Raw genomic sequence first — 115,343 nt, forward strand, 5'->3', positions numbered from 1 at the left:
AATCCTCAGATGAATAATCCACAAATGAACCCACAAATGGGACCAAGACCTGGTTTCAACCCACAAATGGGTAATCCACAAATGAACCCACAAATGGGTCCACGCCCAGGGTTTAATCCTCAAATGGGTAATCCACAAATGAACCCACAAATGGGACCAAGACCTGGTTTTAATCCCCAAATGGGTAATCCACAAATGAATCCCCAAATGGGTCCACGCCCAGGGTTCAATCCCCAACAACAGGTTCCTCGCAAAGTTTAAAGCGTTATTATAAATTCACTCTATAATAAGGCTTTAAACTAGGCACAACCAAAAAAGAGATTCTTAATAATAATTTTTTTTATTAAAATATTATATGAATCTATAAAATTAAACTTAACTAGAATTTAAGACAGAGATCCAAATCGTGAAAAAACGCATTTTAAAATTATCAGCAGCAATTATGCCGCTGTCATTAGTTAGTTTAGGATTCTTAGGTTTATCAAACAATTCAGCAAAACCTAATGATACCAAACTTATTAATCATGATGGTGAACAAACTACTCCATCTCAATCAACAGTTTTAGACACTGCTAGAAGATGAAAAAACTCTAACTTTACATCTTCTCCAGTTGAACAAATTAACCCTGGTTCTTTAGTATTAACTGGCAAAAAAGCTTTAACACGTATCGATTTATACGGTAACGTTGTTTGAACTTTTGATCCTGATAATGCTGAACAATTAAAACAAGGTGAATACGATATTAATGGTAAGGCTGACTTTAGTAAGAACGTTAGTTATGATGATCTTAGTAGCAAGACTGTTGTAGAGGCTGTTCAAGATCAAAGTAACCCTAATACTTTCTACTTACTATTAATTCCAGATGCAGCAATTCAACAACAGCAAAAAGCTAAAGATCAAACTTTAGAGAACTTCCGTAAACCAGTAGAAACTAACGGTGCTGAAGGTGCTGCTGCCGCTGCTGCATCTTCTTCAACAACTACATTCTCATCTGCTAGATTATTAGATGATAGTGAAGAAGAAACAAAAGAACCATCTGAATCTAAAATTCCTAAGGAATTAGAATTAGCTAGTAACGACGAACAATCAGATAGTATTAATTCTGGAAAAAGCTATAGCCAAATTAAGAGTCAAAAAAACTTACAAGGTGCTATCGTTAAAATCACAGAAAACCTTTCTGATGTAGACTCAGACCACCCTTTTGTAATTGATAACGTTGCTTACATTAGTCCAGAAGCGATGGTTAAAAACTATCCAACTACTTGAACACAATCTAAAAATAAAGGAACTAATGTAACTAAGTATTACGATAAGAATGGTTCAAATGATTTAGGTGTTAACGGAAAAGATAACGATATTTTCTGACCAGAATACTTCCCTAAACGTATTGAAACTCAAACAACTACTAATTTGGCTGATTCATCATTCACTGAATATGAACATCCAGAATGATATGATAGTGGTCAATTTGTAATGCCATGAATGCAATATATCACTAACTTAGGTGGTTTATATGCTAAAAACGGAACTGCTTACTTATTTGGTGGTAATGGAACATGAGTAAATAACCAAACTGCATTAAGTATGGGTGTCTTCAGAGTTAATTTCGGATCTCAAACTGAAGAACCAAAAGTAGTTGGTTATCCTTATGCTATCTTACTTTCAGGGATTGCATTAGAATTCTCTCCAAAAGGTAATGGTGGAATTAACATTGGTCAAGATGTAGGTTATCACTTTGTGCCAAGATTAGCTGTTGGTGGTGTAAGCTCTCCAAGAGTTGCTAACGGAAATATCTTCTTAGGTTCTGCTATTACTTGAGGAACTAATGGTGGTAACATTTTAGATAGTAAATACCACTCTCCAAAAGTTCTAGTTGATGAAGGTAGTGGACAAGAAAATAGTGGATACCCTAAAGCTTGAACAAACAAATATCTTGCTAACGGAGTTGTAACAGCTCCTTTACAAACTCACCCAGCTGGTGGTAACACAAAAGAAGTAGAATCATTATTCACTACTGCTTTCAAATTAGATGCGTTAAACACTTTACCTGATGATTTCAACAAAACATCAAACAAAGGGTTATTCAACTATGTAATGTTGGATGGTAAACAATGACACTTAGGAACAAGAAAAGACTCTTCTTGACTATACACTGATGTTATTGATAAAGCACCAGCAAGCACTCAACAACAATTATTAGGTAGTTCAAAAGACGGTGATGAAATTGCTGGAGCTAGAAACCTATTAAATGCTTTAACAACTGCTAGAGGATTTGACCGTAGAAATATTGGTAATGTTGTTTATACTTATGACAACAGAACAAATACTGAAAGCGTTCAAGATACTAACCTAACTTACTACTACCAAGTTGGTGGAGCTATCATGTCTTGACCAGAATTAAGAAATGGTTACAGATCAACAGCTCAAATTAATATTTACAACTTAACAGCTAGTGATTTTGGTAAAACAACTAACACACCTACTCAAACTAGACAATCTAAATTAAATGGTTCTTTTGTTTCATCTGACGGTTCAGATATTTACAACGGAAGCATCTATGTTAAGAGTGATAAATTTACTGCTAGTTCAAAAGGTTACACTTGAGATAGTTTCTTAGGTTTATCTACAACTTCAACTGGATCAGTTATTTCTAACTGAACTAAATCTGGTTACAGAATTAGAATTTCTGAAGGTTACAGTGTTAACAAAATGGACTTTGCTTCTGATATTCAAGCAGTTGTAAACATGCAATCACTTGACCAATACTATGTTCAATTACAAGGTAAAGGTTCTTTAAACGCTGTTGAAAAAGAAGGTTTAAACTCATCTAACTACAAACTAGATTCAGAAACAATCACTAACCCATTAGAAGCTAGAAACAACCAAATTGGTAACGGTCGCTTCTTAGCTGCTAATGAATTACCTTCATCATTCTTACAAAACAAAATCTCTGATATTATCCAAACAGATACTGACGGAAGCTTAATTCTAAGACCTGACTTCAAATCATTAATTTACGCTTACAAAGCACCAGCTGATAATCCAAACATTGAATGAAGATTATTAGTAACTGACTATTCAAAAGATACAAACGACTTCATCAAGTTATTACCACAAGTTAAATTAAGTAATAACTATGTTCCAATTCCTCAAGGTGACTCAGTGTTCGTTGCTCAAAGAACTTACGAAGGATTTGACGCATTAGCTTCATGAGTAATTCCAGTAGCAATTGCTATTCCATTAGTAATCGTTGCATTAGCATTAGCATTAGGTCTAGGTATTGGTATTCCAATGGCTCAAAACCGTAAAGCTATGAAACAAGGGTTCGCAATGTCTAACAAGAAAGTTGACATCTTGACAACTGCTGTTGGTAGTGTGTTCAAACAAATTATTAACAGAACTTCAGTTAGCAACATTAAGAAATCACCACAAATGCTTCAATCTGGTAAGAAGGACGCTGCTAAACCAGCTGCTGCTAAACCTGCTGCTCCTGGTGCAAAACCAACTGCTGCAAAACCTGCTGCTCCTGGTGCTAAACCAGCTGCTCCAAAACCTGCTGGCGCAAAACCTGCAGCACCAAAACCAGGTGCACCTAAACCAGCTGCTCCTGCTAAATAAACTATGAAGATTTCAAGAAAAATAAAGAGTTTTAGTTTAATTAGTAGCTTAGTTGGATTTGGAATCGTTAGTTCTACTAGTTTTGCTGTTGATCAACATAAAGTTGATGCAAATGCTAAATTAGTAAATGATAAACTGAGCCAACAAGCACAAGAAATTAAAGGTGATGCAATCCAATTAAAAGATATCGGTTCATCTAAATCTTTATTTAATTCTGTTATTCGGGACAAGAACAATAACTTTATTACTAACGACAAAACTAGCATCATTAAACTTGATAGTTTTGGTAACCCATTATATGGTTTGAAACTAGACGATCAAGAATTTGCTGGTTATGAAGTTAGACAAATTGTTGAAGATTACAGAACTTCAGATTCTGTTGATGCAAGAGCATACTATGTGCTTTTAGTAAATGAAAATGTAAACATTCATGTCAAGAGAATTGGCAATGATGCAGAAAACAGAAACACTAAAAGAAGAGGTTCTAAAAACGACAATACTAAATTCGCTATTGGTAATGTTGACAACCCAGCTCACGTAATTAGAGTGGTTGATAATAATGAAAAGTTTGTTTTTAATAAAACAGACTCTTCTGGTGAAGTTAATGACTTCATCTTAGACGCTCCAATTTTACCTAAGAATTTAAACTCACTTTGATACAACTTATACTTACAAAGAGAGATTAGCAACGACGATTTTAGTCGTGCATTATACCCATCACCAATTGGTCGTGTTGATACAAATGAATTCGACTTTGGTAAAGGTGCAACCACTTCTAAATCTGGAAATGGTAGTAAAGATGATGGTGATACTAATGTTCCAAAGCTAATTAAAACAGCGTTCCAGATGGATGAAAATGTTTCTGTTCCGCTTTATGATAATTCAGAAGAAGAAAATAAAGAAAACAAGAGCATTCAATTCACTGGTAGTAGTTCAACACAATTTAATTACGAAGTTAAGTTTGACGGTCAATTTAAAAAAGATACTGCTAATTTAATTTCTCGTTTATATCTAAACTCAGTAAACTCATTAACATTTATTGGTAATAGTATTTATATTTTTGGATCTAACCAATATCCTTCACTTTGATACTATGCCTTCCCTGTTAAACGTTCAGCACTAGAAGAATTAAACAAAGTTAAAGCAGAAGATCTAGAAGCATCAACTACTGATGCTGGAACTACTAAAGGAAATGGCGAATTAACTTCTTACAGAAGCTTTAGTATTGAACAAGAAAGCGCTGCATCAAACAAAGTTGATGCTAACAACTGAGCTAACTCAGAAGTAGTTGAAGCTAGAATTTATGCAGACTACAAGTTGGGTATTAATGGTGAATATCAAACTGCTAATGCTTTCATTAATGGAACAATTGGTGGTGTATCGTTCAACTCAACTGGTTCTAGAACAATTTTAAGAAAAGTTTATCAAAACGGAAACTTCACAGGTCAAAGAGAAGCTTACTTATACACATTTGGTTATCAAACTTGACAAAAAACTAGATGAACAACTTCTGGATTTAATTTAGATGGTGAATATAAAGTAATTTATACAACCCCTTATGAACCAGTAGAAGCTTCTTGAAGTGTTGATCCTAAAAACTCTAAACCTAATAACAATCTAGGTTTTCACTTCTTAGGTGGTTATTTAAATGAAACATTAGCTCAAGAAAGAGCGCAAATGCCTTATATCAAAGATGGTTCAACAAACAATGATGATAGAAAAATCTTTGAAACAGCATATGATGATCAAACATTTACGTTTGATCAAACAATGCTAGGTAAAGATGGCATTAGAAATAATTTAGATGTTGGGTTTAAAGCAACTAGCTTTGTAAACCTAAACAGCCCAGCAACTAATAGTAATCTAGAATCAATCGCTGCAATGATCTACTTCCGTGGACAAATTGCAATTATCCAACTAAAAGATAAAGATACATTCTACAACGCTCACTCAATCATTACAACTTCACCTGTTGATAGTGCTGCAACGATCAAGAACATTACCAACATTTCACCTGGTGATAATATCTGATACTTCTTATATAAGAATGATCAAAACAAAACAAGTTTATACACACTAACTTTACCTAAGGGTGGAACAACGTTCTCAAACAGATTTGATAAAACTAATGAATTATCTGGTTCATCATTATCAGGATCGTTTGGTCCAACTAACTTAACTGATGTTGATAATGTTACAGCAATTCTACCTTTATTAAGTAGTGCATTCTACTCAGTAGATTCAAAAGGTGCTGTTCAGTTATGATCTAACAGTGAGAAAAACCCAAACCAATTCGTGCCAAACCAAGCATTTAATAAGGACTTGAATCAGTTATCATTCCAACAAGATGCTAACGAACCAACAACTTATAAATCTGACTTCTGAGGCACAATTGAATTTAAGGGAATTGATTATCTACAAAACAATGGTTATTTCCAAAAAACTGCTAAAGAATATGAGAATAACCAAAACTTCTTAGATAACTTAATTAAATTCACTCCTGCTTATACAGGACAAAAATACCGTGTGTTACCTGTTAGTGATGAAGTAACCAATTCATTATTAAGAGTTAAGGTGCAAATCCAATACTTAGATGGTAAGTATTATGATGCGATTGATGCTAAATCAAACCGTGCTGATAAAACCTTAGTTCATGGATGAGATGGTTTTGCTTCATTACCAAACTGAGTAATTCCAGCTGTGATTGGTGGGATCTTAGGATTGGTTGCCATCTTAATCATTCTAGGGTTATCAATCGGTATTCCGATGCGAGCTCAAAGAAAACTGCAAGACAAAGGGTTCAAAACAACATTCAAAAAAGTTGATACCTTGACATCTGCTGTGGGATCTGTTTATAAGAAGATTATTACTCAAACAGCTAATGTTAAGAAAAAACCTGCTGCGTTAGGTGCATCTAAATCACCAGCTGCTAAACCAGCTAGTCCATCAGCTAAACCAGCTGCTCCTGGATCTAAACCAGCAGCCCCTAAACCAAGCGCGCCAAAACCAAGTGCTCCTGGATCTAAACCTGGACCTAAACCTGCTACTTCTAAACCGACTGCTTAAACTAAATAATATTTATTTAGTTCAAAATTAAACAAATATAGTTGAAATTTAAAGAAAATATTAAAATCTATTTAATTAAAAAAAGAGAATTGAATATGAAGATTTCGAAAAAATTAAAAAGTTATAGCTTACTAAGCACACTGTTGGGCTTTGGGATTGTGAGTTCAACAAGCTTTGCTATTCAAAATACCAACGACAATAATACAGCCAAATTAGTTACTAAAGCAAATGAATTAACTGCGGATAAAATAAATTTAAAAGATGTAGGAACATCGAAATCTTTATTCAACTCAATTATCCGTGATGCTAATAACAACTTTATTACTAATAATAAAACTAGCATCATTAAACTTGATGGCTTTGGTAAACCAATGTATGCCTTAGACTTTGATCAAGAGTTTTCTGGCTATGAAATTAGACAAATCGTTGAAGACTACATTTCATCATCTTCTAATAAGCGTTCATACTACATCTTATTAGTTAATGAAAATGTTAATATCCACGTTAAAAGAGTGGGTAAAGATGCTGAAAAAAGAATGGAAAACCGTAAAGGTGCTTGAAATGATAATACCAAGCTAGCCATCGGTAAAGTCGACAATCCCGCTCACGTAATTAAAGTTGAAGATGATTTAACTAAATTTACTTTCAACAAGAACGGAACAGCTGATGAAATTACTGACTTCGTTTTAGATGCTCCAATCTTACCAAAAGACTTAAACAACCTTTGATACAATGCTTACTATCAAAGAGATTTAACTGATCAAGATGTAACTAGAGCTGCTGAACCATTCCCGTTCGGTCGTATTGGTGGAAATAACACTGAAGAAGCAGTTTATGACTTTGGTAACGGTAACCCTTCTACAAGTATTGACAACTCTAAGTTAAATACTTTCCAAAAAAATAAAGATGATAACACCAATGATGATGATGATGGGGTTAAAGGTGTTATTAAATCAGCATTCCAATTAGATGAGAAAATTTCTTATCCTCAATTTGATGATACTGATCAAAATGAAGATATTAGTGTAACTTTAGGTGGCAATAATAATCAAATTAATACTTGAAATGCAAGTTTAAATACTCAAAAACCATTAACTACTAATACACTAAAAGTAATTGACCGTTTATACTTAAACTCAGTTAACTCACTATCATTCATTGGTAACAGTATTTACATCTTTGGTTCAAATGAATTACCTTCACTTTGATACTACGCTTTCCCAACTAAACGTTCTGATTTAGTTGAATTAAGTCAAGTTAAAGCTGAAGATAACGATGCTGCTACTACTGATACTGGTGAATTTACTGGCGAAAATACACTAAAAACTTACAGAAGTTTTGGGATGGAAGATCAAAATGATAGCAATATCAATGTAAGTAACTCAATTGATGCTAGCAACTGAGCTAATCCAGAAGTTATTGAAGGTCGTGCTTATTTCGATTACAAATTAGGTATTGATAACGAACAACAAAACAAAACTTTTGGTGGAAGTGATGGTGATATTGCTTTCAACTCAACTGGTTCAAAAACTGTTTTAAGAAGCCGTTATGAAAACGGGGTTAAAACTAATAGCAAAGAAGCATACTTATATGTATTCGGTTATCAGTTATGACAATTCCACAAGGCAAGAAGAAATAAAGTCTTTGAAGGTGATTATTCAATTGTTTACAACACACCTTACTCACTTCTTGAAGCTAGAAGATTAGAAGAAATACAAAAGAAATCTAATGACTTCAAACCTGCTACATTACCATTAAGAATGTTAGGTGGTTACTTAACAGCTTCTGAAGCTTCTGAAAGATCTAAGATTCCTTATATCAAACAAGGAAGTGGAGAAAGAAAAATCTTTGAATCTGCTTACTCAGACAACACCTTCTCATTAGACCGTTCATTATTAGGTTTTGATGGTATTAGAAATACATTAAACATTGGATTTAAAGCTACAAGTATTGTTAACTTAAACAGTCCAGTAAGTGGAAGTGGTTTAGAATCAGTTGCTGCTATGGTTTATTACCGTGGTCAAATCGCAATTATTCAATTAAAAGACGAAAAGACTTTCTACAACGCTCACTCAATCATTACTACATCACCAATTGATACAGCTGCAACTGTAAGTAACATCAAAAATATTTACCCAGGTGATGGAATTTGATACTTCTTGTTCAAAAACAAAGAAAACAAAACAAGCTTATACACTCTAAGCTTAACTAATGGTGGAGTTTCATTCTCAGACCGTTATGACCGTGGTGGAAATAGTATTGATGGTTCTTCAATCAACGCTGCATTCACTCCAACTAACTTAGCTGATGTTGATAACGTAAACGCAATCTTACCTTTATTAAGTAATGCGTTCTACTCAATTGATAATTCAGGAAGCGTTGCATTATACTCAAACACTGAAGGTAACCCAAATGAATTTGCTAAGAACGATTCATTTGACGCAAGCACATCTAAGATTGTATTTACTCAAGAAGATAAATCTAAACCTGTATATAGTTCTAAATTCTGAGGAACAATCGAATTCAAAGGAAGAGACTTCTTACAAACTAACGGATACTTCCAAAAAACTGCTAAAGAATACGAAAACAACCAAAACTTCTTAGATAACTTAATTAAATTCACACCTGCTTACTCTGGTCAAAAATACCGTGTTGTTGCTGTAACTGATGAAGTAACTAACTCACTATTAAAAGTTAAAGTTCAAATCCAATACTTAGATGGTAAGTATTATGATGCAACAGATTCATCATTAGCTAACCAAGATCAACAAGCATTAGTTTATGGTTGAGATGGATTTGCTTCATTACCAAGCTGAGTAATTCCTGCTGTAATCGGTGGTATTTTAGGATTAGTTGCAATCTTAATTATTCTAGGTCTATCAATCGGTATTCCGATGAGAGCTAATAGAAAATTACAAGACAAAGGGTTCAAAACAACATTCAAAAAAGTTGATACCTTGACTTCAGCTGTGGGATCTGTTTATAAGAAAATTATTAGTCAAACAGCTAACGTTAAGAAAAAACCTGCTGCCTTAGGTGCTGCTAAGACTCCAGCTGCTAAACCAGGTGCACCAAAACCTGCTGCTGCAGGAGCTAAACCAACAGCTGCTAAACCAGCTGGTGCAAAACCAACTGCTCCTGGTGCTAAACCTGGTGCTCCAACTTCAAAACCAGGTGCTCCTAGTGTAGGTGCTGCTGCTCCTAAACCAACTGCTCCTAAGAAATAATTAAATTTAGAGCTTAAAAAATAAAATCAAAAACAAACCCCTAAACATTTGGCGAATAGCTATTAGTTAGGGGTGTGTTTTTTAATAAAAACAAACGACTGGTTTGTATTGAAAAACTAATAATAAGTTTTATAATTATTTATATTGCTTATTTGATAAATAATGACTAATTTATCAATCAAGTTGAATGATAGACTATTAGTTTAGAAAATAAAACTAAAACAATGAGTAAACCTAAGATCAAAAAATACTTCGTTTTTTTTATCATCTTGCTAATTAGTGCTATTAGTTTAGTATTTTTAGGGCTACACTTAAACTTTAAAAAACCTAATAATACTGACTTATCAACTAAACTTAAGAATCAATCTGTAAGTTTAGTTGAAGATAATAATGATTCAGAATTAGTAAGAAGAATTAAACAACACAGTGCTAGTCATCTACGCTGGAATGCTAATGCTAACTTTAGTTCATACCCAACCAAAGATGGTGGGTCATTAGTATTAACTAGTGATGGTGGAATTGATCGACTAGATAGTTTTGGTTATAAGAAATGATCTTATTTACCAAACAGTAATAACAAACTTGCTAGAACTGATGAAAATCAGAATTTAATTTATAACAAAAACAATAATCTAGAAACACTAACGACCACAACTGAGTTCTTACAAAGCGTTGATACCAAGATTGTTTCAGAAGCAATCCAATCTAATGAGGATGAATCGATCTTTTATCTTTTATTAGTGCCAGCACAATTAATTGATAATGAAGTTAATGATCAATTTTACAGTTTACAACAACTAAGCACGGACTTTGGGATCCAAGGAACAATCTTAAAGATCAAAGAAGATCTAAATCACGTTAGAGAATCTTATGGGATTGTTGATTATGCTAACATTTCACCAAAAGCATTAATTGATAATTATCCAGCCACATGAACTAAGAACACGCCAAGTATTTATGGAGTTAATGGTTCGTTTAAAAAAACCGAACACCCAACCTGGTTTAGTGAAGGTAATGGTGATAATTTTATCTCATTACCTTGATTACAATACATTACTAATTTAGCTAACCTTTATGAATATCAAGGTAATGTTTTCTTATTTGGTGGTAATGGTAATTGGATCAAACAAGATGATAAGGATCGCAAGCTAGCTTCGTCTTATTTATCAATGGGTGTTTTTAGGGTTAGGTTTCATGATGATAAAAACATCAGACCTAATGTTAGTGGTTATCCTTATGCTTATTTATTAAGTTCATTAACATCATCACACCAAGATACTCAAAGAGTATTATTAGGTCAAAATAAGAACTATACCTTAGTGCCAAGAATTGCTGTCGCGGGGGTTAAACCTGCTTTAAATTATTCGAATGATTATTTATTCTTATTTGGTAGTGTAACAACAGGTCTAGATGCTGATGATAATGCTAATAGTGTGGTTTTAAATAAGGATAATTATAGTGATGCTAAATTAAAACAACTAAATACACTAAGCTCAACACCACTAGTAGCAAACGATGCTAAGAAAAACTCAGTTGGTCCTAGGGTATTAGCTGGATTTTTCTTCAATCTATCTGATTTAGCCAAACTTGATGATAAGATTGATGAATCTAATGTTGATAAAACCTATTATCTTAACCAGAACTCATACGGGTTTAGAATCATTGCTCCATGAACAACAAAATCTGCTCAAACTCAAAATGATGCTTTAACAACCATTGGATCAAATAACCAAGGTGTTGAAGGAACATTATTTAATTTAACTGTGCGTCATGGTTTTAATGAAAATGATGTTGGTAATCTAATTATCTTAGATGATAGTAGTTATGCTGTTCAGGTTGGTCCTTATATTTTAACGATTGATGGTCCTTCGCCAGCCACACTACGCAATGATGTGCCATTTAACTTATTACACCAACTATCTAACCAAGACTTCTTAGTTTATGATATTAACAGTTCAATTGGGATCAGCACAATCTTTAACTTTAAGGACTTTAGGGGAATAAGAGCAATCAAAACTAACCAAACCTATTTGTTTAGTTTGTTTGCTCCAAGTTCAGCTACTGCTTCTAAACCAAAGGTTTATTATCATAGCTTCAATAAGAATACTAATAATCAAACTAACTTTTATTCACAAACAATTAATAGTGAAATCAACGGGATTGTTAATGTCTCTGCTAATGATGCACTATACATCCAATTAAATGATTATTCATTTAATAGCTTCTCACTAAGTGCTAATGCGATTTCAGACGAAGGATTAGTTAACCCGATCACTAAACGTATATCTTTCTTAGGACAAGGTAGATTCATTAATAATCGTGATATTAATCTAAATCAGAATAATTTAGCCAATCTTTTTGATTTTAATCAAAAAGAAACAACCCTTAAAAATGACTTAATTAATAGTGTTTATGAATACTATCCAGCTAAAAATAATCCAAACTACCAATTAAAACTTAAAGCTGTTGATTTAGATTATGAGCATGCTAAATTTAGATTAGTGCCTTATGTATTAAATAATCTAACCAATCGTTATGAGATTATTCCTGATAGTAATAGTCAACTAAACAGCGATGAAAGCTTTGGTAACTTTAATAACTTTACGCCAATTGATACGATCTATTTATACATTGGTGTATCAGTGCCAATTGTGATCTTTATCATCTTAATGATTGCCATCGTCTTTGTTGGGGTATCAATTATTCGTCAAAGAAATAACATGGTGAAATCATTTAATAAGAATAGCTTGAGAGTTGATGGGTTAGTAATATCAATTGGTTCAGTGTTTAAATCATTAATTACCAAATCCAAACAGTTTAAGCGTTTATCAATTAAAGCTAAAGAAGAACCAAAACCAGCATTAAAACAACTAACAGGTAAAGTTAGAACTGAACAGAATAATATAATAAATACTAATAACCAAAATAATCAGATTGTTAATAACAACCAAAACCAAGTTGTTATTAACAATCAAAAACCAGTTATTAGTAATACCAAACACATTCCATTTGAAATCAAACCAATTAAACAAACCACTCAAACAATACAAGCGCCAATCACTCCGCCAACTGAATTAAAAAAAGATGATACTAAACGGGTGAATTTCAACAAGATGCGTGAATACAAACAAAAAACTAAGATGATAGGAATTGAATAATTAAACGAATGAAAAGCGATAAAAAATACTTAAAGAGATATCAAAACAAAAAGCTAATTACTGTCATAATTAGCATTTTTGTCTTTATCGCTTTGTTGTTTTCAATTCTTGGGATCAGTTTAATTAAAACTAATCATCATCATAATAACCAAACTAATCCAAACAACTATGCACTTAACAATCATGCTGGTTTATTAGAAGATAATACTAAGCGTGATAATATCAAAGCCAACAATAATTTTTATGTGCAGAATGCTAATAATGATTATTTTGTAATGACTAAAACAGGGATCCAAAAACTTGATGTTTTTGGTAATCTGTATTATCAATTTGATTATGGTATGGAGTTTGCTAACTATGAAACCGTAGATCTAGCAGCCAATACAATCAGACCAAATTATTATTACTTATTAATTAAAAACCCGTTGATTAGCATCACGGGTTCAGGATTAATTTCATTGGTAGTTAATTCACCTGCATTTGTTTTAGAACTATACGATGATCCAAAAGCCCAAAATCCAGGATTAACTATTACCAAACGCTTTAGATTAGATGCTTATCAATTCTCACGTGACTTAGCAGGACTTTATGCTAAGGTTGGTTTTGAACCAAAACTAGCTGATAATGCTTCAAATGATGAACTAAATAATGCCAAACAACAAGCAGTTGGTTTATTAGATCGTCCAGCTAATACTTCATTCTTAAATAATTTATCGTATTTTTATTATCATTCAATCAGTAAAATTGCCTTCTTAAATAATCGTTTGGCAATCTTTGGTAGTAATGATGTCATTAGTATTTGGTATTACTTATTTAATATCAACCAAACCAACGAAGATAATAACCAACAAACTGATCAGTTTAATATCTATCCGCGTTTATTTGCCAATACCAACTTTAATTGAACATTAAAAGAACAATCAAACTCAGAACACACCAGAGCTGCTAATTTTGTTGTTAATAATGTCAAACTATACACACCAGCTTATTTCGTGGCTGGAATTAATGTTGTTAAACAAGAATTAAGAACAGAAAACGATAAGGATAATAATAACCAACTCGTAATGTATTCATTACACCTTGGTTTAATTCCAGCACCGATCTCTAAAGTATCAACAACTAGCGCCCAATACAGTCACATTATTAGTTCTTCATTTTATAGCAAGGATGATGAAGCATACTCTAATATTTTTGTTAGTGGAGCAATTTCACAATCAAAGATTGTTGAAATTACCAATAACTTTAATACGGTTAATGATTTCTTTTCATCATCATTTAGTTTAAAGCTATCTTATGATAGTAATAAATTTGATGAAAAGAAGAATAATCTAAGTCAGTATGCTTATCACTATTCTGTGCAAATTGATAATTCAACCATCAACAAAACTGGGTATGCTAATTTAATTGGGATCTTAGTGATTCGTTTAAGAATTGTTGGATTTATCTTTTCAGGTGATGATTATAAGTTTATCTCGGGTGGGGTTTATAACTTATTTGCTGATACTAGTGCAATCACGGGATTTCAATATATTACCAACATTATCTTTCATAAGGGTGTTTGGTGATTAGCATTCTATAACCCAACGACCACAACTACTTGGATTAATGAATTAAAAACAACAGTAAGCCGCACTAATCGCACGGTTTTATCAATCAATTATTCTGAAATCTATAAAGCTAAACAAGGATATAAGATCTTTTTAATCTTAGCACTAAGCCAGGATGCTTTTTATAGTTTAAGTGGTGCTGATGGTGTTGTGCATTTTAATCTGATCTATTTTGATCAAGAACAACAAAGTTATATTAATGCTGATTTTTATGATGGTGAGATTCCAGCGTTTGATAACAAACCAGAATCAAAAGGTTCAAAGCTATGAGGAATGATTAGCTTTAAGCCAGAATCATACTTATCAAACAATCAGTTAAGTAGTATGAATGCCAACGATGTGATGAACAGTTCGTTTATTCTTAATAAACTTGTTGATTACAAACCAGGGATCATTAAATTGCCAATCAAGATTATTCCAAGTGTGATTAATGATCGAACCTTAAAACTTGATGTTTTATTACCATACTTTAATGGCGAATATTATGGCACAAAACAAGCATTAAAAAACTTAGATTTCCCTTCAATCCAATATGATGGTCTAGATGCTAATCCAGTTTATGTTGTGCCAACGATTGTTGTTACTGTGATTTTAATCATCATCTTGATTGTTGCATTTGTCTTCTTGATTTTATGACAGATTAACAAGAGCAGAAAAGTGGCAGCACAATTGTTCAATCATGCTAACAATAAGATTGATAAATTAAATGATTCAGTAAATACGATTTATCAAAAAATTGAAACCAAATTATACAACCCTGCTAATGAGAAGAAAAAGCTAACTAATAAGTTCAATAAACCAAATGAAAACATCTCATATAACATCAGACATCAAAATTTAAACAACACTCGATTCATTAATCCAAACTATGGTGGTTATAAAAACCCTAATGGCTTTAATTCACCACGATACGCTAATCCAAACTACCGACCAACAACCAGTTATTACAACCAACCACGACAAGTAAACTCAACACAAGCATATCGAATGCAACACCCAACAAAAACATTTAGTCAAGCTGGATTTAATAATAAAAATTCTGGTTATACTCAAACAAGTTTTTGAAGCAATAATCCAACCAAAAAAATTAATTAGTGTTTAAACTAAAAACACTAATTTTTTTCGTAAAAAACGATCAAAAATTAATTTTTAATAACAACAAAAATAAGCAAAAAAATTAACTAAAAATTTGCTGCTAATTTCACTTAATTTATTGCTTTAAATTTTATTGTTTAAGCTCGATGCTTTTAATATTTTTTTAGATAAATTTATAATTCTTTTATTATTAAACTTTAATAATAAAAGTTGGATTTTAAATAAAAAATATTATAAACATTTAATCAAAGATTTAACTTTAAGTAATAATCCTAATTACATTAATAATTAATAAGCAAAACCAGATTTAATTAAATATAAACATAAATAATAAAGGGTATAAAATACGATGGATAATAAATTAACAACACAAAAGACTTTTATAAGTCCAATTAAAATTCAGGGTAAAAAGACAAAGTTAATAAAGAGTATAAAAGCTTTATTACCTGAAAATTTTAATTCACTTACTTATATTGAACCATTCTTAGGATCTGGTGAAGTGCTGATTAATTTAAAGCCTAAAAAAGCAATTGTTAATGACATTAATCCACATATTATTTCTTTTTTTAATGATTTAAAAAACAAAAAAATAAATTCTGAAATGATCAGAACTTATTTAACAAATGAGGGTAAAAAATTAAAAGAAATAGGCAGTGAATACTGGTATCAAAAAAGAAAAGAATTTAATAAAAAACCAAATTCATTAGCTTTCTTATTCTTAAACAGAAGTTGTTTTAATGGGATTTTAAGATTTAATTCTAAGGGTGAATTAAATACTCCGTTTTGTAATAAAAACGAAAGATTTTCCAAATCATTAATAACCAAAATAGTTAATCAAGTAATCCAAGTAGAAAAATGCTTAGAAGAATGTGATTGAGAGTTTTATTGCATGGATGTTTTTGATTTCTTATCTAAGAAATCATTAAATCTTAAAAATACATTCTATTATTTTGATCCACCATACATTAATCGTTACAGCGACTATTTTACCAACTGAACTAAGAAAGAAAATGATGAATTAATTAAAATTATTCTTGATAATAAGATTAAATTTATTTATTCAAACTGATTAGAAAGTGAATGAAGAAAAAACAACGAAATTGAACGTTTAACTAAGAATTTTAAAATTCAAAAAATAGAACACTTCTATCATGTTGGTGCAAAGATAGAAAACCGTAATTTAATCGTTGAATGTTTAATTTATAACTAAACATTCAACTTTATTTTGTAAATATTACTTTGTTGTTTTTAACAACAATTCTTTTTAATTTTTCATAAGTTTTTAAATCAGTATATTCTTTGAATTTAGAACGATATTTTGGGTAGTGCTTTCAATAATCTTCAAATATTTTTAAGCCATCTTTTTTGTATTTAGTAAATACACCATTGCCTTCTTTAAAATCATTGATATTATCAGTTTCTATACTACCAATATTTTCAGTATTGCCTGATCCTGGTTTATCTCCTGAAATTTTGTATTTTTCTTGAAAAAATCATTCAACATTATTATATGGATATTCAACTTTTTCATTAGTATTAAATATTACACCTTCAGTTGCTTTTTCATTTCTGTTATAAACAAATCCTATAACGTAGTGATAAATATAACTATCATATGGATATTGAATGTTTTTGACATTATTTCTCATAAAACTACCATATGATCCTAAGGTGAATTTTATTTTATTAGCTCTTCTATAAGTTGTTTTTATATCAATAGCAATATGCTTATTTTTACCGACAATTATGTTGAAATCGGGATAAACATTTTGTTTTTTAGTTACTTCAAATTTTCAATTATTTTGTTGGCATATTTCTTTAAGATGAGGAATTAAAAATAGTTCAAAAATTTTACCTATTAATTTTGAATCATTTCCAATTGTTATTGCTGTTTTTTTATCTGATAACAATATGCCTCTGATGCAGAATGAAAAATCTTTTAACTTTTCTTCTAAGGCGTTTTTGATGATATTAAAATAGTCGATCATAATGATTTGCTCTATTATAATCTCTACAAAGCAATAACTAATAAAATGCTTGTCTTGTTTAAGATATTTATGTCAACCAAAAATTGATAATAACCAAGATATCTTAATTAATCTATGGTTTTGATATATACAAAATAATCAATATAAATCTAATATCCAATTTAAATGTCATAGTTTAAAAAAAGTATAATTTTAATGTCAAAATAATAATCTTTATAGAAGTAAAAATACTTTTACTTCTTTAATTATTTTTATAGTTATTAAGTTTTAAAAAATCAACCAATCTGAAAGGCTAGATATTTAAATGGAGAACAAACAGATTAAAGCTGTAAGAGGGACAACTGATTGATATGATCAAGAGATGATTTTATTTGATCAGATTGCTAACAAAATGATTGAGTTATCACGATTATATTCTTATAATCGTGTAAAAACTCCAGTCTTTGAGCATGCTGAATTATTTAATCGTAACCTTGAACATTCAGATATTGTTAAAAAAGAGCTTTACCAATTTAAAGATCTATCTGATCGTTGATTAGCCCTACGCCCAGAAGGAACAGCTAGCGTGATGCGATTGGTGGCTGAACACAAGTTGTTAGATAAAAAACCATTACCATTAAGAATGTTTTATCTAGAACCGATGTTTCGTTATGAACGCCCCCAAAAAGGTAGAATGCGTGAGTTTCACCAATACGGCGTTGAGTTGGTTGGTGAATTAGATTTAGTTGATTATGTTCAGGTAATTTTGTTGGCAAAAACGATCTTAAAAACATTTAACCTTAATACGGTTTTAAACCTTAATTGATTAGGTAATTTTGCTTCACGTCAAAAATGAGTTGATGCACTAAATCAATATTTTAATCAACACATTGATCAATTAACTGAATTATCAAAATCACGCTTAAATTCTTATGGTGTATTAAGAATCTTAGACGATAAAATTGAAGCGCAAAAAGATTTTGTAAAAAACGCACCAAAGATTGATGAATTTATTTCACAAGAAGAAAAACAACAATTTCAAACTTTCTTATCTTATCTAGATGAATTAAATATTGATTATCAAATTAACAAACAATTAGTTCGGGGATTGGATTATTATTCACGCATTGTTTTTGAATTCATTCTAGAAGATAATCAAAAATCACAAAGCACAGTGCTAGCTGGTGGATGTTATGAAGATCTGGTAACTGAATTAACTAACAAAAACTATCAAGCCATTGGTTTTGCATTAAGCATTGAACGTTTTATTGCTTATTTAGATGAAACAACTAAAAATAACTTATTAAATAATTACATAAAACCAACATACTTAGTCATCAACTTAGTTGATCAAAAAATAATTAATACATTAAAATTAATTGAAGCATTGCGTCAAAAAAACTATAATGTTGTTTTTAACAACAACATTAAAAAACTTGATAAAGCAATCAAGTATGCTAATCGTTCAGAATATTCACACTTAATTATTTTGGGTAATTCTGAATGGGATAACAATACGATTACAATCAAAGATCTTAACAAACAAACTCAACAAACTATTAAGTGAGAAGAATTTATTAAATAGACCATGAAACCATTAAATTTTAATAATCGAAAAACTATTATTTCATTAAAAAATAACGAACTAATTAACCAAAATGTTGATATTGTTGGTTGAGTTAAAAACGTTCGTAAATTAGGTAATTTTAACTTCATTGAATTAGCTGATAAATCAGGGTTAATCCAATTGTTTGATAAGAATAATGAGTATGCTAATTTATCACGTGAAGATTTAATTTATGTTCATGGAAAATTACAACTTAAAAAGAATGCTAACAATAACATTGAACTAGGTGATCGCGAAGTTTTAATTGATAGCATTGATTTGATATCAAAATCAAAAACGCCACCATTCATCTTAGAAGATAAAACTGACGCACTAGAAGATGTGAGATTAAAATATCGTTATCTAGATTTAAGAAGACCGATATTACAAAAAAACTTAAAGTTAAGATCAGATTTTTTCTACCATGTTCGTAGTTTTTTAATTTCAGAAGAATTTACTGAAATTGAAACACCAATCTTATCTAAAACTACACCAGAAGGTGCCAGAGACTATGTTGTGCCATCAAGAAGTGGTGCTAATATGTTTTATGCCTTACCCCAATCACCACAAATTTACAAACAACTATTAATGATTTCAGGGTTTGAAAAATACTTCCAAATTGCCAGAGTATTCCGTGATGAAGACTTAAGAAAAGACCGTCAACCAGAACACACGCAAATTGATATGGAAGTATCATTCATGAACGTTGAACAGTTCTTTGATCTAATTGAACGGATGTTTATTTATGTCTTTGATAAGTTGTTAAATGTTAAATTACAACCAAAGTTCTTACGCATGAAATATGATGATGCAATGAACCGATATGGAACTGATAAACCCGACATTCGATTTGGTTGTTTAATTAATAATGTTTCAGAAATTTTTAAAAACCATGAGTTTGCTGTTTTTAAAAATTTTGCGGCAAAAAACCACTTAAAAGCAATCGTTTTAGATGAAATAATGATTTCATCAAAAGAACACAAGATCCTTGAAAAATATGCAAAAGATAATCAAGCTAAAGCGTTAAGTTGAATTAGTTTTGATAACAATCAAGTTGTTGATGGATCGATCAAAAGATTTATTAGCAATGATGATTTAAAAGCATTAGGATTAACTGACAAAAAAGGAACAATCTTCTTTGTTGGGGATGATGATCTAGATGTGGTTAATAAATCACTAGGTGCAGTAAGAAATCAACTAAATGAACTTTATCAATTAGCTGATGATAATGAATATAAGTTCTTATGAATTGTTGATTGACCATTATACGAATGGGATGATAAAGAACAAAAATACGTTTCAGCACATAACTTATTTACATCACCTGATGCTTCATGTTTAAATAACTTTAATGAAGATAAGAAGAATGCTAAAGCTTCATCATACGATTTAGTATTAAATGGTTTTGAATTAGCCAGTGGTGCGATCAGAATTACCAATCCAGAATTACAAGAAGAAGTGATGAAATCACTTGGTTTATCTAAACAAGAAGCTTATGATAAATTTGGATTCTTACTTGAAGCTTATCACTATGGTGCACCACAACACTGTGGTATTGGTCTAGGTGCTGATCGTATTTTGATGATTATTACCAAATCAAAATCAATTCGTGACATCATTGCCTTTCCTAAAAATAACCAAGGATTTGATTTAATGAGTAATGCGCCATCTGCTGCAATTGATGATAAGTTCTTAGACGAATTACATTTATCAATTAAGAAGTAATTATTAATCAATAATGGATTTTCAATCAGTTAATGCTCGTCTTGAAGATTTCAAAGAAATCTTAAAACAGAATAATTATTCAGAATCTAGTATTCATAAATTTATCAACGCCTTTGATTTTGCCAAACACTGACACGGTGAACAAAAACGTAAGAGCGGTGAACCATATATTATCCACCCACTAGAAACTGCAATTAAACTAGCAGAATGAAAGATGGACGATAATACGATCATTGCTGGATTGTTGCATGATTTATTAGAAGACACAAGCGTTGAAGAACGGCTGATTGTATCAACTTTTAATAAGGATGTTTTAGAACTGGTTAAGGTTGTAACCAAAATTTCGTTATTGGCTAAAAAGAACCGTGAAGGTTATTTATTACATAACGAACTAGATTACACAATCAGGGTTTTTAGTTCAATATCAAAAGACATCAGACCAATGATTATCAAGATTGCTGATCGATTTCATAACTTATCAACAATCAATTTCTTAAAGATTGATCGTCAAAAATTAATGGCTCAAGAAACCTTTGATATTTACGCTCAAATTGCTGGACGATTGGGAATGTATTGGATCAAAACCCAATTGCTAGATCTAACCTTTAAAATCATCAACCCTGTCGCTTTTGATGAAACACAATCATTAATTAATGAATGTAAATTAATTAACAGTGCTCGTTGAAAAAGCTTTGAACAACAGATCATTAAAATGCTTGATAGCAACCATGTTCATTATGAAATGACATCAAGAATTAAGGGTGTATATTCAACGTATAAAAAATTAAGTTATCGTCATAATAACATTAAAAATATTCATGATATTTATGCATTAAGAATCATCGTTGAAAATGAGTTTGATATCTATCATGTTCTAGGTTTAATTCATTTAAATTACAAATACATCCCCAAGTTTTTTAAGGACTATGTTTGTATTCCTAAAAACAATTTATACCAATCAATTCACACGACCGTATTAGTAGATAATACCCAAATCGAAATTCAGATCAGAACCAAGAATATGGATCGTAATTCACACCTTGGTTTAGCATCACACTGAGCTTATAAACTCAACCAAGATATTAGTGAAAATGATGAATATAAAACTGAAGTATTAAACCGTTTTCAAGTTGATATTTTTAATGAAAATAAAACCCAAGATATTAGTTTAATTAAAAACCTAACTAAGGGATCATTAATTGACGTTTTAGTCGCAAATAATAATAAAACTTATTCAGTTCCTGCTTCAATTAATGGATTAGAATTGGCTTATCGAGTTGATCCTAAACAATTTATTTTTTTAAATAAAATTACTTGCTTTAATGATAGTATTTCGTTTGATAAAAAACTTGATAATGGTGATGTAATTACTTTTGAATATGCCAATGAAATTAAGATTAATAATAGTTGGTTAAAACAAATCAAAAACCCAGCCATCAAAAAAGAATTAATCAGCATCATTGATAAATTAAATCAAACTGAATTAGATGACAAAATCTTCTTAGATAAATTAAAAAAATTCCTTAAGAATAATATTATTTCTGATGCTGATATTATCAAGAGAGTTAATATTTTAGGATTCAAAGATTTAACTGAATATATTAATTATGTAAATAAGATAAATTTCAAAAATAACGAGCAATATGAGTATTTTTCAAAAAACTATAACTGAAAAAAGACTCTTAAACAATTAAAAGCAAATCGCACAAAATGGTTATTTGATAAATCTTATTTTTCTGAAATTCCTGGATTGGATTTTGCTAACATTAAAATTAATAAATGTTGTTCGATCTTACCATTTATTCCATCAGCTGGAATTATTGAACGTAATGTTTTAAGTGTGCATTCACCTAACTGTAAGACGCTTAAAAAAACCAGAAGTGCTGAAAAGATTATTGCACTAAGATGGGATAATGAAAAATTAGAATCACGACCAAGATTATTTAGGAGTTATGTCAAGATTCATGGTGCATGGAGTGGAACAGTAATTAATGATATGTTATTAATTATTATTGAAAACCAAGCAAAGATCTTTTCATTAAATATTACTAAGGATAAGAAAAACAATACATTTTATGCTGAATTGGGAATTTATGTGCAAAACATGAAACACCTCAATTACATTATGGACCAGATTGCTTTAAAAGATATGTCGTTTAATTGGAACTTATTATAATAAGAAAATATGAAGAAAACTAAGTATGTATTTGTATCAGGAGGAGTTTATTCTTCTGTTGGTAAGGGATTATTTATTGCTTCATTGGCAAGTATTTTTAAACATCTAGGTTTTAAAATTAATATTTTAAAACTAGATCCATACCTAAATGTGGATTCTGGCACGATGTCACCATACGAACATGGCGAAGTGTTCGTGACATCTGATGGTGCTGAAACTGACTTAGATCTAGGTTATTATGAACGTTTTTTAGTGCAGAATTTATCTGAAAAATCTTCAATTACATCAGGTAAGATTTATCTAAATATTATTAACAAAGAAAGAAAAGGCGAATATTTAGGTAAAACCGTTCAATTAATTCCACATGTAACTAATGAGATTAAATCACGCATCTATGATGCTTCAAATAATAACGAATTTGACATCGTATTTTGTGAGATCGGTGGAACAGTTGGTGATTTAGAATCATTACCATTCATTGAAGCAATTAAACAAATTATTCATGAAAATGATGAGAATGATACTTCGTTTATTCATGTTGTGCCAATCATTAGTTTAACCAATAGTGAACTAAAAACAAAACCATTACAACACTCGTTAAAAGAACTAAATAATTTAGGTATTAATGCTGACTTTTTAGTCGTGCGTTCTAAAGAAGAATTTGATCAAAATATTTTAAATAAAATTGCCAACTCAACATACTTAAATAAGAACTGTATTTTTAGTTCAATTGATTTAAAAAATATCTACTTTTTACCGCATTATTTATACAATCAGAAGATTCATGAACGTATTGCAAATAAACTAAATTTAAGTATTAATACTAACCAAAAATTAGACGCTTGAGATGATCTTGTTTCTAAGATTAATAACCAAGCAAATGTTGCTAAAAAAATTGCGATTATTGGTAAATATACGAAGTTCAAAGATGCATACATTTCTTTAATTGAATCAATCAATTTAGCTGCTCATCATAATGGTGTTAATTTAACAATTGATTGACTAGAAGCTTCGCAATATGATGAAGCCAATCTTGATGAAGTTAATAATGTAGCCAAACAATACGATGGAATGATTGTGGCAGGTGGATTTGGTAACCGTGGGGTTGAAGGTAAGATTAAATTTATTACAGCAGCAAGAACAAACAAAATCCCGTTCTTGGGAATTTGTTTGGGAATGCAACTAGCTTGTGTTGAGTATGCTAGAAATGTCTTAAAGATGAGTGATGCTAATTCTGCTGAATTTGATGCTAAAACCAAACATCCAATTTTTAAAATTATGGATGCAGATAACAAAAACCTTGGTGGTAGTTTAAGATTAGGTGATTATTTAATTAATTTTAAAGATAACAGTTTAATCAAACAGATCTATAATTCTAACCAAGTTTATCGCAGACACCGTCATCGTTATGAATTTAATAATGATTTTATTGATAAGTTTAATGACAATAACTTCATTATTTCAGGAATCTATCAAGAAAAAAACTTAGTTGAAACAATTGAATTAAAAGATCATCCATTCTTTATTGGATGTCAATATCACCCTGAGTTTTCATCTAATATTATTAATGTTGAACAGTTGTTTGATTCCTTAGTTAAAAAAATCAAAATGTTATAATTTACCAGTTATGAAGCTATCTTTTGACTATCTATTAAAAAGTTTATTAATTATTATTCTGACGGTTTTAGCAATCGTAGGAATTGTTGTGGGAAGTGTTGAGATTGGATCAATCCAACCACAAGGACGATTTTATGATGGTGATGTTAGCACCACCATATATTTTTCACCATATAAACAAGTAAAACAAAATAGTCAAAACAACAGTTCTTGACAGGCTTCATTAAATGAAACGCTAGATTTTTCAAAGCCAAGAAATCAAGAAAATACACAATTAATTAGTAATGAATCTTGAACAACACTAGCAAACCAATATAGTAATAAATTACATGCATTAGGGTTTTCTGAAATTAACGTTTCTTACGTTGATAATGCTGAATTACCTGAAAATTTAAAGGTTGATGCTTCTTGATTAAATGATAATCAAAAATTACCTGCATTACAGATTTCAACTAATCGCACGATCAAACAAAATCCGAACGAAAGAGATCGTTTTTATCGTCAAAGATTATTTAGAAACATTCAAACAACCCTTAATAACCAATACAATTTAAGTTTAGAAACAACCGATGGTTATGTTGTTTTAGATAATGCTGATTTTATTAAAAATTCAATCCAAGTGACTAGACCGTCTGCTTCTAGTCCAAGTTCAGCATTAACAATTGAAGTTAAATTAAAGAATAACGAAAACTTCATTCAAGCTACTGATAATAATCAAAACAATAGCACTGATAATAATCAAACTAACAACACTGAGAATCAAAACAATCCAACACCTAATAACGAACAAAACCAACCATCAACTAACAACGAAACAACCAACAGCACCCAAAATCAAGATGGTGCAAACAATTCTGAAAACAAAGAAGAAACAACAGATAAACCATCTGAAAATAACCAAACACCACCAAGAACAAATAACAATAACAACCAACAATTAAAATACTTTGACAGCATTATTCCTGAAAACTCTGACTATAAAAAATCTAATGGTCAAGGTAGTGTAGAAGGATCAACTAACCCGTTATTTGCAACTAATAACACTGCAGATACGCTAGGTAATAGAAACTTAGTTTTATGAAATGATAAAGTTGGTGCTTTAAATTACGTAAGACAAATCTTTAAAGTTACTTGAAACTCTAATGAATGATTCTCACTAAATGATCAAGAAAAATCATTATGAAGTTTTTTACATGGTCGAGATGGTTTTGAAGCTAATGTTAATAATAAAAACTTAGTTACACCATTCAGATCTGCTAATGATATTCAACTAAATCATTTATATTACATTTATGCTCAACCAAAAGCATATAAAGCAGCTCCAACTGATAGTAAACAAACTAAACCAGAAGAAATAACCACTCCAGAAGCAACGAGAGAATCAAGAAGTTCAAAAACTGACTTTAGTGGTTTATTTTCTCACTTCATTTTATATGAAGTAAGAACAACTGATACATCAGGTAATCAAACTGAACAATTAACCAACTTATTCCCAACTAATGTAACAATTAATCACAATGGTAATGGGACATTAAGATTAACTAAACGTTTAACTATTGGTAATAAATACGAAGATTTAACATTTAATGATGCTAATAGTTTAGAAACACTAATTAAACAAAATGATGAACAACAACGCTTTGTGATTGTTGGTGAAACATCAAAACTAAATGATCCATTAATTAATAAAACATTTACTAATTTCAACCAATACCAATCAGGATTCTTAGCTGTTGGCATTATCTTATTATTAATTAGTTTATTACTAATCATTAGTTTCAAAATTCAAGGACTATTTGGTGTTTTTGGTTTCTTATTATCAAGCATCTTAACCTTCTTTATTTATTCAAAATTCAACGGTTTTGTTGATCTATTCAGCATCACAGGTTGAATTGGTGTGATCATCTTTAACTTCTTAGTTCAAGCATTTATCAACCTACACTTCAGACGGAATGTTTCAAATAAGATATCACTCTTAGAGTCGTGGAAGAACACGCATAACCAAACCTTCTTAAAAGCCGTTGATGTGCATTTAATTATCTTGGTAATTGGCTTGTTCATGTCATACTTATCAAGTTATGAATCACAATCAATCGGGATCTTATTAATTGTTTCAAGTTTAATTGGTTTCTTATTTAACTACGGATTAACGGTATTATTAGTTAAAATCTTTAACGCAATTAATAACTTCTCACCTAAACTGTATTTATACAAAAAAACCTACATCAACTTAAATAAAATTTCAGGTAACTTATCAAAAGATGCCATGGAATTCAATGATCTTGTTAGCTCAATTGATGAACAGGTAGAAAAAACCTTCTCAAAACAATATAAATACGAAGTAATGAATAAGAAATCACTAGCTGCATTATTCTTATTCATCGGATTAATTATTTTAGGTGCTTTTGGGTTATACCAAGCTTATAATTCTAGAACATTATTTAACAACACAGATAACTTATACGGATCACTAAATACGATCTTAATTAGTTTAGGATCAACCAGCTTAATTGGTTTAGTTTATTTCTTATTAAGATACCAATGAATTGTTGTTATTGGTTATGTTGTTCATGTGATCATTAGTTTTAGCATCATTCTAGGAACATTATTATTAACCAAAAACTGAATTAGCAATAACTTTGGTTATATCTTCTTGTTGATTAGCTTATTTAGTTATATTTATGCGATGGCTAACTTCGTGTTTGGTGTGACTAATTTATATACTTATTTCAATCTGAAAGAAATTTATAAAACCAAATCGGTTAAAACGATTGTTAATAATACCACAGTAGCTAATTGAGATTTCTATCTATACTCAACATTAGTTGCAACAATTGCTTATTTCATCTTCTATGGATTAAATTATGGTGGTAATGGTCAAAACTTAAATGATCAATTCAATCCAACATTAGCATATCTAGGTGTATTTAGCTTAATTAACATCATCTTAATCAACATTGCTTCAATCTTCTTACTAAACCCATTAATTGGTTTATTAATGATCCAAAAATCAAAAACCAATGCAATTTATTGATCTAAGGTATCAATTAAAACTAAGAAAGAAGAAAAGAATTTAGATTTAATTGATGAACAATTAGTTCAAGACATCAACTTCTTTAAAAAAGCCAATAAAGTTGTTTATCACGATCAAGATGAACAAACTAATAATTAATAGTTAATATGAACGACAAACTGATTAGTGAATTAAAAAAAACAATTCTTACAGTAGATAATTTTCCTAAACCTGGTGTTTTATTTTATGACATTACACCAATCTTTTTACAACCAGAATTATTAGATCAAGTGATCGAAATAATGGCACAAAGTGCTAAAAAAGCAGGAGCAACAATGATTGCTTCGCCAGAAGCTAGAGGGTTCTTATTTGGGGTGCCTGTGGCTAATAAATTAAAACTACCATTTGTTTTAGTGCGTAAGAAAAATAAGTTACCAAGAAAAACTTTCAGTGCTTCTTATGATCTAGAATATGGCAAAAACAATGTTGTTGAAATCCACCAAGACGCCATCCCAAAAGATGCTAAAGTGATGATTATTGACGATCTATTAGCAACAGCTGGAACAGTAGAAGCAATCAGCAATCTGATCAATCAATCAAATGCGAGTGTGGCTGGATATAGTTTTTTAATCCAATTAAAAAACTTAGATGGAATTAAACGTTTAGATCAACAAAAACCAATTAATTTTATCCTTGAATATTAAATTAATTAATAGTTAAAAGGTATAATATAAAGTATATTTTTTATTAACACTTAGTTATGAAACAATCAATTGGCTTTGCTAACAACTTTTATCTTTCTCAACAAGAACAGTTTGTTAAAAAAGCATTCTTTAAAGCTCATTTTTATGCTGGATTAGCTTTCTTATTAAGCTTTGTGATAGCACTAGGCATTAGTTTTTATATTAATAAAAACTTAATTGCTAATCCGACAATTTCATTCCGCTTATTAATCAGTTCTGCAATCAGTTTGTTGGTTGGTTTTATCTTTGCATTCTTTGCGATGTGATTAATCAGACCTACTTCATCAAAAACAACGATGACGATTAATTTTTCAATCATCTGGTTGTTATTAACTTATGGATTAGCTGGAATCTTAACATCAGGTAGTCTTTATGTTGATGGCTTTAATTTTACAGAAGTGCTATCAGCATTAGTAATCGTATCTGGAGTTTATATCACGGCTGCAATTAGTGGTTATTATATGTCAAACAAGACTGCTTTTAATCTAAGAAAGTTCTTGTTTATCATCTCAATCGTGTCACTAATCATGATTGTGATTATGCAATTTGTTTATATCTTTGCATTCAACAAACAACAATTCAATATCTGATTCTTAGTAATCAACATTGTTGGTTTAATCATTTCAGTAATCAGTTTAATCTTAACTTCACAACAAACAAGAGCAGTTTTACAACAACTAGAACTAAGTGATAATAACAAACAATTAACAAGCAATTTCATCCTATATACAGCATTTGTCTTGTTTTATAATCTGTTTACTTTACTAATTTATGTAATCAGATTAATGCGTTATTTAAGATAATTAAAACTAAGACTTATTACAGCTTAAATTAATCATCAGTCAGCTTAATTAAGCTGACTTTTTTATTTATTTATAAATAAAAGCTTTTGATTAAATTCCACAAAATTAACCATTAAAATTTATCATTAAAATAATCAATGGATTAATATAATCGTATATAATATTTGTATTAACTTAATAATATGGCTTCTAAAAAAAGACACCGATTCTTATGGGGTTTATTAGGTTTTATAGCGTTCTTAATCCTTTTAATCCTCTTTATATACATCTTTTATGCTTTCTTATGATTTGATAAGAAAACAAACCCAATAAATATTTGAAATAGCTTTTTTTCAGATCAAGCATTAGGATGATTTAAACCTAATACGAGATGAGAATGAGGACAATCAACATACGAAAAGTATGCAACAACTTTACCAGATAGTGGTTCGTTATTTGGAACATCTGATAAAGTTAGAGATTGATTATATTCTTCAAATATTGTTGGAAATAATCCAAGTGTTAAAGTAGGGTTGTTTGGCTTTGCTATTCCATTATTAATTGGATTGTTATTTAGTATTATTTCGGCTGTTATTACTTACTTCTTATTAAGATTTATCATTAAATTAATTGCTAAATCAGCTAAGAATAAAAAACAAATCAAACAGAAAAAAGAAGCTAAACAACAAGCTCAACCAAATCCGTGAGCACAACAAGCAGGTCCACAATTTAATTACAACAAACCAGATTATGCATCAGTAACCAAAGAATTTTATGATGCATCATCTAATCAAACAATGAGCTTTCCTAAATATGATCCTGGTCAGGATTGAAAAGCGTTAGCCCAAGGTGCAAATCCAGCCGACAGAGAACGTGAATATAATGAATACATGGCAGCTAAAACTAGAACCATGGAATATACAAAGAAATAGTTAAATAATAGTTATGTCAAAATCGAATAAACACTTATTAACCCAAGAAGGTCTAGCTAAAATTCAAGCTGAATTAAGACACTTAGTTGATGTTAAACGTCCTGAAATTATCCGTTTAATTCAAGAAGCTAGAGAACAAGGTGACTTATCTGAAAACGCTGACTATGATGCAGCTAAAGCTAGTCAATCAGAAATCGAAGGTCGAATTAAAGAAATTCAAGATATTTTAAATTCTTATGAGATCATCAAAGAATCTGATACTAGAGAAAAGAAAGTAATTGTTGGTTCTAAGGTAACGATTTATGACCACATTGAAAAGTGTGATTTCACTTATGAAATTGTTGGTCCGATTGAAAGTGATCCAGCAAACAATAAGATTTCTCACGAATCTCCACTAGCTAAAGCAATCATGGATCACAAAGAAGGTGAATCAGCTGAAGTAAGAGGAATTGAACATCCTTACAAGGTAACAATTAAGAAAATTACACTTTAATTAAAAATAACTTATAAAATTATCTAACATTTTTTAATAATTGTGTTATAATTTTATGGGTTAAAGATGGGTAGGTAGCGAAGTGGCTAAACGCTTCTGACTGTAAATCAGACACCTTTTGGTTTCGGCGGTTCGAATCCGTCCCTGCCCACCAGTATTGGAATGTAGCCAAGCGGAAAGGCAATAGACTTTGACTCTATCATGCGATGGTTCGATCCCATCCATTCCAGCCATTATGACTCACTAGCTCAGCGGTAGAGCATTTGACTTTTAATCAAAGGGTCCCGAGTTCGATCCTCGGGTGGGTCACCATTTATGCCCAAGTGACGGAATGGTAGACGTACAGGACTTAAAATCCTGGGGTAGCGATACCGTGCCGGTTCAAGTCCGGCTTTGGGCACCAGTTTTTGCGGGTGTAGTTCAATGGTAGAACTGCAGCCTTCCAAGCTGTTAATGTGGGTTCGATTCCCATCACCCGCTCCATTATTGAATATCATTAAATAATAAGTATTTAAAGTAATTCAATAATTTAAAAACTTAAAAACACCAACTAAACATTTAGCTGGTGTTTTTTTATTTATTCTGCCAGTTAGTTAATATATAGTTAAATAGTTATTAATAATCTTAAAATTTTTAGATATAAAAAATATTTAGTTTATTATAGTTAAGTAGTTGAAATCTTATAAATTATTAAGAAAATAAAAATGTGGATAAAATAGGTTTATGAGTAAGGAAAAAGGGCAAGTTTTCACGCCAAATTGAATTGTAAAAGAAATGATTAAGTTTAGTGATATTAAAGATATTACTAAACTTAAAGTTATTGACAATGCATGTGGTGATGGAGCGTTTATTTGTGAAATAGTTAAGCAAATAATCAAAGCAAAACCAAAAAACATTAAAAAAGTTTTAGAAGAAAATGTTGCTGGAATTGAACTTGACCAAACAGCTTATAAAATGTGCTTGGTAAAATTGAAAGTTATTGAAAAAGAATTTAATTTACCTAAGATCAAATGAAATATTGAAAACGCAAATACCTTAAAAGTTTATAAAAAATATGAAAATAAATTTGATTTAGTTATTGGAAATCCTCCTTATGTAAGGATCCATAATACTGTAGAAAATTTATCTAGTTTCAAATTTTGTAACAAAGGAATGACAGATCTATTTTTAGCATTTTATGAAATAGGATTAAAAATGTTAAAAAAAGATGGTAAATTATGTTACATCAATCCTAGTTCGATCTTTAATAGTAAAGCTAGCGAAACTGCTAGGGATTATATTGTTAAAGAAAAACTTCTTACAAAAGTTATTAATTTTAAACACCAGCAATTATTTGATAAAATTACAACTTATTCAACAGTTTTATTGTTAGATAGCGCTAATAAACAATCAACAATTGATTATTATGAATGCGGATTTAATAATCCAACTAGACTTTCATATGATGATTTTGTAATAAATAATTTTTGATATTTTAGTAAATCTATCAAAAACTTGAAATCATTAAAGGAAATTATCAATAATAAAAAACCTCAAAAAATTAAGGCTAAAAATGGTGTTGCTACTTTATGCGATAAAGTTTTAATCAACGATAATTTACCAGATAGCAAATATACATTGAAAATTATTAAAGCATCAACGCTAAAACAAACAAAAACTTTATTTTTGTATGATGATAATTTTTTACCAATTACTTTTAATGATATTCCTGAAAAAATAAAAGATTATTTATTAAAAAATAAGAAAGCACTTAAAAATAGAGATCTTGAAAATAAAGATTTATGATGGGTTTATGGAAGAACCCAAGCTATTAAAGATAAAAATTATGCAAAAATTTGTATAAACACAACAATAAAAGATTTAAAATCTATAAAAATTAAAAAGACAAAAGAAGGTGAGTTAGTTTATTCTGGATTATATTTAATGATAGATAATAATTCACAAGAACAAAAAATTAAAAAAATAATATGTAATCAAAATTTTATTGATTACATTACTATGCTAGGTAAATACAAAGCAGGTGGATATTACACGTTTAATACAAAAGATTTATCTAACTATTTAAATTATTATTTATAACTCAGATTTGATTTTACTGTATCAACAATAAAGTCAATAAATTTATCATAATCATTTAAAATCATTGAGTTTCCATAATTAAAATTGTTTAACTCATGATTTTCAAAAACAAATTCGTTATTTAAACAAAAATCTTTATATTCATTTAAATCATTACAATTCATTAAATCTTTAATGTCATAGTTTTTAAATTTCTTATTTATGATTTGCAAAAAAGTTTTGTTAGGAATAAAAAGGTTTGTTTTAATATCTTCAAACGAAAGAATTTTATATTTTAACAATTTATCAGAAGTGATTTCTTCTCACTTTGAAATATGTTTAGATTGTTCAAAATAAGGTAAAAAATGATCGATAATTAACATTTGGAAATAAGGAATACCAGCTTTTCTAATGTTAGATGTTTCGCCTAACATATTCTCAAAATAATTATTTGAATTTTGAAAATAGTTACTCATAATAAATTTGATAGCAATCCCAGCTATAGGAGTTAATTCGTTATCAATAATTTTAGAAATAGTTATATCAACCTTTTTAGGCATATAGCTTCCAAATATAACTTTTTCTTTACCACCATCAAGATTTATTGAATCTATTTGATAGTCATTACCAAGTTTTTCAAAAATAGTTTTAGCTACAAAGCCATGAAGAATTTTTAATTTTTCGTTTGATCTTGGGCTTGTGTTTAAATATCTTATAAAAGCTTCTTTTAATATTTCATTAAATGATTTATTCATAAAACCCTTTAAATGGTATATATTGATTTGATTTTATCATTTTGTCTTAAAAGCATTAAATGCAAACAAAACAAAAATAAGGGGATTAATTTATTTAACACCCTTATTTTTGTTCTATAGCAAACAAAAAGACAATGGTGAGGAATACCATTGTCTTAAGATAGATTGATTTATTTGTTATTAATGAATTTATATAACACAGTTCTCAACGAACTATGCATATATATTATACACAATCCTATTAAAAAGTAAAGAATTTAAAAAAATATTTATTCTTTATAAGAACTGACCATATTAAAGAAGTGAATATCATTTAAGATATATGGTAAGTGAATAAAACCACTTGTAAAATACAATTGGTTTTTTTGTTCTTCTGATAACTTATCATCTGAACTAATAACTTTTTTAAGCTTATATTTAACTAAATAAATGTAATAAATTAATAAACCAACAAAGAATACTAAGATCATTACTCCTGGATCCATTAAGTAATGAGCTAGTTTTTTTAATGCTCGATCATCTGGGGCTTGTTTGAAATCTAAATAGTATTTTACCCCAAGAACTGTCATTATTAAACCAACAAAAAAACTAATGTAGATTAGTAGTGAAACAATGATTCTAATGATTGCTAATTTTCTTAATTCCTTGTAATTTGTCATCTTTGAAATTTTTATCAGATTAAATTATATTTTTTTAATGCTTTTTTAGTTAATAAATAATTATTTTTTTTATAAATAAAAATAGGCTTTATATCTCGTTTGAGATGTAATAGTTATTAAAAATAATTTGAGGAAATATAAAAAAAGAAAAAATGCTAAAAAAAACTAGAAAGAGTTTTATTAGTTCGTTAATGGCTTTAGGTTTTGCTGGGACGATGGTTCTATCATCTTGTGCACATGCTGGCTCACCATCAAGACCAATTTATGGTGGAGACCCTGATAATAAAGTTGGAGATACTAGTGGGTTTGGTAACAAAATTGTTATTCAAACAGCTCAAAACAGATTTTATCCATTAATGCACGCATTAAGTTCATTGGTTGAATCATATAATAATGAGTTCTTCAAGAAAGATCCGACTAACAATTTTGAAGTAGTTTTACAACAAAGTGAAGAAACAAAAGCTGCATCTGAAACACAATTAACTAGCAATGTGTTAACTAAGATCCAAGCTAAGTCAAATGATATTCCTAACATTTTATTAGCTGACTTAAATTCTGCTTACCAATTACAAAGAGTTGAAAGTTTATTAGACATCAGTGGTAGTCAAATTATTAATGCTAACTACTTTGATAGCACTATTTTTAATGAATTTAACAAAATCGCAGGTTCAGATGAATCTGTAACTACAAAAGTATACGCAATTCCATTCAACCTAACAACAGTAGATAGTTTAGTATTTAACAAACCTTTAATGAATTTATTATTTAAATTTGTAAAAGATGGTGGTGGAGAAGTTAAAGAAGATTCTAATATTTATAAAGAACTTAAGATAGAAAGTTTTAATCCCGAAAGTTATGAATCTATTAAGAACAAAAAATGATTTAACTTAGAAGTTAAAGAAAATAATGTTTTTAAAGGTGTTACAGTAGATGATAGCACTTTTGAAAACTTAGAATCAATGTTTGACTTTGCTAAAAAAATCACAGAAGGATTAAAAGTTAAATCAGAAAAAACAGTTTCAGGCCAACAACGTGATTTAAAAATTTTCATGTTAGATTACGGTCCAAGCACTTATAAAAAATACCTATGATCTAAATTAGGTAACACTAAAGAAAGTTGACTATGAAACTACAAAGTTGAAGATGGTAAAAATGAATTAGATTACACAAATCTTGAAAAAGAACAAAATCAAAATATTATTAAACAATCTTTCAAATTCTTTAAAGATTCATATGCAAAACAAGATTTAAGTGATGATCAATGACTTAAATCAATTTATTTCAGCCAAGGTGGAACTAACGACTGAGCATCATGAGACATCAGAACTTATGACACAGCATTTGCTATTGCTCCACATGTAGGTTGAAACCAATCAGTTATTTCTCCATTCTCAATTAATACTTTTGGTAAAAAAGCAAATGAAGCTCTAACTGAAGAAGATGTAACAAACGTTCAAAAGAAATTTGCTAGTCAAAAAGATGTTCTTTGAAAAAACCAATTAACAAGATACGAAAAAGATCAAAAAGAAAGAAATACTTTCTTAATCGGTGGATCATCTCTTGTTGGTGTTAAAACTTCTGCTGAGCGTGATAAACAAACAATTAAATTCTTAGAATGATTGTTCAATGATGACACAATTATTCATGATGAATCATCTATTTACAACAATCAATCAATTTCAAAAGTATTAAACAGTAAATCTGCTTACGATATTACTTCTAAGAAAGCTCTATCAAAAGAAGCATTAGATAAATTAAATAAAGAAATCGAAGGACAAGAAACAAAAGTTAATAAATTCTTCGAAGAAAATTCATTATACGCAAACATTAAAGATCCTGATTGATCTCAAATTTATTTAAACAAAGGTGCAGCAGCTTCATTAAAAGACTGACTTGACTTCAAAGCTAAATTAGAAAAAGAACCAAGTAAAAACTCAATTGCATTCATTAACAACGATAGCAAATCATTAACTATTTCAGCTATTATTAATAAAGCGATCTTTGATATTACAACAAAAGCTGGTTCTAACTTATCAGAAGAACAATTAATAACTAACATCAAAGAACAACTTGCCAGAGATATTTAATTACAACGGATCTTTTAAATAGATCGGTTTAATATCTTCTAATTCAGTTAATTCAAAATTAGAAATATTAGTAATTAGATTTTCAAAAATATCGACATTTTTGTAGTTTTTAAACAACGAAAGGTCGGTATTTTTTTTACACATACATTCATAATCTTCATCACTAAGCATCTGAATGCAACCGATATTATCACGATAAACACTTACGTATTGTTTGCTTGATTTGGCATCAATACAAGATATACCATCACCATAAGGAACTTGTAATTTTAACGAAGAAATTGTGTATACTTCTAAATTTGGTTCAACGGTTTTTCAAGTTTTAGCAATATTTGTTCCAACTCTAACACCACTAAATGATCCAGGACCAGTTGTGATATACAACTTTTTAATTGCTTTTTTCTTGACCTTATTTTGTTTTAAGAAATCATCAATTTTTTCAACAACAATATCAACTAAATTCTTGTTAATTTCAATTGAATTGAAATTAAAGATTTCTTCTTTTTCATCGTCAAATAAAGCGATATTAATCTTATCTAAACAAGTATCAATAAATAAGCAATGTTTTTTCATAACTAATTAAATAATTCCTTTAATTCTTGGTGTAAATCTAAATGCACATCAAATAGTTTTTTCATAAACACTTCATCAGGTTGAACTTCAAAGAACAATGGGATGTTCTTTGTTGGATGAGTTAGTTCTAATTGATAAGCATGCAAGAACTGCTTGTAATCAGTTCTTTGTTCGCCTTTAATTCCATATAATGGATCATTAACAATGTTGTGTTTAATAAAGTCCATATGAACTCTGATTTGGTGTGTTCTACCTGTTAATAATTCACATTTAATCAAAGCATACTTCTTGTTTTGATTAATCACATAAAACTTGGTAATTGCATCTTTTGGGTTCTTAGTGTTTTCAACACCAAATTTTAAATCATGATCTTTTAAATAACCAATTGGAGCGTTAATTGTTGCATGTAGTTCATTAAATGGATAATGAACGATGGCTAAATAATAACGCTTCATTGTTCTTTTAGAAATCTGGGCTTGGATTTTTTCTAGAGCTTTAAAGTTTTTAGTAGCCACAATTAAACCTGTGGTGTCTTTATCTAGACGGTGGGCTAAATAAACCTTATTGTTATTATTGTGATACATCAAACAATTTAATAAGGTATCAGGTTCATTATGAGTTGTTGGGTGTGACAACATGTTGGTCGGTTTATTAACAATGATTAGATCATCATCTTCATAAACAATGTTTAATTCTTTCTTAAAAGGTAAGATTTCTTCTTTGGTTTTGTTGAATACGCTTTCATCGTATTCAACATCAATTACATCTGAAATTTTTAGAACAAAGTTATTCTTATTAATTAGTTTGTTATTAACTTTTACTAGATCATTAACAATTAAATAAGAAGTTTTATTTCTTGAAAGATTTAAACGGTAAGTTAAGAAAACATCCAGACGAATCTTTTCGTGATCTTCATTTATAAACTTATGCTTAGGCATGAATATTTTGTGTGCTTATCAGATTAATAAAGTTAATTAATTATTGTTTTAATTCGATTGATTAATTAACTGTTTTTAGTTAGTAGTTTCGCTTTTAGTTTCTTGATTATTTTGATCAGTTTTTTTGTTATCTAAATCAGGTGTTTTTTGTTGTGACAAATTGTTGTTTTCTGTTGGTGATTGATGATTAACTTTTTTAATAAAATCATCGTTTTTATCGTTAAAATTAGCTTTTTTTGTAAAATAACAACCTTCATTAAATCTTGAACAAGCTAAGAATTCAAACCCCTTATCATCAACCTTTCTAATTAGTTCATGATTACATATTACACAGTTAATAGAATTCTCAACATTTATTGGTTTAGCTTGATCGATTAATCTAATATAACTACATGATTCGTTTGAACAAATAATGTTCTTTTGTTCTTTAATCATTAGTTGGTAATTACAAAAAACACATTTGTTGTTTTCAAACTTATCTCAACCTTCTCTTTGAGTTGCATCAAGATCTTTTCAACCATTGATTTGCTTATTCAATGACTTCTTATTTTTTTCTTTTTTGAAATCAACAAAGAATTCAAATATCATCATCAAGAAGATTAAAACAAATCCACCAACAATACAAATATCAGCAAAATTAAAGATCGCTGATGTTCCTAGAAATTGGAAATAATCTAATACAGAATTATATTCTAACGTTGAACCAACCTTGATTGGGATTGCTCGATCAATTACATTTGATAAACCACCAAATAAAATTAAAGGTAATAATACCAATAATGTTTTGTTGGCTGTAAATAAGAATGTGATTAAAAAAATAATAACTAATGCACCTTGCAATAAGTAAGGTCAAACACTACTTTCTTTTAATAATGAAAACCCAACTCCTGGATTGGTAGTAACATTAATTTGTAAGAACCCTTCACCTTTTTGGGTGCCAATTCCAACTTGATGTTCAAAATAATCTCTTAATAAAAAAACAATTAAAAGAATTAAAAAACCAACCAAAACCAGGATTGGGTATTTAATCATTGATAATCGTTTTGTATTGGCAACTTTGAATTGTTGCACCATTCTGACTTTGGTCTTTGTTAGAAAACGTTTAAAAGCATACATAATAACAATTTTAAATTAATAAATGATTTTATATATTTATATATTTTTATAAATGTTAAAATTTTAATAGTGTTTGTATAAACAAAACAACCTAATACACAAGACATTAGGTAATTCGTGCTTATCTAAAGATGAAAAAAAATATTAAAAGACAGATTAGAATTGCGGCTATTGTAGCTACGGAAGTTGATGATTTAGAACTGATTGTTCCAACAGATTTATGAAGAAGAGCTAAGTTTATTGTTGATTATATTTCAATAGAAAAAAAGAACAGTGTAACCTTAGCACAAGGGACTTCAATCAAATGTGGTTTAACCATTGATAAATCAAACTTGATGCAATATAATGCGATTTATCTTCCAGGTGGTCAGGGTTCTAAACGGTTTGGTGATGATCCTAAATTAATTCATTATTTAACTAAATTTAATGATAAGGAAAATCGCAGTTCAAGATTTATCTTAGCAATCAACCAATCACCAATTGTTCTTAAAAACTTAGATCTATTAGGAACTAAAAAAGTTGCAGCCAACGATGAACACAAAGAAGCTTTAGGTGCTAATTTTGATAACAAATCAAATATCCTTCATTCAGACAACTTCATCACAGCAAAAGCAACAGGTCACGTCTTTGATTTCGCAATTGAAGCAGTTAAGATTTTAGGAACTAAAAAAGACGCTGATGAACTAGTAAAAATGATTTCTTACAAAAAATAAGAAATCATTTTTTTATTCATTTTTATCGTAGTTTTTTAATTATTTTTCAAAAGTTGGATCAACACTCTTAATAAATTTAGTAGTAATATCTAAGAACTCATTTGTGTGTTCATAAAATGGCACATGACCTGAGTTTTTAATGATCTCGAATTTAATATTTTTATTAAGTGATGAGATGTGTTGAATTGATTCATTTGTTGGCACCATTTTGTCAGTATCACCAAAAATAATCAACATTGGTTTTGTTGCTGATTGATAACCAAGATCGCTCATTCTGCTCATGTCTTCTAGAACATTAACTGATAACATTGGTTTTAATGTTTCAAAGTGATTTTTTAATTGTTTATATTCATCAGCTGCCACTTTATCAATTTGACCTCTGAATTCTTTTTCAGGATCGAAGTATAAAGAATAAAATAATTCTTTCATATCTTCTGGACCCTTTGGACATAATAGATCAATTGTTTTACAGTTTCCAAGAATGGCTCTATTTGCTGGTGCTTCTAGAATACTTAATTTAAGTCGTTCTGGAATTTGGTGGTTCATAATTGAAGTTAATCCACCACCCATTGAATGGCCAATTAAGATCACATCTCTTAGATCGTGCTTTTCAAAATATGCTTTAATTACTTCTGCATAATACGGAATACTTAATTCTTCAGGGCTGCTAAATTTACTATTCCCATGCCCTGGCATATTAACTGCATAAAAGCTGCAATTATCGTAGTATTCTCATAATTTTTTCTTAACTTTGTAATTAGAACTAAAACCGTGTAAATACACGATTTTGTGCTTTGCGTTTGGTCTGATTAGTTCAAAACTATCAATTTTTGATAAGTCAATATTGTTTGTCATAGTTGTGTGCTTATATCATAAAATTAAACTTTTTACTCAAAAATTTTTATTTTATGATATTATTTTATATTGCTTTTAGATTATTCCTTATTTATATAATACTATACAGTAATCTAATTGTTAAATCAGGAGCCAATTTGTGAAAAAAAACTCACCTTATCGTATTACTGAGTATTCACCCCGAGTAGTCAGAAGAGACTATTCAAAAGTTCATAACAATTATAACCCTGGAAATTTACCAGGTATCCAAGTTAACGCTTATAAACAATTCCTTGATAAGGAATTAGAAGAGATTATTGGTTCATATTTCCCGATAAAATCACCTAACGGAAAATATTCTGTTGAGTTCCATGGAATGAAAATTCTAGAACCAGAAAGAACCAAAGAAGAAGCTAGTGCTGAATCAAAAACTTACGAAGCTAGCTTATATGTAAACCTGTCATTAATTAACCACCAAACTGGGACTGTTAAAAAAATAAATAAAAAAGCAGGTAAAGCAAACGCTGAAGGGATTTTCTTCTCAAACATTCCGTTGATGACAGAAAACGGAGCTTTTATCGTTAACGGGATTGAAAAATTCGTTGTTGCTCAAATCGTAAGATCACCAGGTGCTTATATCTTAAATAAGTCACAAGTAAAACTATCTAACTCAAGAAAGAGAAACCAAGAAGGTTATATTTGTGAAGTGTTCCCATCAAAAGGGACATTAATGTTGTTCTATATTGCTGAAAACAAAGATTTTGTTCAAGCAGTAGTAAGAGATGTTGGTGGTGAAAGTGCGAAGGTGTTTTCAATCACTACGTTATTAAAAGCATTTGGTTTAAGTGAAGTTGAAATCAGAAAGATTTTCAAAAACAATGATTACATTGTTAAATCATTAGAATCTGAATTCTATAACGAAAAACAAATTCTAAACGAATCAGATGTTGCTCAATTAATTCGTGATGTTGAAACCGATCGCATCACTAAGGTTAAATCTTTACCAATTGATCAAAAATGAAAGAATTTAGTTTTAGATTGATACAAACTAAATCAAGAAAAACAAGATTTAATTAATGCTGGTGATCCTAACCCTGTTAAGATTGAATCATTAGATACTCACATTGGTGTTGTATTAAGAAAATTAGTTTGTGAAAAAGCAGCTAAACACGTAATTCAAGAACTTTCAATTTCAACAAGAAGTCTTGATAACGTTGTGCAAAAAGAAGAAATTTCTTACCAATCAATTTTATTACAACACTTCTTCCAAAAGAAGCGTTATGATCTATCATCAGCTGGAAGACACAAATTTGTTCGTAAGTTAAGAATTTCTGAACGTTTATACCAAAGAACATTAGCTCAAGATATTGTTGATCTTGATGGTAATATCGTTCTAAAACAAGGAACTTTAATGTTAAAAGAACAAATTGATTTGTTCAAAAAATTATCTAAAGAAAAACGCTTAAAGATCCTTCACAACATTGAATTTGTAAACCCTGATTTAAACAACAAGTTCTGCGATAACAACACATACGAAGAAGTTGATATTTACATTAATAACGATTTAAGGGATGAGACTACGCAAATTATCGGTATTGATGGTTCAAACGATTCTATCGAAACATTAACATTAGCCGACTTAATTTCAATCATTTCATACATCGTAAATTTACCACACAACATTGGTTCATACGATGACATTGATCACTTAGGTAATAAGCGCTTAAAACTGATTAATGAATTATTAAAATCTAAGATCCAAACTGGAATGATGCGAATTGAAAAATACATCAAAGATAAACTTCAAATCGCAGACGGTAATAATAAAGTAATTGATCCAGATGCAGATGCAAACGATCTACCTCCTGAAAAGAATACTGAATTAACTGTTAAGTCAGTAATTAATCCAAAACCATTCCAAATTGTGATTAAAGACTTCTTTAATACACACCAATTAACACAATTCTTAGATCAACAAAACCCGTTATCAGAATTAACTAATAAGAGAAGAATTTCAGCGATGGGTCCTGGTGGGATTTCAAGAGAAGACCCTAACCTAGACATCCGTGACGTGCATTATTCTCACTATGGAAGAATCTGTCCAATTGAAACACCAGAAGGTATGAACATTGGGTTGATTATGTCATTAGCGTTCTATGCAACTATTGATAAGAATGGTTTTTTAATGACACCATACTTAAAAGTTGAAAACGGTAAGATTACAGATAAAGTTGAACACTTAACAGCATTAAGAGAAGATGAATACATTATTGCTGAAGCTTCTTCTTATATGGATGTTAATAAAGATGGAACGATCCAAAATGAAAAGATTATTGGACGTTACCGTTCATCACAAGATCTTTATGCTCCAACTCAAGTAGATTATATTGACGTATCACCTAAACAAGTAGTGTCAGTAGCTGCTTCATTAATTCCGTTTTTAGAAAACGATGACTCTTCACGGGCATTAATGGGTGCGAACATGCAACGTCAAGCTACGCCATTATTAAAACCATATTCACCATTAGTAGGAACTGGTGTTGAATATAAGATTGCTCAAGACTCAGGAATGTTAGTGGTAGCTAAAAACCCTGGGGTGGTTTCTTATGTTGATGCTAGCAAGATTATCATCAAAGAAGATGATGGTAAATTAGCAACTTACAAACTATTAAAGTTTGTTAAGTCAAATAAGAACACATGTTATAACCAATCACCAATTGTTAGTGTGGGCGAAAGAGTAGTCGCTAACCAAGCAATTGCTGATGGTCCAAGTATGAAGAACGGAGAAATCGCATTAGGTCAAAACGTTCTAGTTGGATTCACAACTTGAAGTGGTTATAACTACGAAGACGCCGTGATTATTTCTGACCGTTTATTCAAAGAAGATGTATATACATCAATTAATATTGATGAATACGTAATTCAATGTTTAAGAACTAAAAACGGTGATGAAGAAATTACCAGAGATATTCCAAACGTTTCAGAAAACGCTAAACGCTACCTAGATGAAGAAGGTGTGATCATGGTGGGTGCTGAAGTTAAAGAAGGTGATATCTTAGTTGGTAAAATCTCACCAAAAGGTCAAGTTGAATTAAGTCCAGAAGAAAAATTAATTCAAATGATCTTTAATGAAAAAACACGTCCAGTTCGTGAATCTTCATTAAAAGTTCCAAACGGTGGTGATGGAATTGTTGCTGGTATTAAGCGCTTTAGTATTGCTAACGGTGATGAATTAGATGATGATGTATTAGAACTAATTAAGGTTTATGTTGTTCAAAAACGTAAGATCCAAATTGGTGATAAAGTAGCTGGTCGTCACGGTAACAAAGGGATTATTTCTAAGATCGTGCCACAAGAAGATATGCCGCACTTAGAAGACGGAACTCCACTTGACATCTTACTAAACCCATTAGGGGTGCCAAGCCGTATGAACATCGGTCAAATCTTTGAATTACACTTAGGTTATGCTGCTAGAGAGTTAGCTAAAAAACAACTTGTAGAAGCTTGTTTTAATGATGATTTAGCTAATGAACTACACAAAATTTATGGTTTAGAAAAATCAAAAACTGCTAGCTTAATTAAGTGTCTAAAAGAACACATGGCTTCAATTAATGTGACAACATTAAAAGATGCACAAAAACGTGTGAAGACCATTGATATTGACATCGTATTAAAACAAATTGGTTTAAATTACGATGATTTAGCATTCAAAACAGCAACACCTGTCTTTGAAGGTGTGAATATGGATGATCTAAAAGACATCATGACCGAAGCTGGTATTGATCCAGAAAAAACTGAAGGTAAATTCAAACTAATCGACGGAAGAACAGGTGAAGCATTTGAAAAACCAATTTCAGTGGGAATCATGTATATGTTAAAACTTGACCACATGGTTGATGATAAGATTCACGCTCGTGCGGTTGGTCCTTATTCTAAGATCACCCAACAACCACTTGGTGGTAAGTCACAAAACGGGGGACAAAGATTTGGGGAAATGGAAGTGTGAGCTTTACAAGCTTATGGTGCAGCGCACAACCTTCGTGAAATTTTAACAATTAAATCAGATGACGTTCGTGGAAGAAACTTAACATACAATGCGATCGTTAAAGGTTTAAGTATTCCAGAGCCTGGTGTTCCAGAATCATTCAAACTATTAACTAAAGAACTTCAAGGTCTAGGTATGACACTAAACGTTCTTTATGATGATGATTCAATTGAAAACATCAACAACATTTCAGTAGTAGACGAAAGCATTGATCCAAAACCACAAGAAACTGAATTTGATAGCTTCAGCTTAGACGACTACAACGACGACAACTTCTAATATTTACAACATATCAACTAAGTTATGGATAAACTGAACAAGAAAAATAAAACAAAACGCATTCGTGGATTACAAATCTCAATCGCTTCAGCCGAAGAAATGCGTTCATGATCTCATGGTGAAGTTAAAAAACCAGAAACGATCAATTACAAATCATTAAAACCAGAAACTGATGGTTTATTTGATGAAGCAATTTTTGGTCCTGTTAAAGACTTTGAATGTGCTTGTGGTAAGTATAAAAAGATCAAACACCGTGGCCGAACTTGTGAAAAATGTGGTGTAGAAATCACTGAAGCAATCGTAAGAAGAGAACGTATGGGTCATATTGATCTAGCCGTTCCTGTTGCTCACATCTGGATGACTAAAGAATTACCTTCACCTTCAAAGATTTCATTAGTATTAGATGTTTCATATAAAGAAGTTGAAGAAGTAGTTTATTTCGTAAACTACATCGTTTTAAACCCAGGGAATTCACAAAACCCTGTCTTTAAGTTCAAAGAAGTATTAGATCTATCAGGTAAGGGATCAAAATCTTCAAGAATTAAATTACGTAAAGTTTTACGTGAAATTAAAGATAAACACCAAAATGACAAACACTCAATCGTTTATCGTAGAGCGAGTGATTATTACAACAAACTGAAAGAATCAACATTACCATTCTCAATTGATGAAGTGGCAAAATTCATCGAAGCGCACGCTGGTATTAAACTAGGTATTGGTGCAGAAGCTATCCTTGAATTATTAGAAGGTGTTGATCTACAAAAAGAATATGATGCAATTAATGAAGAATTAAAAGCATATTCTAAAGAAAAACTAAATAGCACTAAGGGTGAAAAAGAAGACCAAAAAGTTAAACGTGCTTTACGTCGATTAGAAACCATCAAGTGATTAAAAGAATCTGGAATCAAAGCTTCAAATATGATCTTGAAGGTAATTCCAGTAACTCCTCCTGACACTCGTCCAATTATTCAATTAGATGGTGCTAGATTTACTACAAGTGATATTAATAACTTCTATCGTAGAATTATTATCCGTAACGAACGTTTAAAGAAGATTATTGAACTAAAAGCGCCATCAATTATTCTTAATAACGAAAAACGGATGTTACAAGAAGTTGTTGATGCATTATTTGACAACTCATCACGTAAAAAACCAATTACAGCTAAGGACAAACGTCCATTAAAATCACTAACTGATCGCTTAAAAGGTAAGCAAGGGTTATTCAGACAAAACTTATTAGGTAAGCGTGTAGACTACTCTGGTCGTTCAGTTATTGTAATTGGTCCAGAACTAAAAATGTATGAAGTAGGAATTCCTGCTCCAATGATTTTAAAATTGTTCAAACCATTCATTATTCGTGAATTAATTCGTCGTTTTAATGATGATGGACAAGAAATCAAACCAATTGCACCAAACATTAAGATTGCTGAACAAATGATTGCTCAAAAAGCAGAACGCATTTGGGAAATTGTTGATAAAGTAATTAAAGAACGCCCTGTTTTATTAAACCGTGCGCCAACATTACACCGTCTAGGGATTCAAGCATTTGAACCTAAGATTGTTGATGGTAAAGCAATTAGATTACACCCATTAGTAACAACAGCGTTCAACGCCGACTTCGACGGTGACCAGATGGCTGTTCACGTGCCGATTTCAAAAGAAGCGGTTGCAGAAGCTAGAGCAATCATGTTAGCTTCATGACATATTCTAGGTCCAAAAGATGGTAAGCCGGTTGCTACTCCAACTCAAGACATGGTGTTGGGTAACTACTACTTAACAACTGAAAAACGTGGTCAAAAAGGTGAAGGAATGATCTTTACTAGCTTTGATCAGGTAATTTTAGCTCATGAAGCTAACCAAGTTTCAGTTCATGCTTTAATTGGTTTAAGAACTAAATCAATGCCTAAAAAACCATTTAAAAAAGATGGAATTTTAATTACCACAGTTGGTAAGGCGATCATGAACTCAATCATGCCAGAAGAAATGATCTTCTTAAATGATGGTGATAACTTATTAGATCTAGATGACTCAAACATCGTTTTACCAGGTGAAGATTTCAAAGCTAAATTAGCAAAACGTCCAATCTACAAACCATTTGGTAAGAAGACATTGTCTAAGATTATTGAAATTCTTTATAAGAATTTCCCACTTCCAAAAGTTCCTGAAATTCTTGATAAAATTAAAGAATTTGGTTTCAAATACTCAACCTTATCTTCAACAACAATCTCAGTATTTGATATTCCTAAATATGACGATAAATCTAAATATATCACCGAAGCTGATTTAGAAATTATCCGTCTAAAACGCATGTATGAAAAAGGGTTATTAACTGATGATGAACGTTATACTCGTGTAATTCGTTTATGATCAGAAGTTAAGGACAACGTATCTAGTGATATTAAACAAATCATTACTCGTCCAGAATACAAAGATAACTCAATTGTTGTAATCGCTGACTCTGGTGCTCGTGGTAACATTTCAAACTTTACCCAATTATTCGGGATGCGGGGATTGATGTCTAAGTCATATAACTATGACCAAAAGATTAAATCTCAAGTAATTCGTGATACCATTGAAGTTCCAATTAAACACTCATTCATTGAAGGTTTAACCATCAATGAATACTTCAACTCATCATACGGTGCTCGTAAGGGTATGACCGATATTGCGATGAAAACATCAAAATCAGGTTATATGACTCGTAAGCTAGTTGATGCTGCACAAGAAGTAATCATTAATGATTCTGACTGTAATACTAATAAAGGTATTGTGGTTTCATCAATCTACAACTCATTAGATGGTGGTATTGTTGAAACGTTAGCTGAAAGAATTGCAACAAGATATACAATCGATCCAATCGTTGATGAAAAAACTGGTGAAGTTTTAGTTGAAGCAAATTCATTGATTACAAGTGAAGCTGCTGAAAGAATTGCTAAAGCAAATGTAACCAAAGCATTCATTCGTTCACCAATCTATTGTCAATCTGTTAAGGGGTTATGTCAAAAGTGTTTTGGTAATGACTTAACAACAAATGACTTAGTTCAAATCGGAACAGCAATCGGGGTGATCGCTGCACAATCAATCGGTGAACCTGGTACGCAATTAACCATGAGAACGTTCCACACTGGGGGTGCTGCGAACGAAGGTAACATTACTCAAGGGTTTGAACGTCTAAAACAAATCTTTGACGTAGTTGCTCCTAAAGAATGAGAATTAGCAAAAATTGCTGAAAACGAAGGTGTTGTTCAATCAATTAGTGCTAACGAATACGAACGTATTATTTCAGTAAAAAACCAAATTGGTGAACTAGAAGAATACCGTGTGCCGTTAGATTCTGTAATTCGTGTTGAACCTAACCAAGATGTATATCCAGGATTAAAACTAACCGAAGGTTCAATCGACATCAAACAATTATTAAGAGTTGCTGGTATTGAAACTGTAAGACAATACTTCTTAGAAGAAGTTCAAAAAGTATACCGCTTACAAGGGATTGAAATTGCTGATAAATACATCGAAGTGACAATCCGTCAATTAACTAACAAACTTCAAATCATTGATGTTGGTGATTCTAACTACTTCGTTGGTCAAACTGTTGACATCAACCAATTTAGAAAAGAAACAACTAAGATGTTAATGGCTAACAAACGTCCAGCTGTGGCAATCAACCAAGTATTTGGTTTAGATGAAGCTCCAGCTAAGACTGGTTCATTCTTATCAGCTGCTTCATTCCAAGACACCAAGAAGATCTTAACTGACGCTGCTGTGAAGAACCAAATTGACTACTTAGTGGGTCTTAAAGAAAACGTAATTCTAGGGAATTTAATCCCAGCTGGAACTGGATTCATGAGTTCAGAAGAAATTATCAAAGCTGGTGAAGATGCTCTTGAAAAAGAATATTAATCTTTATAAAACATTAGTTTTATAGAAATATAAATATCAAATCAACCAATTTTATGGTGCTATAATCCTTATTATTAAAAGCAAAAAGTTTTAATGAATAAGAAAAAGAAGATTGTTTTAGCTTTTGGATTAGCAGCTGGATTAGTTAGTACAGTCAGTGCAATTAGTGCAGTTAGCTTAATAAAAACGCAAAAACCTCATAATCAAAACGGCGATCAAACTAGATATGATCTAAGTCTAACAACGATTGGTGATCAAACCAAAGGCGCTCTTGATGAAAAGATTAATGAAGAAGCAAAATATCATGCTAAGTCTTCTAATATATCAGGTTTTGAACTAATCAACCAACCTTCATTAAAATCAAAATCAATTTATTTAGCATCTAATACGATTAAAAACGAACTTAACCAAAGATTAGCTAAGATCGTTAAGGATTCAAAAAATAAGGTAATTAGTGCTGATGTGAATAGTTACATCGTTCAACTATTCCAACAAAACGAATCAAACTTTAGTATTAATAAAACTGATGTGCAAATTGCCACTTCTGATTCTGATGTGAGTTTATCAGTTGGAATTAATGCTAATTATGAAATTAAGAATAATTCAAAAAACACCAAAACATTATTAATTGAAAATCATAAATTTGATGTTTCAGGTGAAACAACTTTAAAACTTAATTTATACACTGATCGCAATTTATCATTCTTAAAAGAAGCAACACCATTCATTGATCAAAACAATAATTTAAACTGATCAATGGATAGAATTTATGTTCATCTAGAATCAAAAGATGGACTATGAAGAAGAGATTTTATTACTAACAACTTCGTTTTTAATAAAGAAAAATCAGCACTAAATACTAAGATTAGTGATGTTAAAGATGGTTATTCTGAATATGATGCCATTAAGAACTTTGTTGGTGAAAATAAACTATTAAATAACAACCTAAATGAATCAAACTTAAAAGATTCATTAAGACATAATTTTGAAGATAAGTTCAATTTAGCCAAGCAATATGCTGGTTATATTTATTCAATTAGTAATTGGATGATTAACCATCGAAGTGAAACTTTTGATATTGCTAACTTCTTATATGATAATGCCAAAACCATTAGTGAAGTAATCATCTTTGGTCTTGAAAAAGCACTAAAAACATCTGAAGTTAAAAAACTTGAAACCACAATTTATGACATCTTAACTTCATGATCAGCTAAGAAAAATGCCAAATCAATCTACAAGATTATTTGACAACAAAAAGATGTTATTCTTAACTTCTTGAAAAAAACTAAATTAGTTGATCTATCTGCTTATCAATCAATTATTGATGATTTCTTTAATACGATCAAAGAAACTAATCCTAATAAAGCGGCATTAGAATTACAAGATAAGGTTATTCAGTTTATCCCGACAATCAAAAACTTAGTTAAACCAGAATCACCATTCTATCCATACTTAGATTTATTATTAAAAGTATTAAATAGCAAAACCCCATACTTTATTGATAGTGTGATTAAAGATAGCGCTGTCTTTAAACCAATTTTAGATTTAGCTTTTGATAAGGTTATTCCTTATTTAGATCCAACTTTCAAACAATTAGTTATCCAACACAAACAAACGTTTTATGATTTATTAATCAATAATACCAAAACGTCGTTGGATGATTTGTTATTACCATTTTTTGCTAACAACTTTGAAACGATCATCTCATTATTAAAGATGTTTAATATCAACATCAATCTAGATGAACCAATGATCAAGTTTGTCTTTGATAATTTCATTAAGGACAATAAAAAATTAAAAGACAAAGCAGGGTTGGATAATATTGTTGCTATCCTATCTGATTTAATTCAACTAATCAGTCCAGAAAATTTAGCAAAAATATCTTTCACACCATTAGATAAAAACAACAATCCAATTGAAATCATTAGCACTAATGATGAATTAAAGATCAAACATATTGATTATGGTTATTCAGTTAAGTTGGATAATTTAGTATTAAAAAATTCAACGGTATTAAAACTAATCGATTTAATCCCCGAAGAAGAAAGATTATCAAAAATTTTAGATAAATTCTTCACTGATCAAGCGATCGATGACACAACCAATCAAGCATGAGAAACTGCTAGAAACTCACAAACCTTTTTAAACCTATTTAATCTTGAAGCAACAATCAAACCACAAATTAAACAAAACATTGTTACTTTAAAAAACAAACTAGCAGAAGCTAACTTAAAGAACTTTGTTAAAGAATTAATTTTTGGTAATTTAAATCCAAATCCAGATGAAGCATTCTTTCAACTAAAAGGTAATATTGATGTTTCACTAACAGGTGATAATTTACAAGTTCTACCTTATTACACCCAAAAAGATAATAAGATGAAATTGGATTATCAAATTTTAGGAATCCAAAAAGAAATTAATATTGGTAATTTACAAAAGAATTCAAAACTATTAAATCTTGAATATACCAATAACAATCCTGTGATTACTTACATGGATTTATCAAAACAAATCTTTAATTTAACAAGACAATTTTATAAAGATTTATCACCAACATTTGATAAACAATCAATTAAATTAGTTGATAATTTAGCATTATCATTTAGCAATCCAATTTATCTTGATAATAAAAAACCAATCAATAGAATTGTTAAAAATGCTTATATGCCTGGTTTAACAATTAAAGATCTAACCAAGCAAAAACAATTCAAGATTACTAGTGAAGAAGCAATCAAAGATTGAAATACAACTGATTTAAATAATATTAAAATTAGTGATCTAACAAAAGGTAAGTTTGCTAACTACATTAGTGTTGAAGGTGTTGATCAAAGATATCTAACCCAATTAACTCGACCATTTAGCACTGGTAAATTAAATGGTAATATCCAGTTTAGTATTAGTGTTCAAGTTGCATGATTTTGAAGAACTGAACAAGTCAATGCAAAATTATCAATTGAAGGCAAAGCACTAGCGTATGATCTAATCCTGCCATACAATGCGTATGATGTTTCAGATGCTAACAACCCAACATTTAGTAATAAAGTATCTAAGACTTATCAAGGTGTGGATTTTAATTTTGCAGCTTAAAATCAAGATTAATTAGTTCTTATTAATTGCGTAATTTGATTAAACAAATTAAAATTAGATATTAAACCTATTTTGAATTTAGTCTAATTAGTTTAGTTATTCAGTTATCAAATTTTTAATTAGCCGCAATGAGTATTTTTAAAAAAAGAAATAATGATCCAAAACCAAACAATCTAGATAATCAAGTTTCTGGAAATAGTCTAGAAGCTTTTTTAGATGATGAAATTGCAATTTTAGATCATTTTGATAAGAATAAACCACAAAAAAAACCAGCACCAATTACTCAAGCGCAAACCCCAAAATCAAAAGCGTTAATTAAAAAAGAACAAGATAAAAAATACAAAGCGGCATTAAAGAAAAATCCATTGTTATTAAAACGTAAAGCACGGTTTTTAACAGTTGGAATTACTTTAATTACATTCGGGATTGCTGGTCCGTTATTGTCATTTGCTCTTGTTAGTCAGATTAATAAGGATAATAAAAAGAAAGATCCTGAAGATAAACGTAAAAAAAATGAAACACCAATTGATCCTGGTAAAGGTTTTGAGATTGATGAAAAATTACCAGCAATCTATAATGGTTATGTTCCCAAGAAAAGCTCATCTGAAGTTGATGGTGCTAAACTAATTGATTTACCATTCCGACCAGAAGGTGTGTCGGTTGAGTCATACCAAATTCATGGGCGGTTGTTAGATATCTTAGTTGATCAAATTAAGTTCAATTACGGAGCGTTATACTCTGATATTTCCAACTTTGCCAGAACGATTTATAACTACAACAAAGCTTATTTCAAACCTGTTGGTGAAAACAAAGTTGAGATCAAACAATCAAATGATAAAAACCCATTACACGTTAATATTACTGGGTCATTAAAATTTAAAAACGACACATCACAAACCCAAACTTTTGTGATGTGGTATTTCAATAGTAAATACGAACAAAAAGTTGATCCTAATGGTGAAGTTGACATCAAATTCAATACCTTAAGTTCAGCTAATGATGTCAATCCATTACAACAAAGAAATTATATTGGTTCATATGATCCGATTAATTTAATTCCTGGTTTTAGTTATCTAAATGTAATCGTTACCAAGAGTGTTTATTATGATTACTACTTAAACTGAAATGTTTCAAACCTAGGATTAAGCATCAATAATCGCAAGTTGAAATTTACCAACTTCATTTTTAACAACACAGTTCCCACAACAAATATTAAGGTCTTACAAACCACTCCTGGAAAAAACCCATATGAAGCAGCCGATCAATTAGTTGGTAAGGGTAAGTTGTTAAATCGTGATTTAACAACCAAACAAATTTCAAATAACTTAAAGAACACTTTCTTAGATCTTTATTATGGAAGACTAGAAATCTTTAATCTATTACATGATGTTTTAGATTGAATTATTGAAAATGAAAATAATGATAAGTATCTGTATGAATTATTTACAGATAAAGCCGAAGCATTTGCTAGATTTTTCAGTTTTAATTTCTCATCATTAAACATTGGTTATTCAGATCAAAGAAATGCTGTGCAAAAATTAATCATTGACGCATTAAGATCAAACTCAAGAATTCCGAATGCCAAGACGGTTTATGAAGTTTTATATGACAACCTTGATGCGTTTAAATTAATTCTTAGCACATACTTTATTGACATCAGTGGTTATGATTCAATCTTCCAAAGTTTAACCAAAGACATCCATTCTGCCCGTGACTTTTATCAAAAAGTTTATGAAACCATGCCGTTATTACGACGGGTGATCCAACTATATCCAACTAGATTAAAATATTTCAATATTATTGAAAAACTATTGGGTTATTTAGATGATAATGGCACGTTAATTCCGATCCCTAGACAAGACATTTATCTAATTGATCGGGTGTTTAAATCACCAGTATTATTTAATGAAATTTTTGATTTATTAATCAATGTAACCACATCAGGTAGTGAGAATGGTGATGATATTTTCAACAAAGTTGATCAATCATTAAGTTATTCAAGTTTCTTTAATTTCTTATTTGTTAAAAACAAACAAACACTAGTCAACCTATTAACCAGCACATCAAATTATTTAGATGATCTGATTGAAGTATTTTCAACCAATAACTTCCAATTCTTAACTGAATTGATCTCTGCATTTGGGTTTAATGTTAAAAACTTTGACTCATTTATTCAAACCGCATTAGATTTAGTAGTCTTTAAAAACCCTGAATTATTATCACGTGATAAGTTTAAAGCTAAGATCTTAAACTTATTTAGTTGAGCACGCAAGATCTTAGAGCCTGCTAATATTAACAAACTAAAATTCAGTTTATATAAACCAGAAAACTTTAATAATATTGAACTGATTGAAACCAAAGATAGTTTGAAGATTAAAAATCTTGATGTTGGTTTTAAATTTGACATCAACTCATACGACATTCCTTATGGGTTTGTTTCTTCATTATTTGACTTCTTACCTGACATTCGTTTGGATGAGTTTGTTAAGTTGTTGATTGATAATGAACGTTATGAACAACTAAAAGAAAGTGCATACAACCAAGCTGTTAGAGAAGGATACGCCACCCAATTAAATCTTGGGGCATTTATTACTGGTAAATGAAGTGGTAATGGTGGTAAGGCGTTCTTGTTTGAAAAGTTTGATGATATTTGAAAAAACCAAGTAATGAAAGGGTTAACTCAAAACGGAAGAACAATCCGTGATATTGCCAATGAAATCTTCTTAGGTTCAAATAACATCGACTTAAACCGTCCAATTATTACCTTCAAAGGGACAGGGTATTTCAAATACCACGGTAAGAATTTAGACATCCTACCATACTTTAGAGTATTACCTTCAAATACGAACGAGTCCCAAATTGCTTATCAAATCTATGATGTTAAACTAGATCGTGATTTCAGAGACATCTACAAAAACATCACCTTACATTTTGAAAAATATAATTACGAAAAACCTTCAATTCCATTTGGTGATTTATCTAAAAAAGTTTATGAAACAATCGCAGATGTGGTGCGTAAATCATTACGTTTATCACTAAACCGTATTTATTCAGAACGAACCAGAATTGTTTTACCAGGTAGTGATGGTTATAAGAAAAATTTAATCTTAAATGAAGCTAATCCATATGAAAATATTGCCTTATTTTCATACGATGCCAACCTATCAGTAATCAACAACTTTGATCGTGCTACGGATGATCAAAAACGCCAAATCAGAGAACGGGTATTAAATATTCAAAACCGTAGATCACTAAGAAAAGGAATTCACCGTGATCCTCAAAGTTTAGTTACTTCGATTGATGCTGGGGGATTGAGTTTATTAGATTCACTAGTGCAAGTTAATGGTGTTGATAAAAAATGGATTGTGCGTGATAATGAATCATTAAGCACAATCTTAGAACCAAATAAGATTTCATTAGATGTTACGATCTCAGTTGGTTTGATTTCTAGAAACGTTCCAATCAACGTGAGTTATGAAACCTTTATTACGTGGTTTAAGTATAAAGTTTTATTACCTTACCCAATCTTAGATCGAACTAATCCAAACAATCCGAAGTTTGCTGTTGATATTTGAATTACCCATTTTGTATTTAGTATTGAGATCTTTGGATTTGGTGAAGTTTAATACCGTTATTTTAAATAAGTTATAATATAATGGTTATATTTTATATATTCATATATAAATATAAATTAGTGAATTTTGAATTAGTTAGTTGCTTATCTTAGAATTATTTCAATGAAACAATATTCGACTGATATTTTTAACGACAGCACTGATATGTCAGACATCTTCTTTAATGCTGATGACAGCTTAGATGATGATGAATATTTTAGTGAACGTCCCAAAGTTAATAAAGTCAAAAAGAATGTTAATTACGATAAAAAGGACCTAAAAGCACTTGATGCCAACCGTTCGAAGAATCGTTATTTTGACAAGTTATTAGTTAGAACAAAAACCTACAACTTTATAGCAATCTGGATCAATGTTGCTTATTTAGTTTCATTCATTTTGTTCATGGTGTTCTTAGGACTAAACGACTTTAGTTTTTGAGAAGCACAAACTAACTATCTGGGCGTTAGTCAGTTCTTAGGGTTAACCTTTTTAATCATCACCCTGATTGCGGGATATTTACTGTATGCGATTGTTAAGATGTTTAACAAACGCATTAAGATTTCGTTGTCTGAAAAATCGTGGGACTATTATTTATTATTTAGAAAAGCCTACACGTTTTATTTCTTACTTGGTTGGATTCCGTTGGCTGGAATTATCATTGGTGTAATCCCGCATATCGTTTTACAAAACAATGAAGAAGCTGACATCAAAGACTTGAACTTATGATACCAAGAATCAATTAGTGATCTATTGATTGATGTTAATGGTTATGAAGATGGTTTAAGAGAATTAGAAAACCAAAAAGAAAGTCTTGATGAACAGATTGAAAAACTTAATCGTGAGAAGTTATTCTTAGATCAGAAAAAGAACCAAATTGCGCTAATTCAACCACAACCAAATTTCAAAAATTCACGACAATTAGTTAATTATATTGAAGATACGGGCGCTTTTTCTGCTTCATTAATTAATGAAGTTAAATCAGTAATTACCCGTCTAAGAGAAGAACGAAGAAAACTACGTAAAGAAAACCGTAAGTTACGTGAGTTAATCAAACGCACAGAAGTAATTGATGATCAACCATTAATGCTGACATCATCAACCAGACAACTAACTTTATTTGAACCAGAAGAACCAGCACAAGTTGCCACACCAATTAAAAAACCGATTGTTATTGGTGAAACTAAAAAACAAAATAAAGACAGCGCTTCTGCTAAAACTAAAACATCAGCACCTGTTGTTGTTAAGAAAAACAAACCAACATCTTACAAGATTAAATTAACCAAAAAATCTGATGAAGATGAAGATATGTCAAAACAAAATGACTTACTAGATCTAGTAAGTTCAATGGATGAAGAACAACCAACACTAAGCTTTGATCAACTATTCAACGAGCCAGATGAAACCCAAGAAATCAAATCGTCAAAATCTGATCTATCAGCTCCTAAAAAAGTAATCACAATCAAAGCTAAAATTAAAAACAAAAGCCCAGTTAAAAAAGCTAATCGCAACTAATTATTAAATATTCAATTTAACCTTAAATATTTAAGAAGTAAATGAAAACAATGAAAGGGCTTAGGGGTGTAGTTCAACGGCAGAACTAAGGTCTCCAAAACCTTCGATGCGGGTTCGACTCCTGTCACCCCTGCCATTACTTCAAAAATAATATCAAAAATCAACCAGCTATTTGGTTGATTTTTTATTACTTATTATTTTTTATAGAATAATATTTGATTAAATTTATCTAGTTAATAGATATTAAAAATAACAACTTAATGGCTACTAAAAACAATAAAATATCAACTAATAATGATATTGATACAATTCACAAACAAATCTGAAATGCTGTTGAAAAACTGCGTGGATCAATTGATGAAATTGATTTTAAAAACTACATTTTAGGTTTTTTATTTTATCGTTTTATTTCTGAATACTTTCAGAAATATATTGATGATAACGAACGTGAAGCTGGAAATCGTCAATTTAATTATGCCAAACTAAAAGATGAAAATATAACTGATAAAATACGCAAAACCATCATTGAAGAAATTGGTTTTTTCATCTATCCTTCACAACTATTTATTAATGTTTATCAAGCATTAAATAATAAAAACAAAAACAGCGCTTATAATCTTGATAATTTAAATCAAAAGCTAGATGATAATTTTAGAAGCATCAATAAATCAACATCTTTAGCTTTAAGTGATGAAAATAATTTTACAGAAATCATCAGTCAAATTGAACTAAATGCCAAAGAATTAGGCAACAATACACTTCAAAGAAACAAACGGATTAAAGAGATTATTGATCAGATTGCTACAATTAATTTTAACTATACGATTAACAATATTAATGGTTTTGCTGATGCTTATGAATTCTTAATTCATAAGTATGGTTCATTTAATAATAAAAATAGTGCTAAATATTTTACACCAGTTGAAGTATCAGAACTTTTAGTTAAACTAGCAACTATTAATAAAGATAAGATTAAAACAATCTATGATCCTGCTTGTGGGTCTGGGAGTTTGTTATTACAAGCTAATAAAGTTTTAGGTAATAATAAAGTGATTGATGGTTTTTATGGTCAAGAGATCAATTATAAAACTCAAAACCTTTGCAAAATGAATATGTTTATTCATAATATTGCTTATACTAATTTCTTTATTGCGTGCGATGATACATTAATTAATCCTTATGATTGAAATAAGAAGTTCGAAATCATTGTTTGTAATTTGACATATCCAACTAAATGGATTGGGAACAGCAATCCACTTTTAATTAATGATCATCGCTTTAGTGTTGCTGGAACATTGGCTCCCAAAAACCGTGCTGATATGGCGTTTATCATGCACATATTATCATCATTAGATGATAATGGTGTGGCAGTTGTTGCTTGTTCATCAAGCATCTTATATCCTAAAAAAGAAATCGCCCAACAAAAAATCAGACAATACTTAATTGATCATAACTATGTTGATGCTATTATTCAACTACCTGACAACTTATTTAGTGCTGAAACTAAAACAAATATTCTTATCTTAAAAAAGAACAAACAAGACAACAAGATCATCTTCATTGATGCTAATGATCAATTTGATAAATCAACCAAAAGAATAAAACTATCTGATGAAAATATCAACAACATTCTTAATTGGTATATCAACAAAAAACCAATTAAGAATGTTTGCCAGATCATTGATTCATCAATGATCAAACACTCACAATATGATCTATCAATCTCAAAATACATTAAACAAACATTCATTAACATGAAGATTGATCATAAACAACTTAATGCTGATATTAATCAGATCATATCTAAAAGAAAAGAACTAAAAAATAATATTGATAAGTTCATTAAGGAGTTTGATGATGAACAATAAGCAAAAACAATCTTATCAATTAACTAATGAAATAACTAATAAGTATTTATTAGGTGAAATATGTGACATTTTTCAAGGAAAGATGCTAGCCAAACAAAAAGATAGTAATGGTAAATATAAATTCTTTATTGATTCTAAAAAAGAACATTACATCAACTCTTATATGTATGATGGTGAGTATTTAATCATTAATACCAACCAGTATGCTGGGGATATTAAGTATTATGATGGTAAGTTTAATATCAGCGCTGATCTAAGAGCACTAAAAGTTAATCATGATCAGGTTTTAACTAAATACTTATTTTATTTTTTGAAACTGCATTTCAAAAAATATGTATTAAGTATTATTAAAAAAAGAAAATCACCTTATCTTACTAATAATGAAATTAAATCATTTAGCGTTGTTGTGCCAAGTTTAACTAAGCAAAAAAAGATTGTTGGTATTTTAGATGATTTTAGTGATTATCTTGATGGTTTAAAAAAAGAAATGCAACTAAGAAAACAACAGCTAGAATATTATTTAGATCAAATGTTAAATGTTGATTTAGATCTAGAATAAGATTGATAAATATTAATCTTATTGTTAGTTAAATAAATAAGATTTAGCTTGAAGCTAAACTAAATAATTTTATAAAGAAGTTGTTGATAAAAATGATGGATATCTTATTGATAAAAATATATTTGTTTTTAGTTTATATATTTAAAAAAACTACGATTAAATGACATATTATTTATGAAACAACTAGTACTTAAAAAGTTATACGTATGATACTTATTAAATGAGAATTTAAGTCAAGAAGAATTAAGACAAAAACTAAATAAAGCCAAACACCAATTTGTTAGAATGTTTAAGAATGAATCATTAACATTTAAAGAGATAACTAATCAACGAATTTATTATCAATTTAATACAAATACATTTGATCAATTCTTAGTTGAATTTAAACCAATTGTTATCTACAAAGATTATGATAAGTTGATGTTAATTATTGAGCAAATAATTAACAATGCCCAAAGTATAATTAAAAACCATAAAGTTGATAACCAATTATTAGATGTTGGTAAGAATAAAATAATTGAGCGCATTAAAAGATCGCTCAATTATTTTGATATGCAATCAGCTATTCTAACGCCAGAGTTTGATAATCCACCAGGAACGTTGAATATGATTGATTTAGTAAATGAAATTTTTGTTTCTTTACTAAATGAACATATTTTAAAGAATGGTAATAAAAGAATGGCGATAACATTCTTATCAGAATTCTTATATTTTTCAGGGATCTATTTACAATACAAAAAAACTGATGATCAAACTGTTTTTGCCTTTACTAAAACCCTTAATAAATTTATTGAAGAATATCAACAAACAAGAGATCGTGAAAGTATGTTAAGAAAGTTTAAAGCATTTATTTTAGCTAATAGTTTTATTCCTTTGCAACTAGAAGCTGATGATTTAAATGAAAAAGATGTTAAAAAAACTAATGATTAGCTTTGCTAAAAACAAGACATTTAAACTTATGTTGATTTATTCAGATTACGAAAATTTATAAATTAATTTTTTAAATTAATTCAATTGAAAAAACATTATTGAAATGGTAGAATTTTCTATAATCTCAAATTATTTAAGAGATATCTATCAAAAAAAGATAATCAGAAAGGGTTAAAAATATGGACAGAAATGACAGAAAAATTAAATATTGTAAGGAAGAATTTTTAAGTAAAGAATATATCGAAAGAATATTCAGAGCTCTTAAAAATGAACCAGAATATCAAAACTATTTAAAGTTAATGGAAGAATTAAAAGACTATTAATTTAAACCAGAACATCTGAAATAGAATTATTCATTTCAGATGTTTTGTTATAAATAAAACGTGTTGATAAAAAGCTGTTTTCTTTAAAAAATAAGAAAGATCAATTTTTAAAAATAAAAGGATTAAAACTATGGACCGCAACGATAGAAAACTTAAATACCAAAAAGATGAATTTTTAAGCAAAGAATTTATCGAAAGAATATTCAGAGCTCTTAAAAATGAACCAGAATATCAAAACTATTTAAAGTTAATGGAAGAATTAAAAGACTATTAATTTGCTAGAAGAATTTTACTTTTAAAATACAAAATATTAAGCACTGTTTAAAAGATGTGCTTAATATTTTTTTTATGTAAGTTTAATAAATGATTAGCATCAGCCAAAATCAAGTTCTATTAGTTTATTTATTCTTTTTTATAAAATAGTAATTAGTATTATAGCTATATCTATAATAATAATTAAGAACGCTATTTAATAGCGTTTTGTTAATGATAAGAAGGAAGATTTAATGACAAAAGAAGCAAATAAAGCGTTACTATCAGCTAATAAAGAGCGTGATAGTATCCATAAAACAATATGAAATATTGCAGATGAACTAAGAGGAGCTGTTGATGGTAGTGAGTTTAAAAACTACGTCTTAGCTTTCATGTTCTATCGTTTTATTTCTGAACATATTGAGAATTATATTGATAAAAATGAACATGAAATAGGTGATGTTGATTTTTCTTACGCTTTATTAAAAGATAGTGGTATTGATAGCGAATTTAAAAAATCAATCAGCGAAGAATTAGGGTTCTTCATTTTACCTTCACAATTATTCTCAAACGTTAAGAAGTCGTTATTTAACGAAGCTGCGGGGGGGGGGGGTTATAATTTAGATAACTTAAATGAAAAGTTAACTAAAGTTTTCCGCAGTATTCAAAAATCTTCTTCTTCATTAACTCAAGAAAACAATTTCACCGAAATCTTCGGTGAAATTGAACTAGACTCAAATAAATTAGGTAATAACGTCCTTGAAAGAAATAAGCGTATCAAAACCATTATAGATAAAATCTCAAGTATGGATTTTAGCTATCTAAATAATAATAGTGTTGATGGTTTTGGTGACGCTTATGAATTCTTAATTTCAATGTATGCTTCTACTGCTGGAAAGAGTGGTGGTGAGTTTTTCACACCGCAAGAAGTTTCTGAACTTCTTGTAAGATTAGCAACGGTTGATAAGAAAAAAATTAAATCAATTTATGATCCTGCTTGTGGATCAGGTTCTTTGTTATTACAAGCAAATAAAGTTCTGGGTAAAAATAAAGTTAGAGATGGTTTCTATGGTCAAGAAATCAATCATACAACTCAAAACCTTTGTAAGATGAATATGTTCTTGCATGGTGTGGCTTATGATAGTTTTTCAATTGCTTATGGAAATACATTAACCCAACCTTATAATTGAAATAAAAAGTTTGAAGTAATTGTTTCAAACCCTCCTTATTCAGTTAAATGAGAAGGTGATAGTAATCCAATTTTAATTAACGATGAGCGATTTGCTCCAGCAGGGGTTCTAGCTCCAAAAAACAACGCTGATATGGCATTTATAATGCATTCTTTATCATCATTAAGTGATGATGGTGTTGCTGCGATCGTTTGTTTTCCAGGTATTTTTTATAGAAAAGGCTCTGAAGAACAAATAAGAAAATATTTGGTTGATAATAACTTTATTGATGCGATTATTCAATTACCAGAAAACTTATTTTTTGGTACAAGCACTCCGACCAATATAATGGTTCTAAATAAGAATAAAAAACATAATGATATATTTTTCCTTAACGCATCAAATCAATTTATAAAAGTTGGTAAAAAAAATAAATTAAGTTTTGAGAATATAAAAAATATAGTTGATTTATACACAGAAAGAAAAAAAATAAAATTTGTTTGCACAAATATTCCTAATTCACTAGTAAAAGAAGGGTTATATGATTTAACAACTTCAAAATATATTGAAACTAAAATCGAAAATTCAGAAAATAACATTGAACAAATAAATAAATACATAATCCAAAATGAGAAAGAAAAGAAACAACTTATCAATGATGTAAAAGAAGCTATAGAAAGATTTAAAAAGAATGATTGTTTAAGCGTTAGTAAAAAAGATAAAATTTTAAATTTATGTTCAATTAAAAGAGGAAAAAAGTTAACTAAAGACAAGGATGAAAACGGAAAATATAAATTTTTTACTTGCGCGAAAGAAGAGTTAAAAATTAATTCATGTCCTTATGATTGCGAAGCTGTATTGATAACAGGAGCCGGTAATGGTAATACAGGACAAATCAAATATTATAAAGGAGAATTCGACTGCCAATTAGGGGTTATTATATTAAGTGAGAAAAAAGATGAAAAAACTGGAGAACCGAAAACCAATATTTTACTCAAATATTTATATTACTACTTAGACAAAAAGTTTCATAAATATGCGGTAAAACTTATTTATAAAGGGATAATAGCTCATTTAAACAATAGTGATGTTGGTAATTTTGAAGTGTTAGTGCCTTCAATCGAAAAACAAAAAGAAATCGTTGAAATTTTAGACCCTTTTGCTAATTACATCAAAAATCTTGAAAAAGAAATTGAACTAAGAAAATTAGAACTTGAATACTATCAAAACCAACTGCTGACATTTGATGAATAAAAAAACAAGAATTAACATTTAACGAAAAAAACTAATATTTTATTGTTAAAAAACAAACTCGTGAATTCTAGAATTGTGATAGATATAAGCCAGAGTATTTATTATTTTTAATAAAATAATAATTGGTACTATTTATAAAAAATAGTTTCTTGTGAAGAGGAAGATTTAATGCCAAAAGATACAACTAAAGCGTTATTATCAGCTAACAAAGAACGTGATAATATTCACAAAACAATATGAAACATTGCTGACGAGTTAAGAGGAACTGTTGATGGCAGTGAGTTTAAAAATTATGTTCTCGCTTTTATGTTCTATCGTTTTATTTCTGAACATATTGAACATTATATTAATAAAAACGAACACGAAGCAGGAGATGAAAAATTCTCTTATGCTTCATTAAAAGATAAAGCTATAAGTAGAGAATTTAAGAAGGCTATTGCTGAAGAGTTAGGTTTCTTCATTTATCCTTCAGAATTATTTTCAAATGTCAAGAAGTCGTTATTCGACGAAACTGCGGGGGGGGGGTATAACTTAGAAAACTTAAATGAAAAGTTAACTAAAGTTTTCCTTAACATTCAAAGATCCTCTTCTTCATTAACCAGGGAAAATAATTTCACAGAAATCTTCAATGAAATTAAACTGGATTCAAATAAAATAGGCAGCAGCGTTATTGAAAGAAATGAAAATATAAAAAACATCATAGATAAAATCTGAAACATGAATTTTAGTTATCTAAATAATAATTACGTTGATGGTTTTGGTGATGCGTATGAGTTCTTGATTTCCATGTATGCATCCAATGCTGGAAAAAGCGGCGGCGAATTCTTTACACCACAAGAAGTTTCTGAACTTCTAATTAGATTAACAACGATTGATAAAGAAGAAATTAAGTCAATTTACGATCCAGCTTGTGGATCTGGGTCTTTATTATTGCGAGCTAATAAAGTTTTAGGAAAGAATAAGGTTATAGACGGTTTCTATGGTCAAGAAATTAATCACACGACCCAAAACCTTTGTAAGATGAATATGTTTTTACATGGTGTCGCATATGATAACTTTTCAATTGCTTATGGAAATACATTAACCCAGCCTTATGATTGGAACAAAAAGTTTGAAGTAATTGTTTCTAATCCTCCTTATTCGATTCCTTGAAAAGGAAAAGATAACCCTCTTTTAATAAATGATCCTAGATTTTCACCAGCTGGTGTTTTAGCTCCTAAATCGTATGGCGATTTAGCATTCATAATGCATTCGTTATACTTATTAGAAGATGATGGTGCGGCAGCAATTGTTTGTTTCCCGGGCGTTTTTTATAGAGATCGAGCTGAAAAAAAGATTCGTGAATATTTAGTTAATAACAATTTTGTTGATGCTATTATACAAATGCCTGTTGATTTATTTTTTGGTACACCTATTGGAACAAATATCTTGATCCTAAAAAAGAATAGGAAAGATCGTAAAATTTTCTTCATAGATGCTAGTGATGAATTTATTAAAGTTGGTGATAATAACCAACTAAGTCCTAAGAATATAGAAAATATTGTTGATTGATATAAGAATAGAAAAATAATTAAAGAAAAAACTTTTAATGCTTCATTTGAATTAATAAAAGAGAAAAAGTTTGACTTAACTGTATCTAGATATCTTGACAAAAAACTTCCAAACTTAGATATAGATATTAATGAAGTTAATAATAAAATAAAACAAATTTCAATAGAGAAAAAACCTCTTATTAAGAGCATAGATGAATTTATAGAAGGTTTTTGTGAAAATGAATAATAAGAATACATCTAAATATTCAATTGAAGAACTATGCAATCTTTCACTCGGAACATTATTGACCAAAAATAAAAATGAAAACGGTAAATATAAGTTTTTTACTACATCAAAAGAAGAATTTAGAATAAATTCGTATTCATACGATTGCGAAGCTATATTAATAAATAGATCTTGTGATGTTGGGGGTGTCAAGTATTATAATGGCAAGTTTGATGTTCAACAAAAAGTCTTTGTTTTAAATAATTTTTCCAAAAATGTTTTGGTTAAATATGTGTATTATTATTTGAAACATAAATTTAAAAATCACGCATTAAAAAATGTAAAAAAGGGTGCTATTTCTAATTTAGTTAACAATGATGTGCTATCGTTTGTGATTAAAATTCCTAATTTAGAACAACAAAAAAATATAATAAAAAATCTTGATAATTTAAACCGTTTACTTAATCTTTCTGAAAAAGAATTAGAACTTAGAAAACGACAGTTTAACTACTACTTATACAAACTAATTACCAAAGAAAACAAAGGTAAAAAATATAAGATTTCGGATATTTGTTCGGTAAAAAAAGGCGAATCTCCTATAAAAAAAACTCCATCTGGTGAGTACCATTTTGTTACGATGAAAAAAGAAGGAGCTACATCTAATAAATGTCAATTTGACTGTAAAGCTGTTTGTGTTCCTTTAGTTTCTTCAGTAGGCAGTGGAGTTGCTAAGATAAATTATCTTTTTTATCAAGAAGGTAAGTTTGATTTAGGTAATATTTTATGTGCTCTAATTCCTAAGGATGAAGAAGTTTTGAATGTTAAATATCTATATTATTACTTATATCTATTTAAAGATGTTAAATTGACAACACTTATGCGTGGAGGGGCTAATGTAGCTATGAAAACCGATGATGTTGCTGATGTTAAAATTAGCTTTCCACCAATAGAAAAACAAAAAGAAATTGTTGAAATTTTAGATGTTTTTACTAATTATACCCAAAAACTTGAAAAAGAAATTGAGCTAAGAAAATTACAACTTGAGTATTATCAAAATCAGCTGTTAACATTTGATAAATAAAAGGATTAAAAAATGGATCACAAAAATAAGGGAACGGTATTATCTGAGTATGTTTCTATTGAAAGGCAAGATACACGATATGAAACAGAAGCTGATTTAGAAAAGAAGTTTATTGATAACCTTAAAAAAGAAGGTTATGAATATATCAATATCAAAAACGAAGAAGAATTGGTCAATAATTTAAGAATTCAAATTGAAAAATTAAATAATTTTCAGTTCACCGATCAAGAGTGAAAAGAGTTCTTTGATAAAGAAATAACCAACACTAAAGGTAATGCTAAAGATAAAGCTTATTTGATCCAAAAAGAATACATTAAATCGATTAGATTACAAAAAGATGATAGTATCAAAAACATCAAATTAATCGATAAAAATGATATTTTTAAGAACAAACTTCAAGTTATTAATCAATATGAAACTGATCAAGGAAAACGCAAGAATCGTTATGATGTAACGATCCTTGTAAACGGTTTTCCGTTAGTTCATATTGAACTAAAAAGAAGAGGAGCACTAGAAGGGTTAAGAGAAGCTTTTAATCAAATTAATCGTTATGAAAATGAAAGTTTTTGATCTGGGTATGGGTTGTTTGAATTCATTCAGTTATATGTAATATCAAACGGAACATATACTAAATATTATTCAAAATCAACGAGAATTACTCATAATAATCAAGCTAATAATGCCAATGTAGCTAATAAAAACAAAAGCTTTGATTTTACCATCTATTGAGCAGACGCTAATAATAAACCGATTACTGATTTAGTTGATTTTACCCAAACATTTTTTGATAAAAAGAATTTATTAAACATTCTAACCAAGTATTGTATTTATACTGAAAATAAAGAATTGTTAGTAATGCGTCCATATCAAATTACAGCAGTAGAACGAATTATTAACCAAATCAGAGCTGCAAGTTTAACCCATAAATATGGAACTACTAGTGCTGGTGGATATATTTGACACACCACAGGGAGTGGTAAAACATTAACATCATTTAAAACTGCCCAATTAGCTTCAGAACTTCCAGACATTAAAAAAGTTCTTTTTGTTGTCGATCGTAAAGATCTAGATTATCAAACCATGCGTGAGTATGATGCTTTTGAAAAAGGAGCAGCCAACTCAAATGATTCAACTGAAGTATTAAAAAAACAATTAAGTGATGATAATGCTAAGATTATCATCACAACAATTCAAAAGCTAAATCTTTTTATTAAAAATAACAGTCATCATAAAATTTATGATGAAAAAGTTGTTTTTATTTTTGATGAATGTCACCGTAGCCAGTTTGGTGAGATGCACACAGCAGTTACTAAAAACTTTAAAAAATACTTTTTATTTGGATTTACTGGAACACCGATCTTTAATGTTAATGCTTCTAGCAACAATTCAGTTGTATTAAAAACTACTGAACAAGCATTTGGTAAACAACTTCATGTATACAGCATCATTGATGCTGTATCTGATAATAAAGTATTACCTTTCAAAGTTGAATATTACAGCACAATTAAAGAAAAAGATAATATCCAAGATGAAAAGATATATGGGATTAATAAAGAAGCAATCTATAACGATTCAAGACGGATTGAAAAGATAACCAATCACATTCTTAAAAATTTTGATATGAAAACATATCGAAATAAAAACCAATGATTTACACACAATGTGGTGGATAATATCAGTGAAGCACTTAGGACTAACAAGGTTGTTAAGAAAGCTAAAAAACTTAATGGTTTTAATTCAATCTTAGCCACGGCTTCAGTAGAAGCTGCTAGTCTTTATTATGCTGAGTTTAAAAAACAACAAGCTAATTTACCAATTAACGATCGACTTAAAGTTGCTTTAATCTATTCTTATGGTGAAAATAAAACAATTAACCAAGAAGTGATTGAAGATGAAAATTTAAATGATTACAATAAACTTAATAATTCCCAAAGAGATTTTTTAGCTAACGCAATCAAAGATTATAATGAAATGTTCCAAACTAATTTTAGTTTGGATAATGGTGGTTTTGAAAACTATTATCGCGATTTATCATTAAGAACTAAAAATCGTGAGATCGACATCTTGATTGTTGTTAATATGTTCTTAACAGGTTTTGATGCTCCTACTCTAAATACTTTATGAGTTGATAAGAACTTGCAAATGCACGGGTTGTTACAAGCATTTTCAAGAACTAACCGAATTCTTAATTCGATTAAGAATTTTGGTTTAATTGTTTGTTTTAGAGCCATCAAGAATAAAGTTGATGAATCAATTGCTTTGTTTGCTAACAAAGAAGCTAGTGGTAAGTTATTGATCAGAAGCTTTGCTGAATACTATGAAGGCTATTATGATGATAATGGTAAATTCAAAAAAGGTTATAAAGAACTGATCAATGAATTAATAAAAACATTCCCGCTAACTAACAGAATTTTAGTAGAAAACAGCCAACAAAAAGACTTCATTAAATTATTTGGACAAGTTTTAAGAACAAGAAATATCTTAAGAAGTTTTGATGAATTTGATGCTCAAAAACAAATCATTAGTTCAGTAGATTTCCAAGATTACAACTCAATGTATCTAGAACATAGAGAAAAACGTCAAAACAAAGAAGCTGAAAATGTTAATGATGATGTTGTTTTTGAAGTTGATATTATTGAAAGCGAAACTTTTGACATCGATCATATCTTAATGCTTGTTAAGAAATATCAAACAGCTCATGATAGTGCTAAAAAAGAAATCCTTGATCAAATTATGCGATGGGTGAATGCTTCACCAATCTTACGTAGTAAGAAAGAATTAATCAGGGCATTTGTAGATGTCAGATTAGAAAAAGATGATGATATTTATTACAAATGGGATGATTTTGTTGAAATTAAAAAAGAAGAACAACTTGATCAATTAATTAAAGAAGAAAATCTTAGAGAAGATGAAACCAAGAAGTTCTTTGAAAAATGCTTAGAAATCAACGAACTAAAAACTAAGGGTGCTGAGATTAATAAAATTCTGCCACCACTATCAAGATTTATTTCTAAAAATAACGAATCAAGAATTGATAAAAAACGTAAAGTAATTCAAAAATTACAAGTATTATTCGAACGCTTTCAAAAAGATTGATAATAGATTTTAATCTATTTTTATATAATTTTAATGCTGCAGTTGGTTGCTGTTTTATTTACATAAAATAGAGGAAAGTCCATGCTCGCACAAGCTGTGATGCTTGTAGTGTTTGTGTAAGTACATAAAAAATAAAATTTAGCACATTAATGATTAGTGTGACGGCGAAGAATTTGCTAAATTAGTTTAACTAACATGCAAAAGATTCATAAAGTGCCACAGAGACGAGCTAATCTGAAAAGATTAGTATGAAACGCTGGTAAACCCCTCAAGCGAGAAACCTAAATTTGGTAAGGGAACTACTAAGTAAGAATCCGAATTACTTAAAAGAATAAAGCACAGCTTTATTAGATAAATAACCAACCTTTGACAGAACATGGCTTATCGCAGCAAAATAATCATACACACCAAGAATATGGTGTGTTTTTTATTATTTTGTTGTTATAATAAAAACAAATAACAGAGGTACCTCTTTTATTTATATAAATAAAAGAAGTTGAGAAATACTCTTATTAGCTGATCTGGTTAATACCAGCGTAGCGAGTTAAATCTTAATTATGTGCCTCCTTATTTAAAACCATTTAAATAGGAGCTTTTTTAATGTATATAAGAAAAAAACTGTTTTTAGCACTAAGTTCTGGTTTATTTTTAGCTGGAATTGCTTCGTCATGTGCTAGAAGCAATGATGAATTACGTTTTGAATTAAAGATTGACCATGATGCCAATTCTGTTTTAGATTCATATCGTGATAAATTAACTGAATTAGTTTCAAATAAACTTAATAAGAAGATAAAAATTAATATCAATGTAATTTCAGATGGCAATACGATTATTGATAACATTAAAGCTAATTTAACTGATTTTGCTTTTGTTTCATCTTCAGCATTAAGAAATACAGATAGTAATGAAGTTTTGCCAAAAATTCAAACGCTAACAAGAGCATTTAAGTATGACAATCAAGAATTAGCTTATGGGCAAGAACTAAATAAAGTTAGTGAACAAGTAAATAATTTATTCAATGAAATTCCTTATCAGCAATGAACAGATGATAATCGCATGTGGGATGGGAATAAATATAGATATTTTTATGACACAAGCGATAGCTTAGTTAAATACTACCGTGGCATGATTTTGATTGGAGGTGATGTTGATACATTAACTAAAATCAAAAAAGCGTGAAATGATAAAAACTGAGAAGAGTTTGCTAGCTATGGAATTGGTGGAGGTAATACAACTTCTAACGGAAAATATCTTTACCAATTGAATTTATTAAAAAAACATTTTCAAAAAACTGATTTAACAATTAATAACTATCAAATTATTAAAGGTAGAGAAATTGGATTAAATAAAGATGTTCATATTGTGTTTGATGATATGAATTCTTTTGCTTGAACTCAAAACAATAATAAACAAGTCCCAAGCTTCACTTGAGATAAAAATGACAATAACTCAAAAGTTGAAGTTTTATCATTAACCAACCCAGCTTTATATGATATTGGTGTGTTTAATAAAAAATTAGATAAAGAAATTGTTAATGCAATAAGCGAAAGTATTATTGAACTCTCAAATCAAAATAAAGATGAATATGGAAAGACAGTTGGATACAATCATTACAAACTAATTAATGATCCAGAAAAAGAAGTTTTTGAGTTCATGGATTTATCTAAAAATTAATTAATAATGAATAACAAAATAGAGTTTAAAAATCTTGAGTTAAAACATCAAAAATATAAAGATTTTACGGTAAAAAACATAAATTTTGAACTAAATGGTTCAGAAATATTAATGTTAATTGGTAAGTCTGGATCAGGTAAAACAACACTATTAAATTCAATAACTAATAAGAAGTTAGTTTCATCTGGAAAAATCTTATTTAATGAACAGAATTTATTAGATCTTAATAAATCACAAATAAGAAAGTTTGCTAGAAATATTGGTTTTTTAGATCAAGTTCCAAACCTTATTGCAGATGATTATGTTTTTGAAAACGTTTTAAGAAATATTAAGAAAAAATGATACCAACGAATTTTTGGTTACACATCACTAAAACAGCTAGCAAAGGTTGAAGCAGTTTTAGAAAAATTAGATTTATCAGAACACATTAATAAGTTAATTAAAAATTTATCAGGTGGTCAAAAACAAAGAGTTGAAATTGCTAAGATTTTTTTTCAAAAACCAAGGCTGTTAATCATTGATGAACCGACAACAGGATTGGACTATTTAAATTCTGAAAATGTTGTTTCGGAAATAATAAAACTTTCAAAAGAATTTAGTTGTCCTGTGATCATATCAATTCATGATTTAGACATTGTTAAAAAGTTTGCAGACAAGATATTAATTATTAAAAATCAACAGACATTTTTATTTGAAAATTCAGACGATTTAACTGTTGAAAAAATTAAGCAAAAATATGATGCATAATAAATTTTTTAAAATACTAAAAATTAACAAATTTACCGTATTTTTTGCATGTTTTTTAATTTTATTCATTATTTCTTTAGCTGTTATAAATGTTAATTTTAATGCCTATGGAATAACGGTTTTTAAGAATAATTTTTTAGCTATTTTTGACCAATCAAAAGTTGATAGTTCTTCACTTTTAATTAAGACGTTTAGCTATTTATGAACAACGATAAAATATGTAGTTACAGGAACGGTTATTGGGTTTAGTTTAGGTTGTTTTTTAGGTTATTTATCAGCATTAAAAATAACCAATAATTTAACGGCATGATTGCTTAAATTGACGATAATTTTCTTTCGATCATTTCCTGTTGTAATCTTCATTAATTTATTTAATTCTTCGTTTAATTCTGATCTTTCAGCATTAATAATTATTGGTTGATTTTCAATGTTATGAGCTGCAAAATACATTTCAGATTACATTGAAAACAGTAAAATTTATCAATTTGAATTGTCATTAATGCGATCTCAAAACAAAATCCAAGCATTTTTAAATAATATTTATGTTGATATAAAAACCAAGATCCTAGTTTTATTCGCTTATTCATTAGAATCTAATTTTAGATGAACAACTGTTTTATCTGCTGTTGGATTATTGGGATTAGGACAATTAATTAACGATCCGATAAAATTAAACAATTTTGGAGAAATACTAATCCCCTTGATTGTTTTAATGATTTTCTTATTGATTAATGAAATGATCTTATTTTTATTTGAAAAATACTTAATCAAAAGAAAATCTTACGATCCCAAAAAAGATGTAAAAAAACAGATATTTATAAAAAAAATAGTTTCTTATTGAATACTTTTATCATTAATAATTTTTAGCTTATATTCAATCTTATCAATTAATTTAAAAACTAATAATTTGTTAATTTTTACCGACTTTTTTGAACGTTTATTTAATTTTAATAAAAGTTTTTATACTATAAAATCGTTTAATCAAAATCCAATTTTATTACTCATTAATTTAACATTACAAACAGTTTTAATTTTAGGTATCACATTAATTCTAGGGATCATATTTGCTGTAATTTCATCAAATTTAGTGAATAAATATGTTTCAATCTTCTTTAAATCACTGTTTTTAATCATCAGAACAATACCAATAATCATTCTTTTTAGGATATTTAATCCGTTATTTAATTCAGGAATATCAACAATAGCTATCATTGGTTCATTTCATATTTCAACATCACTATCCAAAAGAATTTATGAATCGATTAATTCGTTAAATTGAACATTAATCGATAATATGAAAACAAAATTATATACGAACTGAGAAATCCTAAAATTATACGTAATTCCTTCAATAAAAAAGGATTTAATAACAATTTATTCGTTAGAATTTGAATCAATCCTAAGATTATTAATTATACTAGGTGCTTATGGAACATCAGTAATAGGACAATTAATTGATTCGTTTATTTATAGGGATAACATTAAAAATTTAGGTAGCTATACAATTGCGATTATGGTATACTTTCAGTTAATTGATTTAATTTCGTTAGCTATAAGATATAAAAAAATTAATTTTTTTTATACTAGTTAAGTAATTAAGATGAATAATAACGAAAATCAGGAAGTTTCAAAATACACAAGAAATAAAAAAATAATGGCATTAGTGATTCTTATAATCATTATTATTATTTTTGTTTTAACTTTATTATCTATCTTTGTATTTGGTAAAAAACAATAGTTTATGGGCTTTAAAAATAATCTAACCTCTATTAAAGAAGAGAATATTTCTGACTGATATACAGAAGTAATTAGCAAAGGAAATTTAATCCATTATTCAAATATTAAGGGTTTTATGTCATTCTTACCAAATGGTTGAAGAGTGTGACAAGAAATCAAAAAAGAATTAACTAATGAGTTTGATAAAAGAGGGGTATTAGAACTTTGTTTACCTTCTTTAATTAACTACAATGACTTCTTATTAGAAAAAAAACATTTAGAGGGATTTGCTCCTGAATTATTTATTGTTACTAAAACTAGTAATGATAATGAAAAGTATGTCTTAAAGCCGACATCTGAGATTTCTTTTTGTAACTTATGAAGAGAAACATTAAGAAATTATCGTCAATTACCAATTAAACATAACCAATGGACAAGTGTTTTTCGGGTAGAAAAAAACACTAGACCATTCTTACGAAACAGTGAATTCTTCTGACATGAAATTCATAGTTGTTTTGAAAATGAACAACAATCAGATGATTTTGCTAAAAACATTTGAGAACTATATAAATCATTCATCAAGGATGTTTTATGTATTCCTTATGTGGCTGGTGAAAAAACTGAATCTGAGAAATTTGCTGGTGCTAATACCACTTATACTATTGAATCGATCATGCCAGATGGACAGGCATTACAAAGCGCAACATCACACAATCTAGGGCAAAATTTTTCAAAAGCATTTGATATCAAATACCAAACTAAAAATAATGATTATCAATATGTTCATACAATGTCAGCAGGAATTTCAACCAGAATTATTGGTGCTATCATTATGACGCACGGTGATAATGATGGTTTAGTTTTCCCGACTAAGGTTGCTCCTTATCACATTTCATTAAACTGTATTTTTGATAATACTAACGAAGAACTATTAAATAAATTGGAAGAATTAAGAAGTATTTTTGCTAAAAAATATCGTGTATCTTTAGATTTATCAAAAGATACTACTGGTGAAAAAATTAAGAATTCTCAACTTCGTGGTGATTGTTTTAGCTTATTATTAGGACCAAATGATTTAAAGAAAAATGAGATTATTTTAATTGATCGTATTAGTAAGCAAAAACAATTTATTAAGTTAGATCAAATCGTTGATGAAGTTAATAAGCAATTTGATTTATTTGATAAAAAATTATACGAAAAAGCACTAGCTGTATTTAATGATAAAATTGATAGTGCGTCTAATTTTGATGAATTTGCTGCTAAAATTGAAGCTGGAAAATTTGTTAAAGTTTATTATTGTGATGAAGAGCAATACGAAAAAGAAATCAAAGAAAAAACCAAAGCTAGTTCTAGATGTATTATTAAGCGTTTAGATGCTAATAGTGACAAGGTTTGCTTCATCTCAAATAAACCAGCCAAAGTAGAAATCTACTTTGCTCGTTCTTACTAAAAAATGTAGTATTTTATCCATAGGTTTTTATTTAAAAAATCTGGTTTTAAATAAATTGACCTGGATAAGTAAAAAAATAGAATAATCAACAAAATTATCGGTTATTATTTAAGAAAACAACAGTGAATAATCTATGTTGTGATCTTTTAAATAACCGAATTTTTATTTATCAAGCCCAAAATTAATTAGTATGTAACACTTATTTTTCTTCTTTTTTGAAAACATAAACATATCTTTAATACAAAAAGCAAAGTAAATAAAATTCCGTTTAAAGTTTTTTAATCAAGGAGAAATAAGTATGACCAATAAGTGAATTGATGATGCTAGGAAATACCTATTAAGGTATGACTTCTTCAGGCGAAAACTAGAAAATCTAGAGACCTTAAAAGCTGTGTTTAATCACAAAGCAAGTGAAGAAGAGATCATAACCATGCATTCATATGTCAATTTAATTGAAAGCACATTAAAACAACTACAAAAAGACGAAAGACAATTGCTCATTGAGTTCTTTGTGAAGAAAAAACATCGTAGCGAATTTAATTACAGCACGACAAGTTTTTATCGAGCATTAAAGAAAGCCTGTGCTAATTTCTTTCAGACCTTAGGAATTTATTTTTTTAGCAATAATGATAAGCACAACTACATATCAAATTAATGCTGATAAAGATGGACCAACAACGATTAACAAAGAAGATTATTGGTGAAAATTACAACCAATAACCAACGATAAAAATGAACCAATTAAAGATGAATATGGACTACCAATTTATTTCAGATCTTCCTTGGTTTTTCAGAATGCTTGATCAGATCAAAAAAGCATTAATCTTCACTTTGAAGTTAATATTGAAAATGAGTCATTTTTACCACCAAATTTAATCCAAAGTAATGTTCTGGTAAATAACAAAATTTATCCAACAGTTTTAAACCGTATAGCATCAGAAGGTGATACCAAAATTAAGAAAAACTGAATTAAAGTAAGTATTCCGATTGATGAACTTGAAGTTGATAAATTTGAAGAAGGAATTGAAGTTCCGATTGCTATTGATTTTTATTTGCAAAAAGACATTTTAGATGGCATTAAAAATAATCTAGAAAGTAATGCTTTAAGAATCTTAATTGAGAACTTAAGTGCTTCGCGAATTACAACTAAAATTACGTATAATAACTACATTTTCTTGCAACTAAATCGTGGTGAAAAAGAAATCAGCACCAAATACAAAGGCGATGAAAAAGAAACGCTTAGTTGATATCAACCAAACTATAACTTTTTAAGTGATTTAGATCAAATTAAAGAATTATTAACGATAAAAATTAATTCAACAGTAACAATCTTTAATTACAAATTCATTTTTAATTATGCGACTTCGGCTAATGGTTCGTCAAAAACGATTGATAAAACATATAGTAAACAAACCACATACACCCCAAATAGTGAAATTAAGTTTAGTTTAGAACCAAGCTATATTTATGACACGATTAAAAATGAAGTTATTGAACGTGATATGAATAACAATCACTACTTCTTTTTACCTAGAGGAGGAAGTGGTAGTTACAACATCCAAATTAACTTGTTAGTTAATAACGTTAAATACTATTTAGAAACTTCGAATTCGTTCAATTATTTTTCATGACTAGATAATGTAAATAAGTTAGATTTCATCGCATTTTTTCCTAAAACTATCACATCGCTTAGCTCATATGCAGTACTTGAATAATGAACAAAACTTATAAGAAAATTACCATTGCTTTATTCACTTCATTTTTATTTTTAGGAACAATTGGATTAGCTGTTGCTACTTATTTATCTAGTACTAAATCATCAGTTAAAGAAATCGATGACAAAAAAGATAATATTAAAGAAATTCACCAACAAAATAAATTAATTCCACCAACTAAAAAATACCCCTTAGAAAATAAAGAAGATAATGAAGAATTCTTTTATTATTACGTAAATATTCATCAACATTTACATAAAATTAACGAGTTTGATAATTTGATTAATTATCGTGATTATTTGTATCAAGATAATAACAACCGACCGTTTAGTGGTTTTGATGTTGTGTATTTTCAAAAGAACATTAAGAGTTGAATTTATAAAGCAATCAGATCACATAAAATGTTTCGTAATAATAACGATGATATTTACATTAATATCGATTATTTCATCGAAAACCCTAGCCGTTCAATTAGTTTAAATGTGACTTGATCGTTTAAGAAACCTATTGTTTATGAAGATAAAAACTTAAAATATTGAGATCAATTTTTAATTAAAGTTAAAGAAGATAATAAGCCATCTATTGCTTAATTTAGTTTATAGTTTAAACAAATATACTACTCATAAAAAAATTAAATTGTTATACTATAAGGGCGTTTATGGATATTTTAAGTGTCATCAATAGCATTGCTAAAAAGAAAAAAATGGCAGTGACTATAAACGAATCTAATATCAATAAAAATTACAAAGAATTAGGAATTGATTCATTAGATTTGTTTGATATTATCGTAAGTTTGGAAGCAGAATTTAAAATTGAATTTTCTGACGAAAAACTGATGAAGATTAAAACAATAAACGATTTAGTTCAATATATTAAAGAACTAAAACAATAACATTTAATCTAGGGGTGTAGTTCAATGGTAGAACATCGGTCTTCAAAACCGAGTGTTGTGGGTTCGAGTCCTGTCACCCCTGCCATTAAATTCAAAAATTGTATCTTGAAGACATAGCTAAAATGCTATGTCTTTTTTAATTTATTTAAACTTTTTATTTAAAAATTGTTTTTAATAATATAATATATTAGCATTAAGACAATAAATCTTAAGTAAGCACGGTTCAAAACCGTTGCCACTTTTGAATTTTAAGGAGAAATTTTTTTAAAATATGGCAAAAGAAAGGTACGAACGTAGTAAACCTCACGTTAATATCGGAACAATTGGTCACATTGACCATGGTAAGACTACTTTAACCGCAGCTATTTGTACCGTGTTATCTAAATTAGGTACTTCACAAGCGAAAGCTTATGATGAAATTGACGCTGCTCCAGAAGAAAAAGCTCGTGGTATTACAATTAACACAGCTCACGTAGAATACGAAACAGCTAACAGACACTATGCTCACGTTGACTGTCCAGGGCACGCTGACTACGTTAAAAACATGATTACAGGTGCTGCTCAAATGGATGGTGGTATCTTAGTAGTATCAGCTACTGATGGTCCAATGCCTCAAACTCGTGAACACATCTTATTAGCTCGCCAAGTTGGTGTTCCTAAGATGGTTGTATTCTTAAACAAGTGTGACGTTGCTGATGATCCAGAAATGCAAGAACTTGTAGAAATGGAAGTTAGAGACCTATTAAAATCTTACGGATTTGACGGTGATAACACTCCAATCATTAGAGGTTCAGCATTAGGTGCTTTAAACGGTGAAGCTAAATGAGAAGAAAAGATTCACGAATTAATGAAAGCAGTTGATGAATACATTCCAACTCCTGATCGTGAAACTGATAAACCATTCTTATTACCAATTGAAGACACTATGACAATTACTGGTCGTGGTACTGTTGTAACTGGTAGAGTTGAACGTGGTCAACTTAAAGTTGGTGAAGAAGTTGAAATCGTTGGTATTACTGACACTAGAAAAGTAGTAGTAACTGGTATCGAAATGTTCAGAAAAGAACTTGATTCAGCTATTGCTGGTGACAACGCTGGTATCTTATTACGTGGTGTTGATCGTAAAGATGTTCAACGTGGTCAAGTATTAGCTAAACCTGGTTCAATTACTCCACACAAAAAATTCAGAGCTGAAATCTATGCACTTAAGAAAGACGAAGGTGGTCGTCACACTGCTTTCTTAAATGGTTACAGACCTCAATTCTACTTCAGAACTACTGACGTAACTGGTTCAATCCAACTTAAAGAAGGAACTGAAATGGTTATGCCTGGTGACAACACTGAAATCGTAGTAGAACTAATTTCTTCAATCGCTTGTGAAAAAGGTTCTAAGTTCTCTATCCGTGAAGGTGGTAGAACTGTAGGTGCTGGAACTGTAGTTGAAGTATTAGAATAGTTCTTTAAAAAATAAAAATATAGGGCTAAGGAACTTTGTTCCTTAGTTTTCTTATTAATAAATAAAAGGAAGGTTTTGTTTTGAAAAAAATCGCATTCGTTATCGATTCTTCTTCGAATATTTTAGGTGATGAATCAAAAGATATTTACTTAGTTCCGTTAGGAATTATTGAAACTAAAAATAACGAACAAACAATTCATAACGCAAGTGTTGATATGGATTTAATAAAACTTGATGCCAAAATTAAAGATGGATCAAAGTTTAAAACATCACAATCAGCAATTGGGGTTTTACACCAAACTGTTGAAGAATTAGCTAAAAAATACGATTATATTATTGGCTTACCTATTTCAGAAAAACTTTCTAGTAACTATGCAACTTGAAAAAGTTGTGAGCAAGATTTCAAAGGGAAATTTTTCACATTCAATTTAGGTAATGTTGAAATTGGGATTGTGTGAATGTTAGAAGAAATTAGAAACTTCTTACTAACTAAAAATAACGAACTAAACCCAACAGAACTTGAGAAATTCATTGCAAAACTAAAAAATAATTTTGGTGGAGTTTTAGTTGTTTCTGATGTGAGTCAACTAATTGCTGGCGGTCGTTTAAAAGGGTTTAAAGCAATTTTTGTTAAAACATTAAAACTAAAATTACTAATCAGCATGATGCCTAACCATGGTGGTTTAGAGTATTTTGAAAAATCAAAAACTGACTTAGCAGCTAAGAAAACTTTAATCGAATTTTTAGAAGAAAAAATTAAAATTAAATCTAAAAAAATTAAAAGAGCTGCCGTTGTTACAACGATTTTAGATGATGCTCAGAATCAGAAAATTGCTGAAGAATTCCAAAAACTTTTAAAGACTGATATTAAAATTGAAATTACCCAATTTTCTCCTGTTATTGCCGTACATACGGGGATTTCAAACTACGCATTATTAGTACAAATGGAAGACTAGTTAATATGCAAGTTAGCTTATATTATTCATTCAAAAATCTTCAAGATACTTTGATTGGTTATGTTCAAGATCAAAGTAAGATTACTACCAATAAACAAGTTGGCGATGTCATCTATTTTTACGATGAAAATCAACAAATTGTGAGTTTTAACATTCTAAATGTTTCACAAAAAGAAGATTTAAAAAACACCATACATAATGAAGGTTTAATTTTCTTAAATCCAGAATTAAAAAAGGTGTTATTACAAAACTATTTATTAGAAGTAAACCAACTATCATCAGCTTATGTTGTTGGTAAGGTTGTTGAAGTAAATAAAGTTGAAAAAACTCATTTAAATCATTGTCTTGTTGATATCAATCAAGATGAACCTTTATCAATTGTTTGCGGTGGTACTAATGTTTCACAAGGCATTAAGGTTGTTGTAGTTCAAGTTGGTGGGTTCATCAATACAGGAAAACACATTGTTAAATCTGAATTATTTAACAAACCTTCGTGTGGAATGATTTGTTCAGAAGCTGAATTAGGATTAAAAAAACATGATCCAAAAGACCACAGAATTTTAATCTTAAATGATGATATGGTTGTGGGTTCTGAATTTTATCTAAAAACTTCAAAAGATGAGCAACTAAATGTTAAATACTAACGATCAAAGATTGCAATCAAAACAAAAATTAAATGAAAAGATGAGAAAACGGTTCGACGATCCTCGTCTTTTTATTGTTTTATTACGTTTTATTATCCCTGCAATCTTTGTTTCGTTTTTTGCTGCTTTATACATTTTTATTGATCAAATTATGATCATTAAATTTGTTGTTAAATCTGATGATTTAAACCCCACTTCAATTTTTGATAATAACTATTTTAATTTCGCTGATAGCACTGGTAGTTATGATTATCAAAACGATTATTTAAGTGCGACAAAAGAATTAAATAAAACACCATTTACAATTCATGATTTAATTCGTTCTTCGATCTCAATTTCTGCTCCTATTACCGTAATTATTAATGCTTTAACATTATTGATTACCATGGGGTTAGCTAACCAATTTTCAAAAGCATTAGGAAGTGGTGATGAACGTAAAATCAAAGAAGTATGAACGACAGGATTTACTACTAATTTAGTTATCAGCATTCTTAGTTCGATCGTGATTGTTGGGGTTGCTAAAATCTGATTAACCAGTTCAGCTAATGGTGCAAATGCAAAATTAAATGATCCAAATTTAGATTTAAATTCGCATGCTGCAATGATCATTGTTAAATTCAATGAACGCTTCCAAGAATTGCAAGTACAAAATGCGAGTAATTATGTTTATGTACTAGCTGGTTTATTCACAATTCAAACAATGAACCAAATGTATTTCTTATTGAACCAATCAGAAGGAAGACAATTGTTCATTTCAATCATCCCGCCGCTAGCTAATGTTGTTAATATTGTTTTTGACTACTTATTAATTCGATTTACCAATCAAGGAATCACAGCTGCTGCTTATGCAACTGTTATTGGGTGAACTACGAATTATTTAGCATATTTAATCTACAACATTATCTTAATTAAACGTAAAGAAACATACTTAGTTTATAAGGGAATGTTTAGAAAAATTAATTTCAATTGAAACTATTTATATTTAATTTTTCTAATAGGCTTAGCCAGCTTTTTTAGAAATGCTTCACTATCAGTTTCAAATGCAATTTTTCAAACCAATCTCGTCACGGTTTCAGAAAAAGTAGCATCAGATTTACCCCCTAATTATTACCAATCTTTATTTGGATCAATCACGCCAATCAGTAACTTAATGTTGCAATCTGTTTGGGGATTAATCAATGGTGGAAGAACGATTGCTGGCTATAAATTTGGGCAGAAAAATTATAAGGATATCACCAAAATTTATTGATACGTTCCAATGATTGCATTAACTTATTCGATCATTGTTTATTGTTTATTTATTTTTGGACTAAACGATATTTTCTTACAACATTTTTTTAACATCGAACAAGGTGATAAGTTGATTGCTTCTAATTTGATCTTAAAAATCACCTTAATTCAAGCAATCTTTATCGCACTAGGAATGAATGCTCAATTATTATTCCAATCAACTCAACGGATTGGTTTAGCCTGAATAAGTTCATTGATGCAAGGATTATTTACTTTCATTCCAACATACTTTATTATGTATTATGTTTCGATTGATCAAAATAATATTTATTTATACATCTGAATGCAACCAATTAATGGTATAGCTGCGTGGTTATGTAACTGGATTATTTCAATTCCTTTTGCTCATAAATATCGTGAATTCATAAGTAAGTATGACATTGGTTTAGCGATGCAACGCTTTATTAAAAAAGCTCAATTAAAAAAAGAAAATAAAAATCTTAATGAAATTAATAATCAATAATTAATCTTCAAAATTAACGATTAAAACAAACAAAATTAAATAACTAAATTATTAAACCAAAATTCATATAGTTATTATTAATTAATTTCATACATAAATAGGCCTGAATTTGGCCTATTTTTTAATGCGTTATTAAACTTTATATTAAAGTTTGATAAAACCATAATAAAAAAATCTTAAAAAAATATTTAATAAAGTTATTGACAAACAAAATATTTTGTATTATCATTATCCAGGTTGTCAGATTAAGTTCTAGCAACTGTTAAATGTTCCTTGAAAACTGAATAGAATCTGTCATTTTCTGAGAGTTTGATCCTGGCTCAGGATTAACGCTGGCGGCATGCCTAATACATGCAAGTCGATCGGATGTAGCAATACATTAGAGGCGAACGGGTGAGTAACACGTATCCAATCTGCCTTATAGTGGGGGATAACTAGTCGAAAGATTAGCTAATACCGCATAACAAGTTAACTATCGCATGAGAATAACTTTAAAGAAGCAATTGCTTCGCTATAAGATGAGGGTGCGGCATATCAGCTAGTTGGTGAGGGTAATGGCCCACCAAGGCGATGACGTGTAGTTATGCTGAGAGGTAGAATAACCACAATGGGACTGAGACACGGCCCATACTCCTACGGGAGGCAGCAGTAGGGAATTTTTCACAATGGGCGAAAGCCTGATGGAGCAATGCCGCGTGAACGATGAAGGTCTTTTTAGATTGTAAAGTTCTTTTATTTGGGAAGAATAATCGTTAGAGTGGAAAGCTAACGATCTGACGGTACCATTTGAATAAGTAACGACTAACTATGTGCCAGCAGTCGCGGTAATACATAGGTTGCAAGCGTTATCCGGATTTATTGGGCGTAAAACAAGCGCAGGCGGATTAGAAAGTCTGGTGTTAAAAGCAATTGCTTAACGATTGTATGCATTGGAAACTTCTAGTCTAGAGTTTGGTAGAGAGTCCTGGAACTCCATGTGGAGCGGTGAAATGCGTAGATATATGGAAGAACACCAGAGGCGAAGGCGAGGACTTGGGCCAATACTGACGCTTAGGCTTGAAAGTGTGGGGAGCAAATAGGATTAGATACCCTAGTAGTCCACACTGTAAACGATGGATGTTAAGTGTCGGAGCGAATACTTCGGTGCTGCAGTTAACACATTAAACATCCTGCCTGAGTAGTACATTCGCAAGAATGAAACTCAAACGGAATTGACGGGGACCCGCACAAGTGGTGGAGCATGTTGCTTAATTCGACGGTACACGAAAAACCTTACCTAGACTTGACATCTTGGGCGAAGTTATAGAAATATAATGGAGGTTAACCCAGTGACAGGTGGTGCATGGTTGTCGTCAGCTCGTGTCGTGAGATGTTGGGTTAAGTCCCGCAACGAGCGCAACCCTTATCGTTAGTTACTTTGTCTAACGAGACTGCCAACGTAAGTTGGAGGAAGGTGGGGATGACGTCAAATCATCATGCCCCTTATGTCTAGGGCTGCAAACGTGCTACAATGGCCAATACAAACAGTCGCCAAACCGTAAGGTGGAGCTAATCTGTAAAGTTGGTCTCAGTTCGGATTGAGGGCTGCAATTCGCCCTCATGAAGTCGGAATCACTAGTAATCGCGAATCAGCCATGTCGCGGTGAATACGTTCTCGGGTCTTGTACACACCGCCCGTCAAACTATGAGAGCTGGTAATATCTAAAACCGTGTTGCTAACCGCAAGGAAGCGCATGTCTAGGGTAGGGCCGGTGATTGGAGTTAAGTCGTAACAAGGTACCCCTACGAGAACGTGGGGGTGGATTACCTCCTTTCTATGGAGTATATTAATACACAAACACGATATACACCTGTTACTAAAATAACGGTGAAATTAAAATCCAACAAAATAGTTAAACCCATTAAAGCAAATTTATTAACTTAAACATTGTTGGTCAGATTCTATTCAGTTATCAATGAACATTTAACTATTCATGTTTTATTCCTTTATTAAAAACATCAGCACACGCTGATGTTTTTTTATTTATATATCTAAAATTACTGACACTAAAAATCCAGAATAAAAATCTAAATTTACAATTACTTTTTTTTAGATAAAAAAACAATTTGGGTTTTAATTTTTGATTTTTTGTTTTTATTTAATATCTACGATTTTTTTTTAGATAAAAATAAATCCAAGTTAACTAAAAAATTTTTAAAACCAATTAATAATTTTTTTCAATCAAATTTCTCATCATTTTTTTATTGAATTAATTGATAGTTTTAATTAATAAAAAAATCATCCATACTTTTTTAAATTTTATTGTTGGTGTTTTTTATAAAAGTTAATTCTAATTGGGATGTGAAAAATATTAAATAACAAATATGAAATTTTATTTTTGAAATTAATTCATTACTTAAAATTTAAAAATTAAATCAATTAGTTTGATAAATAAATATTTAAGAAAAAAATAAACATTAATTTAATTACAGAACTTAAACAGCACCTTTTGTTTGTAATTAAAATCAAGATTAATTTAACTATGATTTTTGATAAATTTTTAATTAATTATTAATGATCAAAATAATAAAATTAAATCTTTTTTAAAATTCATTGAATTATTTACATTTTTGTGATATACTTATAAAGGCTTTAAATAGCTACATTGTTCTTTGAAAACTGAATACAACAAATCTTTCTAGTCCGAAATTTGATTAAAGTATCAATCAAATTTCATCAACAAAAATAGATTCAAATAGCTAATGGATCAAATACATAAGTTACTAAGGGCTTATGGTGGATGCCTTGGCACTAGAAGGCGACGAAGGACGTGCAAACCTGCGAAAAGCTACGGGGAGCTGGTTGGAAGCGATAATCCGTAGATGTCCGAATGGGGGAACCTGATTAATAGCGATATTAATTATTTAGATCTTAATTCATAGGGTCTAAAAGCAATACGTTGTGAAGTGAAACATCTCAGTAGCAACAGGAAAAGAAATCGAAAGAGATTCCGTGTGTAGTGGCGAGCGAAAGCGGAACAGGCCAAACCAAGATTTATCTTGGGGTTATAGGACTGCAATGTGGACTTTGAACTGATAGGAGAAATAGTTGAAAAGCTATGCGACACAGGGTTATAGCCCCGTATCTTAAATTGGTTTGATACCTAGCAGTATCCTGAGTAGATCGAGAAACGTTATCTTGATTGAATTCGCCCAGACCATTGGGCAAGCCTAAATACTAACTAGTGACCGATAGCGTATAGTACCGTGAGGGAAAGGTGAAAAGAACCCAGGGATGGGAGTGAAATAGATTCTGAAACCATATGCCTACAACGTGTCAGAGCACATTAATGTGTGATGGCGTGCGTTTTGAAGTATGAGCCGGCGAGTTATGATAGCAAGCAGGTTAACCGATAGAAGGGTAGCCAAAGCGAAAGCGAGTTTGAATAGAGCGTTTAAATGTTTGTTATTATAGACCCGAAACGGGTTGAGCTAGTCATGGGCAGGTTGAAGTTAGAGTAACATCTAATGGAGGACCGAACCGACTCTCGTTGAAACGATAGCGGATGACCTGTGACTAGGGGTGAAATTCCAATCGAAATCCGTGATAGCTGGTTCTCGTCGAAATAGTTTTAAGACTAGCGTAAGATCATGATTAGTTGGAGGTAGAGCTACTGAATGTATGATGGCGCCGCCTTGGTGTACTGAATACAATTAAACTCCGAATGCCAATTAATTTACTCTTGCAGTCAGACAGTGGGGGATAAGCTTCATTGTCACAAGGGGAAGAGCCCAGATCATTAAATAAGGTCCCTAAAATATGCTAAGTGGAAAAGGTTGTTAAAATACTTAAACAGCAAGGATGTTGGCTTAGAAGCAGCCATCGTTTAAAGAGTGCGTAACAGCTCACTTGTCGAGTGTTTTTGCGCCGAAGATGTAACGGGGCTAAGCATATTACCGAATTTATGGATTATCTAGATTGTCTAGATAGTGGTAGACGAGCGTTGTATACGGGCTGAAGTCAAACCGTGAGGATTGGTGGACTGTATACAAGTGAGAATGCCGGTGTAAGTAACGCTTGAGAGTGAGAATCTCTCAAACCGATTGACTAAGGTTTCCTGGACGAGGGTCGTCCTTCCAGGGTTAGTCTGGACCTAAGGCGAGGCAGAAATGCGTAGTCGATGGAAGAACAGGTTAATATTCCTGTACAAACAAAATAACTGATGGAGTGACGGAGAAGGTTAATGCATCCCCATTATTGGATTTGGGGTTAAATAAGAAGTCTTAGGAGTTGGTAAATCCGCTTCTTTTAAGGACAACTTATGAATACGAGCGAACGCTCTGCAAGTAGCGAAGATGCATACATCACGCTTCCAAGAAAAGCTTCTAGGGTTAATTATTTTGTTTCCAGTACCGAGAACGAACACACGTGGTCAAGGAGAAGATCCTAAGGTTAGCGAGTGAACTATAGCTAAGGAACTCTGCAAATTCATCCCGTAAGTTCGCAAGAAGGGATGCTCAATGTAAAAGTTGAGCCGCAGTGAAGAACAAGGGGGGACTGTTTAACTAAAACACAGCTCTATGCTAAATCGCAAGATGATGTATATGGGGTGACACCTGCCCAGTGCTGGAAGGTTAAAGAAGGGTGTTAGAGCAATCGAAGCTCCCGACTGAAGCCCCAGTGAACGGCGGCCGTAACTATAACGGTCCTAAGGTAGCGAAATTCCTTGTCGGGTAAATTCCGTCCCGCTTGAATGGTGTAACCATCTCTTGACTGTCTCGGCTATAGACTCGGTGAAATCCAGGTACGGGTGAAGACACCCGTTAGGCGCAACGGGACGGAAAGACCCCATGAAGCTTTACTGTAACTTAATATTGGGCAGAGTTTAGACATATAGAGAATAGGTGGGAGACTTTGAAGCAACTTCGCTAGGAGTTGTGGAGTCACCAGTGGAATACCACCTTTGTTTACATTCTTCTCTAACTGGTTGCTGTTATCCAGCAACAGGACAGTGTTAGGCGGGCAGTTTGACTGGGGCGGTCGCCTCCTAAAAGGTAACGGAGGCGTGCAAAGGTACCCTCAGCACGGTTGGAAATCGTGTTAAGAGTGTAATGGTATAAGGGTGCTTGACTGTGAGACTTACAAGTCGAACAGGTAAGAAATTAGGTCATAGTGATCCGGTGGTTCAGTATGGAATGGCCATCGCTCAACGGATAAAAGCTACTCTGGGGATAACAGGCTGATACTGCCCAAGAGTTCACATCGACGGCAGTGTTTGGCACCTCGATGTCGACTCATCTCATCCTCGAGCTGAAGCAGGTTCGAAGGGTTCGGCTGTTCGCCGATTAAAGAGATACGTGAGTTGGGTTCAAACCGTCGCGAGACAGGTTGGTCCCTATCTATTGTGCCCGCAGGAAGATTGAAAAGATTTACTCTTAGTACGAGAGGACCGGAGTGAAGACACCTCTTGTGCTCCAGTTGTAGTGCCAACTGCACCGCTGGGTAGCAACGTGTCGAACGGATAAACGCTGAAAGCATCTAAGTGTGAAACCGACTTTAAGAATAATCTTCCCTCCCAGCAATGGGGTAAGAATCGTTGTAGACTACGACGTTGATAGGCTAAATGTGTAAGTGCCGTGAGGTATTTAGCTGATTAGTACTAATAATTCGAGGACTTAGGTTTGATCAAATAACATTAGTTATGAAATCATATATGATTTGTTGTATTTAGTTTTTCAAAGAGCAATGTAAGTGTGATATCGATATCGTGATGGAAACACCTGGACCCATTCCGAACCCAGAAGTTAAGCATCATGGAGCCGAAGGTAGCTTAGGTGAGAATAGGAAAATATCACGCTAATTAAAAACATCACCCGTTAAAAGGTGATGTTTTTTTATTCCTTTTAAGAATTTTTAACATATCTTGTTATAGAACATGAATACTTCAAACTTTTTAAAATAAAGATATTTATTGATAAAAATAAATATTGATTAATAAAAAGCTAAAGAAATTTTCAATCTTTTAACATCTGATTATTTAATATTTGTTATAATTCTATTAGTAATTTTCTCATTGTGAGGCTATTGATGGATTCTGATAAAAAAAATAAAACAGTTCGTTTTAAAACGTCTTCTAAAGAAATAGAAAAGTTTGAACGTGTTAAGTTAGAAGACACCAAAGTTTTCGACATGGAAGAACGAATGTATAAGATTGAATTAACAGAAAAACTGTTTAATTTAAAAGCTGAATTAGAAAACACAGTTGATAAAGCGACACGCAAATCACTGGAAAAAGAAATTAAACAAATTGAAAAAGATTTAGCTAAATTGGACGAACGCAAAAAATAAATGTTTGTCAATCTAAACACTCGATCTTATTATTCTTTATTAAGCACTAATTTAAGTATTAGTGATATTATTCAATACGCACTTAAAAACAATCAAACCCACGTTTGTTTAACTGATTTAAATGTTTTATATGGTGCAGTTGAATTTTATGATTTAGCCAAGAAAAATAATCTAGTACCAATCATTGGACTAGAAATTTTTGATACTGATACTAATTCTGAATTAGTATTAATTGCTAAAAATAATGAAGGTTATTTACGATTAATTAGTATTAGCAGTTTTGCTAGCTCAAATGAACAATACAATATCTTTGATTATTTAGATGATAATCTTTATGTGATTGTCAAATCTGGTAATTTTAGATGGGATCATAAGAATTGTATTCTTAATGATGAGATTGCTTGCAATTTTGTTAATTGTGTTGATGAAACTAAAAACATTGGTTTAAATTTAATTAATGCTGTAGCTTTAAAACAAGCAAACAAAAGACCGAAATTCAGCGTTAATGAAATTATCGATACTGAAATTGTTAAAGCTAGTGGATTTTTAAATACAGAACAATCTGAACAAAAATACACCAAAAAACAATTAGACAAACTTTATGAATTAATTAATGAATGTTCATATTGAGATTTAGATAATTTAAAACATAATTCAATCATTAAATCTAAAACACCAAAAGGTTTTGATAGCGATCAATATTTACGTGCTTTATGCGAACAAGCTTTTGATGTTTATTTAAATAATCATTTAATCAATCAACAAGATAAAAAACGCTTAGATTATGAATTAGAAATCATCAAGCGACTAAATTTTAGTGATTATTTTTTATTCGTTCATGACTTCATTAAAAAAGCTAAAGAACATAACATAATCATTGGACCAGGAAGAGGTTCTGCTGCTGGTTCGTTTGTTTCTTATTTATTAAATATCACCACAATCAATCCAATTAAATATGGATTAATCTTTGAGCGTTTCTTAAATCCAGAACGTAAATCAATGCCAGATATTGATGTGGATATCATGGATAATCGCCGTGAAGAAGTTGTTGATTATCTGTTTAGAAAATATAGTAAAAACAACGTTGCTCACATTATTACTTTTCAACGTATCAAGGTTAAGAATGCTATCCGAGATGTTTGCAGAGTTTTAGATTTAAAAGTATCAGAAGCTGATGAAATTATTAAATTAGTTTTATACGACGAAATCGAAGAATGACACAAGAACCAAGCATCTGGTGCTTATAAAATTGTTTTAAATTGCCAAGAATGTAGTCTTGATCAAAAAGTATGCAAACGATCGGGTAGTGTAAGTTGTTATTTAATAAGAAAGATCTTTGAATTAGCCGTAACAATTTTCAATGTACCAAGACAAATCGGATTACATGCTGCTGGTGTTGTGTGTGGTGATCAACCTTTAACACAAACAATCCCAGTTCAATATGCAAACAATCGTTCTGTTTCGCAGTTTTCAATGGAATATCTAGAACGATTTGGTCTTATTAAAATTGATTTATTAGGTTTAAAAACATTAACAATCATTGATGAAATTAACAACCTAGTTAAAATCAATCATAATAAGAATTTTGATATTAACAACATTCCATTAAATGATGATAAAACCTTTAATCTATTAAAGAAGGGATATACCAAAGGAATTTTCCAACTAGAATCTGCTGGAATGCAAGGTGTTTTAAAAAAAGTATTACCAGAAAACCTTGAAGATATTTCGATTATTTCAGCGCTTTATCGTCCAGGACCACAAGATAATATCAATGAATATGTTGATCGAAGATTTAACCGAACACAATTTAATTATTTAAGTGATTCACTAGTTGAAATCTTACGCCCAACTCATGGAATTATTATTTATCAAGAGCAAGTGATTAATACTGCAATTGTTGTTGCTAACTTTAATGCTGCTCAGGCTGATTCATTTAGACGTGCGATTTCAAAAAAAGATGAAGCTTTATTATTAAAAGAAAAAGATAATTTCATTAAGCAAGCAATTAACAATAATTATTCAGAGAAAAAAGCAATTGAAATTTTTGAATACTTACATAAGTTTGCTGATTATGGATTTAACCATTCACACTCATTAGCATATGCTTTCTTAGCGTATCAAATGGCTTATTTAAAAGCTAATTATCCTAAGGAATTTTATGTAATTTTATTAAAAAACAACATCGATTCCAAAACAAAATTAACTGATTATTTCATCGAAATTATTGAACGTAATATTGGTATTGTTAAACCAAATATTAACTTATCACAATCTAGCTTTACATTATCACACGATAATGAACGAATAATTCTAGGTTTTAATATGATTGTTGGTTTAGCCAATGAAAGTGCTAACCGAATTATTGAAGCTAGAAATAACCAAAAATTCGAAAGTTTTATTGATTGTTTAATCACGTTATCACAAAACAAAATTCCTGAAACATTATTAAAAAAACTTATTAATGCTGGTGCTTTTGATGAATTCAAACTTGAATATCCAAAACGGGTAATGATTGCTTTGGTTGAATCGTATTTTAAAGGTAATCTTTCATTTAAAAACGACGATGATTTGATTTCTTATGAAGATAAAAAAGCAATCACTAACACGACAATTGAATTCTTAAAAAAAGATCGCCCAGAGTTGTTTAATGAACTAACTAAACAAGAAGTGATTAAAGATAATGAATTGATTGATAGTTCATTAAAAGTATCATTTGAAGCAATTAAAGAAAAAATCTATAAACCCAATCAATTTAAAAAAACGATTGCGAAATTAGAAAAAGAAATTACTGATCTAAAAACAATTAAACAATTAAAAGCATCATTGCAAAAAGAAGAATGTTCAATGCTAGTAGAAGTGAAATCTTCTGAAAAGAAAAAAAATATCTTACGCTTTGCTTTATTTGATGGTGCTTATGAAATCTGAGCGAAAGTTTGAAATCAAGATTTAATTGCTTATCTAAGTTCGTTGATTAATACGAATAACAAGATAATTGTCAAACTGCGCCGTGATATTTATATGGGTCATGATTCTTACACAATCTTAGGCGTTGTCAATTTAAAATAAACTTATGAATACAACAAAAAAAGCTTTAGTTATTGATGGAAATTCCCTTGTTTTTCGTGCATTTTATGCCACAATCGGAATGTATGAATATGCTGTTCAAAATAATTTAAGACCAAATAATGGAATTAAAACCAGCTTATTAATGATCAATAAGATCATTAAACAAGATAATTATGATTATGCTTTAATTGCTTTTGACTCTGGACAAAAAACTGATCGTGCCAAGGTTTTTGAAGGTTATAAAGCAACAAGAAAAAAACCTGCTGATGGTTTAATTGAACAATTAATTGCCATCCAAGATGGTTTAAAATTCTTAGGTTTTAAAGTTTTATCTTCACCTGGAATTGAAGCTGATGATTTAGTTGGTTCATTTAGTGTGCTTGCAAATAAGCATAATATCAAATGTGATGTTTATTCATCAGATCAAGATATTTATCAATTGGTTAATCAAAATACCACGATGTATCAATTTGTTAAGGGTGTTAGTGTTTTTAAAGAAATTAATGATCAAAATTTTGCTGAACACTTTCATGGTTTAAAACCACTTGATGTTATTGAATATAAAGCATTGGTTGGTGATAGTTCAGATAACATCCCAGGAGTTAAAGGAATTGGTATTAAAACTGCGATTGAACTAATTAAACAACATAAAAACATTGAAGGTTTATATGCAAATTTAGATAGTTTAAAACCAAGCATTCAAAAGAAATTAATTGAATCAAAAGAGCTATGTTTTTTATCAAAACAACTAGCCACAATTAAAACTGATTGTTTAATTGATGCAGACATTGAAGAATTTAAAATTAATCCAATGGATGCAAAAGAATACTTTGCTTTTTGCGATTTTTATAATATAAATTACCAAAACTAAAAAGAAATTATGCCAGAACTACCAGAAGTCCAAACGGTTATTAATTATTTAAAATCCGAAATTATTAATCAAAAGATTAATAATGTTTTTGTTTATGCTACTAAAGTATTAAAAAATAGCACAACTAACGAATTTAAGAAATACTTAGTTAATGAAAAATTCGTTGATATCAAAAGAATTGGTAAATACATTATTTTTATTTTATCTAATAATAAAGTCTTAGTATCACATCTAAGAATGGAAGGTAAATATAAGATCAATCAATTCAAAGCGAAATATGACGAACGCCATGTTTTAGTGCGATTTGTTTTGGATGATTTCGAATTACACTATCACGATACCAGAAGGTTTGGGACGTTCCATATTCATTCAATCGATGATTATTTAGATGCTGATTATTTAAAGAAATTAGCAATTGATCCAACGCAAGAACAATGGGATTGAAAATACTTAAAAAACAATCTTAAACGATCAACCAGAGCAATTAAATCAGCAATTTTAGACCAAGAAGTTGTTTCTGGAATTGGTAATATTTATGCTGATGAAATCTTGTTTTTAGCAAAAATTCATCCAACCAAAAAGGCTAATGAATTAACTGATAAACAATACCAAGATATTGCTAAATACGCTACACAAGTATTGTTAAAAGCCATTGAATTAAACGGCACAACGATTTTTTCTTACCAATTTAAGGACAATCATGCAGGATCATACCAAGATTATTTAAACGTCCATTTACAAAAAGACTTAGCTTGCAAAGTCTGTGGTTCTATTGTTAAAAAAATGAAAGTTAACAACCGAGGAACTTATTATTGTGAAAAATGCCAAAAATAGACGTTTAGTTTGTTTAGCAGGTAAAGCCTCATCTGGTAAATCAATGTTAATTGATTTATTAAAACAAGATGGCTATCACACAATTAAACTTGATAATTTAATTCATGAATATTACCAAAAAGATAGAAAAGGGTATGAATTTATCCTTGAAAATTTTGGTAAAGAATACGTTAATGAAGTTGAAGTTGATCGCAAGCGCTTGGGTCAATTAGTCTTTAATAATCCAGATAAATTAAAGCTTTTGAATGAATTTGCTGAAAAAACGGTGAAATACGAACTAAATAACTTATCAATTAATGGCATTATTGTTGTTGAAGGGGCCGTTATTTACACAGCACAAAAGAATTATTTAGATGTTTTTGATTATTTTGTTCTCATAGAACGAAATGAAGAGTTGATCAAAGAATCAATTGCTCAGAAATTCGCTTATTTAAAGGATTTTGATCTAAAAAAATGAAATCCAATTAAGGATAATCCTGATTTTATTGCTGATTTTGTAGTCAAAAACAACGATAAAATCACTAATGCTTATAACCAACTTTTAAAATTCTTAACAAAAATAAGAAGCGATTGTGAATTATAATCCCCAAATTGGGGAAAACTATCTAAAAACCACTAAATTTAATGCTTAATTTTTGTGGTTATTTTTTAATTTTTTTTCTCATTTTATTGCCAGAAATTTTCCACTTAAAAAAACTAAAAAATCATTTTTTCAGTTGCTTATACTTTTAATAGCTTAATTTTGTAAATTAACTTTTACATTATTAAATACCAAGGGGCAAAAAGTAGAAGATATGGTTGAATATAAAGAGTTGTATGAAATTCATCGTAATGCTGGTAGTATCAATGATACTAGTCTGATTACGAACGTTTATTTACACATTTTAGGCAGCGAAGCTACCATGTTTTATATGTGGTTGATTAATGATTATCAAACCTACATGCATGAACGCTGCAAAAAGAACGATTTATCACTTAGCCGCATCTTTAAAACATTAGGAATATCTAAAAAACAACTAAGCGATTTTAGAAAATTACTTGAAGGTTTACAGTTATTAAAAACTTATGTCGAAACCAACGATGTTGATAAGACTAAAACCTATAAGTTTTTTTTAGCAAAAATGCTTGATTGAGATGGTTTAATGTCCCAAGAAATTATTAAAACTACTTTAATCAATAAAATCGGTCGTGAAGAATATTTTAGATTAAGTAATCTTTATTCAAATAAGAATATTGGTGGCAGTAACATTAATGTTTCATCAACTTTTTATGAAGTATTCAAAAAACAAAATACTGATATTTATGATCATATCGCAAGCAACACTGGTTCAATCGATTTAGATAGTCTTAAATTTAGACAATTTAATTTTTCACCTGAAACTAAAAATGCTTTAACTAGTTTATGTGAAAAATACAATCCACCAGAATCTGAATTGATTGAAATCTTAGAACGCACAGAAAACATTAATGATTCATTTGATTTAGCAGAAGCAATTACTGAATACACTAATACGATTGATGAATTAGAAGATGCTTCAATTCCCCAAAATATGAACCGTAATGAAACATTCTTTGGTTTATTTTGTCCCAAGGATTTAGAAGTAAGCATTTTACATGAATACCGAACTTTTAATTCAGAACGTTATTTAAGAGGAATTTATCGTCGCAATCTTTATCCTAAAGAAGTTGAATTTATTGAAGGATTAAAGAAAGAACAAAACAATAAAGATTATATTGTTAATGCGATTTTAGATTTTTCAGCTCAGTTTAGTTTAACTAATAAAATCCAATTTGATTACGCAGAAAAGATTTCAAACACATTAGTTATTAAAAACATCCGTAAGTTAAGTGATGTTGTTAAATATTTTAGAAAAGTATATAGTTCAAAACAATTCAAAGATTATAAGCAAAATTTAAGTAGTAGCACTAGATCGTAAGGCTAGTTATGAAAAAAACAGAAACTAAAAAATCCTTAGCACAAAAAGTTGATGATAAAAAAGTATCAGTTCATACATTAGAAGAAAGAAAAATTTCAAAGCAACTTTATCAAACTTATCTTGAATGATTTGAAAGTATTAAAGATTTAAATAATCCGAATGAAATTAATAAAATTTCAAATCAATATGGCAAACAAATAATGGAAATTAACCGTAAAATTTCATTATTTAGTCTTAAACATAAAAATAAGCGATTGGATGTTTCTAAATACACTAGCCCCGTTATTGCAAAAATTAATAATATCTTAAAACCTAAACTAAAAAAGAATTCTTATGACTATATTCTTCAAGTAAGAACAAGGTTTGAGTTTTCTCAAAGTGAAAAGGTTTTTAGCTTTAATGAAAACTTAAAAACATTAGAAAAAATTTTAATACCAAAATTGATTTCTAATGAATACAAAGATAAGAGTTGTTATCCGTTTTTATTAGCTCATTATTCAAAAGAATTTAATATTTCTGAAAAAGAGCTATTAAAAAACGAAGAATTCATTAAATTATTCATCGATTCATGCATTGGTTATGAATATTGTTATCAAGAGCATATTAATCCAAAATCATATGATGTTGATTTGGATTATGCTTTTTGTTCTGATAATATGATCAAACACCCAACCATTAAAATGGTTGATAACGAATTCAAATTAGTTAAAGAAATCTGTCTGCTTTATGAACAAAAACCATTAAAGAAATTTTATTGAAATATCTTTTATAAATATTTAATTCAAGATAGTTGATTTTTTGGCGAAAATAATAGCAAACAATTAGCTCAAGCTAACCATATTTATCGCACTTTTTGCGAAGATAATGATATAAAACAGCTTGAAAACTTAATTGAAAATAATGATCAAAAAGTTAGTGAAATTAGCACCAATTCATTAGAGTTCAGCATAAAAGAAAAAATCGAAGATAACTTCATTAAATACTTCTTAATTCATAAAGCAAAATGACATAAAAAAGTTGCTTACATTGATTTTGATTACATTTTCAAAAAAGAATTATTTGAAGAATTTAGTGAAGATTTTAAGTTTCAAAATTTAGATTATTTAGTAATCATGCTGAATAATTTAAACGGCATTAACTTCCTTGAAGATAAAGTGTGACAAATAATTGACTTTTTAAAGTCATTAAACCGTCAATTCTTATTAAAACCTAATATAAATACAAAGATTTTATTCTTTAATAACTTAGAAATTGATAAGTTAATTTGAAGATTAAAAACTTGAAACAATTATGATGACTTTAATAAACTAAGACAAGAGTATAAAAATTTATTTATTAACTTCAAAAAAACTATAAGTTTAAACAACAATTATGATGCTAAAAAATCAAGAATAAATAATGATCAAATTATCGCTGTTGCTAACCCAATTGTTAAAACTAATTTAAGAGCAAAAAGAGTTAAAAAAGACGATAAAAATGAGATATTTAAGAAATTAAAAGAGATCAGTTATAAGTATGATAATACTTTTAAAATAGTTCATAAAATTGTTAGCACAAATAAGCTTGATAATAAGCAAAAAAATGAGTTAGAAAAATATGCTAATGATTTAATAAATTTATTAAAAGAAATTGAAGCATTTTTATTCGATAACCAAGCAAGTGCATCGATTATTAAATATGATGCTTATTTAATGGATATTTTAAAAATGATTTATAAATTAGCATCAAATTATCGACTTTCTGATTTAACTAAATATATTAGTGCTTGTTATCTAACAGAAGTATTTGTTGATTTAGTTTAATTAATAAATTAATGTGAATTAAAGATATAAAAAAGTAAAATTTTATATGTCTTTAATTTATATATAATGTCAGATAAGATTTTAGGCTTAAGTAGTTCAGTAGCTAATGAACGTTATCAAAAAAATGGGCCAAATGCAATTAATAATGAAAAAAAGAAGAACTATTTTTTAGTCTTCTTAAGTCAATTCAAAGACTTAATGATTATCATTTTATTAATTGCAACCATTGCATCATTTGTTGTAGCGATATTAGCTGGTATTAGATTAAAATGGGATTTTGAAGCAGAAGACAGTGCTTTGAAAATTGAATTCGTTCAACCATTTATTATTTTATTCGTAATCATTGTTAACTCCTTGATTGGGACTGTCCAAGAAATTAAATCAGATCAAGCAGTTAAATCCTTAAACAAATTGAACATCACTAAATCCAAGGTTTATCGGGATAATAATTTAATCAATTTAGATTCAACGCAATTAGTGGTTGGTGATTACATTGTTCTTGAAGCTGGTGATGTGATTCCTGCTGATTGTCGTATTATTGAAAGCAGTAATCTTTATTCAAATCAATCAATTTTAACAGGTGAATCATTGCCAGTTAAAAAAGGTGTTTATTCAAACAATGAAGGCGATAAGCTGCCTAATATTGAACGTAATGATTATTTATTTTCAGGTTGTTCAATTACCAATGGCCATGCTTTATGCGAAGTAATCAATACAGGGATTAATACTGAGATTGGTAAGATCTCTTCATTAGTTAATCAACAAAAGAAACAATTATCACCATTACAAATTAAGTTAGAAAAACTTTCTAAAGTTTTTGGTTATAGTGGAATTGTGTTATTCATTATTGCTTTCATTATTCAAATTCTTTTAAGTGGTGTTAGTAATTTTGAAACAAGCTGACCATTAGCATTAACTGCTTCGATTTCATTAGCTGTGGCGGCCGTTCCTGAGGGGTTGAGCACTTTTGTGTCGATCATTTTGGCATTAGGTATTAAAAACATTGCCAAAGAAAAAGCGCTAGTCAAACATCTTTCGTCCATCGAAACATTAGGATCGGCTGCTGTTATTTGTTCAGATAAAACAGGAACGATTACCAAAAACCAAATGACAGTTGTTGGTTTATGAACTGATGGAAATGAAGGTGTTAAAGATTTAAAAGATGAACATAAGAATTTATTAATTAATTCTGTATTGTGTTCAACAGCCAAAATTAATTATGATGAAAATAACAAAATGGTTGAAGTTGGTGATCCAACAGAAACAGCATTAATTCGTTTTGGGATTGAAAATAATTTTTATAACACCAAAGATTTTAGCCACTATCAAATTAAAGTTAATCCTTTTGATTCTGTCAAAAAAATGATGTCAGTTCAGATCTTTGATGAGAATACTAAAAAAGGTTATTTAATTGTTAAAGGTGCTTTTGAATCAATTGTTAATGTATCTGACAAAAACAAAGTTGATATCTACAAAGAACAGATTAAAAATTATGCTGATTTAAGCTATCGAACTTTGACCGTTGCTTATAAAGAAATTGATAAAATTTACGATAATTTTGAAGAAATTGAAAACAATTTACGCCTTCAAGGAATTATTGCTTTAATTGATCCACCAAGAGAAGAAGTTATTCATGCTGTAAATTTAGCTAAGTCAGCTGGAATCAAACCAATTATGATTACAGGTGATGACTTAAATACTGCTAAAGCAATTGCTAAACAAGTTAATATTTTTGATGAATCAACCGATCTTGCAATCAACTCGCAAATGCTAAATGAGATCGATGATGAAACTTTAAAAAAAGATATTCAAAAATATTCAGTATACGCAAGAATGTCACCAGAAGATAAGATGCGTATTATTGATGCTTGACAAGCCAACGAGCAAGTTGTTGCCATGACTGGTGATGGTGTAAATGATGCACCAGCTCTTAAAAAAGCTGACATTGGTTGTGCGATGGGGATTACTGGAACTGATGTTGCCAAAGAAACTGCTGATATGATTATTGTTGATGATAACTTTTCAACAATTATTAAATCAGTTGAATCTGGTAGAAGAATTTATCAAACAATCAAGAAGGTTATTCAAAACTTATTAATTAGTTCAATTGCTGAAATTGTCGTTGTTTTATTAGGATTAATCATTTTAATTCCTGCATTTAAAGCTGTATTTAATAACAACCAAAATGTTTTAGATTACTTATCAACAACAAACAAAACTGTAGATGATTTATTCAAAGAATTCAGCATCTTTTCAGCAGCTCAGTTGTTGTGAATTAATATCTTGACACACGGTTTTCCAGCAATTGCACTAGGGTTGCAAAAATCTAAAAATGATGTGATGAATGTTCGACCATTCTATAAGTATGAAAATATTTTTGCTAGAAGAATGGGGATTGATCTAATTTGACAATCAACTTTTATTGCAACATTAACTTTACTAGCATACAGTTTAGGAATTTTATACGCAATTAACAATAATCAAATCGAATCATTTAATGCAATTGGTTCATCAATGGCGTTCATGGTTTTAGGATTATCAGCTTCAATTCATTCGTTGAATTTAATGACGGATCAATCATTGTTAAAATCATCACCAAAATACTACAGTTTAGTTTATATTAGTGCAGTGTTTTCTATCTTCTTAATTTTATTAGTTTCACTAGTGGGACCAATTGCAAAAGTGTTTCATATGGACGATAAATTTACGCAAAAACCACAATTAGTTGGTTATAGTATTTTGATGGGGATTAGCTTAACAATCATTATGGAATTTTACAAACTAATTATCCGTAAGAAAAATCAAACAAATTCAGCAATTAAACATTTTGAAATGATTAAAAAATCAACAAGAAAATCAGTTGCTAAATAATTAAATAATAAATGCTTGATAATATATTATTTTTTTATAATAGAATTGAAAAACTACATATAAAAAGGAAATAAAAAAATTCGAAAATTATGCAACTTATTGAAATAAAAGAATTACTTAGCACGCATGCTAAAAGAGAAGGTGAAGAGGTCGTTTTAGTCGGAAGTTTTAAATCAATTCGTTCTTCTGCAGCGATTGGTTTTATTGCTTTTAACGATGGAACATCACTTGAAAGTGTTCAAGTGGTTTTCAAAAAAGACGAAATCAAAAACTTTGATGAAATTGCTAAGTTAAATTTAGCTTCAACAATTTTAATTAAAGGTCTTGTTAGAAACACACCTTCAAAACAACAACCGTTTGAAATTCAAGCTTCTAAGGTATTAGTATTAAAAGAAGCAGATGCTTCTTACCCATTACAAAAGAAAGCCCACGGACCTGAATTCTTACGTGAAAATGCTCACCTAAGACCAAAAACAAACAAGTTCTATGCGATTATGAAAATCCGCAGCGAACTAGCTAATGCGTTTTTTGAATTTTTTAAGAATAATGACTTTTTATATGTACATTCACCAATTATTACTTCAAACGATGCAGAAGGTGCTGGTGAATCATTTGAAGTAAGAACTGATAGTGATGAAAACTACTTTGGTCGTAAAGCTAGTTTAACAGTAAGTGGACAATTTGGTGCTGAAGCTTATGCGCAAGCATTCAAACGTGTATTTACTTTTGGACCAACTTTCCGTGCTGAAAAATCACACACTTCAAAACACTTATCAGAATTCTGAATGATTGAACCAGAAGTTTCATTAATGGACTTAGAAAAACTAACAATCTTAATGGAACAATGTGTTAAACATTCAATTTACTACCTATTAGAATACGCTAAACCAGAATTAGAATGATGTGATGCAAACTTACAACCTGGTTTATTAGAAAAACTAAACTTAATCGTTAATAACAATTTCCCTCGTGTTGAATACAAAGAAGCAATTGAAATCTTGAAAAAAGCAGTTGCTGACGGTGTTGATTTCGAAGTTAAAGACATCCACTTTGGTATGGATTTAAAAACTGAACACGAAAGATACATATGTGAACAAGTTTATAAATGCCCGGTGTTTATTATTAACTATCCAAAAGCAATTAAAGCATTCTACATGAAACAAAACGATGATGGTTTAACTGTTGCTGCTACTGATTTATTAGCACCAGGAATTGGTGAAATCTGTGGTGGTTCTCAAAGAGAAGATAGTTACAACAAACTATTAAACCGTTGTTTAGAAATCGGTTTAGATCCAGAATTCAACAACCTACAATGATACTTAGATCTACGTAAGTATGGTTATTACCGTTCTGCTGGTTTTGGTCTAGGATTTGACCGTTTATTAATGTATGTAACAGGATGCGATAACATTCGTGATGTTATTCCGTTCCCTCGTTTCCATGGGCAACTTGATTTTTAGAAATATCCCCAACATCTTAACAAGTTTACGGATTTTATTATTAATCCCAATTTTAATCCTTACATATTTTAGTCAATCTGATAAAGAAATCATTTATCAGATTGATTTTTCGTCTAGAGATACTTTAAAAATTAATCTGTATTTCTTAATTATTGGGATTTTATTCGTAATTGCTTCAATATCTGATTTTTTAGATGGATATTTAGCTCGGAAGTATAAACTAACATCAAATTTTGGTAAGATTTTTGATCCGATAGCTGATAAATTATTAGTTAATACTGTTTTAATTTATTTTGCTTACTTACAGATTGTTAATCTTTATGTTGTGATTATTTTGATCTTACGTGATATTTATATTGATGGGTTAAGAATGTTTGTAGCAACCAAAAAAGTTGTTGTGCCAGCAAATATTTATGGAAAATTAAAAACAACAGTGCAAATGATTGCTATCATCATCAGTTTTTTTGTTGGTGGTCAGTTTGCTTCAAACGATATTGTTGTTTATCACACCTTTAATATTGCTCATTATTTAGCATTATTTTTATCATTATTATCAGGTGGAATTTATTCATATCAAATTTATAAAAAACTGAAAATTAACAACCAAAATACAGAACAATAATTATGATTGATTACAAAGATATTATTGCTAATGAATTAAATAAACACAATCTAACAATTGCTGTTATTGAATCGCAAAGTAACGGCATGATTGCTAATGCTTTGTTGGTATCAAAAAAACTTGATGATCTATTTAAAGGGTCAATTGTTTTTAAAAATATATCTAGTGTTAATCGCTTTTTATTATTAAATAATTACCAAGCAATTAATGATGAAAACAACTGGAATAATAAATACCAACAACACCTTTCATCTGCTGCTCATAAATATTTTGGTTGTGATGTTTTAATTAATTTTGTTCATTTTAATCATCAAAACAATCAAGAAGTTTCATTTCATTTAATGATCAATCAAACAAGCTATGAACAAACAATTGATTTAAGTAAAGTTAATAACAACGATTATGTCAATGTTGTTAGTATGATGATCTTAAATAAACTAGTTGAGCTTTTAGTTTTAATGCATGAAAAACAAGATTAAAACTATTGGCATCATTCTAGCAAGCGGTCAATCAACAAGACTAAATTTAAGTAATCAAATTAAACAGTTTTATCTTGTTGATAACAAAATGATTTATGAATACAGTTTAGATGTATTTTTACAATCAAAATTATTTGATTTAATTTATCTAGTAATTAATGAAGAATATTTTGATTTAATTTGCAAAAAATACGCAAAAAACGAACAAATTAAAGTAATTTTAGGTTCTAAAATTAACCGTCATAATTCGTTTATTAATGCGATTAAAGACATCATAAATTTAGGTTATGATGATGCTAAAATTATTGTTCATGATGCTGCCAGAGCTAACATTAATATCGCGTGCTTAAATGATTGTGTTAATGAACTAAACAATCATCAAGCAGTATCACTTTATCAGGATGTTTTTTCAACAATCATAAGCACTAATGATCAAAATGAAATGATCAATCATCTTGATCGGAATCAAATAAAAATGATCTATACCCCGCAAGGAACTTGATTAAACTTAATCAAAAATTTGATTAATGATCAACAAGATTATTCTGATTTAACTCATTTTTTATTAAAATTAAAGGGTATAAAGACTTATCTAATTAAAGCAAAAATTGATGCATTCAAAATTACAACCAACGAAGATTTAATTCGTTTTAATGCATTAATTAAGAATAAAAAAGATGAATAACATTTATAAAACCAATTTTGATTTATCAGTTACTAATAACAAAGTATTTCGTTACAACATTCTAAAAGTTGATAACAATAAACTGATCGGGATGTGCTATGTAACTAATTACAAACAGATGTTTGAATTAGCACTAAATTGTTCATATCAAGTAGATAACATCAACGCTTATGTTGATGAATTCTACATTATCTTAAAAGATGAAAATCTTTATCACGATATTCAAACAATTATTAATATCTGAAAACAAAAAGCACCATTAGTTGATAACATTGGTTTTGTAATTGATGAAAAGATTGTTTATCAAGCTAATCAAAATGATGCTGGCTGATTTGTTGCTTATGTAAAACCAAAATTCATGAGCTTATTAAAAAATGATGAACATAGTCAATATGGTTTTGATGATCAAAAAGAGCAACCAAGTTTACAACAACGTTTTGATTCACAATTTAACTCACGTTATGATTATCAACCTGAATCATTAAATAAAGATTTTTCATTAAATAATGACAGATTTAATGACATTAATAGCACTAGATTTGCTCGTGAATTAAATAACCAAAAACTAAATTCAGACTTTAATAGTTTTGATAATAAATACAATAGTTTTAATTCATCATTTGATTCTTTTAACAATTCATATAAAGCTAATAAATACGATACCAGCTTTAATAATCCATCATTAAACACATCTGCTAGTCACCTTAATGATTCAATTGATTCATTAAGACAAAGAATGAGTGAAATTGATCGTCAAATTAATGACTATCAAAGTATTACCAATGAAATCAATACGATTAATGTTAATAACGATTTAGGCATAAATCTGAATAACAAATCATTTGATTCATACGATGAAATCATGAATTCTGCAACCATCAATATGGAAGAATACGGCATTAATCCAACCACATCAATCAATAATACTGAAATGATTGAAGGATTAAATTCTTATGAATTCGATGATTCAACCAAAGGGTTGTTATTGCATCATTCAGATGACTTTAATGACTAAAAATGTTATAATTTAAAGCGTAAGATAAATAGATTTATCATTGATTGACACAAGCATATGATTTAATATCAATATGCTTGCCTTTATACTTGTTAATAGCTTAAACTAAAATAGTGCGAAAATATAAACATACTAAATCTTTAATTTGGATTTTTTCTTCTATTGTTGCGTGCTCGTTGCTAATTACAGGAATCGCTTTTGGTTCTGTTGGTATTAGTAATAGTTTTAGTTCTGCTAGTAATTCAAGTAATGATCGAAAATTAACAAAAAATCAAGATAATCGCAGTATTGGTTATGAATCAATTGCCAAATTTAAATTAAATGGCTTAGATTTTGAATTACAAAAAACACTATATGATGTTGTTAATCAAAGTAATAAAAACCAATCAAGTGTCAATGTCATCAATGATAAATTGGTTCAAAAAGATCAATATATTAATATTGATGTTAGTAACCCTAACAACAATCAACCTAAATATTACGAAGTAATTGGTTCAAAATTAATTCCAGCAAAACAAAAAACTAATCATACCAATAACTTCTGATCTGGATATCCAGATCAAAATGCGAACTACCAATCGCCGTATTATTACAACGATCGTGTTTTCATGCCGATCTTAGATAGTAGTTCTTCATATATTAAAAATGAACGTCCTAGTAGTGATATTGATACCAACACATACAATGGTTGAAATCGTGTAGCTAATATCGAATTACAATCAGGTGTTTATTTTTATAACTATCAAGCTTCTTCTGAATTAATCATCAAGAATAATTTTGTTAAAAATAAGATTTCAACATTATTATTTGATTTAAGCAAAGCTGAACCATTCATCATTAATTCTTATATTGCTAGTTATCAACCAGAATTCTTGATTATTAACAATGCTGATAACAATACAATCAAGCAATTAAGAATTGTTGATTCTGTTAAAAAGGTTGCGATCAAATCACGTCTGATTAATCAATTTGATTTCGATTGAACTAAAACTAATATTCAAGAATTAGAACTATATACGCCAAATTTAGTGAGCTATAACCCATTAGCTTTAAATGAAAATACACATTTAATCTTTGATTCAGTTTATTCAAAACCATTTGAAGAAATTAGTTTATACAAACACAGATTAACTAATGAAGATGTGAAAAAAGCCCTTGAAGATGTTTATGTTAAACGCTTCTATGAACGTTATGTTCAGGGTGCTTTTTCTGGTGGATATATTACTTCATTAGATTTTAGAGATACTGGCATTACATCAATTAATGATGTTATTGTTAAAAACTTAGATCCAGATTTCCAAACATACACACTAAGTGTTAAGTTTGATAATGATGCTGAAAGCGTGATTACAACATTAAAAACTTCAGCTGTCAATGATATTACAAGCAATGATGCTAACTTAATTCTTCAAAACCAAGACTTGAGATTAGTAGTTTCATCAAACAATGTTGTTGATTGAAAACAAGTGGCTAAAACAGTTAGTGAATATTTAGAAGTTAATCCTAAAATTAAGACATTAGATCTTTCAAAACTAGTATTATCAAGTAATTCTATTGATGATTTAACCAAAGAAATCAGACATAAATTTGAAGATTTAAAGATCTCAAATTAGACCTGGAATTTTTTGGTTTGAGTATTAGTCTTATTATTTAATATATATTAAAGCCTTAAGTTGTAGATTGTTCTATAATTCAATTGTTAATTATGAAACTTTCTACAAAAATTTTTAGTTTTACTATCGGACTTAGTCTTTGCACATCAATTTTAGCTTCATGCGGAGCTCCAAGTGGTACTCAAAGAGAAATTACACCTGGTAGTCCTGATACACCAGGTAGTCCTGGTGAAAAAACCATCTTTTTCCAAAGTGCACAAACTCGTGAATATCCATTAAATCGGATTATGCAAAGCTTTGTGTCTTATTATAATGAACATCACAAAAACGATGAAGGGTTCATTAAAGTTGTTTATCAAGATAGAACAGTTACCAAAGCGACTTCTGAATTTAATTTAGCGACTATTATTTCTCAAAAAATTCAGACAAAAGATCCAAATATCCCACAACTTATTATTGGTAGTTTATCAAGTGCTTATGAAATTAATCGTAACGAACGATTATTAGAAATTAACCAAAACGATTATTTTAAAAACCAACCACTTATTGAAAAAATTAATGATACAACAAAAACAATAATTGGACTTAATAATGTAAGTCAAAGCGCATTACCGTTTGACTTAACTGATTTAGATGCGTTGTATTTCAATAAGCCTGTAATGCAAAAACTGTTTGATCTTTTTGAATCTGGTGGCGGCACAATTGATAAAGAATCAAATATTTATAAAAAAATTACAACAAAAACCCAGGTAGCTGCTGATAGTTTTTGAGCCCAAGTAAAACTAAAAAACAATGAAGTTTTCAAAGGTAAAACAATTGATGATTCAACATTCGATAATTTAGAATCAATGTTTAAATTTTCTAAAATGATTTATGACGGATTTGACTTAGAAAAAGTTAAATCAATGGATAATGATAATTCAATTTTAGAAATTGATTATGACAGAAATGTATTCTTAAAACACCTTTGAAATAAGTTAGGTAATAAGAAAGAAACATTCTTATGAACGCTTCAACCAGATGCTGATAAAAATAACGAATTTACCGTAAATTTTGATAATTTAAAGAAAGAAGAAACCAAAAAAGTTATCAAAGAAGTAATGCAATTTTGATTTGATAATGCTAAGGTAAGAAGAATAAATAATAAGTACGATTTCAAATCAATCAGATTAAATAAAGGTGGTAGCGATGGGACTTTAAGTTTCACTAGATCTAGAAGTAGTAATCTAGCATTTGCTATTGCTCCAACAGTTGGATTAGCAGATTCAACAATTTCAAAAGACAGCATTGATAAATTAACTAACGGAACCAATAAAACTGATGCTCAAAAAGTTAAAGAAGCAGATACAAAAATTCTTTCACCTAATGATGTTTATTGAACACACCAAGTAACTAAATTTGATAATACTGAGAAAAGAACTTATGAAGTAGGTGGTTCTTATTTAGTTCCAATTTCATCACCAGACCCAGAAATCAACAAAGGAACATTGAATTTCATGAAGTATTTATACTCAGGAACTTTCAATAACATTAATTTAGTTGATGAAATTGAAAACCAAAGTGGTTACTTTGTTCCTACTAAAATTAACTGAAGCAAAGAAGTAAATGATGCTAAACAAAAAGCTTTTGATGAAATGCAATCAACATACAACTTTAGCAACGTTAATGAAGAACAAAAGATTAATTTATACGCAAAAGACTACAAAAACTGGGATAAATATTACTATGCACAATCAGGATTAATCACAAGAGAAGGATTAAAAGATATTCTTGATAATAATAAATCAGATGTTTCAGTAATTGATTTTAGAAATGATGCTGATACTTCAACCATATCTGGATATATTACTAAGAATGTAATTGAAGCTTCTACTTACAATTCAAAACACAAAACTCCTGATGAAGTTATTAAGCAAATTGAAGAGAAATTAGAAGAAATAAATGGTTAAAAGAAATAAATAAGCTATAAATCAGAAATTAAAAATTATTATTTTAAACTTTTAACGGTAGATAAAATTGGATAATAAAGTAATACTAAAAATTAGTGATCTTAGTGTTAGTTATAAAGAAAAAAGTGTATTAGTGAATATTAACGCCGAAATTTATGACGGCGAATTGGTATCAATCCTAGGACCCTCAGGTTCTGGTAAAACAACGTTATTAAATACCATTGCAGGTTTTATTAAACCAAAAAGTGGTGATATTAAAATTAGTAATTTTAATAGCATTAATGATATCGATATTGGTTTTGTTTTCCAAAATTCAATTTTATATGAGGAAATAAGTGTTTATAAAAACATTTATTTGTCGTTAATTAATTCGTTCCATCAATACTATTCAACCTATTTGGATTGTTATTTAAAGAACGATGTTATTGATAATAATAAATATCAAGAATTAAAAAATCTTTTAGAAAAATCTCATCAAGATCAGAAGTTAAAAATACAATTCAAAAAAGAGTTATTTTTAATAAATTTACCGTTGTTTTTTAAAGAAAATAAAAAATACTTTGCATTTAAACGCACATTAAAACAAAGTATTAGACAACAAATTTTTGACATTGCTAATCGTTTAAATATTACTGATATTTTAAACTCAAAAGCATCAAATTTATCTGGTGGTCAAAGACAACGTGTAGCGATTGCAAAATCATTAATTAAAAGAGTTAAATTAATTTTATTAGATGAACCGTTTGCATCACTTGATGCAAAGATTAAAGAGAAGTCACGTGATTGGTTAAGAACAATTCAAAAAGAATTTGCAATCACAATGATTTTAGTTACCCACGATCAGAACGATGCTATGTTAGTTAGTGATCGTATTATGTTTATTAATCAAAAAACAATAGCTCAATTTGATAAACCAGATACCATTTACAACCATCCAGTTGATTTATCAACAGCTAAATTCATTGGCTTTCCTGAAATTATCAAGATTGCTAATAAAAATGATCTATACATCAGACCTGATAATCTCTTAATTAATAAAGATGAAGCATCAACAATTAAGATTAAAGATATTCAAAACATGGGTGCTCAAGATATTATTGAATTTTCATCAGATTTATTTGAATCATCAGTTAAAGTGATTGTGAAAGCTAATTCATTCAGAATTGGTGATCAAATTAGTGTTACATATGATGAAAATAAAGCATTGGTTTTAAAGTAGTTATGTTGTCTAGTAAAAAAAGAAAATTCCGTTGGAATATTAAGAATGACATAATCGGTTTAACTTTAAATTTACCAATCATTTTATTAGTCATAATTCTTACGTTTTTACCGATTATTTTATCAATTATTGATTCATTTAAGGTAAATTTAAAGCATAGTTTAGTCCGTTATAATTTTGGGATTGGTAACTTCCAACAATTAGCAAGAGATAGTCAATTTAAAAGCGGCTTTATAAACACTAACATTATTATTTTTGCGGGAGTCCCTGGAGTAATCTTGTTAGGATTTATTTTTGCGATTATCCTGAATGAAATTTCATCTAAGATGTTTAAGAATGTTGCGATTGTGGCTTTGTTTTCGCAATTCTTTACATCAGCATTTGCAATCGGATTTGCATTTATCTTTTTATTTGGATCTCACTATGATGGTTTTAATAAAATTTTTGGAACCAATTTTAGGTTTACCAACGACCAGTCACCAAATAACAGGAATGTTCTCTTAGTTTATTTCATCTTTTATTTCTGAAGAATGTTGCCATTTAATGTAGTAATGATGACATTTAGCTTTTCTCGTTCATTAGAACGATATTCAAGGGTTATGAAGATTGATAAGATTAAATTTCATCATAAGCTTTGATATGTTTATTTAAAAAACTTTAAAGCGGCATTCTGATTGGTTTTATATGTTAATTTCCTTAACGCTGCATTATTCTATCCAGGAGTAATTATTGAAGGTAATACACCATTATCTACAATTAATGGAAATACGCTTGCTAGTTATTTATTTGAAACCATCAGATCAACTGAAAGTTCATTAAATCCATACAATCCATTTAAAGCAGCTGCTGTCAATGTGATCATCTTGCTTTATTTATTAGGCATAACCCTTATTTTCTTCATCATCAAGCGTTTGAATGTCCAAACGATAACAAATATAACTAATAAGCTTAATAAGTTGTTTAAACCGAAAGGAAAAGTTAATGAAAGTAATTAAACACATTATCCTTGTTCCTTTAATCATCGCCTTAATTATTTTGGCTCTATTCCCGCTTTATTATCTTTTAGTAACAGCATTTACTTCAAATGAAAAGGTAGATAAGGGAATTCAAGAATTATTACCTGATGGAATTCATTTTGAAAGCTTTCGTCAAATTGATTTCAAAGAGTTTGGTTTAGCATTTTTATTAACCTTCATTTCGGTTATTATCTTAAATGTCTTTAAATTAGCATCAGTATTACTATCAGCAATCGGATTAGTTAAGTTATCAAAAACGTTAAGAAAGATTTTATTCATCTTTTTCTTGTTTGCTTCATTCATTCCTGAAATATCAATTTACTTATATATCTTAACGATTGTTAATAAGAGTGGTATTAGAGTTAGTGGTGATTATTATTCAATCGGATTTGTATTATCACTAACAATGATGTTTTCGTTTTTCATGTTGATTATTTTTTACAACACAATCAACCAAGAGTATCAACAAAAAAGACAATTGATTAAAGTTGATAACTTGAAAATGAGACACATCTTCTTTCAAGTTTTCTTACCTAAATTAAAAGTTCCGATTTATCTTTTAATCATCTTCACAACGATTGATGGATGAAACTCATACTTATGACCGCAGATCATTTTATCGGGCGAAAAACTTGATACCATCAGCACGATAATAACAAGATTAGGACAAAAATATAACCAGAATCTTTATAACGTTACAGCTGCTGGTGCTGTCATATCTACGATCATTCCATTAGGAATTTATATCATTTGGTCTCGATTTATAAATAAAAGAATGTATAATATGGTCGGTTAACAAAAAATAATCTAGAAACAAAGCCTGGCTCATACTAGGCTTTTTTCTTTTATGTATTTGGTTATTATCAAATATTAATCATTTAATATTTTCTAGCCAAATAAATCGATCGATTGTTTGTGATATTAAAAGTTGATTTTAATGCAAAATAATCGTAAAAATTGAAAGAAATTAAAAAAGAAAAGATGGGCATAAACCCATCTTTTTTCATCTTATTTTATTGTCAATTAGTTATTGATATTATTAACAAATTCTAAGATTTCTTGATCTTTATTTGCATCTAATTTGTATTCAGCAAAACCAACTGATCCTAATACTTTTGCACCAAAAAATTCAAGAACTTGTGAAAAAATACTTCGCACCATTGGACCACCTTTTGCGCCTGGTGTTGCAGTTGCTACATATGCTTTTTTATCTTTTAATCAAGCACCTTCTAATGATAATCAATCAAAGATATTTTTAGCAAAAGCAGCTAAATAACCATTAATTTCAGGAGTAATAAATACGATCTTTTCATAAGCTAAAAGCTTAGCTTTTAGTTCATTAATTTTAGCTGGCACATTGGCTTTAATATCAATCGAAAATAATTCAACATTATAATCAGCTAAATTAAGTAAATCAAAACTTCCCTTGTGTGCAATCTTAGAAGCTAAATCATAATTGATTGATGTTTTAAAGTTGGTGTTTGAACACGATACAATAATTGCTTTATTCATTATCTTGGATTTTAATTTTTAATTTATCAAATTCTTTGTTTAGTTCATCTCTTGTTTGGTTGTATTGATCTTTGAAAGCAGAAACGAACTTAGCAAAAACATCATGTAATTTTTGAAAAATAATATCCTTTTTTTGCTCATCATTTAGTTCTTCAACTTCTAGATTAAAAATACCATTATGGATACTATCTTCTTTAATATGTAAAGCTAAATCAACTAGTTTGTGATTAAATGAAGGGGTTTCTTGGTTGTTAGCAAATTCAAAGCTAAGTTTAGCTTTTTCAACTTTTTGATTTTCATCTGTTTGTAATCAAACAATGTATTTATCTTCGTTTTTGTCAAAACGCAATTTTTTATTCATATTTCTAGATTATTCTCCTTCTTTGGTATTTTTTAAAAGCATTAATCTTTCAGTAATCGGATCAATTCCACCTTCTAGATAGTGTGCTGATGGGTTTTCATTAATAATTTGATCTTCTTTAATTGATAAGATGTCTTTTAGTGATGATTGTTGATATGAAGCCTTAATATCTTTTTCTTTAAAGCTACATACTGTTGTGGTCTTTGGATTGGTTAAAATCCCCATATTACCGTTGTGAGTAACAATAAATACTTGTTGAATGGTTTTATTCTCACGGTCGTGGTTTTTATCTGAAATCAACGGAATTAATGAGTTATAGATTGTATAACTATCAATATTATCTTCTGGTTGATCTAAGAATAAAATTGGTTCTTTACATCGACTAATTGTCTTTTTCACACCATAACTAGATCTTGTTCCTAGTGACATGGCGTTATAATCATTGCCACAAATCATGATTTTTACAAAACCTGAAAGATTATCTTTAAACATCTTTTCTAATTGTTTTGTAATCGTATTAGTTTCTTTGTATGGATCTGATTTAAAGCCACCATTTTTAGGATTAAAATCACCTTTAGTTGAATTTTCTTCGTATTTATTGATGTATTTTTCTAATCATTGTTTCTTATTTAATAAGTCACTAGCTTTGTATAAAAACTTATCAAATATGTAATAAATCCCCTGATCAGAATCCGTATTTTGCATATCATATTCAATATCAATACTGTATTTAACATCAGGATCTTTGTTACTAATTCCTTCGTCTTTAATGCTGACATTGTGGAATAATTCAGAAGCAAAATTATCAAAGTTAGCTAAATTATTGGCAATTGCTCTGGCTGCATTTTCAAAAGCTAATTCTAAGTTTGCTGGTAATGATGCAATTCTTGCGTTGTTATTGTTATCTTGTTCTAGCTTTTTATCGTATGCAAACTTAGTTATTCCAGTTGCTAAATGCTTAACATTATCAATTTTTGTTGATTGAATATTGTTCTTGTGAATATTTAAAATTTTAACTAACGATTGAATGATTATTTCATAATCATTCTCACTAATAAAATTATGATCTTTATGTTTTATTTTTTCTTTATAAGAAACTAAATTATCAAAATATAGACTTATTATTTTGATTAATTCAAAATGATGTTTACTGCTTTTGTTGTTAAAATCAAGCATTTGCTTATCAATTGAATGATTTAAAAATGTAGTAATTTTTTCTAATACATTCTGATGACTAGCATTTTTTAACTCAAAGAGATCTTTAATATTTAAGTTATTTAAAACATTAAAACTATCTTGAATTTGAATAAAAGAATCAAAGTATCTTCTAAAGAAAGGTTCTAAACTTTTTGCGTAATTACTTGATGCTTTTTTAATAAATTCTTCTTTACCTTTTTGGAAATCAGCAGTCGCATCTAATGCTGTTTTAATCTTGTCATTTTGACTAATATAGTCATAACGATCTTGAATTAATTCATTGTTTTTTCTTCGTTCATCATCCCAACTTCTAGTTTCACCATTTGAATAAACTAATTTCACAATGTCAAAACCATAAGTTTTCTTAATTGAATTGATGTCTTTGTCATTAATTGAAGATTTTGTGTGCAAAGCATACAAAATCTTTAATAAGGTAGATTTACCACCACCCTTAGTTCCAATGATTGTATTAATGCCTGGTTGAAATTCTAATGTGTGAATGTCATTAATAGTATCTTTTAGAACCAATTGTTTTATGTATTTTGTGTCCAAAATATTTGCCTCCTTTGATTTAATATAAATCAAAAAAATCTAAAGATAAGCAAATATTAAAAGATTAATGAACTTTTTAAATCATCAAAAGTTATTTCGTGATCAATTGGCACTTCTATCTTGGTTTGACTAGGTTTTTTAGCATAGTTTTCAATATTATGACAATCGCTAAAAAAAGCATGTTTAAAGTCGATATTTAAGTGATTTTGAATGTTTTTAGAAAAAACAAAATCTTTTCTGGCCTCAACATATTTAATGTGTTTAATGACATCTTGATAAATGCTAAAACTAGATTTACCTGACTTACCAACATCAGGGATAATAAAAAAATCAAAGCCAGCAGCTTCGATATTTTTGATTAAATTTTTAATATCAGCCCCAGTGCTACGTTGAGCAATTGATGAAACTAATACATTAAGTTTTAATAGTTTTTCTTTGTTTAGATTGTTATTAAAAATAAAATTACAATCACCTAATTTAGAACCAACTGAACGAATTCTGAATTCTACACCAGGAAAGATTGACATCTTAAAGTTAGGTAAGGAATCAATTACTTCTTTCAGTTCTAAATAAAATTTATGACTGAAAGTATCATGGTCTGTAAAACTAAAAGCACGAACATTATTTTCTTTTAGTTTCATAATGTAATAATCAGGTCTATACCCGCCTTTTGGCACTTGTTTTTCACCTGCTTTTGAAGAATATTGTGAGTGTAAATGTAGATCAACAAGTTGATCTAATTTTTTATTTTCAGTCATTTTTATCGTAAATTTTGATTAGTTTTAATTAATTAAAGTTTAATGATTAACTAATCTAATAAGTGTTGGTTAATGAATTTTGCCACACCAAAGTTTTGACAATCATCAGCTTGGTATTTAGCAAAACTCTTATAAACATCCTTAGCGTTATCAACAGCCACACTTAGATTTGATCATTTAAACATATCAACATCATTGTGGTTATCACCAAAACACATTGTATTGTCTTTGGTAATTGTGTTGTTGAAATTATTCTTAACTCAGAAAATTCCGCTTGCTTTTGATTCGTTTGGACGAATAACCACATCTTGTTTGTATTTGGTTACATGAACATTACCAAAACTACTTAAATCAATGAAGTAATCAACTTCTCTTGGATTTAATGGTTTTAAAGCAATTGGTTTTGTGCTAATAGTCATTGATACGATTTGATCATTATAAAAGTGATTAACTTTTGTAAGATCAACATATCTTAGTTTGAACATTTTATTTGGGTATTTACTATTAATAAATTCGTCTTGTAATGTTCATCAAGATTTATTTTTAGAAACATAAACCCCATAAGGTGTGTTTAAAGTATAAGAAATATTCTTAAACTTCTTAGCCAACTGAATGAAACGGTTAACTACTTTTTTATCAATATAAGTAGCTTTAACACATTTATTATTAATAAATACGCACGCACCATCGTCCGTAATTGTTGGTAAGTTAAACATATCAGTTTTTGCTAACAGCGGATAAACCTTACGATAATCTCGTCCTGTTGCAATTCCTGTGTTGATGCCTTTTTGAATTAATTTTTCAAAAGCTTCTTGAACTTCTTTGGGAACATCAAATAAATCCTTATATTGTTGGCCTTTATATAAGAACTTAGGTTCTTTCTTTGAAGTAATGATTGTATCGT

Annotated in this window: 76 protein-coding genes, 7 tRNA genes, 3 rRNA genes, 1 other RNA gene and 1 riboswitch (2 of these 88 running past the window's edge); of the genes, 75 read left to right on the plus strand and 12 right to left on the minus strand. The window is 29.5% G+C overall.

What is annotated here, in order from left to right; all coding sequences use genetic code 4:
- From JJE79_RS00825 to JJE79_RS00855, 7 genes are all read left to right on the plus strand, one after another.
- Positions 1-261, plus strand: partial view of a P30/P32 family tip organella adhesin gene (locus JJE79_RS00825; RefSeq protein WP_222926603.1) — the 3' portion only. It extends 684 nt beyond the left edge of the window; only the last 261 of its 945 coding nucleotides appear in the window; its start codon lies off the left edge, out of view; it ends in the stop codon at positions 259-261.
- A gap of 145 nt (positions 262-406) precedes the next feature.
- Positions 407-3,619, plus strand: coding sequence for an adhesin P1 (locus JJE79_RS00830; protein WP_222926604.1), 3,213 nt, complete (start codon positions 407-409; stop codon positions 3,617-3,619).
- A gap of 3 nt (positions 3,620-3,622) precedes the next feature.
- The gene (locus JJE79_RS00835) at positions 3,623-6,685 is read left to right on the plus strand and encodes a cytadherence protein A (RefSeq protein WP_222926605.1); all 3,063 of its coding nucleotides are present in this window, start codon (positions 3,623-3,625) and stop codon (positions 6,683-6,685) included.
- Between the two features lie 95 nt (positions 6,686-6,780).
- On the plus strand, positions 6,781-9,912 hold the full coding sequence (locus tag JJE79_RS00840) for a cytadherence protein A (protein ID WP_222926606.1): 3,132 nt from the start codon (positions 6,781-6,783) through the stop codon (positions 9,910-9,912).
- 224 nt (positions 9,913-10,136) lie between these two features.
- The gene (locus JJE79_RS00845) at positions 10,137-13,070 is read left to right on the plus strand and encodes a cytadherence protein B (RefSeq protein ID WP_222926607.1); all 2,934 of its coding nucleotides are present in this window, start codon (positions 10,137-10,139) and stop codon (positions 13,068-13,070) included.
- A gap of 8 nt (positions 13,071-13,078) precedes the next feature.
- Complete coding sequence (locus JJE79_RS00850) at positions 13,079-15,772, plus strand: cytadherence protein C (RefSeq protein WP_222926608.1); 2,694 nt, start codon at positions 13,079-13,081, stop codon at positions 15,770-15,772.
- A gap of 349 nt (positions 15,773-16,121) precedes the next feature.
- Positions 16,122-16,982, plus strand: coding sequence for a Dam family site-specific DNA-(adenine-N6)-methyltransferase (locus tag JJE79_RS00855; protein WP_222926609.1), 861 nt, complete (start codon positions 16,122-16,124; stop codon positions 16,980-16,982).
- Positions 16,983-16,992: 10 nt separating this feature from the next.
- On the opposite strand, the gene JJE79_RS00860 is transcribed toward JJE79_RS00855, so the two are convergent.
- Positions 16,993-17,760: a type II restriction endonuclease gene (locus JJE79_RS00860; protein WP_222926610.1), complete on the minus strand. Its 768-nt coding sequence runs from the start codon at positions 17,758-17,760 to the stop codon at positions 16,993-16,995.
- Between the two features lie 304 nt (positions 17,761-18,064).
- Here JJE79_RS00860 and hisS point away from each other — a divergent pair, with 304 nt between their 5' ends.
- The 15 genes from hisS to JJE79_RS00935 all read left to right on the plus strand — a co-directional run bounded on the left by hisS (position 18,065) and on the right by JJE79_RS00935 (position 32,905).
- Positions 18,065-19,324 (plus strand): histidine--tRNA ligase, encoded by a 1,260-nt coding sequence (hisS, locus tag JJE79_RS00865; protein WP_222926611.1) that lies wholly within the window; start codon positions 18,065-18,067, stop codon positions 19,322-19,324.
- 3 nt (positions 19,325-19,327) lie between these two features.
- Entirely contained in the window at positions 19,328-21,070 is a 1,743-nt protein-coding gene (gene aspS, locus JJE79_RS00870) for an aspartate--tRNA ligase (RefSeq protein WP_222926612.1), read from the plus strand.
- A gap of 13 nt (positions 21,071-21,083) precedes the next feature.
- Positions 21,084-23,246 carry a RelA/SpoT family protein gene (locus JJE79_RS00875; RefSeq protein ID WP_222926613.1) on the plus strand — a complete coding sequence of 721 codons (2,163 nt, stop codon included), beginning with the start codon at positions 21,084-21,086 and terminating at the stop codon, positions 23,244-23,246.
- Between the two features lie 9 nt (positions 23,247-23,255).
- A complete protein-coding gene (locus tag JJE79_RS00880) occupies positions 23,256-24,863 on the plus strand; it encodes a CTP synthase (RefSeq protein WP_222926614.1) in 1,608 nt (535 codons plus the stop codon).
- Between the two features lie 10 nt (positions 24,864-24,873).
- A complete protein-coding gene (locus JJE79_RS00885; RefSeq protein WP_222926615.1) occupies positions 24,874-28,035 on the plus strand; it encodes a hypothetical protein in 3,162 nt (1,053 codons plus the stop codon).
- A gap of 8 nt (positions 28,036-28,043) precedes the next feature.
- Positions 28,044-28,580, plus strand: coding sequence for an adenine phosphoribosyltransferase (locus JJE79_RS00890; protein ID WP_222926616.1), 537 nt, complete (start codon positions 28,044-28,046; stop codon positions 28,578-28,580).
- A gap of 56 nt (positions 28,581-28,636) precedes the next feature.
- Entirely contained in the window at positions 28,637-29,422 is a 786-nt protein-coding gene (locus JJE79_RS00895) for a hypothetical protein (protein ID WP_222926617.1), read from the plus strand.
- A 182-nt stretch (positions 29,423-29,604) separates the two neighbouring features.
- Positions 29,605-30,333 (plus strand): MG319/MPN454 family protein, encoded by a 729-nt coding sequence (locus tag JJE79_RS00900; protein ID WP_222926618.1) that lies wholly within the window; start codon positions 29,605-29,607, stop codon positions 30,331-30,333.
- 13 nt (positions 30,334-30,346) lie between these two features.
- On the plus strand, positions 30,347-30,826 hold the full coding sequence (gene greA, locus JJE79_RS00905; RefSeq protein ID WP_222926619.1) for a transcription elongation factor GreA: 480 nt from the start codon (positions 30,347-30,349) through the stop codon (positions 30,824-30,826).
- A gap of 68 nt (positions 30,827-30,894) precedes the next feature.
- Positions 30,895-30,980: transfer RNA gene (locus JJE79_RS00910), tRNA-Tyr, on the plus strand.
- Positions 30,981-30,984: 4 nt separating this feature from the next.
- Positions 30,985-31,059: transfer RNA gene (locus JJE79_RS00915), tRNA-Gln, on the plus strand.
- A gap of 4 nt (positions 31,060-31,063) precedes the next feature.
- Positions 31,064-31,138 (plus strand) — tRNA-Lys (locus JJE79_RS00920).
- 5 nt (positions 31,139-31,143) lie between these two features.
- Positions 31,144-31,229 (plus strand) — tRNA-Leu (locus tag JJE79_RS00925).
- A gap of 6 nt (positions 31,230-31,235) precedes the next feature.
- Positions 31,236-31,309, plus strand: a tRNA-Gly gene (locus JJE79_RS00930).
- 240 nt (positions 31,310-31,549) lie between these two features.
- The gene (locus tag JJE79_RS00935; RefSeq protein WP_222926620.1) at positions 31,550-32,905 is read left to right on the plus strand and encodes a class I SAM-dependent DNA methyltransferase; all 1,356 of its coding nucleotides are present in this window, start codon (positions 31,550-31,552) and stop codon (positions 32,903-32,905) included.
- On the opposite strand, the gene JJE79_RS00940 is transcribed toward JJE79_RS00935, so the two are convergent.
- Both JJE79_RS00940 and JJE79_RS00945 read right to left on the minus strand, forming a co-directional pair.
- On the minus strand, positions 32,896-33,639 hold the full coding sequence (locus JJE79_RS00940; protein WP_222926621.1) for a hypothetical protein: 744 nt from the start codon (positions 33,637-33,639) through the stop codon (positions 32,896-32,898). The two genes, JJE79_RS00935 and JJE79_RS00940, sit on opposite strands and share 10 nt — an antisense overlap.
- 269 nt (positions 33,640-33,908) lie before the next feature.
- On the minus strand, positions 33,909-34,298 hold the full coding sequence (locus JJE79_RS00945) for a hypothetical protein (protein WP_222926622.1): 390 nt from the start codon (positions 34,296-34,298) through the stop codon (positions 33,909-33,911).
- 152 nt (positions 34,299-34,450) lie between these two features.
- On the opposite strand from JJE79_RS00945, the gene JJE79_RS00950 reads away from it, so the two are divergent.
- A complete protein-coding gene (locus JJE79_RS00950) occupies positions 34,451-36,385 on the plus strand; it encodes a P68 family surface lipoprotein (RefSeq protein WP_222926623.1) in 1,935 nt (644 codons plus the stop codon).
- On the opposite strand, the gene tsaB is transcribed toward JJE79_RS00950, so the two are convergent.
- The 3 genes from tsaB to JJE79_RS00965 form a co-directional block, all read right to left on the minus strand.
- Entirely contained in the window at positions 36,386-36,958 is a 573-nt protein-coding gene (tsaB, locus tag JJE79_RS00955) for a tRNA (adenosine(37)-N6)-threonylcarbamoyltransferase complex dimerization subunit type 1 TsaB (protein ID WP_222926624.1), read from the minus strand.
- Between the two features lie 2 nt (positions 36,959-36,960).
- Positions 36,961-37,896: an RluA family pseudouridine synthase gene (locus JJE79_RS00960; RefSeq protein WP_222926625.1), complete on the minus strand. Its 936-nt coding sequence runs from the start codon at positions 37,894-37,896 to the stop codon at positions 36,961-36,963.
- Positions 37,897-37,971: 75 nt separating this feature from the next.
- On the minus strand, positions 37,972-38,970 hold the full coding sequence (locus JJE79_RS00965; RefSeq protein WP_255565855.1) for a signal peptidase II: 999 nt from the start codon (positions 38,968-38,970) through the stop codon (positions 37,972-37,974).
- Positions 38,971-39,143: 173 nt separating this feature from the next.
- Between JJE79_RS00965 and JJE79_RS00970 the strand changes: the two genes are divergently transcribed.
- On the plus strand, positions 39,144-39,725 hold the full coding sequence (locus tag JJE79_RS00970) for a DJ-1/PfpI family protein (protein WP_222926627.1): 582 nt from the start codon (positions 39,144-39,146) through the stop codon (positions 39,723-39,725).
- 39 nt (positions 39,726-39,764) lie between these two features.
- Here JJE79_RS00970 and JJE79_RS00975 read toward each other — a convergent pair whose 3' ends face one another.
- The gene (locus JJE79_RS00975) at positions 39,765-40,580 is read right to left on the minus strand and encodes an alpha/beta fold hydrolase (RefSeq protein ID WP_222926628.1); all 816 of its coding nucleotides are present in this window, start codon (positions 40,578-40,580) and stop codon (positions 39,765-39,767) included.
- Positions 40,581-40,719: 139 nt separating this feature from the next.
- Here JJE79_RS00975 and JJE79_RS00980 point away from each other — a divergent pair, with 139 nt between their 5' ends.
- The 51 genes from JJE79_RS00980 to JJE79_RS01230 all read left to right on the plus strand — a co-directional run bounded on the left by JJE79_RS00980 (position 40,720) and on the right by JJE79_RS01230 (position 110,855).
- Positions 40,720-44,883: a DNA-directed RNA polymerase subunit beta gene (locus tag JJE79_RS00980; protein ID WP_222926629.1), complete on the plus strand. Its 4,164-nt coding sequence runs from the start codon at positions 40,720-40,722 to the stop codon at positions 44,881-44,883.
- 24 nt (positions 44,884-44,907) lie between these two features.
- Positions 44,908-48,783 carry a DNA-directed RNA polymerase subunit beta' gene (rpoC, locus tag JJE79_RS00985; protein WP_222926630.1) on the plus strand — a complete coding sequence of 1,292 codons (3,876 nt, stop codon included), beginning with the start codon at positions 44,908-44,910 and terminating at the stop codon, positions 48,781-48,783.
- Positions 48,784-48,876: 93 nt separating this feature from the next.
- Complete coding sequence (locus JJE79_RS00990) at positions 48,877-51,870, plus strand: P116 family lipid acquisition surface protein (protein WP_222926631.1); 2,994 nt, start codon at positions 48,877-48,879, stop codon at positions 51,868-51,870.
- Between the two features lie 128 nt (positions 51,871-51,998).
- Positions 51,999-55,496 (plus strand): P116 family lipid acquisition surface protein, encoded by a 3,498-nt coding sequence (locus JJE79_RS00995; RefSeq protein ID WP_222926632.1) that lies wholly within the window; start codon positions 51,999-52,001, stop codon positions 55,494-55,496.
- A gap of 111 nt (positions 55,497-55,607) precedes the next feature.
- On the plus strand, positions 55,608-56,996 hold the full coding sequence (locus JJE79_RS01000; RefSeq protein WP_222926633.1) for a Yip1 family protein: 1,389 nt from the start codon (positions 55,608-55,610) through the stop codon (positions 56,994-56,996).
- Positions 56,997-57,058: 62 nt separating this feature from the next.
- A tRNA-Trp gene (locus JJE79_RS01005) sits at positions 57,059-57,132 on the plus strand.
- Between the two features lie 124 nt (positions 57,133-57,256).
- Positions 57,257-58,864: a type I restriction-modification system subunit M gene (locus JJE79_RS01010; protein WP_222926634.1), complete on the plus strand. Its 1,608-nt coding sequence runs from the start codon at positions 57,257-57,259 to the stop codon at positions 58,862-58,864.
- Positions 58,854-59,423: a restriction endonuclease subunit S gene (locus tag JJE79_RS01015; protein WP_222926635.1), complete on the plus strand. Its 570-nt coding sequence runs from the start codon at positions 58,854-58,856 to the stop codon at positions 59,421-59,423. The genes JJE79_RS01010 and JJE79_RS01015 overlap by 11 nt, the downstream gene beginning before the upstream one ends.
- A 174-nt stretch (positions 59,424-59,597) precedes the next feature.
- Entirely contained in the window at positions 59,598-60,353 is a 756-nt protein-coding gene (locus JJE79_RS01020; protein ID WP_222926636.1) for a hypothetical protein, read from the plus strand.
- A gap of 179 nt (positions 60,354-60,532) precedes the next feature.
- A complete protein-coding gene (locus tag JJE79_RS01025; RefSeq protein ID WP_222926637.1) occupies positions 60,533-60,676 on the plus strand; it encodes a hypothetical protein in 144 nt (47 codons plus the stop codon).
- Between the two features lie 130 nt (positions 60,677-60,806).
- Complete coding sequence (locus JJE79_RS01030; protein WP_222926638.1) at positions 60,807-60,950, plus strand: hypothetical protein; 144 nt, start codon at positions 60,807-60,809, stop codon at positions 60,948-60,950.
- A gap of 232 nt (positions 60,951-61,182) precedes the next feature.
- Positions 61,183-63,351 carry a type I restriction-modification system subunit M gene (locus JJE79_RS01035; protein WP_222926639.1) on the plus strand — a complete coding sequence of 723 codons (2,169 nt, stop codon included), beginning with the start codon at positions 61,183-61,185 and terminating at the stop codon, positions 63,349-63,351.
- Positions 63,352-63,519: 168 nt separating this feature from the next.
- Positions 63,520-65,130: a type I restriction-modification system subunit M gene (locus JJE79_RS01040; RefSeq protein WP_222926640.1), complete on the plus strand. Its 1,611-nt coding sequence runs from the start codon at positions 63,520-63,522 to the stop codon at positions 65,128-65,130.
- Complete coding sequence (locus JJE79_RS01045) at positions 65,123-66,190, plus strand: restriction endonuclease subunit S (RefSeq protein WP_222926641.1); 1,068 nt, start codon at positions 65,123-65,125, stop codon at positions 66,188-66,190. Before JJE79_RS01040 ends, JJE79_RS01045 begins: the two co-directional genes overlap by 8 nt.
- A gap of 12 nt (positions 66,191-66,202) precedes the next feature.
- Positions 66,203-69,289 carry a type I restriction endonuclease subunit R gene (locus tag JJE79_RS01050; protein WP_222926642.1) on the plus strand — a complete coding sequence of 1,029 codons (3,087 nt, stop codon included), beginning with the start codon at positions 66,203-66,205 and terminating at the stop codon, positions 69,287-69,289.
- Between the two features lie 31 nt (positions 69,290-69,320).
- Positions 69,321-69,675: RNase P RNA component class B (gene rnpB / locus JJE79_RS01055), an RNA gene on the plus strand.
- Positions 69,676-69,737: 62 nt separating this feature from the next.
- Positions 69,738-69,846: riboswitch (TPP riboswitch) on the plus strand.
- A gap of 40 nt (positions 69,847-69,886) precedes the next feature.
- Positions 69,887-70,960: an ABC transporter thiamine pyrophosphate-binding lipoprotein p37/Cypl gene (gene cypl / locus JJE79_RS01060; protein WP_222926643.1), complete on the plus strand. Its 1,074-nt coding sequence runs from the start codon at positions 69,887-69,889 to the stop codon at positions 70,958-70,960.
- Positions 70,961-70,966: 6 nt separating this feature from the next.
- On the plus strand, positions 70,967-71,707 hold the full coding sequence (locus JJE79_RS01065) for an ATP-binding cassette domain-containing protein (RefSeq protein ID WP_255565857.1): 741 nt from the start codon (positions 70,967-70,969) through the stop codon (positions 71,705-71,707).
- Positions 71,700-73,298, plus strand: coding sequence for an ABC transporter permease subunit (locus JJE79_RS01070; protein ID WP_255565859.1), 1,599 nt, complete (start codon positions 71,700-71,702; stop codon positions 73,296-73,298). The genes JJE79_RS01065 and JJE79_RS01070 overlap by 8 nt, the downstream gene beginning before the upstream one ends.
- A 9-nt stretch (positions 73,299-73,307) precedes the next feature.
- On the plus strand, positions 73,308-73,445 hold the full coding sequence (locus tag JJE79_RS01075; RefSeq protein WP_222926645.1) for a hypothetical protein: 138 nt from the start codon (positions 73,308-73,310) through the stop codon (positions 73,443-73,445).
- Positions 73,446-73,448: 3 nt separating this feature from the next.
- A complete protein-coding gene (gene proS / locus JJE79_RS01080) occupies positions 73,449-74,873 on the plus strand; it encodes a proline--tRNA ligase (RefSeq protein ID WP_222926646.1) in 1,425 nt (474 codons plus the stop codon).
- 298 nt (positions 74,874-75,171) lie between these two features.
- Entirely contained in the window at positions 75,172-75,528 is a 357-nt protein-coding gene (locus JJE79_RS01085) for an MG284/MPN403 family protein (protein ID WP_222926647.1), read from the plus strand.
- On the plus strand, positions 75,500-76,588 hold the full coding sequence (locus JJE79_RS01090) for a DUF5443 family protein (RefSeq protein WP_222926648.1): 1,089 nt from the start codon (positions 75,500-75,502) through the stop codon (positions 76,586-76,588). Before JJE79_RS01085 ends, JJE79_RS01090 begins: the two co-directional genes overlap by 29 nt.
- Positions 76,588-77,178 carry a DUF5452 domain-containing protein gene (locus JJE79_RS01095; RefSeq protein ID WP_222926649.1) on the plus strand — a complete coding sequence of 197 codons (591 nt, stop codon included), beginning with the start codon at positions 76,588-76,590 and terminating at the stop codon, positions 77,176-77,178. The genes JJE79_RS01090 and JJE79_RS01095 overlap by 1 nt, the downstream gene beginning before the upstream one ends.
- Positions 77,179-77,246: 68 nt before the next feature.
- Positions 77,247-77,480: a phosphopantetheine-binding protein gene (locus JJE79_RS01100; RefSeq protein ID WP_222926650.1), complete on the plus strand. Its 234-nt coding sequence runs from the start codon at positions 77,247-77,249 to the stop codon at positions 77,478-77,480.
- Positions 77,481-77,490: 10 nt separating this feature from the next.
- Positions 77,491-77,565, plus strand: a tRNA-Trp gene (locus JJE79_RS01105).
- Positions 77,566-77,751: 186 nt separating this feature from the next.
- Positions 77,752-78,936: an elongation factor Tu gene (gene tuf, locus JJE79_RS01110; protein WP_222926651.1), complete on the plus strand. Its 1,185-nt coding sequence runs from the start codon at positions 77,752-77,754 to the stop codon at positions 78,934-78,936.
- Between the two features lie 80 nt (positions 78,937-79,016).
- Positions 79,017-79,892 (plus strand): DegV family protein, encoded by an 876-nt coding sequence (locus JJE79_RS01115; protein ID WP_222926652.1) that lies wholly within the window; start codon positions 79,017-79,019, stop codon positions 79,890-79,892.
- A 5-nt stretch (positions 79,893-79,897) separates the two neighbouring features.
- A complete protein-coding gene (gene ytpR / locus JJE79_RS01120; protein WP_222926653.1) occupies positions 79,898-80,536 on the plus strand; it encodes a YtpR family tRNA-binding protein in 639 nt (212 codons plus the stop codon).
- The gene (locus JJE79_RS01125) at positions 80,523-82,289 is read left to right on the plus strand and encodes an MATE family efflux transporter (protein WP_222926654.1); all 1,767 of its coding nucleotides are present in this window, start codon (positions 80,523-80,525) and stop codon (positions 82,287-82,289) included. The genes ytpR and JJE79_RS01125 overlap by 14 nt, the downstream gene beginning before the upstream one ends.
- A gap of 297 nt (positions 82,290-82,586) precedes the next feature.
- Positions 82,587-84,103 (plus strand): 16S ribosomal RNA (locus JJE79_RS01130).
- Positions 84,104-85,042: 939 nt separating this feature from the next.
- A 23S ribosomal RNA gene (locus tag JJE79_RS01135) occupies positions 85,043-87,952 on the plus strand.
- Between the two features lie 69 nt (positions 87,953-88,021).
- Positions 88,022-88,126 (plus strand): 5S ribosomal RNA (rrf, locus tag JJE79_RS01140).
- Together the 16S, 23S and 5S rRNA genes form the textbook arrangement of a ribosomal RNA operon.
- Positions 88,127-88,356: 230 nt before the next feature.
- Positions 88,357-88,617 (plus strand): hypothetical protein, encoded by a 261-nt coding sequence (locus JJE79_RS01145; RefSeq protein WP_222926655.1) that lies wholly within the window; start codon positions 88,357-88,359, stop codon positions 88,615-88,617.
- Positions 88,618-91,686, plus strand: a complete 3,069-nt coding sequence (locus JJE79_RS01150) for a DNA polymerase III subunit alpha (RefSeq protein WP_222926656.1) — start codon at positions 88,618-88,620, stop codon at positions 91,684-91,686. It begins immediately after the preceding gene.
- Between the two features lie 4 nt (positions 91,687-91,690).
- The gene (locus JJE79_RS01155; protein ID WP_222926657.1) at positions 91,691-92,557 is read left to right on the plus strand and encodes a 5'-3' exonuclease; all 867 of its coding nucleotides are present in this window, start codon (positions 91,691-91,693) and stop codon (positions 92,555-92,557) included.
- 9 nt (positions 92,558-92,566) lie between these two features.
- Positions 92,567-93,391 (plus strand): DNA-formamidopyrimidine glycosylase, encoded by an 825-nt coding sequence (gene mutM, locus JJE79_RS01160; RefSeq protein WP_222926658.1) that lies wholly within the window; start codon positions 92,567-92,569, stop codon positions 93,389-93,391.
- Positions 93,372-93,974 carry a dephospho-CoA kinase gene (gene coaE, locus JJE79_RS01165; RefSeq protein ID WP_222926659.1) on the plus strand — a complete coding sequence of 201 codons (603 nt, stop codon included), beginning with the start codon at positions 93,372-93,374 and terminating at the stop codon, positions 93,972-93,974. Before mutM ends, coaE begins: the two co-directional genes overlap by 20 nt.
- Positions 93,975-94,185: 211 nt before the next feature.
- Positions 94,186-95,328 carry a helicase DnaB gene (locus tag JJE79_RS01170; protein ID WP_222926660.1) on the plus strand — a complete coding sequence of 381 codons (1,143 nt, stop codon included), beginning with the start codon at positions 94,186-94,188 and terminating at the stop codon, positions 95,326-95,328.
- An 8-nt stretch (positions 95,329-95,336) separates the two neighbouring features.
- Positions 95,337-97,130, plus strand: coding sequence for a hypothetical protein (locus JJE79_RS01175; RefSeq protein WP_222926661.1), 1,794 nt, complete (start codon positions 95,337-95,339; stop codon positions 97,128-97,130).
- A 66-nt stretch (positions 97,131-97,196) separates the two neighbouring features.
- Positions 97,197-100,001, plus strand: coding sequence for a cation-transporting P-type ATPase (locus JJE79_RS01180; RefSeq protein ID WP_222926662.1), 2,805 nt, complete (start codon positions 97,197-97,199; stop codon positions 99,999-100,001).
- Between the two features lie 89 nt (positions 100,002-100,090).
- The gene (asnS, locus tag JJE79_RS01185; RefSeq protein WP_222926663.1) at positions 100,091-101,461 is read left to right on the plus strand and encodes an asparagine--tRNA ligase; all 1,371 of its coding nucleotides are present in this window, start codon (positions 100,091-100,093) and stop codon (positions 101,459-101,461) included.
- On the plus strand, positions 101,442-102,083 hold the full coding sequence (gene pgsA / locus JJE79_RS01190) for a CDP-diacylglycerol--glycerol-3-phosphate 3-phosphatidyltransferase (RefSeq protein WP_222926664.1): 642 nt from the start codon (positions 101,442-101,444) through the stop codon (positions 102,081-102,083). Before asnS ends, pgsA begins: the two co-directional genes overlap by 20 nt.
- A gap of 2 nt (positions 102,084-102,085) precedes the next feature.
- A complete protein-coding gene (locus tag JJE79_RS01195; RefSeq protein WP_222926665.1) occupies positions 102,086-102,562 on the plus strand; it encodes a CinA family protein in 477 nt (158 codons plus the stop codon).
- On the plus strand, positions 102,546-103,247 hold the full coding sequence (locus tag JJE79_RS01200) for a 2-C-methyl-D-erythritol 4-phosphate cytidylyltransferase (protein ID WP_222926666.1): 702 nt from the start codon (positions 102,546-102,548) through the stop codon (positions 103,245-103,247). Before JJE79_RS01195 ends, JJE79_RS01200 begins: the two co-directional genes overlap by 17 nt.
- Complete coding sequence (locus JJE79_RS01205; RefSeq protein WP_222926667.1) at positions 103,240-104,262, plus strand: hypothetical protein; 1,023 nt, start codon at positions 103,240-103,242, stop codon at positions 104,260-104,262. The genes JJE79_RS01200 and JJE79_RS01205 overlap by 8 nt, the downstream gene beginning before the upstream one ends.
- A gap of 113 nt (positions 104,263-104,375) precedes the next feature.
- Entirely contained in the window at positions 104,376-105,875 is a 1,500-nt protein-coding gene (locus JJE79_RS01210) for an IgG-blocking protein M (protein WP_222926668.1), read from the plus strand.
- A gap of 92 nt (positions 105,876-105,967) precedes the next feature.
- Positions 105,968-107,824, plus strand: coding sequence for a P68 family surface lipoprotein (locus tag JJE79_RS01215; protein WP_222926669.1), 1,857 nt, complete (start codon positions 105,968-105,970; stop codon positions 107,822-107,824).
- A 133-nt stretch (positions 107,825-107,957) separates the two neighbouring features.
- Positions 107,958-109,043 (plus strand): ABC transporter ATP-binding protein, encoded by a 1,086-nt coding sequence (locus tag JJE79_RS01220; RefSeq protein ID WP_255565860.1) that lies wholly within the window; start codon positions 107,958-107,960, stop codon positions 109,041-109,043.
- A 2-nt stretch (positions 109,044-109,045) separates the two neighbouring features.
- The gene (locus JJE79_RS01225) at positions 109,046-110,038 is read left to right on the plus strand and encodes a sugar ABC transporter permease (protein ID WP_222926671.1); all 993 of its coding nucleotides are present in this window, start codon (positions 109,046-109,048) and stop codon (positions 110,036-110,038) included.
- Positions 110,025-110,855, plus strand: coding sequence for an ABC transporter permease subunit (locus tag JJE79_RS01230; protein ID WP_222926672.1), 831 nt, complete (start codon positions 110,025-110,027; stop codon positions 110,853-110,855). The genes JJE79_RS01225 and JJE79_RS01230 overlap by 14 nt, the downstream gene beginning before the upstream one ends.
- A gap of 227 nt (positions 110,856-111,082) precedes the next feature.
- On the opposite strand, the gene JJE79_RS01235 is transcribed toward JJE79_RS01230, so the two are convergent.
- The 5 genes in view from JJE79_RS01235 to JJE79_RS01255 are tightly spaced (at most 56 nt apart) and all read right to left on the minus strand, a layout consistent with a single transcriptional unit that may run on beyond the window.
- Positions 111,083-111,571: an NADPH-dependent FMN reductase gene (locus JJE79_RS01235; RefSeq protein ID WP_222926673.1), complete on the minus strand. Its 489-nt coding sequence runs from the start codon at positions 111,569-111,571 to the stop codon at positions 111,083-111,085.
- A complete protein-coding gene (locus JJE79_RS01240) occupies positions 111,564-111,932 on the minus strand; it encodes a hypothetical protein (RefSeq protein WP_222926674.1) in 369 nt (122 codons plus the stop codon). The genes JJE79_RS01235 and JJE79_RS01240 overlap by 8 nt, the downstream gene beginning before the upstream one ends.
- Before the next feature lie 9 nt (positions 111,933-111,941).
- A complete protein-coding gene (locus JJE79_RS03815) occupies positions 111,942-113,681 on the minus strand; it encodes a hypothetical protein (RefSeq protein ID WP_255565861.1) in 1,740 nt (579 codons plus the stop codon).
- 56 nt (positions 113,682-113,737) lie between these two features.
- Complete coding sequence (locus tag JJE79_RS01250; protein WP_222926675.1) at positions 113,738-114,439, minus strand: PHP domain-containing protein; 702 nt, start codon at positions 114,437-114,439, stop codon at positions 113,738-113,740.
- A 50-nt stretch (positions 114,440-114,489) separates the two neighbouring features.
- Positions 114,490-115,343: the 3' portion of an HAD family hydrolase gene (locus JJE79_RS01255; protein ID WP_222926676.1), read on the minus strand. Its footprint extends 40 nt past the window's final position; 854 of the gene's 894 nt are visible here — the last part of the coding sequence; its start codon lies beyond the right edge, outside the window — the gene reads right to left on this strand; it ends in the stop codon at positions 114,490-114,492.

The organism is Mycoplasma sp. E35C (assembly GCF_019873825.1).
Taxonomy (GTDB): domain Bacteria; phylum Bacillota_I; class Bacilli_A; order Mycoplasmatales; family Mycoplasmoidaceae; genus Mycoplasmoides.